This window comes from Exiguobacterium sp. s192, assembly GCF_018618795.1.
In the GTDB taxonomy this organism is placed as follows: Bacteria; Bacillota; Bacilli; order Exiguobacteriales; family Exiguobacteriaceae; genus Exiguobacterium_A; species Exiguobacterium_A undae.
Window position 1 is genome coordinate 1 of the sequence record NZ_JACSMS010000003.1, and the last position, 115,343, is coordinate 115,343.

121 protein-coding genes, 1 other RNA gene and 1 riboswitch (1 of these 123 running past the window's edge) are annotated in these 115,343 nt (G+C 48.7%); of the genes, 84 read left to right on the forward strand and 38 right to left on the reverse strand.

The features are described 5' to 3' along the window. Window positions 1–367: 367 nt before the first annotated feature. A complete protein-coding gene (locus KNP87_RS07140; protein WP_214721236.1) occupies window positions 368–1,336 on the reverse strand; it encodes a DUF4003 family protein in 969 nt (322 codons plus the stop codon). Window positions 1,337–1,390: 54 nt separating this feature from the next. Next, window positions 1,391–1,912 carry a DUF1836 domain-containing protein gene (locus KNP87_RS07145; protein WP_214721237.1) on the reverse strand — a complete coding sequence of 174 codons (522 nt, stop codon included), beginning with the start codon at window positions 1,910–1,912 and terminating at the stop codon, window positions 1,391–1,393. 115 nt (window positions 1,913–2,027) lie between these two features. Here KNP87_RS07145 and trhA point away from each other — a divergent pair, with 115 nt between their 5' ends. The 4 genes from trhA to KNP87_RS07165 all read left to right on the forward strand — a co-directional run bounded on the left by trhA (window position 2,028) and on the right by KNP87_RS07165 (window position 5,563). After that, window positions 2,028–2,675, forward strand: a complete 648-nt coding sequence (gene trhA, locus KNP87_RS07150) for a PAQR family membrane homeostasis protein TrhA (RefSeq protein ID WP_214721238.1) — start codon at window positions 2,028–2,030, stop codon at window positions 2,673–2,675. A gap of 127 nt (window positions 2,676–2,802) precedes the next feature. Continuing rightward, entirely contained in the window at window positions 2,803–4,530 is a 1,728-nt protein-coding gene (locus tag KNP87_RS07155) for a M3 family oligoendopeptidase (RefSeq protein ID WP_214721239.1), read from the forward strand. Between the two features lie 46 nt (window positions 4,531–4,576). Beyond that, window positions 4,577–5,275, forward strand: a complete 699-nt coding sequence (gene rpiA / locus KNP87_RS07160; RefSeq protein WP_012370066.1) for a ribose-5-phosphate isomerase RpiA — start codon at window positions 4,577–4,579, stop codon at window positions 5,273–5,275. Between the two features lie 30 nt (window positions 5,276–5,305). Continuing rightward, window positions 5,306–5,563 (forward strand): hypothetical protein, encoded by a 258-nt coding sequence (locus tag KNP87_RS07165; RefSeq protein ID WP_214721240.1) that lies wholly within the window; start codon window positions 5,306–5,308, stop codon window positions 5,561–5,563. A 41-nt stretch (window positions 5,564–5,604) separates the two neighbouring features. Here the strand turns inward: KNP87_RS07165 and KNP87_RS07170 are convergent, their stop codons facing one another. The 3 genes from KNP87_RS07170 to KNP87_RS07180 are packed head-to-tail and all read right to left on the reverse strand — an operon-like array spanning window position 5,605 to window position 7,375. Continuing rightward, window positions 5,605–6,009 carry a DUF350 domain-containing protein gene (locus KNP87_RS07170; RefSeq protein WP_012370068.1) on the reverse strand — a complete coding sequence of 135 codons (405 nt, stop codon included), beginning with the start codon at window positions 6,007–6,009 and terminating at the stop codon, window positions 5,605–5,607. A gap of 12 nt (window positions 6,010–6,021) precedes the next feature. Beyond that, window positions 6,022–6,198: a hypothetical protein gene (locus KNP87_RS07175; RefSeq protein ID WP_167331061.1), complete on the reverse strand. Its 177-nt coding sequence runs from the start codon at window positions 6,196–6,198 to the stop codon at window positions 6,022–6,024. A gap of 55 nt (window positions 6,199–6,253) precedes the next feature. Further along, window positions 6,254–7,375, reverse strand: a complete 1,122-nt coding sequence (locus KNP87_RS07180) for a GGDEF domain-containing protein (protein WP_214721241.1) — start codon at window positions 7,373–7,375, stop codon at window positions 6,254–6,256. A 254-nt stretch (window positions 7,376–7,629) separates the two neighbouring features. Here KNP87_RS07180 and KNP87_RS07185 point away from each other — a divergent pair, with 254 nt between their 5' ends. The 10 genes from KNP87_RS07185 (at window position 7,630) to KNP87_RS07230 (ending at window position 18,563) form a co-directional block, all read left to right on the forward strand. Further along, window positions 7,630–9,069 carry a GntP family permease gene (locus KNP87_RS07185; protein WP_214721242.1) on the forward strand — a complete coding sequence of 480 codons (1,440 nt, stop codon included), beginning with the start codon at window positions 7,630–7,632 and terminating at the stop codon, window positions 9,067–9,069. 31 nt (window positions 9,070–9,100) lie between these two features. After that, window positions 9,101–9,802, forward strand: a complete 702-nt coding sequence (locus KNP87_RS07190) for a CoA transferase subunit A (protein WP_214721243.1) — start codon at window positions 9,101–9,103, stop codon at window positions 9,800–9,802. 12 nt (window positions 9,803–9,814) lie between these two features. Then, window positions 9,815–10,477: a 3-oxoacid CoA-transferase subunit B gene (locus KNP87_RS07195; protein WP_214721244.1), complete on the forward strand. Its 663-nt coding sequence runs from the start codon at window positions 9,815–9,817 to the stop codon at window positions 10,475–10,477. A gap of 5 nt (window positions 10,478–10,482) precedes the next feature. Continuing rightward, window positions 10,483–11,259, forward strand: a complete 777-nt coding sequence (locus KNP87_RS07200) for a 3-hydroxybutyrate dehydrogenase (RefSeq protein WP_214721245.1) — start codon at window positions 10,483–10,485, stop codon at window positions 11,257–11,259. Window positions 11,260–11,272: 13 nt separating this feature from the next. Beyond that, the gene (locus tag KNP87_RS07205) at window positions 11,273–12,463 is read left to right on the forward strand and encodes an acetyl-CoA C-acetyltransferase (RefSeq protein ID WP_214721246.1); all 1,191 of its coding nucleotides are present in this window, start codon (window positions 11,273–11,275) and stop codon (window positions 12,461–12,463) included. A gap of 177 nt (window positions 12,464–12,640) precedes the next feature. Continuing rightward, window positions 12,641–14,857: an AAA family ATPase gene (locus KNP87_RS07210; protein ID WP_214721247.1), complete on the forward strand. Its 2,217-nt coding sequence runs from the start codon at window positions 12,641–12,643 to the stop codon at window positions 14,855–14,857. Continuing rightward, window positions 14,850–16,127, forward strand: a complete 1,278-nt coding sequence (locus KNP87_RS07215; RefSeq protein ID WP_214721248.1) for an McrC family protein — start codon at window positions 14,850–14,852, stop codon at window positions 16,125–16,127. The genes KNP87_RS07210 and KNP87_RS07215 overlap by 8 nt, the downstream gene beginning before the upstream one ends. A 197-nt stretch (window positions 16,128–16,324) precedes the next feature. After that, entirely contained in the window at window positions 16,325–17,071 is a 747-nt protein-coding gene (locus KNP87_RS07220; RefSeq protein ID WP_214721249.1) for a methionine ABC transporter ATP-binding protein, read from the forward strand. Further along, window positions 17,064–17,726 carry a methionine ABC transporter permease gene (locus tag KNP87_RS07225; protein WP_119922619.1) on the forward strand — a complete coding sequence of 221 codons (663 nt, stop codon included), beginning with the start codon at window positions 17,064–17,066 and terminating at the stop codon, window positions 17,724–17,726. Before KNP87_RS07220 ends, KNP87_RS07225 begins: the two co-directional genes overlap by 8 nt. Before the next feature lie 18 nt (window positions 17,727–17,744). Continuing rightward, on the forward strand, window positions 17,745–18,563 hold the full coding sequence (locus KNP87_RS07230) for a MetQ/NlpA family ABC transporter substrate-binding protein (protein ID WP_214721250.1): 819 nt from the start codon (window positions 17,745–17,747) through the stop codon (window positions 18,561–18,563). A gap of 94 nt (window positions 18,564–18,657) precedes the next feature. On the opposite strand, the gene KNP87_RS07235 is transcribed toward KNP87_RS07230, so the two are convergent. Continuing rightward, the gene (locus KNP87_RS07235; RefSeq protein ID WP_214721251.1) at window positions 18,658–19,602 is read right to left on the reverse strand and encodes a DUF2268 domain-containing putative Zn-dependent protease; all 945 of its coding nucleotides are present in this window, start codon (window positions 19,600–19,602) and stop codon (window positions 18,658–18,660) included. 296 nt (window positions 19,603–19,898) lie between these two features. On the opposite strand from KNP87_RS07235, the gene brnQ reads away from it, so the two are divergent. Then, on the forward strand, window positions 19,899–21,239 hold the full coding sequence (brnQ, locus tag KNP87_RS07240; RefSeq protein ID WP_214721252.1) for a branched-chain amino acid transport system II carrier protein: 1,341 nt from the start codon (window positions 19,899–19,901) through the stop codon (window positions 21,237–21,239). Between the two features lie 181 nt (window positions 21,240–21,420). Beyond that, on the forward strand, window positions 21,421–21,738 hold the full coding sequence (locus KNP87_RS07245) for an antibiotic biosynthesis monooxygenase (protein WP_214721443.1): 318 nt from the start codon (window positions 21,421–21,423) through the stop codon (window positions 21,736–21,738). Between the two features lie 42 nt (window positions 21,739–21,780). On the opposite strand, the gene KNP87_RS07250 is transcribed toward KNP87_RS07245, so the two are convergent. Together KNP87_RS07250 and KNP87_RS07255 are read right to left on the reverse strand one after the other, a co-directional pair. Beyond that, window positions 21,781–22,776 carry a FecCD family ABC transporter permease gene (locus tag KNP87_RS07250; RefSeq protein ID WP_214721253.1) on the reverse strand — a complete coding sequence of 332 codons (996 nt, stop codon included), beginning with the start codon at window positions 22,774–22,776 and terminating at the stop codon, window positions 21,781–21,783. After that, complete coding sequence (locus KNP87_RS07255) at window positions 22,776–23,783, reverse strand: FecCD family ABC transporter permease (RefSeq protein ID WP_214721254.1); 1,008 nt, start codon at window positions 23,781–23,783, stop codon at window positions 22,776–22,778. The genes KNP87_RS07250 and KNP87_RS07255 overlap by 1 nt, the downstream gene beginning before the upstream one ends. Before the next feature lie 104 nt (window positions 23,784–23,887). On the opposite strand from KNP87_RS07255, the gene KNP87_RS07260 reads away from it, so the two are divergent. The 9 genes from KNP87_RS07260 to KNP87_RS07300 all read left to right on the forward strand — a co-directional run bounded on the left by KNP87_RS07260 (window position 23,888) and on the right by KNP87_RS07300 (window position 34,233). Beyond that, a complete protein-coding gene (locus KNP87_RS07260; RefSeq protein WP_214721255.1) occupies window positions 23,888–25,372 on the forward strand; it encodes a helix-turn-helix domain-containing protein in 1,485 nt (494 codons plus the stop codon). 87 nt (window positions 25,373–25,459) lie between these two features. Continuing rightward, on the forward strand, window positions 25,460–26,377 hold the full coding sequence (locus KNP87_RS07265; protein WP_214721256.1) for an ABC transporter substrate-binding protein: 918 nt from the start codon (window positions 25,460–25,462) through the stop codon (window positions 26,375–26,377). A 94-nt stretch (window positions 26,378–26,471) separates the two neighbouring features. Continuing rightward, window positions 26,472–28,199 (forward strand): IucA/IucC family protein, encoded by a 1,728-nt coding sequence (locus KNP87_RS07270; protein WP_214721257.1) that lies wholly within the window; start codon window positions 26,472–26,474, stop codon window positions 28,197–28,199. Beyond that, window positions 28,156–29,802 carry an IucA/IucC family protein gene (locus KNP87_RS07275; protein ID WP_214721258.1) on the forward strand — a complete coding sequence of 549 codons (1,647 nt, stop codon included), beginning with the start codon at window positions 28,156–28,158 and terminating at the stop codon, window positions 29,800–29,802. The genes KNP87_RS07270 and KNP87_RS07275 overlap by 44 nt, the downstream gene beginning before the upstream one ends. Beyond that, the gene (locus KNP87_RS07280) at window positions 29,789–30,997 is read left to right on the forward strand and encodes an AMP-binding protein (RefSeq protein ID WP_214721259.1); all 1,209 of its coding nucleotides are present in this window, start codon (window positions 29,789–29,791) and stop codon (window positions 30,995–30,997) included. Before KNP87_RS07275 ends, KNP87_RS07280 begins: the two co-directional genes overlap by 14 nt. Then, window positions 30,994–31,248 carry a phosphopantetheine-binding protein gene (locus tag KNP87_RS07285; protein WP_214721260.1) on the forward strand — a complete coding sequence of 85 codons (255 nt, stop codon included), beginning with the start codon at window positions 30,994–30,996 and terminating at the stop codon, window positions 31,246–31,248. Before KNP87_RS07280 ends, KNP87_RS07285 begins: the two co-directional genes overlap by 4 nt. Continuing rightward, window positions 31,248–32,249, forward strand: a complete 1,002-nt coding sequence (locus KNP87_RS07290) for a DUF6005 family protein (protein WP_214721261.1) — start codon at window positions 31,248–31,250, stop codon at window positions 32,247–32,249. Before KNP87_RS07285 ends, KNP87_RS07290 begins: the two co-directional genes overlap by 1 nt. Next, window positions 32,194–33,021: a sugar phosphate isomerase/epimerase family protein gene (locus KNP87_RS07295; protein ID WP_214721262.1), complete on the forward strand. Its 828-nt coding sequence runs from the start codon at window positions 32,194–32,196 to the stop codon at window positions 33,019–33,021. Before KNP87_RS07290 ends, KNP87_RS07295 begins: the two co-directional genes overlap by 56 nt. 99 nt (window positions 33,022–33,120) lie before the next feature. Then, on the forward strand, window positions 33,121–34,233 hold the full coding sequence (locus KNP87_RS07300; RefSeq protein ID WP_071499770.1) for a glycerol dehydrogenase: 1,113 nt from the start codon (window positions 33,121–33,123) through the stop codon (window positions 34,231–34,233). Between the two features lie 168 nt (window positions 34,234–34,401). On the opposite strand, the gene KNP87_RS07305 is transcribed toward KNP87_RS07300, so the two are convergent. Then, a complete protein-coding gene (locus tag KNP87_RS07305) occupies window positions 34,402–34,833 on the reverse strand; it encodes a hypothetical protein (protein ID WP_214721263.1) in 432 nt (143 codons plus the stop codon). A gap of 275 nt (window positions 34,834–35,108) precedes the next feature. Here KNP87_RS07305 and KNP87_RS07310 point away from each other — a divergent pair, with 275 nt between their 5' ends. Next, the gene (locus KNP87_RS07310) at window positions 35,109–36,233 is read left to right on the forward strand and encodes an FAD/NAD(P)-binding protein (RefSeq protein WP_214721264.1); all 1,125 of its coding nucleotides are present in this window, start codon (window positions 35,109–35,111) and stop codon (window positions 36,231–36,233) included. Window positions 36,234–36,274: 41 nt separating this feature from the next. On the opposite strand, the gene KNP87_RS07315 is transcribed toward KNP87_RS07310, so the two are convergent. Together KNP87_RS07315 and KNP87_RS07320 are read right to left on the reverse strand one after the other, a co-directional pair. Next, entirely contained in the window at window positions 36,275–37,207 is a 933-nt protein-coding gene (locus KNP87_RS07315) for a peptidoglycan DD-metalloendopeptidase family protein (protein ID WP_214721265.1), read from the reverse strand. 385 nt (window positions 37,208–37,592) lie between these two features. Continuing rightward, complete coding sequence (locus KNP87_RS07320; RefSeq protein WP_214721266.1) at window positions 37,593–38,327, reverse strand: peptidoglycan DD-metalloendopeptidase family protein; 735 nt, start codon at window positions 38,325–38,327, stop codon at window positions 37,593–37,595. A 355-nt stretch (window positions 38,328–38,682) separates the two neighbouring features. Between KNP87_RS07320 and KNP87_RS07325 the strand changes: the two genes are divergently transcribed. After that, the gene (locus tag KNP87_RS07325; protein WP_214721267.1) at window positions 38,683–39,153 is read left to right on the forward strand and encodes an NUDIX hydrolase; all 471 of its coding nucleotides are present in this window, start codon (window positions 38,683–38,685) and stop codon (window positions 39,151–39,153) included. Between the two features lie 125 nt (window positions 39,154–39,278). On the opposite strand, the gene KNP87_RS07330 is transcribed toward KNP87_RS07325, so the two are convergent. Continuing rightward, on the reverse strand, window positions 39,279–39,857 hold the full coding sequence (locus KNP87_RS07330) for a hypothetical protein (RefSeq protein WP_214721268.1): 579 nt from the start codon (window positions 39,855–39,857) through the stop codon (window positions 39,279–39,281). A gap of 170 nt (window positions 39,858–40,027) precedes the next feature. On the opposite strand from KNP87_RS07330, the gene KNP87_RS07335 reads away from it, so the two are divergent. The 8 genes from KNP87_RS07335 (at window position 40,028) to KNP87_RS07370 (ending at window position 45,395) form a co-directional block, all read left to right on the forward strand. After that, a complete protein-coding gene (locus KNP87_RS07335; RefSeq protein ID WP_214721269.1) occupies window positions 40,028–40,903 on the forward strand; it encodes an SDR family oxidoreductase in 876 nt (291 codons plus the stop codon). 13 nt (window positions 40,904–40,916) lie between these two features. Further along, window positions 40,917–41,105, forward strand: a complete 189-nt coding sequence (locus KNP87_RS07340; protein ID WP_028106573.1) for a hypothetical protein — start codon at window positions 40,917–40,919, stop codon at window positions 41,103–41,105. Window positions 41,106–41,239: 134 nt separating this feature from the next. After that, a complete protein-coding gene (locus tag KNP87_RS07345) occupies window positions 41,240–41,530 on the forward strand; it encodes a hypothetical protein (protein WP_028106572.1) in 291 nt (96 codons plus the stop codon). Between the two features lie 66 nt (window positions 41,531–41,596). Next, window positions 41,597–42,130, forward strand: coding sequence for a hypothetical protein (locus KNP87_RS07350; RefSeq protein WP_214721270.1), 534 nt, complete (start codon window positions 41,597–41,599; stop codon window positions 42,128–42,130). A gap of 312 nt (window positions 42,131–42,442) precedes the next feature. Continuing rightward, on the forward strand, window positions 42,443–42,823 hold the full coding sequence (locus tag KNP87_RS07355; protein WP_026833304.1) for a GntR family transcriptional regulator: 381 nt from the start codon (window positions 42,443–42,445) through the stop codon (window positions 42,821–42,823). Continuing rightward, window positions 42,816–43,496: an ATP-binding cassette domain-containing protein gene (locus tag KNP87_RS07360; RefSeq protein WP_214721271.1), complete on the forward strand. Its 681-nt coding sequence runs from the start codon at window positions 42,816–42,818 to the stop codon at window positions 43,494–43,496. Before KNP87_RS07355 ends, KNP87_RS07360 begins: the two co-directional genes overlap by 8 nt. After that, window positions 43,493–44,305, forward strand: coding sequence for a hypothetical protein (locus tag KNP87_RS07365; protein ID WP_214721272.1), 813 nt, complete (start codon window positions 43,493–43,495; stop codon window positions 44,303–44,305). Before KNP87_RS07360 ends, KNP87_RS07365 begins: the two co-directional genes overlap by 4 nt. A gap of 10 nt (window positions 44,306–44,315) precedes the next feature. Further along, window positions 44,316–45,395, forward strand: a complete 1,080-nt coding sequence (locus tag KNP87_RS07370; protein WP_214721273.1) for a hypothetical protein — start codon at window positions 44,316–44,318, stop codon at window positions 45,393–45,395. A gap of 69 nt (window positions 45,396–45,464) precedes the next feature. On the opposite strand, the gene KNP87_RS07375 is transcribed toward KNP87_RS07370, so the two are convergent. Both KNP87_RS07375 and KNP87_RS07380 read right to left on the reverse strand, forming a co-directional pair. After that, the gene (locus KNP87_RS07375) at window positions 45,465–45,962 is read right to left on the reverse strand and encodes a C40 family peptidase (protein ID WP_214721274.1); all 498 of its coding nucleotides are present in this window, start codon (window positions 45,960–45,962) and stop codon (window positions 45,465–45,467) included. 189 nt (window positions 45,963–46,151) lie between these two features. Then, window positions 46,152–47,345, reverse strand: a complete 1,194-nt coding sequence (locus KNP87_RS07380; protein WP_214721275.1) for an MFS transporter — start codon at window positions 47,343–47,345, stop codon at window positions 46,152–46,154. A gap of 196 nt (window positions 47,346–47,541) precedes the next feature. On the opposite strand from KNP87_RS07380, the gene KNP87_RS07385 reads away from it, so the two are divergent. The 18 genes from KNP87_RS07385 to KNP87_RS07470 all read left to right on the forward strand — a co-directional run bounded on the left by KNP87_RS07385 (window position 47,542) and on the right by KNP87_RS07470 (window position 63,732). Further along, window positions 47,542–47,967, forward strand: a complete 426-nt coding sequence (locus KNP87_RS07385; protein WP_026833298.1) for an OsmC family protein — start codon at window positions 47,542–47,544, stop codon at window positions 47,965–47,967. After that, window positions 47,964–49,211: a beta-N-acetylhexosaminidase gene (gene nagZ, locus KNP87_RS07390; RefSeq protein ID WP_214721276.1), complete on the forward strand. Its 1,248-nt coding sequence runs from the start codon at window positions 47,964–47,966 to the stop codon at window positions 49,209–49,211. The genes KNP87_RS07385 and nagZ overlap by 4 nt, the downstream gene beginning before the upstream one ends. A 59-nt stretch (window positions 49,212–49,270) precedes the next feature. After that, window positions 49,271–49,373, forward strand: a riboswitch (TPP riboswitch). A 91-nt stretch (window positions 49,374–49,464) separates the two neighbouring features. Then, window positions 49,465–50,061 carry a thiamine phosphate synthase gene (locus KNP87_RS07395; RefSeq protein ID WP_214721277.1) on the forward strand — a complete coding sequence of 199 codons (597 nt, stop codon included), beginning with the start codon at window positions 49,465–49,467 and terminating at the stop codon, window positions 50,059–50,061. Further along, the gene (locus KNP87_RS07400) at window positions 49,971–51,062 is read left to right on the forward strand and encodes an NAD(P)/FAD-dependent oxidoreductase (RefSeq protein WP_353049358.1); all 1,092 of its coding nucleotides are present in this window, start codon (window positions 49,971–49,973) and stop codon (window positions 51,060–51,062) included. Before KNP87_RS07395 ends, KNP87_RS07400 begins: the two co-directional genes overlap by 91 nt. Beyond that, window positions 51,047–51,250, forward strand: coding sequence for a sulfur carrier protein ThiS (thiS, locus tag KNP87_RS07405; protein ID WP_214721278.1), 204 nt, complete (start codon window positions 51,047–51,049; stop codon window positions 51,248–51,250). The genes KNP87_RS07400 and thiS overlap by 16 nt, the downstream gene beginning before the upstream one ends. Before the next feature lies 1 nt (window position 51,251). Beyond that, window positions 51,252–52,019: a thiazole synthase gene (locus tag KNP87_RS07410; protein WP_214721279.1), complete on the forward strand. Its 768-nt coding sequence runs from the start codon at window positions 51,252–51,254 to the stop codon at window positions 52,017–52,019. Further along, window positions 52,016–53,026, forward strand: a complete 1,011-nt coding sequence (locus tag KNP87_RS07415) for a ThiF family adenylyltransferase (protein WP_214721280.1) — start codon at window positions 52,016–52,018, stop codon at window positions 53,024–53,026. Before KNP87_RS07410 ends, KNP87_RS07415 begins: the two co-directional genes overlap by 4 nt. Window positions 53,027–53,153: 127 nt before the next feature. Continuing rightward, entirely contained in the window at window positions 53,154–53,543 is a 390-nt protein-coding gene (locus tag KNP87_RS07420; RefSeq protein WP_214721281.1) for a hypothetical protein, read from the forward strand. Window positions 53,544–53,627: 84 nt separating this feature from the next. Beyond that, entirely contained in the window at window positions 53,628–53,834 is a 207-nt protein-coding gene (locus KNP87_RS07425; protein ID WP_214721282.1) for a helix-hairpin-helix domain-containing protein, read from the forward strand. A gap of 149 nt (window positions 53,835–53,983) precedes the next feature. Continuing rightward, a complete protein-coding gene (locus tag KNP87_RS07430) occupies window positions 53,984–55,105 on the forward strand; it encodes an exonuclease SbcCD subunit D (RefSeq protein WP_214721283.1) in 1,122 nt (373 codons plus the stop codon). Beyond that, window positions 55,087–58,095, forward strand: a complete 3,009-nt coding sequence (locus tag KNP87_RS07435; RefSeq protein WP_214721284.1) for an AAA family ATPase — start codon at window positions 55,087–55,089, stop codon at window positions 58,093–58,095. Before KNP87_RS07430 ends, KNP87_RS07435 begins: the two co-directional genes overlap by 19 nt. A 10-nt stretch (window positions 58,096–58,105) precedes the next feature. Beyond that, window positions 58,106–58,897: an AAC(3) family N-acetyltransferase gene (locus KNP87_RS07440; protein WP_214721285.1), complete on the forward strand. Its 792-nt coding sequence runs from the start codon at window positions 58,106–58,108 to the stop codon at window positions 58,895–58,897. Between the two features lie 59 nt (window positions 58,898–58,956). Then, window positions 58,957–59,694: a Bax inhibitor-1/YccA family protein gene (locus KNP87_RS07445; RefSeq protein WP_028106556.1), complete on the forward strand. Its 738-nt coding sequence runs from the start codon at window positions 58,957–58,959 to the stop codon at window positions 59,692–59,694. A 114-nt stretch (window positions 59,695–59,808) separates the two neighbouring features. Further along, on the forward strand, window positions 59,809–60,153 hold the full coding sequence (locus tag KNP87_RS07450) for a PadR family transcriptional regulator (RefSeq protein ID WP_026833286.1): 345 nt from the start codon (window positions 59,809–59,811) through the stop codon (window positions 60,151–60,153). Next, window positions 60,143–60,898: a permease prefix domain 1-containing protein gene (locus KNP87_RS07455; RefSeq protein WP_088836845.1), complete on the forward strand. Its 756-nt coding sequence runs from the start codon at window positions 60,143–60,145 to the stop codon at window positions 60,896–60,898. The genes KNP87_RS07450 and KNP87_RS07455 overlap by 11 nt, the downstream gene beginning before the upstream one ends. A gap of 18 nt (window positions 60,899–60,916) precedes the next feature. After that, window positions 60,917–61,675 carry an ABC transporter permease gene (locus KNP87_RS07460; RefSeq protein WP_088836846.1) on the forward strand — a complete coding sequence of 253 codons (759 nt, stop codon included), beginning with the start codon at window positions 60,917–60,919 and terminating at the stop codon, window positions 61,673–61,675. After that, window positions 61,672–63,087 carry a hypothetical protein gene (locus KNP87_RS07465; RefSeq protein WP_214721286.1) on the forward strand — a complete coding sequence of 472 codons (1,416 nt, stop codon included), beginning with the start codon at window positions 61,672–61,674 and terminating at the stop codon, window positions 63,085–63,087. The genes KNP87_RS07460 and KNP87_RS07465 overlap by 4 nt, the downstream gene beginning before the upstream one ends. Before the next feature lie 12 nt (window positions 63,088–63,099). Then, a complete protein-coding gene (locus tag KNP87_RS07470; RefSeq protein WP_214721287.1) occupies window positions 63,100–63,732 on the forward strand; it encodes an ABC transporter ATP-binding protein in 633 nt (210 codons plus the stop codon). Window positions 63,733–63,781: 49 nt separating this feature from the next. Here KNP87_RS07470 and KNP87_RS07475 read toward each other — a convergent pair whose 3' ends face one another. Beyond that, entirely contained in the window at window positions 63,782–64,099 is a 318-nt protein-coding gene (locus KNP87_RS07475; protein WP_214721288.1) for a hypothetical protein, read from the reverse strand. 128 nt (window positions 64,100–64,227) lie between these two features. Between KNP87_RS07475 and KNP87_RS07480 the strand changes: the two genes are divergently transcribed. The 3 genes from KNP87_RS07480 to KNP87_RS07490 all read left to right on the forward strand — a co-directional run bounded on the left by KNP87_RS07480 (window position 64,228) and on the right by KNP87_RS07490 (window position 66,626). Next, a complete protein-coding gene (locus KNP87_RS07480) occupies window positions 64,228–64,962 on the forward strand; it encodes a nuclease-related domain-containing protein (protein WP_214721289.1) in 735 nt (244 codons plus the stop codon). A 134-nt stretch (window positions 64,963–65,096) separates the two neighbouring features. Then, on the forward strand, window positions 65,097–65,519 hold the full coding sequence (locus KNP87_RS07485) for a MarR family winged helix-turn-helix transcriptional regulator (protein WP_026833278.1): 423 nt from the start codon (window positions 65,097–65,099) through the stop codon (window positions 65,517–65,519). Window positions 65,520–65,591: 72 nt separating this feature from the next. Next, complete coding sequence (locus KNP87_RS07490) at window positions 65,592–66,626, forward strand: YhgE/Pip domain-containing protein (protein ID WP_214721290.1); 1,035 nt, start codon at window positions 65,592–65,594, stop codon at window positions 66,624–66,626. A gap of 41 nt (window positions 66,627–66,667) precedes the next feature. Here KNP87_RS07490 and KNP87_RS07495 read toward each other — a convergent pair whose 3' ends face one another. Beyond that, on the reverse strand, window positions 66,668–67,309 hold the full coding sequence (locus KNP87_RS07495) for an SDR family oxidoreductase (protein WP_026833276.1): 642 nt from the start codon (window positions 67,307–67,309) through the stop codon (window positions 66,668–66,670). A 202-nt stretch (window positions 67,310–67,511) separates the two neighbouring features. Here KNP87_RS07495 and KNP87_RS07500 point away from each other — a divergent pair, with 202 nt between their 5' ends. From KNP87_RS07500 to KNP87_RS07525, 6 genes are all read left to right on the forward strand, one after another. Continuing rightward, entirely contained in the window at window positions 67,512–68,333 is an 822-nt protein-coding gene (locus KNP87_RS07500) for a transporter substrate-binding domain-containing protein (protein WP_214721291.1), read from the forward strand. 116 nt (window positions 68,334–68,449) lie between these two features. Then, the gene (locus KNP87_RS07505) at window positions 68,450–69,373 is read left to right on the forward strand and encodes an ATP-binding cassette domain-containing protein (protein ID WP_051524874.1); all 924 of its coding nucleotides are present in this window, start codon (window positions 68,450–68,452) and stop codon (window positions 69,371–69,373) included. Between the two features lies 1 nt (window position 69,374). Beyond that, a complete protein-coding gene (locus KNP87_RS07510; RefSeq protein ID WP_028106540.1) occupies window positions 69,375–70,142 on the forward strand; it encodes an ABC transporter permease in 768 nt (255 codons plus the stop codon). A 115-nt stretch (window positions 70,143–70,257) separates the two neighbouring features. After that, window positions 70,258–71,031, forward strand: coding sequence for a hypothetical protein (locus KNP87_RS07515; protein ID WP_119922659.1), 774 nt, complete (start codon window positions 70,258–70,260; stop codon window positions 71,029–71,031). Next, the gene (locus KNP87_RS07520) at window positions 71,028–72,257 is read left to right on the forward strand and encodes a glycosyltransferase family 2 protein (protein WP_214721292.1); all 1,230 of its coding nucleotides are present in this window, start codon (window positions 71,028–71,030) and stop codon (window positions 72,255–72,257) included. The genes KNP87_RS07515 and KNP87_RS07520 overlap by 4 nt, the downstream gene beginning before the upstream one ends. Before the next feature lie 53 nt (window positions 72,258–72,310). Further along, window positions 72,311–73,231 (forward strand): glycoside transferase, encoded by a 921-nt coding sequence (locus KNP87_RS07525; protein WP_214721293.1) that lies wholly within the window; start codon window positions 72,311–72,313, stop codon window positions 73,229–73,231. An 83-nt stretch (window positions 73,232–73,314) separates the two neighbouring features. On the opposite strand, the gene KNP87_RS07530 is transcribed toward KNP87_RS07525, so the two are convergent. The 4 genes from KNP87_RS07530 to KNP87_RS07545 all read right to left on the reverse strand — a co-directional run bounded on the left by KNP87_RS07530 (window position 73,315) and on the right by KNP87_RS07545 (window position 77,076). Then, the gene (locus tag KNP87_RS07530) at window positions 73,315–74,184 is read right to left on the reverse strand and encodes a hypothetical protein (protein WP_214721294.1); all 870 of its coding nucleotides are present in this window, start codon (window positions 74,182–74,184) and stop codon (window positions 73,315–73,317) included. 58 nt (window positions 74,185–74,242) lie between these two features. Next, window positions 74,243–74,836: an undecaprenyl phosphate transporter UptA gene (gene uptA / locus KNP87_RS07535; protein ID WP_214721295.1), complete on the reverse strand. Its 594-nt coding sequence runs from the start codon at window positions 74,834–74,836 to the stop codon at window positions 74,243–74,245. A gap of 217 nt (window positions 74,837–75,053) precedes the next feature. Further along, the gene (locus KNP87_RS07540; protein WP_119922664.1) at window positions 75,054–76,376 is read right to left on the reverse strand and encodes a Na+/H+ antiporter family protein; all 1,323 of its coding nucleotides are present in this window, start codon (window positions 76,374–76,376) and stop codon (window positions 75,054–75,056) included. A gap of 148 nt (window positions 76,377–76,524) precedes the next feature. Next, window positions 76,525–77,076 (reverse strand): beta-class carbonic anhydrase, encoded by a 552-nt coding sequence (locus tag KNP87_RS07545; RefSeq protein WP_026833269.1) that lies wholly within the window; start codon window positions 77,074–77,076, stop codon window positions 76,525–76,527. Between the two features lie 333 nt (window positions 77,077–77,409). Between KNP87_RS07545 and adhE the strand changes: the two genes are divergently transcribed. Beyond that, complete coding sequence (gene adhE / locus KNP87_RS07550; RefSeq protein WP_028106534.1) at window positions 77,410–80,004, forward strand: bifunctional acetaldehyde-CoA/alcohol dehydrogenase; 2,595 nt, start codon at window positions 77,410–77,412, stop codon at window positions 80,002–80,004. 155 nt (window positions 80,005–80,159) lie between these two features. Here the strand turns inward: adhE and KNP87_RS07555 are convergent, their stop codons facing one another. From KNP87_RS07555 to KNP87_RS07565, 3 genes are read right to left on the reverse strand one after another with little or no spacing between them, the layout of a single operon-like run. Further along, window positions 80,160–80,654, reverse strand: coding sequence for an SMI1/KNR4 family protein (locus KNP87_RS07555; protein WP_214721296.1), 495 nt, complete (start codon window positions 80,652–80,654; stop codon window positions 80,160–80,162). 4 nt (window positions 80,655–80,658) lie between these two features. Then, entirely contained in the window at window positions 80,659–81,108 is a 450-nt protein-coding gene (locus KNP87_RS07560; RefSeq protein WP_214721297.1) for a hypothetical protein, read from the reverse strand. Between the two features lie 17 nt (window positions 81,109–81,125). After that, on the reverse strand, window positions 81,126–82,157 hold the full coding sequence (locus KNP87_RS07565; RefSeq protein WP_214721298.1) for a phosphotransferase: 1,032 nt from the start codon (window positions 82,155–82,157) through the stop codon (window positions 81,126–81,128). Window positions 82,158–82,319: 162 nt separating this feature from the next. Between KNP87_RS07565 and KNP87_RS07570 the strand changes: the two genes are divergently transcribed. The 8 genes from KNP87_RS07570 (at window position 82,320) to KNP87_RS07605 (ending at window position 94,008) form a co-directional block, all read left to right on the forward strand. Further along, the gene (locus KNP87_RS07570) at window positions 82,320–83,714 is read left to right on the forward strand and encodes a hypothetical protein (protein WP_214721299.1); all 1,395 of its coding nucleotides are present in this window, start codon (window positions 82,320–82,322) and stop codon (window positions 83,712–83,714) included. Window positions 83,715–83,920: 206 nt separating this feature from the next. After that, the gene (locus KNP87_RS07575) at window positions 83,921–86,638 is read left to right on the forward strand and encodes a bifunctional 2',3'-cyclic-nucleotide 2'-phosphodiesterase/3'-nucleotidase (RefSeq protein ID WP_214721300.1); all 2,718 of its coding nucleotides are present in this window, start codon (window positions 83,921–83,923) and stop codon (window positions 86,636–86,638) included. 83 nt (window positions 86,639–86,721) lie between these two features. Continuing rightward, window positions 86,722–87,237 carry a GrpB family protein gene (locus KNP87_RS07580; protein ID WP_214721301.1) on the forward strand — a complete coding sequence of 172 codons (516 nt, stop codon included), beginning with the start codon at window positions 86,722–86,724 and terminating at the stop codon, window positions 87,235–87,237. Further along, entirely contained in the window at window positions 87,230–87,676 is a 447-nt protein-coding gene (locus KNP87_RS07585) for a DinB family protein (RefSeq protein ID WP_214721302.1), read from the forward strand. Before KNP87_RS07580 ends, KNP87_RS07585 begins: the two co-directional genes overlap by 8 nt. 12 nt (window positions 87,677–87,688) lie before the next feature. Next, window positions 87,689–88,558 (forward strand): alpha/beta fold hydrolase, encoded by an 870-nt coding sequence (locus tag KNP87_RS07590; RefSeq protein WP_214721303.1) that lies wholly within the window; start codon window positions 87,689–87,691, stop codon window positions 88,556–88,558. Between the two features lie 165 nt (window positions 88,559–88,723). Then, window positions 88,724–89,848: a GTP-binding protein gene (locus KNP87_RS07595; RefSeq protein WP_214721304.1), complete on the forward strand. Its 1,125-nt coding sequence runs from the start codon at window positions 88,724–88,726 to the stop codon at window positions 89,846–89,848. Between the two features lie 103 nt (window positions 89,849–89,951). Next, window positions 89,952–91,475 (forward strand): cardiolipin synthase, encoded by a 1,524-nt coding sequence (locus KNP87_RS07600; protein WP_026833255.1) that lies wholly within the window; start codon window positions 89,952–89,954, stop codon window positions 91,473–91,475. A 157-nt stretch (window positions 91,476–91,632) separates the two neighbouring features. Next, entirely contained in the window at window positions 91,633–94,008 is a 2,376-nt protein-coding gene (locus KNP87_RS07605) for a glycoside hydrolase family 31 protein (protein ID WP_214721305.1), read from the forward strand. A 272-nt stretch (window positions 94,009–94,280) separates the two neighbouring features. Here the strand turns inward: KNP87_RS07605 and KNP87_RS07610 are convergent, their stop codons facing one another. From KNP87_RS07610 to KNP87_RS07620, 3 genes are all read right to left on the reverse strand, one after another. Then, window positions 94,281–95,081, reverse strand: a complete 801-nt coding sequence (locus KNP87_RS07610; RefSeq protein ID WP_214721306.1) for an SMI1/KNR4 family protein — start codon at window positions 95,079–95,081, stop codon at window positions 94,281–94,283. Between the two features lie 124 nt (window positions 95,082–95,205). Then, window positions 95,206–95,787, reverse strand: a complete 582-nt coding sequence (locus tag KNP87_RS07615) for a DUF1643 domain-containing protein (protein WP_214721307.1) — start codon at window positions 95,785–95,787, stop codon at window positions 95,206–95,208. Window positions 95,788–95,802: 15 nt separating this feature from the next. Next, window positions 95,803–96,486, reverse strand: coding sequence for a lytic transglycosylase domain-containing protein (locus KNP87_RS07620; protein WP_026833253.1), 684 nt, complete (start codon window positions 96,484–96,486; stop codon window positions 95,803–95,805). 355 nt (window positions 96,487–96,841) lie between these two features. On the opposite strand from KNP87_RS07620, the gene KNP87_RS07625 reads away from it, so the two are divergent. After that, window positions 96,842–97,264 carry a hypothetical protein gene (locus tag KNP87_RS07625; protein ID WP_014970193.1) on the forward strand — a complete coding sequence of 141 codons (423 nt, stop codon included), beginning with the start codon at window positions 96,842–96,844 and terminating at the stop codon, window positions 97,262–97,264. A 147-nt stretch (window positions 97,265–97,411) separates the two neighbouring features. Here the strand turns inward: KNP87_RS07625 and KNP87_RS07630 are convergent, their stop codons facing one another. From KNP87_RS07630 to KNP87_RS07640, 3 genes are all read right to left on the reverse strand, one after another. Continuing rightward, window positions 97,412–98,311, reverse strand: coding sequence for a hypothetical protein (locus KNP87_RS07630; RefSeq protein WP_028106518.1), 900 nt, complete (start codon window positions 98,309–98,311; stop codon window positions 97,412–97,414). A gap of 98 nt (window positions 98,312–98,409) precedes the next feature. Then, window positions 98,410–98,616, reverse strand: coding sequence for a DUF2922 family protein (locus KNP87_RS07635; RefSeq protein WP_026833251.1), 207 nt, complete (start codon window positions 98,614–98,616; stop codon window positions 98,410–98,412). Between the two features lie 35 nt (window positions 98,617–98,651). Then, window positions 98,652–98,879, reverse strand: coding sequence for a DUF1659 domain-containing protein (locus KNP87_RS07640; protein ID WP_014970196.1), 228 nt, complete (start codon window positions 98,877–98,879; stop codon window positions 98,652–98,654). 68 nt (window positions 98,880–98,947) lie between these two features. On the opposite strand from KNP87_RS07640, the gene KNP87_RS07645 reads away from it, so the two are divergent. The 4 genes from KNP87_RS07645 to KNP87_RS07660 all read left to right on the forward strand — a co-directional run bounded on the left by KNP87_RS07645 (window position 98,948) and on the right by KNP87_RS07660 (window position 102,584). Then, window positions 98,948–99,943, forward strand: coding sequence for an ion channel (locus tag KNP87_RS07645; RefSeq protein WP_251135497.1), 996 nt, complete (start codon window positions 98,948–98,950; stop codon window positions 99,941–99,943). 68 nt (window positions 99,944–100,011) lie between these two features. After that, a complete protein-coding gene (locus KNP87_RS07650; RefSeq protein ID WP_251135498.1) occupies window positions 100,012–100,704 on the forward strand; it encodes a hypothetical protein in 693 nt (230 codons plus the stop codon). A gap of 59 nt (window positions 100,705–100,763) precedes the next feature. Then, window positions 100,764–101,180, forward strand: a complete 417-nt coding sequence (locus KNP87_RS07655) for a hypothetical protein (RefSeq protein WP_026833248.1) — start codon at window positions 100,764–100,766, stop codon at window positions 101,178–101,180. A 138-nt stretch (window positions 101,181–101,318) separates the two neighbouring features. Continuing rightward, window positions 101,319–102,584 (forward strand): S8 family peptidase, encoded by a 1,266-nt coding sequence (locus KNP87_RS07660; RefSeq protein ID WP_353049359.1) that lies wholly within the window; start codon window positions 101,319–101,321, stop codon window positions 102,582–102,584. Window positions 102,585–102,637: 53 nt separating this feature from the next. Here KNP87_RS07660 and KNP87_RS07665 read toward each other — a convergent pair whose 3' ends face one another. Next, window positions 102,638–103,081, reverse strand: coding sequence for a hypothetical protein (locus KNP87_RS07665; protein ID WP_233550624.1), 444 nt, complete (start codon window positions 103,079–103,081; stop codon window positions 102,638–102,640). 134 nt (window positions 103,082–103,215) lie between these two features. On the opposite strand from KNP87_RS07665, the gene rnpB reads away from it, so the two are divergent. Then, window positions 103,216–103,589: RNase P RNA component class B (gene rnpB / locus KNP87_RS07670), an RNA gene on the forward strand. Window positions 103,590–103,699: 110 nt separating this feature from the next. Beyond that, window positions 103,700–104,845, forward strand: coding sequence for a THUMP domain-containing class I SAM-dependent RNA methyltransferase (locus KNP87_RS07675; RefSeq protein WP_026833246.1), 1,146 nt, complete (start codon window positions 103,700–103,702; stop codon window positions 104,843–104,845). A gap of 50 nt (window positions 104,846–104,895) precedes the next feature. Here the strand turns inward: KNP87_RS07675 and KNP87_RS07680 are convergent, their stop codons facing one another. From KNP87_RS07680 to KNP87_RS07690, 3 genes are all read right to left on the reverse strand, one after another. After that, window positions 104,896–105,465 (reverse strand): tyrosine-type recombinase/integrase, encoded by a 570-nt coding sequence (locus KNP87_RS07680; protein ID WP_214721310.1) that lies wholly within the window; start codon window positions 105,463–105,465, stop codon window positions 104,896–104,898. Between the two features lie 201 nt (window positions 105,466–105,666). Next, window positions 105,667–106,890, reverse strand: a complete 1,224-nt coding sequence (locus KNP87_RS07685) for a hypothetical protein (protein WP_214721311.1) — start codon at window positions 106,888–106,890, stop codon at window positions 105,667–105,669. Window positions 106,891–107,410: 520 nt separating this feature from the next. Continuing rightward, window positions 107,411–107,656: a hypothetical protein gene (locus KNP87_RS07690; protein WP_214721312.1), complete on the reverse strand. Its 246-nt coding sequence runs from the start codon at window positions 107,654–107,656 to the stop codon at window positions 107,411–107,413. A 365-nt stretch (window positions 107,657–108,021) separates the two neighbouring features. On the opposite strand from KNP87_RS07690, the gene KNP87_RS07695 reads away from it, so the two are divergent. Beyond that, the gene (locus KNP87_RS07695) at window positions 108,022–108,306 is read left to right on the forward strand and encodes a hypothetical protein (RefSeq protein WP_214721313.1); all 285 of its coding nucleotides are present in this window, start codon (window positions 108,022–108,024) and stop codon (window positions 108,304–108,306) included. 52 nt (window positions 108,307–108,358) lie between these two features. On the opposite strand, the gene KNP87_RS07700 is transcribed toward KNP87_RS07695, so the two are convergent. Then, the gene (locus tag KNP87_RS07700; RefSeq protein WP_214721314.1) at window positions 108,359–108,688 is read right to left on the reverse strand and encodes an ABC transporter permease; all 330 of its coding nucleotides are present in this window, start codon (window positions 108,686–108,688) and stop codon (window positions 108,359–108,361) included. 205 nt (window positions 108,689–108,893) lie between these two features. Here KNP87_RS07700 and KNP87_RS07705 point away from each other — a divergent pair, with 205 nt between their 5' ends. From KNP87_RS07705 to KNP87_RS07720, 4 genes are all read left to right on the forward strand, one after another. Beyond that, window positions 108,894–109,469, forward strand: coding sequence for an SMI1/KNR4 family protein (locus KNP87_RS07705; protein WP_214721315.1), 576 nt, complete (start codon window positions 108,894–108,896; stop codon window positions 109,467–109,469). Between the two features lie 66 nt (window positions 109,470–109,535). Next, window positions 109,536–109,823, forward strand: a complete 288-nt coding sequence (locus KNP87_RS07710; RefSeq protein ID WP_214721316.1) for a hypothetical protein — start codon at window positions 109,536–109,538, stop codon at window positions 109,821–109,823. 39 nt (window positions 109,824–109,862) lie between these two features. Then, complete coding sequence (locus KNP87_RS07715; RefSeq protein ID WP_214721317.1) at window positions 109,863–110,336, forward strand: GNAT family N-acetyltransferase; 474 nt, start codon at window positions 109,863–109,865, stop codon at window positions 110,334–110,336. Further along, the gene (locus KNP87_RS07720) at window positions 110,333–110,731 is read left to right on the forward strand and encodes a cytidine deaminase (RefSeq protein WP_214721318.1); all 399 of its coding nucleotides are present in this window, start codon (window positions 110,333–110,335) and stop codon (window positions 110,729–110,731) included. The genes KNP87_RS07715 and KNP87_RS07720 overlap by 4 nt, the downstream gene beginning before the upstream one ends. A 171-nt stretch (window positions 110,732–110,902) precedes the next feature. Here KNP87_RS07720 and KNP87_RS07725 read toward each other — a convergent pair whose 3' ends face one another. Together KNP87_RS07725 and KNP87_RS07730 are read right to left on the reverse strand one after the other, a co-directional pair. After that, window positions 110,903–111,820 carry a DMT family transporter gene (locus KNP87_RS07725; protein WP_214721319.1) on the reverse strand — a complete coding sequence of 306 codons (918 nt, stop codon included), beginning with the start codon at window positions 111,818–111,820 and terminating at the stop codon, window positions 110,903–110,905. Window positions 111,821–111,835: 15 nt separating this feature from the next. After that, window positions 111,836–112,075 carry a hypothetical protein gene (locus tag KNP87_RS07730; protein WP_214721320.1) on the reverse strand — a complete coding sequence of 80 codons (240 nt, stop codon included), beginning with the start codon at window positions 112,073–112,075 and terminating at the stop codon, window positions 111,836–111,838. 160 nt (window positions 112,076–112,235) lie between these two features. Here KNP87_RS07730 and KNP87_RS07735 point away from each other — a divergent pair, with 160 nt between their 5' ends. Continuing rightward, a complete protein-coding gene (locus tag KNP87_RS07735; protein ID WP_214721321.1) occupies window positions 112,236–113,798 on the forward strand; it encodes a serine hydrolase domain-containing protein in 1,563 nt (520 codons plus the stop codon). Here the strand turns inward: KNP87_RS07735 and KNP87_RS17460 are convergent. Then, window positions 113,705–114,127, reverse strand: a complete 423-nt coding sequence (locus tag KNP87_RS17460; protein ID WP_483299339.1) for a DUF7878 domain-containing protein — start codon at window positions 114,125–114,127, stop codon at window positions 113,705–113,707. The two genes, KNP87_RS07735 and KNP87_RS17460, sit on opposite strands and share 94 nt — an antisense overlap. Window positions 114,128–114,187: 60 nt before the next feature. Continuing rightward, window positions 114,188–115,343, reverse strand: the 3' portion of a protein-coding gene (gene tnpB, locus KNP87_RS07740) for an IS200/IS605 family element RNA-guided endonuclease TnpB (protein WP_214721446.1). Its footprint extends 17 nt past the window's final position; 1,156 of the gene's 1,173 nt are visible here — the last part of the coding sequence; its start codon lies off the right edge, out of view; the stop codon is at window positions 114,188–114,190.

Genomic DNA, 115,343 nt, shown 5'->3' on the forward strand with positions numbered 1-115,343 from the left:
CCTGGTCCACTTTTCGAACGAGATGGTCCTGCGGGACCAATTGTTCCAATGTGATGGTGATGTTCTCAGAACGATGATGTTGGTCTCTTTTTCCCATCATAATGAGTCCTCCTCTTTCGAATGTCTAAGCTAGTTTTATACCCGGAAGTATGAAAGAAAAAGCGTTTGTTCTCTCGTAATCGCTTCCTAGGGAAAAACAAGCAGGAGCGACCCAGCAGCGAAGCGATGCGGCGCGATGCTTGTCCCAGGAAAACGATTCGAAGCGAACAAAAAGCGGTTCTTCTCAATCAAGAGAAAAACCACTACTTTGTCTTCAGTCTGACACCTCCTGCTTATGCAGGAAGGTGTTTTTTTACCTGACAATCGATTAATCACCCCCGCCGCCGTCACCCCCGTCAAATCCGCCGTCCGCCATACCACCGTCCGTCGCATGGGATGTATCGGTCAGATCGACCGGAAACAGATAAACCGGCAACAAGCTGGACGTATCGTCGAGTGTAGAAGGGGAGAACGGTGCAAACAGCTGGTGCAGCGTCGGATGATCGGCCAAGTACAGCCGGACAGCCGTCAGAAACACCAGATCCTTCCGGTACTTGAAGTGAGGCGTGTTCCGGAACTGGGCCGCCAACCCCTCTAACGCCGTTTGGTGCACCCTCGGGTCACCGAGTAAGGCGAGTAAACCGTGAAACGACAAGGGAATGCCGTGTTTCCGGTACAGGTTTCGCGACTGAACGACCTGTTCGATATACGTCGCCTGATCGTCCTCCGGTAACAACGCGAGCAGCAGGGCGGTGACGTACGTTTGCTGCGAACGGCCAAATCGTTTTTTCAGAATGTCATACGTCGCCTCGATCCGTGCATGAATCATCGACATCTCTCCGCGACGCAAGGCGTTCAGGAACAAAAACGACACGAGAAGCGGGGAGACGATGAAGCGATGAGATTTTTTGGCAAGCTGATACAGTTCGACTGTCCGTTGCAACTGTGGATCCGTCGCTTCCAATCGGCTGATCAACAAGGCGGTGGAATAGGCATTCAGCGGGTGGACGAGACGGTGTGTTGAAAAAAAACTGTGGATGGAGATCATTTGCGTAATCCGTTCGACGGGAGAAGCATCATAGGCATGAATCTTTGAAGCGAGCAACAGGGCCTGCGTCTGATGGGAACGAAGATGTTCCTCGAGATAGGCCGCCGTGTGTTCAAGATCAGAGAATGCCGGTGACTGTTTTCCAACAGTCGCATCAAACGCCAGTTCAATCAAAATGCCATCCTGATAGTTCACGAAATACTGTCCGGTTTCTTCCAGTTGCGCCAAAAAACGTTGCCCGATCTCCATCTGATCCACCTCGCTCTTCATTTTCCCTATTTTACCATGAGATGACTCAGAAAGTTAATCTTCTAATTGATCAATTAACCGTTCGGCTGCCCGGCGATACAAGTTACTCATATGGGCAAGTGATAAAATCAGCTGCAACTGCTCGAGATGATCCGATTCGTCCGGGAGTTGCTGTTGTGCTTCAAATCGGATCTGATTAGCAGCCGTCGTGTCGAGATAGGACTGATAAAACGCTTCAAGATCGATTGACTGACTGGTGACCCCCGTATTTAAATCCGTCAGAATCGTTTTGATGTCGTTGATTGAAAAGGTTCCTTTGAGCTGATAGATCAGACTGATCAAGATGAGATGGTCTTTCGTGTATTTCTTATTCGTCACCGGGAAAAACAGTTTCTTTTTGGCATAATTGTTGATCATCGTCTTCGTCAGAATCGTCTCGCCTTTTGCGCGGGTCGTCTCCTCGAATGTCCGTTCAAACAGTTGGATGACTTGATCCATGTAGAGATCGATGTTCGGAATATCCGTGAGTTCCAATTGTCGATCGAGTATTGGTTTCGGTTGATCTGCTTGTGTCATAAAAAAACCTCCAAAAAAAAATAGTCCGGAATGACTTCCTATTTCTCTAGTGTATGATAGAATGTTCATATAACGCCATGTAGTATTAAAAACTACATAACAACGGAGGGAAATTATGAGAACGTACATGAGAGAACCAATCAACGGCTTGACCCATCTCGGGGGAGCAGTCTTCGCCTTCATCGGATTGCTGGCACTGGTCATTAAAGCATCACTGGAACGAGGCGCCGGCTTGCCGATCGTTGCTACCATCATCTTTGGTGTCAGTATGATGGCACTCTATTCCGTCTCGGCAACCTATCATATGGTGCTGGCGAGTGACCGGGCGATTGCGACCTGGAGACGACTGGATCACTCGATGATCTATTTGTTGATCGCCGGATCCTACGCGCCGTTTTGTCTGATCAGTCTGAACGGACCGACGGGGTGGGTCATGTTCAGTATCGTCATGCTGATTGCCGTCTTCGGAATTACCTTTAAACTGGTCTGGTTCAACAGCCCGCGCTGGTTGTCGACGACACTTTACATCGGGATGGGCTGGATCATGGTCTTTGCGATCACACCGCTCGCAGCCGTCTTGTCACCGATGGGAATCGCGCTTCTGTTCCTCGGGGGTATTTTCTATACGATTGGTGGAGTCATCTACGGTTTGAAACCAAACGTTCTGTCGTTTAAGCATCTTGGTTTCCATGAGATTTTCCACGTGTTCGTGTTACTTGGAAGTCTTGCTCATTTCCTCTGCGTCTATTTCTTCGTCATTTAATGGTTCCGACATCCTTTCCATCAAGCGAAAGGATGTTTTTTTGTGGAAATAACTAGAAAAACAGGACTTGTCTTAAACGGAAACGAATGGAGGGAAGGACAGAAAAGGCTGAAAAGGAGGAATGGGTATGTCAATCATGACATCGCGTTGGCAGCTGGACGCCAGCTACACAACGGAAGAAATCAAACAAAAGTTAGAGTCGTTACAGCAGGAACTTGACCGGTTCCAAACCGTCGAAGCACCGATTCGGTCGCAACTAATGACACTTGAGCAGCTCATGTGTCAGGTCGAGGAGCTCAGTGATTTTGTCTATTGCCTGTACGCAGAGGACGTGTCGCGTCAAGAGGTGCTTGATCTGCTCGAGCAGACGGATACGTTGCAAGCAAGTCTTCAGACGGGCGAAACCCTCTTCGAGGAACGACTGCGGACATTGTCAAACGACGAGTGGACAGTGTTACAGCACAAAGAGGCGTCCTATTACCTGACGGAACGCCGTGCCATCATGGAACGGCGTCTGCCGGCAGAGCAGGAACAGTTGATTCAGGCATTGGCAATCGACGGATTTTCTGCCTGGGAACAGCTGTATGAACAACGTTTGACCGGATTACGACTACCCTTGAATGGAGCAACGGTGACGATCGGACAAGCCTGGCATCAGGCGGTCCACGGTACGACACGGATTGACCGTCAAACGGCAGCCGCCGCTATTGCGAAAACCTGCGCCGCTGCACAGGACGACTTTGCGATGATTCTGAACCGGATTGCCGGATTTCGATTACAGGTCTATGCAAAACGCGGCTGGGATGATCTCTTGACGGAACTCTGCGAACAAAATCGGATCAAACGACCGACGATTGAAGCGATGCTGACGGCGATTGATCAACATCGTCCGTTGTTCCAGTCGTATTACGAACGGAAATTGCGTCTCGCCCAAATCACGGAACCACAGTGGCATGATTTAGAGACGAATACCTTCAAGTCAGACCGTGTTGTCTCGTATGCAACAGCAAAAACAATCATCTTAAAACAATTTGAAGAACTGCATCCTCGGTTGGGCACCTTTACGAAACACGTATTCGAAGCAGGGTGGGTCGATGCCGAAAACCGGACCAATAAGGCGGAAGGGGGATTTTGTGCCTCCTTTCCGGTCCTTAAAGAGAGCCGCATCTTCATGACGTACCGCGAGGCATATCAGGATGTCGTCACGCTTGCCCATGAAATCGGGCATGCCTATCATAATTCACTGTTACATGACCTGCCGTTCCTCGAGCAAATCAAAGGGACGAGTATCGCCGAGACCGCATCGACGTTCATGGAAAATCTGGTGCTCGACGCCGTCATCGAACAATCGGCAGGTGAAGAAAAAGTGGCGATGCTTGAGACCAAAATCAACGAAGGTTTAAAATACGTCGGGATTGTGCCGAACATGTTCCGATTTGAGCAACGTTTTTATTCCGAGCGGAAGCAGGGACCGGTCTCGAGCGCACGGATCGCAGCCTTGATGCAGGAGGAGGAAGCCGGCTTTTACGGGAATCTGTTGGACGAGGCGGCTCCGTTTAAATGGATCTATGTTAGTCATTTTTATGATACGGGCAAGGCATTTTACAACATTCCCTATACGATCGGCTACTTGTTGAGCAATCAGTTGTACTCGACAGTCAAACAATCCAAAGCGGCGTTCAGTGATCAATTTGAACCGCTGTTACGGGCATCGGGCCGGGCTTCGATCGAAGAGCTGATGGAACAGTACCTGAACGGAGAACCGGATGCGGTCGCTTTTTGGCAAGACGCACTCGAACCGCTTCGTTCAGCAATCGAGCTCTATCTGCAGGAGACGGCAGGACTCGTCGATTGAAGTCCGCGTCAACCGGGAATAGATAACTAACGAAGGAGGGGTACTGATGTATGAGCAAGAGAAGAAGATGCTGGCGGAAGCGGCAATCAAGCAGGTCAAGAACGGGATGATCCTTGGTCTCGGGACCGGTTCGACGACCCGAAGTTTCATCGATGCCTTGGGTGAATGGGTCAAAGCGGGCGGCGAGGTGCAAGGGGTCGCAACATCCAACGAGACGGTTGAACAAGCGAAACGATTGAACATTCCCCTCCTGTCACTCGAAGAAGCAACCCATATCGATCTCGTCATCGACGGCATCGATCAGATCGATCCACGGTTCCGAGTGCTCAAGGGCGGGGGCGGCGCGTTATTCCGGGAAAAAGTCGTCGCGCTGATGAGCCGGGAAATCCTCTACTTAGCGGACGCCTCGAAATTCGTGCACCACTTGACCGGACCGTTACCGGTCGAAATCGATGCGTTTGCGAGACCGTATGTCGAGCGTTATCTGCGGGACAAGCAGCTGGACGTGACATTGCGGGAACACGACGGTCAACCGTTCGTGACAGATGGCGGACATTTGATTCTGGATGTGGATCTCGAGCGGGTTCAGGATGTCCGTCATTTTGCCCAGGAACTAAAAAGTTTGACGGGGGTGCTCGAAACCGGTTATTTCGAACGGCAACCGGATCACGTCCTGACCGTCGAACAGGGAAAAGTCCGACAGTTGGCCCACCCGAACCTCCGGGACGGGGGAGGACTTGTCTAAGCTGTGTCTTGATAGAAAGAAGGGGAACCGATGCGATTACGAAAACGGTATGTGTTCGGAGCAAGCGTTTTGGCGGGTACCGGTCTGCTTTTGCTGAAGAACAAGGACAAGAGGGAACCGGATGCGTTAAAAGAGTATTTAACGCATCTCGATCAGGATTTGAGTCCAGATGCCGATAAGGATCCGGATGAAGTCGGCTTGACGAAACTCGATTCGATTTACCGGGCGGAGTGGCAGGCAAACGGCTATCCCCGCTCCCAAAAAGAACTCGAAGACTTGGAAAAATGAAAAATGCCAGCACTCCGACGTCCGGGATGCTGGCATTTTTTTTAATATGTAAGGGAACCGGCGATGATCAATCCGATTGAAATCGAAAGGAACAGAAGCAGTAAACCGACGGCTTCGTTGTTGGCATCAATCTCTTTTGTCATGCTGAGACGCGGAATGATTAAATCAGCCAGGTAGAACAAAACGATTTGGAAAACGATCGCAAGTGCTCCCCACAAGACCATGTCGAGAATGCTGACCGAGTTCGTGATGCTTGAGTACAGCACGATCGCAAGACCAAGGATCCGTCCGCCGAATGCATAGACGGCCGCTTTTTTTCCTTGACGGATCAGTTCCATCTCTTTTGATTTGGTCGTCACTTCAAACAGGACGACCCCGATTGCAAGCAGGAGCGTCGCGACACCAATATACGCGAGCGTTGATAAAAATAGTTCACTGAAGCCCACACTGATTCCCCCTTAGGAATGATTTGATTTTTTTTGTTCTTTCCGTTGTTGCCACGAGACATAACCTTCAAGCATCGCACCGACTAAAATACCGGCCGAGACATACAGATAAAAATTATCCCCGATGAAGCCGAACAGGAGACCGAGCACAAGACCAATTAAAATATACGGTCCTTTTGCCAATTTCATAACACTCACCTACCTCACTATCAAACGTAGCCGATTTTACCGGATTCGTCCATCCCTAATCGGAGTGACGGGCCGATGCGACTTCTTCTTGAAGCGAAAACAGGGTGACGCGATTCCGACCGTTTTGTTTGGATTGGTAAAGAGCGGCGTCGGCATCGGTCACGATATGTTGAATCTGTCCGGTCGTTTCCGGAAAACTGGCGACGCCGAACGACGCCGTCAAGTGGAGCAGCATGCCCGAGGACAACACGAACGGAGCAGCAGCGATCCGTTCCCGCAACTGTTCTGCGAGTGCCAACACTTTGACGACCGTTAATCGTTCAACGAGAATCGAAAATTCTTCACCGCCGTTTCGGGAGACATAACCGGAATCCGTCACCCCGTCCTGCAGCCGTTTCGCAAACTGCCGTAAAACCTCGTCGCCCGCCTCATGACCATACGTATCGTTGATCTGTTTAAAATGATCAATGTCGACCGTAATCAAAGCGACTTCCCGTGAATGGAGGATCGTTTGCTGTTTTAAGTCTTCCAAGTGATCGGTAAAGGCACGGAAATTATGGAGTCCCGTTAAAAAATCACGTCGTGCCGTCTGTTGCAAGGTCTGCATCGCGTGTTTCGTCAGCCGAATATCCCGGATGATGACAAGGGCAAGCCAACTGCTGGCAAATGACGCCGGGAGAACGACACTTAAAATGTCGAGGATGAGCCCGGTATCGAACAAGACATACGTCAAGACGAGTCCATGCAGGACGGTCGCATACACCGTAACGACCGTAAACGTTTTTCGGGAGTAGAGCGGCAACCACCTGACGATCAGCGACGTCCCGCCGGCAATCAGTAAAATGAACAGACAGGCTGCAAAAGCCGCCGCATTCGTGTTAACACTGAACCGGTAGACGATAATGACGATTGTCACGATACAGGTCGGCAGCGGACCGGCGAAATAAGCGGCGACGATGACCGGAATATGCCGTAAATCGACGAGGACACCCGGAACCGGTTCGATCGTCAACTGCATCAAGAGAAGCGACAGGATACTTAAACTGAGTCCGTATAAAATCCGGACCGACCGTTTGGAGTCGACGGTAATCGGGTGTGGCGATAGTTTTCCGAGCAGATAAAACCCGCTCATCAATAAAGTCAGGTTATGGAGCACGTCGTACAAGATCGATTTCACACCGATTCACCTTACTTTCATCAACAATTCCTTCTATACGTTAGAATACGCTAACGTATGCAAAAAGTCCTGTTCATTCAAAAGATTTCTCCGAGAAGCATCAAAAAGTAAAAATGTGTCTATAATGTGAAGTTATAGAGACTATAAGCTGTACTTATAGGTTGATGAATTTTAATTGACCGTTCTCCGATTCAATTGTTAAATGGGGAAGAAGCAATTGAAAGCGCTTACTAAAAATTAAAAGGAGATCCACCATGGAACTGATCATCATTCTTCTTGCCTTATCTTTACTCATGTTCGTGGCGTACCGAGGGTTTTCAGTCATCTTGTTTGCCCCGATCTGTGCGCTGTTCGCGGTTCTGTTAACGAATCCGGACTGGGTCCTGCCGTTCTTCTCGAATATCTTCATGGAGAAGATGGTCGGCTTCATCAAAGCTTACTTCCCGGTCTTCTTACTCGGAGCCATCTTCGGGAAAGTCGTTGAGATGTCGGGGATTGCCGAATCGATCGCGAAGACGATCATTCGGATCATCGGCGCCAAGCGGGCGATTCTGGCCATCGTCCTGCTCGGAGCGATCTTGACGTACAGCGGTGTCAGCCTGTTCGTCGTCGTCTTCGCTGTCTATCCGTTTGCAGCAAACTTGTTCCGCGAAGCGAACATCCCGAAACGATTGATTCCGGGAACGATCGCGCTCGGAGCGTTTACGTTCACGATGGATGCCTTGCCGGGGACACCACAAATTCAAAACGTCATTCCGACGACGTTCTTCAAAACAGACATCTATGCCGCTCCAATCATGGGGACGGTCGGCGGACTGATCATCCTGACCGTCGGGATGATGTATCTCGAATCGCGTAAACGTAAAGCCCATCAGGAAGGGGAAGGCTACGCCGGATTTGAAGCGACGGCAGCCAGCACCGCCCCGCAGATGGAGTTAAAAAACGAGCCGGAATTGACACTTGAGACGGCACAACAGCCGGTTTACCGTCAAGTGTTGGCCTTTGTACCGTTGATTTTAGTCGCCGTCATGAACAAGTACTTTACGCTCGCGATTCCAAACTGGTATCCGGAAGGCTTTGACTTTGCGGCGATTGGTCTGGAAGCCTTCGGCAAAATCGAGACGCCGGCCGTACTCGCGATCTGGTCGGTCCAGATGGCCTTGATCATCGGTATCATCTCGGCGATGTTATATGATTTCAAAAAAGTCCGGACGAATTTCCAAGCCGGTCTGAACGTCAGTATCGGCGGTGCCTTACTTGCCGTCATGAATACGGGAGCCGAGTACGGATTTGGTGGCGTCATCGCCGCCTTACCGGGCTTCAAAACCGTCTCAAGCGGGATCTCGTCGACGTTCACCGATCCACTTGTCAACGGCGCGGTTACGACGACGGCACTTGCCGGTGTGACCGGTTCAGCATCCGGCGGCATGGGCATCGCGCTCAGTGCAATGTCAGATAAGTATACGCAAGCGATCACATCAGGCGGTGTCCCGCCGGAAGTCATGCACCGGGTCATCTCGATGGCGTCCGGCGGAATGGATACGCTCCCGCACAACGGGGCCGTTATCACCTTGCTTGCCGTCACCGGGTTGACGCACCGTCAGTCGTATCGTGACATCTTTATGATCACGATTTTAAAGACAGTAACGGTCTTCTTGATGATTGGTCTATATAACCTGACGGGTCTTTATTAAACATCTGTACGTATAAAGGGGGAAATGAACGATGCAACAGCGGAAAATCTACGATTCATTTACGGAAGCGACAGCAGATATTTTTGACGGGGCGACGCTCGTCGTCGGCGGGTTCGGTCTGTGCGGAATTCCGGAAAAATCAATTGCCGCCTTACAGGAACAAGGCGTCAAGGAGTTGACGGTCGTCAGCAACAACTGTGGTGTCGACGATTTCGGACTCGGCATCTTATTACAATCACGCCAGATCAAGAAGATGGTCTCGTCGTACGTCGGGGAAAACAAGACATTTGAGCAACAGTATTTAAGTGGCGAGATTGAAGTCGATCTCGTACCGCAGGGGACACTGGCGGAGCGGATTCGAGCCGGCGGCGCGGGCATTCCCGGCTTTTATACGCCGACCGGTGTCGGAACACCGATTGCGGAAGGCAAGGAACAAAAACAATTCGACGGGAAAACGTATTTGCTTGAAGAAGGGATTGTCGGTGATTTTGCACTCGTCAAAGCCTGGAAAGCGGATAAACTCGGCAATCTTGTCTTCCGTAAAACGTCACGCAACTTCAATCCACTGGTCGCGACGGCCGGGAAAGTGACAATCGTCGAGGTCGAAGAACTGGTTGAAGTCGGTGAACTGGATCCAAACGAGATTCATACACCAGCGGTTTACGTCCAGCGCATCATCGTCGGGACGGACTATGAGAAACGCATCGAACGCCGGACAGTCCGGGAAGCATAAGGGGGAGATACTATGGCAACGTCTAGAGAAATCATCATCAATCGTGCACTGCAGGAAATCGAGGACGGGATGTACGTCAATCTCGGCATTGGTATTCCGACACTGATCGCCAATGCGATTCCAAATGATCGGCACGTCATGCTGCAATCGGAAAACGGCTTGCTCGGCATCGGACCGTATCCGCTCGAACACGAAGTCGATGCCGACGAAATCAATGCCGGCAAAGAGACCGTCACGGCACAAAAAGGCGCGTCCTATTTCGACAGTGCCGAATCGTTTGCGATGATCCGCGGTGGTCATATCGACCTCGCGATTTTAGGCGGGATGGAAGTCGCTGAAAACGGGGACCTCGCGAACTGGATGATTCCCGGCAAGATGGTCAAAGGAATGGGCGGAGCGATGGATCTCGTCAACGGAGCGAAACGGGTCGTCATCATCATGGAGCACGTCAATAAGTACGGCGAATCGAAAGTGAAGTCGAGCTGTACATTACCGTTGACGGGGAGTCAAGTCGTCCACCGGTTGATCACCGACAAAGCTGTTTTTGATTTCACGGATGCCGGAATGGTCTTGATCGAGACGCTCGCCGGACTGACGGTCGAAGACATCCGTGCCGTGACGGAAGCGAACTTCACGGTCAGCCCGGAACTTGAACGTATGCCAGTAGGGGAGTGAGTCAGATGGTCAACGGAGATATCGTCCTTGTGACGGGAGCAGGAAGCGGGATTGGTCTTGAAATCTCAAAGGCGTTCGCAGAAGCAGGAGCGAAGGTCGTCATTACGGACGTCAACACAGAAGCGGCACAAACAGCAGCCCAGACGTTGCAGGAAGCGGGACATGACGTGATTGGTCTGACGCTGAACGTGACGGATGAAACCCAAGTCCAGTCTGTGTTTGCCGAAACGATGAAAGAGTACGGTCGGATTGATGTATTGATCAACAACGCCGGTCTGCAACATGTCTCACCCATCGAAGATTTTCCGACGGAGAAGTTTGAGTTGATGATCAAAATCATGTTGACGGCACCCTTTATGGCCATCAAGCATGTTTTCCCGATCATGAAGGAACAAGGATACGGTCGGATCATCAACATGGCATCAATCAACGGGCTGATCGGCTTTGCCGGAAAAGCGGCCTACAATTCCGCGAAACACGGACTCCTCGGCTTAACGAAAGTGGCGGCACTCGAAGGGGCGGAACACGGGATCACGGTCAATGCCTTATGTCCGGGCTACGTCGACACGCCGCTCGTCCGCAATCAGATGGCGGATCTTGCGAAGACACGCCAGGTCGAACTGGAAAAGGTCCTCGAAGACGTGATCTATCCGCTCGTTCCGCAAAAGCGGTTGCTTGCGGTCGAGGAAATTGCTGACTATGCCTTATTCCTCGCCAGTCGAAAAGCGAAAGGCATCACGGGACAAGCCAATGTCTTAGACGGCGGATATACGATTCAATAAGGGGGAAGTCAGGATGAGTGAGCAAGTGGTCATCGTCAGTGCGACACGTACGGCAATCGGCAGTTTTAACGGCAGTTTAAAGGATGTTCCGGCAACAAAACTTGGCGCAACGGTCATCGAAGCGGCACTCGCACAGGCGAATGTCGCACCAGCGCTCGTCGAGGAAGTCATCATGGGCAACGTCCTGCAGGCGGGACTCGGACAAAATCCGGCACGGCAGGCGAGTCTCATCGCCGGTCTCCCGGAATCGGTCCCGGCGATGACGATCAATAAAGTCTGTGGTTCGGGGTTAAAGGCGATTCACCTCGCGTTTCAAGCAATCAAGTCAGGCGAGGCGGAGATCATCGTCGCCGGCGGGATGGAAAACATGAGTCAGGCACCGTATGTGTTAAGCGGAGCCCGGACCGGCTTACGGATGGGTGACCAGCCGCTTGTCGATACGATCATCAAGGACGGTCTGGAGTGTGCCTTTAACGACTACCACATGGGCATCACAGCGGAAAATTTAGCCGAGCAATATACGATTTCCCGGGAGGCGCAAGACCAGTTTGCAGCGACCAGTCAACAAAAAGCAAGCCAAGCCATTGAAGCGGATCGTTTCCAAGCGGAAATCACACCGGTTGAAATTCCACAGCGCAAAGGTGATCCGGTTGTCTTCGCCGAAGATGAGTTCCCGCGTGCCGGAACGACAGCGGAGTCACTCGCACGCTTGCGTCCGGCCTTTAAGAAAGGCGGTACGGTCACAGCCGGCAATGCATCCGGGATTAATGACGGAGCGGCAGCAGTCGTTGTCATGTCGGCCCGAAAGGCAAAAGAACTTGGGCTGACACCGCTCGTCGAGATCGTTGCCAACGGAACATCCGGCGTCGATCCGAGTATCATGGGGATCGGTCCCGTCAAAGCGGTCGGACAAGCGTTGCAAAAAGCCGGTCTGAGCCTGGACGCGATCGACGTCATCGAAGCAAACGAAGCATTTGCCGCCCAGTCGCTTGCAGTCGACGCAGAACTCCGATTTGATCCGGCGAAGTTGAACCGAAACGGCGGGGCGATTGCCCTCGGTCACCCGATCGGCGCCAGCGGAACACGGATCATGGTGACGTTGATACACGAGATGTTACGGACCGGCGAAAGCCATGGTCTTGCGACACTCTGCATCGGTGGCGGTCAAGGGATTGCGACGATCGTCAAGAAATACGAAGGATAAAAAACAATTACGTAATTCGGATTCAAAAATCCGGATTGCGTTTTTATATTGTAATTTAATTGAATGAACATTCGTTTATATGGAAATATGATACAATTTATGTGTTATTGCCCTTAGTTAAAATATTTTTAGAGATTTAAAATATCAAATAATCAGTGATAGAAGGGAAGTATATCAATGACCTCAATTAATTTTTCAAAAATGATTCAGCATATCAAGATGTATGCAGGCAAAGACTGCCGTAATCCTGATGAACTTCAAGGTGAAGACAAAGAGAGATCATTAGAAATATATAGAAGTGGTGAAGAGGCTATTGGTAACCTGAATAAACTAGCAGATTACTTTGAGAAATATGGATTGAAAAATAAAAATAACTCTCGATGGTTATACGCTAGTGGAAAAAAAGTGCGTGAAAAAATTTGGAATCAATTAAAAAATGAAGAACATGAAGAGTTTCCTACAAGCGTTACACTTTTAATACAAGAACGAGAACAAGTAGAACTGTGTATAGTATTAGATTATTATGCTCGAAATCCTAAGCTGACAGTCCTACAACAACATCATCAGTTTCTTGATATGGATTTACGAACAGATTCTCATTTTTTCTACAGAGTTACTCCTAAAAATAGTAGAGACAAAATTATCTCGAATGAAAGTTTGGATGAGGTAAAAAAGAAATTATTAGCTGACGAATATGAATTAGTTGAATTAATGTATATCTTGAAAGAAGAAGAAATTTCAGCGGGAAGTTGGTCTGATTTAGAAATTTTGAAAGTACTCGATACAGCATTTAGTAAAGTAATGAAAGCTTACAATAGTATTATAAGTAACACTATAACAGTAGAAGAAGTAGCAAGTACTCTGTTAGATAAAAAAGTAAAACCCGTCTCAAGAACACAGTTATATCGAGAAAAAAACATGATTTTACATGGTCCACCTGGTACAGGTAAAACATATCATACAATTTTATATGCCGTTTCGATCATTGAAGATAAGACTATTAATGAATTAATAGACGAATCTTACAGTGAAGTAAAAAAAAGATTTGATTCATATAAAGCCCAAAACCAAATTGCCTTTACAACGTTTCACCAGTCCTATGGTTATGAAGAATTCATTGAAGGGATTAAACCAACTGTTGATGAAGACGGACAAATCAAATATGCCATCGAACAAGGTGTATTCAAAGAGTTTTGTGAATTGGCAGGTAAAACGCAGTTAGTTCAAGATGGAGCGGAAACTGAAATCAAAGAAAATGCGGCTGTATGGAAAGTTTCGCTAGGACGCTCAGGAAATAATGTCTTGAAGAGTGATTGTTTTGAAAAACAACGTATCCGGATTGGATGGGATGATTTTGGACAAGATCCGTTCATAAGAAATCAAATTCCAAACAGTGCAGTATTGAGCACATTACAAGATTTTTATGAAAATATGAAAATTGGAGATATTGTATTCTCACTAAAAGACAGTACACATATTGATGCTATTGGTATTATTACCGGAGACGCTTCTTGGTTATCTGAAGAAGCAAATTATAAAAGAAGTCGTAACGTAAAATGGTTGGTTACAGATATCTCAGAAGATATCTTCGAACTCAACCATCAGACTAATTTAACGCAAAAGACAATCTATCGACTCAATCGAATTTCAACGCATCAGGTAGTTCATCTGTTGCAGTCGATGGTCACAGAGGGTGAGACCAAACTTCAAGTCAATCTCAACGAAAAACCACATGTTTTTATCATTGATGAAATCAATCGGGGGAACATATCAAAGATATTAGGCGAGTTGATCACGTTATTGGAAACATCTAAACGTCTTGGGGAAAAAGAAGAATTAACGGTTACTTTACCCTATTCAAAGAAAGAGTTCGGGGTTCCTAAAAATGTTTATGTCGTTGGTACAATGAATACTGCCGATCGTTCGATTGCGCTTATGGATACGGCGTTACGCAGAAGATTCCAATTCATTGAACAATTGCCTGATGAAAATAAGCTAGAAAACTGTACAATTGGAAAAATCAATTTAAAAAATATGCTGAAAGTAATGAATCAACGCATCGAAGTACTCTATGACCGAGAGCATACGATTGGTCATGCATACTTCATGGACCTTCAAGACAATACCTCCATAGATCAATTAAAACGAATTTTTGAAAATAAAATCATTCCGTTACTGCAAGAATATTTTTATGAAGATTTTGGTAAAATCCAACTGATTTTGAATGATTTAGTTAAAGATAAAAAACATCAAATCATTCAAAAGCAATCTCTCCCTCACGGATTGTTTGCTAAGAATGATTTAGATTTTTCGGACGAGCATTATCAAATCAACCTAAAAGCTTTGGATCACGAAGAGAGTTATATTCAAATTTATGGTTCGACTAATGATTAAACCTCAAACGATTCAAATCATTGAATATGACACAATTGCGGTAGGTGGTGGAAAACATTCGATTAATAAGGAAATGTTTAAAGAATTAGAAACATTGATCTTAGAAATGCAGGAAACGCAACACAATTTAGCGATTGATTTTTTGTCATTGTCCGCCAAAAAACCGATGGGAAAAATCATCAGAGCTAAAAACTATGTAGGTGTTCTTCAATTGCCTAGCGGAAATCAGATACAAATTTTACCTAAAATCCATAATGCTTCTAGAGCGGCATCTGAAGAAGAATCTAAACAGATTTTAATGAAAATGTTAAAGACTTTACGTGATTTTCCGAGCAAGACCTTCAGCGAAACCAACCTATCTACTCTAAAAATGCCTTTGTTTGAAATTTTTATTAAGTTGTATCTACAAGAGTTAATAGTGCTGGTAAAGAAGGGCCTTCAATCCGCGTATTATGAAACTGAAGACAATGTAAGAATTTTTAAAGGGAAAATGAATTTCTCAAAGCAATTGCAACACAATTTCATTCATAAAGAACGCTTCTATGTGGTGTATGATGAATTCGGATTGAATCGACCTGAAAATCGATTAATCAAGTCGACGTTACTTAAGTTGAGTCATATGGCCCGACATGATAGTAACAAAAAAGAAATTAAACGTTTACTAAGTTATTTTGAAGTAATCGAGCCTTCCAAAAATATTGATAAAGATTTCCAGAGCCATCGATTAGAACGCAACATGACTCACTATAAAAAAGCACTGGATTGGTCAAGGGTATTCTTAAAAGATCAAAATATCACCAGTTTTACTGGAAATGTGGGCATACAATCTTTGTTATTTCCAATGGAGCAAATTTTTGAAAACTATGTAGGATATCAAATTCAGCAAATGACTCCAAGTAATTGGGAGGTTACACTACAAAAACCCGTCAAGTTTTTATTTGAGGAACAATTCAAATTAAAACCGGATATCATACTAAGGGATTCTGAAAAAAAACGTCATATTATTTTAGATACAAAGTGGAAAAGATTAAATCCAAAGTTAAAAAATTATGGGATATCACAAAGTGATATGTATCAAATGTATGCTTATGCTAAAAAATATAAAAGTAATGAAATTTATCTTTTGTATCCTATGACTGATCAGTTTCATTCGAAAAAATGTATTGATTTCAAAAGTGATGATGATGTAGTTGTTCACGCTGTTTTAATTGATTGTTTGACCATTGAGGAAAGTCTACAAGACTTAGTAAATAGTATAACCCGATCCTAAAAACAATCGAGTTTTGTAGTTAATCAACTACACAAAAGCCTAAGTGGATGCCTGATCTTCAGACAACCACCTAGGTCTTTTTCTTTTTTTAATTTACTTAATTAATGAAATGACGCGGGAAAGAAAAAAAGCATTCAACATGACAAAAATGGACAGCTTACGGTAAAATGAAACACGTTGTAAGGGGAGGGTGCCACATGATTTCATTACGAAACGTCGATAAAAGTTTTTCCAAACAACCCGTTATTCAGTCCGTCACCCTCTCGATTGAGCAGGGAGAGATTCATGGAGTCATCGGAGCAAGCGGAGCCGGCAAATCAACACTGTTGCGACTGATGAATCTGCTCGAACGACCGGATGCGGGGATCGTCGAGTTTGACGGGACCGACTTGACGACTTTGCCGAAACAAAAGCTCCGGAATGTCCGGCAAGAGATGGGCATGATTTTTCAGGATTTTCATCTCGTTGCAAACAAGACCGTCGAACAGAACATCGCCGTCTCGCTTGATCTGGCCGGTGTTAAAAAGAAAGACCGTATTGCCCGGATCGAGGAATGTCTGCAGTTTGTCGGCTTGGCCAATTTTTCCGGCAAGTATCCGGCTGAGTTGAGTGGTGGTCAGAAACAGCGTGTTGCGATTGCCCGGGCGCTCGCGAACCGGCCGCGTGTTCTTCTTTGTGACGAACCGACCTCGTCGCTTGATCCGAGCACGACGTCGGAAATTTTACGGGTCCTGCAAACGATCAATCAAACGTTAGGCGTCACGATTGTCATAGTCAGCCATGAAATGAATGTGATTCAGAGCATTTGCCGCCGGGTCACGATCATGGAAGACGGACGGATTCGCAAGACGGTTGCGACGGAACCGACCGGAGTGACCGAGATCGAAAGTGATGCCGGCTGGTTCCTGACCCAATTGACCGAACGGGGGGAGACGCATGCCTGAGATCTTGATTACTTATGCCGCAGAAATCCGGCTGGCCATCGGACAAACGTTCGTGATGGTCGGCGTGTCGATTCTTGCTGCGATTCTGCTCGGACTTCCGCTCGGCACCTTGCTGTTCTTATCACGAAAGGATCAGTTGCTGGCGAATCGCTGGTTGTTTTCGGCTTTAAATCTGTTGGTCAATACGATCCGCTCGTTTCCGTTCTTGTTGCTCGTCGTCTTCTTGATTCCGTTTACGCGTCTCATCATCGGAACAGCGATCGGGACGGCGGCAGCAACGGTACCGCTTGCCATCATCGCCATCGCCCATTATTCGCGCCTCGTCGAGCAATCGTTGCTGGATGTCCCGAAAGGAATCATCGAGGCTGCGGTCTCGATGGGGGCTTCGACACGAGCCGTCGTGATGAAGTTTTTATTCGTCGAAGCCCGGTCCGGCCTTGTTCTGGGTCTGACGACGTCAATCGTCAGCTTCATCTCCTATTCGACCATCATGGGGGTTGTCGGGGGCGGAGGAATCGGTGACTTTGCTGTCCGGTACGGCTACCAGCAGTTTCAGACAGAATTGATGCTGTATATGATTTTAATTATGGTCATCCTGGTGCAAATGATTCAGTTTGCCGGGACGACCGTAGCACGCTTGCTCGATAAACGTTAACCGAAAGTAGGAATTCAAATGAAAAAAATCATGGTATTACTCAGCGTATTTGTCCTGGCATTAGCCGGATGCGGGAACGCGGAAAAGAACGACGAACAAGGTTCGACGGAAAAAACGGAGACGTTAAAAGTTGCATCATTGATCAAACCGATGACAGAAATTCTAGATCTCGTTAAACCCCAATTAAAAGAAGAGGGCATTAACCTGGAAGTCGTTGTCTTGAGTGATAACGTTCAACCGAACAGTGCGCTGGCGGCAAAAGAAGTGGATGCGAACTTCTTCCAACACGTCCCGTACATGGAAGAGTTTAACCGGAACAACGATGCCAAACTCGTCCCGATTGAACCGATCTACTTCGCGAACTACGGTCTTTATTCGAAAGAATACAAAAAGCTGGACCAATTGCCGAAAGGTGCCGTCATCGCAATCGCGAACGATGTCTCGAACATCGACCGCTCGCTAGCTTTACTTGCCCAACATGATGCGATTCAGTTGAAAAAGAAAACCGGTCCGTATTACACGATGAAAGACATCACGGAAAACAAACGTGATTTTAAATTCAAGGAAGTAGATTTACTGATGCTGGCCCGTCTTTATGACGATGCAGATGCGGTCATCATGACGCCGGCCTATGCTTCACCGCTTGGTCTGACGCCGAAACAGGATGCGCTCGTCACAGAAGGTGTCGAAAATGACTTTGCGATCACGCTCGTTGCCCGTGAGGACAATCAGGATTCAGAAGCGATTCAGAAGCTTGCGAAAGCGATGACAAGTCCGGAAGTTAAAAAGTTCCTCGAAGACAATTATGATGAAACGGCGATTCCGGCCTTTAAATGAGTGAACAACTGAAAATATCAAAACCACGAGTTGCGTATCTGTTAAAAGGTACACAACTCGTGGTTTTTTTATCCTCATTCTGTCCGGATGCTGCTTACCGGATCGTTAATTTTTTCGTATAATCGGTTTTTTCTAAAATATCAGCCGGCGGCATCTGGGTCCACTGGGCGACGGGAACATCTGGATTTTTTTGAATGAAATCAGTCATGATCATAAAGCCGAGCGAATATTTTGCAAGCGGAGGAATTTGTTTGCCATAGTTTCCAAACCGTAAATCTTCCTCGGTCACAGCGTTATTATTGACATGTGTTAATAGATTTTCTAACGTATGATCAAGCAACGGTTCGGTCGCTTCCGTTTTACCTTTTGGATAAACCTGTGCAGCAAACATGTCCGCTTCACCTTCCAACATGATACTGTTGAACATCGAGTCGTGCGTGATGCTTTCAAAAGCAACGGTATGGTGGTATTCGTGGGCGACAGCATTCGCCAGTGTATCTTTTGAAAAATCTTTTGCTAAGTAAAGGGTGAACATGTTTTTTCCGGAGGCGAAACCGCTGACGCCGCCGAAGCGTTGAATATCGGCTGCGTTATGGACATTGTAAGGCGCGACGAAGACCGTCAGCTTCTCTGTTCTCGGCAGTGCTTTGATTGAGGTCTGAAGGCTTTTTTTAATCTGTTGATGAATGGAATCTTGGTGTTTTTTTAAGTAGGAAATCGTTTTGTTCAGTTCTTCGACGTTGTCGGTTGGAATTTCATAAATACGTCGGTCTGTGTAGGTATCTGTCAGTTTTTCTTTTTCGACCCATTTGTTTTTCGCAGCCAAAACATGTTTTTCAAATAGTGCCCCATTCTCGGTTGGCTCTTTTAACGTTGCATCGACGTACGATTGATATTCGTCGTAGAGCGGAATGATTTTAATCGTCTGTTCATCTTGCTTGAAGGTCAGTCCCGGTGGTTTTACTTTTTCGGCTTCCGGCGTGCTGGAACAGCCGGCAAGCAGACATGCTACCGTCATGCCAATCAACAATCGTTTCATTTGAAACCCTCCTTTTAACCAAATATACCACAATTATCCATGAGTCGATTGAGGATAAAAGGTTCCTCTTTTCTGAACTGAGTCAGATGAACTTATGTTACCGATTACATCAATCGAGCAGATCAGCGATCATTATTTTAGAAAAGGGTGAAACAGCAAGGTTTTTTGAGAAATGTCAGAATATTCACCAGATAAACTCCTAGCACGAGGTCACAGACCTATGTTATCCTTTCGAACGAAGTACCTGATTGATGGATCAAAACAATCAGGTCGTAACTAAATCGTGGGGGTTTCTTATGTCTAAAACAGTTCCAACATCCTTTATTGTCGTTATTGGTATGATGCTGTTTGCCTTGTTTTTCGGAGCGGGCAATCTGATTTTTCCACCGATGCTCGGTCAGATGGCAGGGGAGCAAGTCTGGGTCGCCAATGCCGGGTTCCTTGTCACAGGCGTCGGTTTACCGTTACTTGCGATCCTAGCGTTCGCCTATTCCGGTGAAGCGGATTTACGGGCGATGGCGTCACGGGTCCACCCGGTCTTCGGTCTTGTTTTTGCCATCATCTTGTACTTAGCGATTGGTCCGTTTTTTGCGATTCCGCGCGCCGGAACCGTTTCTTATGAAATCGGGATCAAACCATTCTTCGGAGAGTTGGCTTCCTCAACACCACTATTGATCTTTTCGATTCTGTTTTATACGCTTGCCTGTCTCTTGTCGTTGAATCCGACAAAAATCGTTGATGTCGTCGGAAAGATTTTGACGCCGATCAAGATTACATTCATCGGATTGTTGATCCTCGTTGCCGTCATCAAGCCAATCGGAAGTTTTCAGAATCCTTTGACGACGTATCAACACAACGCCTTTTTTAATGGATTTCAGGAAGGGTATCTGACGCTTGATGCCCTAGGTGCCTTTGTCTTCGGTATCATCATCATCTCGGCAATCAAGGAAAAAGGGGTCACGTCGAAAAAACAATTGCTCATCATCTGTTCGAAAGCAGCCTTGATTGCGGCAAGTTTGTTGGCCGTCACCTATTCGGCCCTTGCGTTCATGGGGGCTTCCAGTGTCGCCAAAATCGGTCCGTTGAAGAACGGAGCGGAAATCTTGTCTGCCGTCTCCGATTATTATTTCGGTTCGTACGGTTCGATCTTGCTCGGTTTGATGATCACGGTTGCGTGTCTGACGACAAGTGTCGGGCTGATCACTGCCTGTGCGTCATTCTTCTCCCTCTTGTTGCCACGGATTTCATACGTCAAGTGGACGATTGGACTGTCGATCTTCAGCGCGCTCGTTGCCAACATCGGTCTGACACAGTTGATCGCGATTTCAAAACCGGTTCTGCTGACACTTTATCCACTGGCAATCTGTCTGATTTTCTTGACGTTTTTACATTCTGTTTTTAAAGGAAAACCGGCTGTCTATCAAGGAGCGATGTGGCTGACATTTGCCGTCAGTCTGTTTGATGGATTGAAGGCGGCAGAAGCACCGGTCGGACCGGTCTTGCGCGTGTTTGAAAACGTGTTGCCGTTTTTCTCCGTTGGGCTCGGTTGGGTCGTACCCGCCATCATCGGTGCCGTCTTAGGCGGATTATTCGGGCGGAAAACAGCCGACCGTACGGAACAATCACGCGTTGCTTAAGTAACACCTAAAGTGTATAGCGTTAAAGCTGTTTCGATCTCGAATCGAGGCAGCTTTTTTGCTGTCTGCCCAATCATCATCGATGGAAACAAATTGGAATGGTATTGACAAAGGGAACAGGATCGATGATATAGTAGTATTGCAAATGAGAGTCATTATCAATTAAAGAGGAGTGGTTTTTCTGTTTATTCAACTTAAAACAATCCGGGTGGAAACCGGTCATGCCGAGTCAATGATTGAACGGTTCGCAGGCGAAGGCATCATCGAACAACAACCCGGCTTCATCGATCTCAGTGTCCTGCAAAAAAAGCGAACGCGGGGCGAGGAAGAAGTCATCGTCTTGATTCGCTGGGAATCGGAACAGGACTGGAAAACGTGGGAGACGAGTGACGTCCATCTTGCAGGTCACCGCGCGCGTCGTGGTCAACCGACACCTTCGTTTATTTTAGGAAGTGACCAGAAGTATTACGAGGTGCTGGGTCAAAAAGGCAAACGCTGAGAAAAAGACCGATCCGTCCACTTGCGGCGAATCGGTCTGCCTTCATTTTCGGAACAATAATACGATGAAATAAGGTGCTCCAAGAATTGCGATGACAATCCCGACCGGAATGTCGGCCGGAGCAAGCAGGTTTTTTCCGATTAAGTCGGCGAGCAACACGAGCAGGCTGCCGAGCAGGGCGGCGACTGGAATCAGACTGTAATGATTCGGTCCGACGAGGCGCCGGGCGATATGCGGGGCGAGCAATCCGATAAAGGAAATTCCGCCACCGGCAGCGACACAGGAACCGGCAAGTGCGGCAGCGATCAACAAGATTCGTTTCCGTGTCTGTTCGACTCGGAGTCCTAACGTCTGTGGGAGCGAGCCGCTCAGTTGCAACAGATTCAACGACCGGCTGTGTAAAAAGGCAAGCGGCACCAAACAGATGATCCAAGGGGCAAGCGTCAAGACGGATGACCAATCCGCCTGCCAGATGCTTCCGGTCAACCAGACCGTCGCCTGCTGGAAATCGCGCGGATCCATCTTCAACTGAAAAATGATCAAGAGGGCACCGCACAGGGCGTTGATTCCGACGCCAACCAACAACAGACGTCCCGGTTGGACCGCTTTTCCCGCCAATCGGTAAATCGTCCAGGCGACAAGCGTCGCACCGAAAAAAGCGACGAACGGCAGAACCGGAAGTTGATGTGTAGCGGAGCGAAAGAAAAACAGCGTCAAGACGACGGACAGTCCGGCACCGGCATTGATTCCGAGAATGCCGGGATCGGCGAGGGCATTGCGTGACATCCCTTGAAGTAATGTCCCGGAGACAGCCAGTCCGGCACCAATCAACAAGGCGAGAAGCATCCGCGGTAGCCGGAGATCGATGAGAATCAACCGTTCCGCTTCCGTTCCTTGTCCGATCAACGTTCGGCCGATCGCCTCAAACGAAACGGGAAGAATCCCGGTCGACAGACTGTACACGAATGTCAAAATGAGCAGACTACATAAACAAAACAGCGTCAATCGCGCCTGTTTTACGGCATGCCAGACATCCATCAGACGGACAACTCCTTTCGGCGGGCGAGATAAAGGAAGTAGGGGACCCCGACCAAGGCGGTGACGGCTCCAAGCGGTGTTTCGAACGGCGGATTGATCATGCGCGCCAGCAAATCGGAAGCGATCAAAAGCGTCATGCCGAACAAAGCGCTGACCGGCAACAACAGGTAATAGTTCGTCCCGACCAAAAAGCGGCTGATATGGGGAATAATCAAGCCGACAAAGCCGATGACGCCAGCGACCGACACGGCAACACCGGCAAGCAAGACGATGCTGCAAAATCCCAGCAGCCGGACTTTTGTCAACGAGGAACCGAGCCCAGTCGCAACATCTTCTCCGAGCGAGAGGACGGTCATGCTACGGGCGATATGTAAGGAAATGAGGAGTCCAAGCAGGACGACCGGGAGCAAGACCAACACGTGCGCCCATTTTGCCCCGGATAACCCGCCGGCATACCAAAAGCTGAGATCTTGGGCGACTTGGTGAAACAGAGTGATGCCGGTCGACAAGGCGCTGAATAAAGCACTCAGGGCCGCACCGGCTACGGTCAACGTGACCGGTGAAAAGCGGCCGCGGGCAAACACCGTGATCAGCAGAATGACGGTTGTCCCAAGTGCAGCGCCGCCAAACGAAAAGGCAAGCGAAGTCACAAATGAATGCTCCGAGACAAAGGCCAGCGACAAGGCGACTCCAAGTCCTGCTCCGTGGGTGATGCCAAGCAGGGAGGGATCAGCCAGCGCATTCCTTGTCAACCCCTGCATCATTGTCCCTGACAGCGCCAGAGCAATACCGACAAGCCCGGCGCAAATCAGACGCGGAAGTCGGACTTCTTGAACGAGCTGATGCTGCAGATTACCGGCGTCAAAGGCATGAAACGAGGCGAGGACGGTCGCCCGGGAAATCGGCACGGCACCATAAAACAAGGACAGTGTACTGAGTAGCGTGAGCAGTCCAATCGTGAGAACAACAATCGTCAGGATCGAGCGTGGTCGAACGGATGTAGTCATAGACGTCTCTCCTTTTTAATTGAGAATCAGATTCATTATCAACGCGATTAAACGTACATCGAAGACCAATTTTTTGTCAAATGTTTTTTTAGGGAGTGGGCAGGATGGAGTTACAGATCAAACCGTTACCAATCAAGAAGCACTGGTTGCTTGAAGGCGACCGGCGATCAGTCAAGCCGGGACTGGTCATCGTCGTTGCGGGGAGCGGATTTTTATACAGCAATCGGCACCGGTTATACCCGGGCGACGCCGTCTGGATCGAACAAATCGACGAGGTGTTACCAACTGCAAAAGAGACCTGTTTGTTCTATCACCTGACGTTGACGGGACACCGGTGCGCGCTGTACCGACAAGATGCAGACATCCTGCATGACTGGTTGCGGCAACTCCAGGTCAGCCCGACTTCGGAACAGGAAGGGTTGACTCAACTACGAATTCTGTATCAATTGCTTGAGACATTGAACCGCGAACAGGAGAATCATGTGTTTGAGGAAGTGGTCGCTTCGTGGCTGAAGGACTTGTCGATGCAACGGTCCGTCCATGAGCTGGCGCTTGATCTCGGAATGTCGGTACCGACATTTAACCGGCTGTTCAAAGAGCGGTATCACGCAACACCAAAAGAATACGTGACGCAACTGCGGATCCGCACGGCAAAGGAGTGGATGCTCGCTTCACACGAGATGACGTTGGCGCAAATCGCACAAAAAGTAGGGCTGCAGGACGAATTTTACTTCAGCCGCCTCTTCAAAAAACGGACCGGCTTGTCGCCGACCCATTTTTTACAACGGATTACGCCCCGGATCGGCATTGCCAGCCGGCTTTTGTTGCAGGATCATCTCTTGGCACTTGGTCTGCAACCGATCCTCGCACCGAGTTATCCGACGGAATACGGAGCAAGCGGATTACCTGTGTTCTTGACCGGACTGGACGGAACCCGGTTGTACGACGCCAATCAACCGCTTGAACGGGAATGGTTCGAGACGACGGCACTCGATTTGATTATCAAGACACCGAGTTTAGAAAAGGGGCAGGATATCAGCTGGTTGCCGGCGGATCATGTCCTTGAACTGCCGCATCAAACCTGTTGGAGTGAGTATCTCCGACTGATTGCTGCCGCAACGAATCGGGAAGGCCGGATTGAGCCGATCGTTGCGCAGATTACAACGCTCGAACAAACGGTCAAGGAACGTTTGGTGTGGAACAAGACCGGTACATGGACTGTCGTCTGGATTCGACCGGACGAGGTGCGGTTATACGGGACGAAGCAACATACGATGCTCGATTTTTTATTTCAGGATTTGGGTCTGACACCGGCACCGGGATTACCGGAAGCCATTTATGAAATCGTCACGCTGGAGACGTTACAACGAGTCAATCCGGAAAACCTGCTGATCTTATGGAGTCAACCGGTTGATGTCGAGCGGATTCAGCAAGAAGAGTTGTGGCAAACTTTGCAGGCGGTCCAGCGTCATCAAGTCTATTATCCGGACAGCGTTGATTGGGATCCGTGGGGACCACTCGGACGCACCCATATGCTGAAGCAATTGTTAGAGTACATCGAAAAGGAACCACGCTTGATTTGTCCATGAAAGTTGATCGGTTCGTCCATGTCGCTCTTTAGTGATAATGATTATCATTACTAGTGAAGAACGAGAGTGAGAGGGGAAAAGAACCACATGAAAAAAATCATCAGTGTCACATCCGTCCTCGCGACGTGTGTTGTATTAGCCGCCTGTGGAGGCGAGACAAGCGAACAACCGACAAAAAAAGCAGCCGCCGTCCACACCGTTGAACATATTTTTGGAAAGACGGAAGTTCCGAATGATCCGAAAAAAGTGGTTGTCCTGTCGCACGTCTCGTGGGAAGGATCGCTCGTCTCCGTCGGTGTCAAACCGTATGCCGTGATGGCGTACGATAATGAGTTTCCACCACACTTGACGAAAGAACTCAAAGGGACGAAGGCGTTGCCGTACGCGGACGAAATCAATCCGGAAGAAATCGTCAAACTGGATCCGGACTTGTTGATCATCAGTGACCGGTATAAACCGCTGTATGACAAACTGTCGAAAACGATCCCGACGGTCGCCGTCGAGGTAGGTGGTGACTGGAAAGAGGATCATCTGAAAGTCGCGGAAGCGGTCAACAAGAAAGAAGAAGGACAAGCAGTCATCGATGACTTAGCGAAAGAAGCAAAAGACATCGGTCAACGGATCAAGGAAAACGTTAAGGACGAGACCTTCATGGCGGTCTCGGTCAACAAAAAAGATATTCGGGTCTACGGTCTGACGAACCACGCGACGAACTCGCTGTTGTTTGATGATATCGGACTGACACCGACGAAAGGTCTGCCAAAAGACTTTGGGGAAAACATTTCGATCGAAGGACTAGCGAAATATAATCCCGACCACATCATTGATCTGTCGTACTTCAACAGTGGACCGTACTATGATGAAGTGACGAACGGCAAGGTCTGGAAAGGGCTGACAGCAGTTAAACAAGATCAAGTCCACCAATTGTCGACGACGTGGGGCTTCTGGGATCCAATCGAACGCCAAAAAGGATTAACAGAACTGGAAGACGTCTTATTGAAGTGACCAGATGAAGAGCAGGAGAAAGAACGGGGCAACCCGTTTTTCTCTTTTCCATGATTGAGAATGATTATCAATTGTTAGAAGGAGTGTGACAGTCATGACGACACGTACAGAACGAACCGAAGAGATTGCAACCCATGCAACGCTCCAAGCTTTCGGCAACAGCTACCTCCGTGAAATCGACATGATCGAGTGGTTCATTCCAACAGACGAGGAGAACGTCCGGTTCGGTGAGACGGCCTGCCGGATCGACGTCGGGACCGTCTACGTTCTAGAAATTCGACGCCGTTCACGGATCGGGCGTCACGAAATCGGACGAATTTACCGGCAAACGAGCTGCGGATGGACGGAGGAAGCACCATTGACGTTCATCATTGCCTGTTGCCAACATCTGCAACGGCTTGCTCCCGGAGTAACGGATTTATTGTACCGGGTCCTCGACAGTCACCGGGGTATGTGTCACATCATCGCGCATGAGCTGAATGAGCCGATTTGCCCGGAGACGTTTCTTGAATACGAGCAGACGGTCCGGTTCGGACATTGGTTCCACCCGACGCCGAAAAGCCGGGTCGGCATGCATGACTGGGAGCAAGTCGCGTATGCACCGGAATTCAGGAACGGGTTCCAACTCGATTATTTTGCGGTTAATGAGTCCCTGTTGACGGAAGGCAGTGCGACGGATCAATGGATCAGTGAACAGATGCGGAAGCAACTCGGATCAGCAGTGGCACTGTCAGCGTCAGAACGCCTGTTACCCGCGCATCCTTTACAGGCGCAACATCTTTTGTTGCAGCCGACCGTGCAACAGTTGCTCGCGACGAACCAACTCCGCCATCTCGGCCGACTGGGTCCGACGTACTTCGCGACATCCTCGATCCGGACGGTCCTGCAAGCAGATCGGTCGCACATGCTGAAGTTTTCGATTCCGGTCCAAGTCACCAATTCGCGCCGGGTCAATAAACGGCACGAACTGACTGCGGGACTCGTCATGCGGCGTCTCGCCGAACACATTTCGTTTCCGGACGGCTTTTCGATTACCCATGATCCGGCATACGCAACGGTTCAGACCGGTGCAGACGAGTCCGGTTTTGAAGTCATCTACCGCGAAGCCCAGGATGATGCGATCAACGTCGCGGCACTCGTTCAGGAACCGCTCGATCAAGAACCGTCCGTCTTGGTATCGCTCGTCTTGAAGTCAAAGCGAGCGGATCAATCGCTGTCTCAAGCGGCCCGGGACTGGTTCGAGACGTATATCGAACTGACACTCGGGACCTTGGTCGAGTTGTATGAACACTACGGGATTGCGCTCGAAGCGCACCAGCAAAACAGTCTGATCCGGTTTGAACAGGGGCGTCCTGTCAGCTACCAGTTTCGCGATAATCAAGGCTATTATCTCGCCCGTTCGAACAAAAACCAGCTAATCCATCTGGAAGCCGCACTGGCAGAAGCACCGGAATTGTTCTACGACGAGACGACGATCAAGGAGCGGTTGACGTATTACATGATCTGGAATCACTTGGCCGGTCTGATCCACCGATTTGACCGCGACGGCTTGCTTACGGAATCAACGATGCTCGAGTGGGTCGGAACGTGGTGCGATCAAAAAAGTCAGATTTTATCGGGACGCGGCAAGGATTGGCTCGAATATGTCCGTTCACGGCCGACGTTACCGTATAAAGCGAACTTGTTGACACGGCTCCATGCGCTCGACGAACTCGAAGTCAGCGGCGAGCGGGTGATCTTCATCGAAATCGACAATCCATTACACCGGGAGGTCCGCCATGCGAACGACGAACGAACGACGTGTCTGCAAACAACTTCTTGAAGCCATCCTGTTTGAACGGATCGAACCGTTCATCGAACACCGGCGACAGGGACAGACGACGTTTCGTTTTGTCCGTCCGCCGTATGAGCTGACAGTCGACGGCAGACGGGGAGCGTTTGACCGCGTCTGGCTCGACATCGAGACGGTCGTCTTGACGCGGGGAAATCACGCGCAATCGCCGACGCTTGAGCACATCATGGACTGTTTTCAACTCGCGGAGCCGCTGCGGTTGGAACTGCGTCAAACGGTTCAGTTTGCTGACGCGTGTCCGACATATCCCGAGCCGCGGACGCATTTGTCCTACGAACAACTGGAACAAGCATTGATCGAAGGGCACCCGTACCATCCGTGTTTTAAGTCCCGGATTGGCTTTTCACCTGACGACCACTCGCGCTATGGACCGGAAGCAGGACAACGTTTCCGGTTGCGCTTTATTTCCGTCCCGGTATCGATCGTTCATCAACAACGTATGGATGGTGTGATGGAGCAGACGTTTGGGCACGAGACGTATCTCCGGTTGCAGGAAAAGTTAAGTGCTGCAGTCGACGTTCCGACCGGTTATCACATCCTGCCCGTCCACCCGTGGCAATGGCAACACGTCGAAGCGGATGTCCGTGCATCCGGCGGCATCGATCTCGGGGAAGCCGGTCCCTTGTTTCAAGCAACGCAGTCGATCCGGACCGTTTTTCGACCGGATGCGCCGACCGTTCCGCACATCAAGCTCCCACTCGATTTGATGCAGACGTCCTCACGACGGACGTTCACCGTTCCGAACATCGTCGCAGCACCTGTGTTGTCCGACTGGTTGGTCGACCGGACGCAAAAACTGCCGGTGACCGTGCTCCGGGAATTCGCCAGTCAAGTCGTGGAGACGACAGACGGCAACTTGTCGGGACGAATCGGCTGTTTGTACCGGGACAATGTCTTGGCGGCTGTGTCACCGGACGAAACGGTCATTCCGTTGACGGCACTTGCCCTCCGCGAAGAGAACGAGACTCTGTTTCTGGAACCATGGTTCAAATCATACGGACGGGAGCGGTGGCTGAAACAGTTTCTGACCGTCTATTTGGAACCGGTGTTCCGGCTGCTCATTGAAGAAGGAATCGCGGTGGAGGCGCATGCCCAAAATGCTTTGCTTGTCTTGAAGGACGGTTGGCCGACGCGGCTAATGTTACGGGATTTTCATGACAGCGTTGAATTTGTCCGTTCCTTTGTCCGACGTCCGGAAAAGATTCCGACGTTCGATACGCTGCATCCGGCCTTTCGCTCAACGACTAATCTGTACTACGAGATGGACCAGGTCGAAGCGTTACGCGAGCTGGTCGTCGATACGGTGTTTGTCTTTCATCTGACGGAGTTGTCGCATCAGCTGAAAGAAACACACCAGCTCGACGAGACGACCTTTTTTTACTGGACCGCCGACATACTCGCTGGACTGAATTTGCCACCGGCTCGTCTCGAAGCGTTACAACTCGATACGCCGACGGTCTATACGGAGTCGCTCGTTGCGCGGAAATTCAACACGACGCAGTGCCGGCACCTGATCCGCAATCCTCTGCAATCTCAAACACCGAAAGGAAGCGAAACGCATGTTATACATTGAAGACACGTTTTATACGAAACAGATGCTGACCGATCACCCGGTCTGTCGACTCAATTGGCTCACGGATCCCGCACAGACGGTCGTTGCCGTCTGCGTCAAGGACACAGCGGCATGGATCGCGTTTTGTCTCTATATGAAACAGATGCACGGGACGGTCGTACCGCTCCATCCGGATTTGCCGGAAGCCGGAGCAAGACGTCTGGCGGCACAAGCGGGATGTGATTATTTGGTGTATGCCGATTTTCATCAGCCGATCCGTTTGACCGCGTCAACGAATCGACCGGGTGGATTGATTCAGTTCAGCTCCGGGACGACCGGCGACGCGAAAGTCATTCACCGGACGTGGGCTTCGATTGACGAGGAACTGGCTTCCTATGGTCAACGTTTTCCGTTATCAGCGACGACCGGCACCATCGTTGCCTGCCCGACGTCGCATTCATTCGGATTGATTTGTGGGGTCTTGGCGACACTTGCGCGCGGAGCGATACCGATTATCTTGGAAAACTTGTCACCGAAGCATATTTTATACGTCTGTCAGGTACATCCGAACGCCATTTTGTATGCCGGACCGGGACTCGTCTATTTACTCAGCCAATTTAAGCAACGGCTGTTTGCGGTGATGATTTCCGGAATGACCTTGCCGACCGTCTGGTTTGAAGCGATTCGGGACGTAACAGATCATCTGTTGCAACAGTACGGCTGTTCGGAAATCGGCTGCATCGCCTTACATCCTGCTCCGAAATCAGCTCAAGCGATCGGTTATCCGTTGCCGCATCTGCAAATCCAGACCGGCACCATCGACGAGCCGGCTGAGTTAAAGGTGAAGACAGGAGACCAGTGGCTCGGAACCAAAGATTTAATGGGGCAGACGAGTACCGGCGAATTGCGGTTCTTCAGTCGTCTCGACGAAATGATCAATGTGTCCGGTCTGTCGGTGTATCCGGCGGATGTTGAGGATGTATTACTCCGTCATGATGATGTCGAAGAGGCCGTCGTCTTCAAGCGGACGGACCGTCTGCAGGGGGAACGTGTCTGTGTCCAAGTCGTCAGCTCGGCGACGGAAGACGCGTTGCGGACCTATTGTCGGGAACAGCTTGCACCGCATCAATGTCCGTCGGATTGGGCGTTTGTGCCGGCCATTGAAAAATTGCCAAACGGGAAAATCAGTCGCGTTCGTCTGGGGGTGACATCATGAGTCCACTTCTTGATTACACGTCATTTTGTCAGATTGTCGAGGAACAGCTGGAAGTGACTATGCAACAACCAGTGTCGGGAGGCGAACGGCTTCGGGACGACCTCCAGCTGGATTCGATGCGGCTGTTGCAATTGCTCGTTCATCTGGAACTTGAACACGGGTATGTCCTGGCTGATGAACAACTTGCTCAACTGCCGCAGATGACGGTCGATCAGTTGCTGCAATCGTTGGTACAAAAGGAGGTCGTCTGATGATTAAAGTCCACTGTCTCGTCAGTTGTGTCTGTGAAGTAATCAAACGATCGGACGCCGACCATCGTCCATACTACTTTGGCATCTGGGACGCTGACTTTGCGTTAACGTCTGAGTTTGTCCTGTCCCACCATGCGGCGCATATCAGTCATGAAGCGATGCTCGATTGGTACCGCTTGCTGTATGGAATCAACGTTCAGTCCTGGTACGATTCGTCCCGTTCGAAAGCGGCGAACCTCACCGTTCTGGAACAGTTCATGAAAACCAAACGACCGGAACAATCCGTCATCGTCATGCTCGACCTCGCCCGGTTACCGGAGCGGGAGAATAAATTCCATCACGAGGTCTTTCCGCATTACGTGATGCTCGAACCAACGGATGATGAAGACAGGTGGCGGATGCTTGATCCGGACTTCCGGTATGAAGGTGAATTTGATCGGACACGGATTCTTCAGGCGATCGATCAGCCGACCGTTGCCGGTGGCTTTTGGTTTGACGGGAGTCAGGTCAAATTGCCGGACACGGAAACCGTCTCCGCGTATTTCATGAGTGGTCTTAAGCGGCACCATCCATTGACGGAAGCGGTCGAACAGGTCATCTTACACCATGCGTCGAGACCGGAAAAGTTGCCGGAGGCGTTAAAGCAACTACCCGTCATCGCCATCCGCAAATATGCTTATGAGCATGCCTTTGCCTATTTTTATGAACGCTTGGGCATTGATTTAGTGGCGTCCGATTTTGACGACTGGTGTGACAAAATCGAGCAATTGGTCAATCAATACACGATCATTCAACACCGGGCGATCAAATACAGCATGACGCGCGATCGGGCAGATTTACAGGATATCCAACAATGGCTCGTCGCACAAACGACGCTCGAAGATGACATCAAACGGCAGCTCGTCGATTTGTTCAGCCGATTTCAACAGAAAGAAGGGGAAACGGATGCAACTCGCACTTTGTACGATCAGCTACCGGCATCATCTACGGTCATTCGATGAGTTGGTGAGGTTTGCCGCAGCAAATAAGTTTGAGGCGATGGATGTTTGGGGTGTTCATGCGAAGCATCTGCAGGAAGCTGACCTCGTCTTGTTGCAAAACAGCGGAGTTCATGTCAGCATGCTCAGCCATTACCTGTCGTTTGACGCTCCGATGTCCGTCTTGCTTGAACAGACGAAAGCCTTGTCTCGCCTCGCCCAGCGGCTCGGAACCCGCCGGATCCGGATTTTTGCCGGTCACAAGGCGAGTCAAGAGTTGACGGAGGCGGAACGGGCGCGACTTGTCTATCAATTGAGCGGTGTCTGTAAAGTCTTGGATCAAGCGAAGCAGTTGGTGTTGCTTGAAATCCATCCGAATACGGCGGCCGACACGATCGAGTCGACGGAGCGGTTATTGCATGAGGTCAATCATCCGGCCTGCCGCGTGAACTTTGACGTTCTCCATGTCGTCGAATCCGGCGCCGATCCGGTCGCGGCTTACCGCCGGCTCGAACCGGTCATCGAACACCTTCACTTGAAGACGGTGGCACGAGCCGATCAATTCGACGTCTTTGAACCGGCAAATGTCTATGCGGCAAGCGGATCGCGGGACGGCATGGTGCCGTTATTTGACGGTATCGTTGATTACGACCGATTTTTTGACGAACTTAAATCGGCGCTGGTTGCGAAAACGGCGAGTCTCGAATGGTTCGGAGAGCATCCGGATGAACGATTGGTGACTGACGGACGATTGGTACGTCAACGTTTGGCACGACCGGTTCTGCAATTCACCTAATGTTCACGGCTCAAGGAGTTTAGAGGACCGGACGAAAAGGAAAGCAATAGAATGTAAGTCATTGTTGATGGTCTCGTTGAAAAAGAAAGGATGTTGAACATGTCAGAACGTGTTTTCATTAGTCCGGCAAAGTACGTCCAAGGAAAAAATGTCATTGATCGGCTCGGTACATACGTGAGCCCGATTGGTGATGTGGCCCTCGTCATCGCGGATGATGTCGTCTGGGGAATTGTCGAGGAACGTGTCCAAGCTTCATTTTCAACTGAAGGAATCAAAATCGAAAAAGCGGATTTCAGCGGAGAAGCCTCAAAGCATGAAGTCGAACGGATTGCGACGCAAGCGAAAGACGTCGGTGTCAAGTTCGTCATGGGTGTAGGCGGCGGGAAAACGCTTGATACAGCGAAAGCCGTCTCCGACGAACTCCATCTGCCGGTCGTCATCGTCCCGACCATCGCGTCGACTGATGCACCGACCAGTGCCTTATCGGTCATTTATTCCGATGAAGGAATTTTTGAGAGTTATCGATTCTACAACAAAAATCCCGATCTTGTTTTGGTCGACACGAAGTTGATCTCGGAAGCACCGGCACGCTTCTTTGCCTCGGGAATCGCCGATGCACTGGCGACATGGGTCGAAGTGCGGAGCGTCATTGCTTTTGGCGGATCGACGATGGCCGGTGGACGCCCGACGATTGCAGCGGAAGCCATCGCGAAACGGTGTGAAGAGGTTTTGTTTGAGCACGGACGCCTCGCCTACGAGTCGGTTCAGGCGAAAGTCGTCACGCCGGCCCTCGAAGCCGTCGTCGAAGCGAACACCTTGCTGAGCGGTCTTGGTTTTGAGAGCGGGGGGCTTGCGGCAGCGCACGCCATCCATAACGGCTTCACGGCACTCGACGGGGACATCCATCACTTGACGCACGGTGAAAAGGTTGCGTTCGGGACACTTGTTCAACTGGCCCTCGAAGAACATCCGCAAGAAGAGATTGAGCGATATATTGCGTTTTATATGGATCTTGGTCTGCCGGTCACACTCGAAGACGTTAAATTAAAAGATGCGTCACGCGAAGACATCCTTAAAGTCGGACAGGCGGCGACGGCAGACGGGGAGACGATCCACAGCGGATTTGATGTCACTGCTGATGAAGTGGCGGACGCAATCATTGCAGCAGACCGTTATTCGAAAGCCTATCAAGCGAAACGGGCTAAATCTTAAAACGGTCCGGTCTGATTCAGGAGTAGCTTTGAAATCAGTAATTGCCCTTCCTTTCCACAGGAGTCGAGGGGATATATGTTTCCGTCCGACATCAATCAAATGGCCGATGATCCTTTTAATAGGTTCATCGGCCATTTCAATCTGAAATCATCACTTTTCATAATCCTTCTACTCGCTTTTCGCGATATTGTTTATGACCATCGGATCACTATAAGAAAGAATATAAAATTCTTGCTCATGCGTCCTGATGACAAATAAATTTAGTTCACCACGTTCGGTGTAGATTTCTTTTGTTTTCATATATTTCTCGGCAAACTCACCAAAAATCGACTCTTTTAGCTTCACGATTGGATAGGGATTTCTGAGTCCGTCATCAAGGATTCCATGCTCTTGGAGAGTTCCCATGAACACAGCATACTTTTCGAAGCGCATCAAAAAATAGTCGCGCGAAGGATCACCTATGATTAACTTTGACACATCGTCAGCTCCATAAAAGTATAAATCGATCGCGTAATGGTCATTTCCCTTCAATGACATCGTATCCAATTCCAATTCGTAGTCTTCAACGCTGAGTAAAAAATCAAGATCTATGTTATTCAACAAGACACCTCCTATTACAATTAGAAAATTCATACAATTTAAACTTCTTTCGTTTTATCATACTTGAATTCCTTCCTCTAGGCTACGATTAGAAAGGTAGGAGTCCTAAGTGATTCAACTTCACGATCAAAAATAAATCAGGGTAATCCTGTCGTGATGGATGTCGCAGTTTAAGCATTTTACCGGCGAGGAGGGGTTGAATTGTTGAGCAAAAATCGTTACAGTTATTAAAGCGTAATGATTACGATTTAATAACTGTAACGGAGGATTTAGAGATGAACCAACCATACGAATGGCTTATCATCGGTGGAGGAGTCCACGGGATGACCGTATTCCATGCTTTACTTGAACGTGGCGTCAAACAAAAAAACATCGCCATCATCGATCGACATGCGACACCGTTAGCGAACTGGCAACGACAGACGGCACGAATTGAGATGCCTTATCTGCGTTCGACACGTGTGCACCATACATCGACAAATCCAACGAGCTTGCGCCGATTTGCCGATGAACAAGAGTATACGTCTCAAGCCTTTAAAGATACATATGGTCGTCCTTCACTGGAACTGTTCAACGACCATGCGATACAGTTGGCAAAACAAAATGGGGCTGATGAGAGCTGGTTTCAAGCGGACGTATCAGGATTAAGCAAATCAGTGGAGTACTGGCAGATCAAGACGTCAAACCGGACCTTTCAAGCGAAGCGGGTCGTCTTGGCTTTAGGGCAGTCGGAACGTCTTCATCTGCCGGACTGGGCGGATGCTACGCAACATGTCTTCGAAGAACGTGAAGAAACACCACCTGTTCTTGTCATCGGGGGAGGAATCAGCGCCATTCATTATACAATCCGTTGTGCCAAAAAGTTTCCGGGACAAGTAACGTTGATTACGAAACGTTCGCTGGAGCAAAGTGCCTTTGACGCGGATCGGAAATTCATGGGACCTAAAGGACTGACACCATTCAAATCGCTGTCACTGCGTGAACGGAGACAGCTGATTGCAGCTGAACGGAAACCGGGGACCGCACCACAGGAATTGATCCAGCGGATGCGCCATCTCATTCGAAGCGGTCACGTCATTCATCAAATCGGTGAGGTCAAGCAACAGACGACGGGTGGTGTGATGCTGACGGACGGAACGGATCTGAAAGGGATGACCATCGTGTGTGCGACCGGAATTCGACCGTTGACGATTCAAGGTTCCTGGCTCGAAAGCGTCCAACGACAGTTTGACTTGCCATTATCTCCGTGCGGAACGCCCGTCTTGAATGAGGAAACGTTTGAGTGGGGGGAAGGACTCTATGCGACAGGAAGTCTTGCCGATTTAACGGTGGGTCCGTTCGCACGATCCATCTACGGTGGACAGGTCGCAGCAAGAGCGATTGTAACAGCGGTGTTATGAACCTAAAAATGGACCTGAGCGGAAGCTTCAGGTCCTTTGGCTTATAAATAGTTGAGGGGATTGACACTGCTTGCGGCAGATGTCGCACTGTAGACGTATGTTCCGCGGTGAAGTTCGAAGTGAAGGTGCGTACCGAACGCGTTACCTGTTGCGCCGACCGTTCCAAGAACTTGACCTTTAGAGACCGATTGTCCGACGGAAACCGAGCGGCTGTTCAAGTGGGCATAGAGACTCGTGAACGAGGCACCGTCAATCGTATGTTTGACCATGATGTAATTACCGTAGGCGCCTTTATACTGCGATGTGATGACTTTACCGGCCGCTGTCGCATAGACCGGTGTGCCTTTCGGTGCGCCGTAATCGATGCCGTTATGGAACGTGTAACCATACACACCGCTGGCTTTTCCATATCCTTGCGTAATCGGACCGCTCGTCGGCGTAATGAAATCGTTGGACGCTTTTGTAGCACCGCCGGACGACTTCGTTAAACTGGTGACAGTATACTTTTTGACATAGTCGGCGTGAACAAACCGTTTGTCCCCGTTGTATAAAAACTTGATCCAGTCACCCGTCCGGCCAAGATAACGGAACGTTTGACCGCTGTTGACGGTTCCGACCTGCTGGCTGCTCGTCGAAGAACTGCTGCGAACACGTAAGTTATCGACCATGACCTTGATTTTGTAGGAAGTCGTGACGGAATACTTTTTGACATATGTAGAAGAGACGTATACTTTTTTCGAACCGTAGAGAATTTTTGTCCAGTTCCCCGTACGTCCTAAATATTTATACGTATCTCCTTTATCGAGACCTGTGATGACACCGTATGTCGTTTCTGGACCGGTCCGTGCACGAAGCCCGTCTTCCATGACTTTGACTTTATAAAACGTTGCGGCATCTGCTTTTGGAACAGCATATGTAGAAAATCCGGCGACGGCGATGGCTGAGACCGTCAGCGTAGTAAATAATTTCTTCAATTCAGTAAATCCTCCTTTAAATCTGTAAGGCTGCGATCAGTGTGTTCTATGTAATATCACTATATGAATTTCTTAGATGAGTGTACCATTTGTCAAAATGTTTAAATATTACAATATTATTTCTATAGTGTTTCACAATTTTATATTTTATTGATTGAAAAATGATTATTTACTTTAAATGGTAAAATAATCCTCTTTTAAAATGAAGGTAAAAAAGGGGTCTGGAGCTGACGAGAGTTGATTTTTTGTTAAAAGAGAACAGAAATGTTTGTTTCATTATGGTATGCTGAATTTCCCAATAACTAGGATAAGTTTATTTCAAACGATCTATTTTAAGAAAGGTTTAAAAAAACGGACACCCGATATCGAGTGTCCGACGTTGTGCTTATAAGACGTTAAGCGGGTTGATGCTGTTTGCAGCCGAAGAGCCACTGTAGACGTAACCACCACGGTGAAGTTCAAAGTGAAGGTGTGAACCCGTTGAGTTTCCGGTGCTGCCGACGTTTCCGATTTTTGTACCTTTTGCAATTGATTGACCGGCGTAGACCGAGCGACTGCTGAGGTGGGCATAGACACTTGTGTACGTAAGACCGTTCACTTTATGTGTCATCATGACATAGTTGCCGTATGCGCCTTGGTAGCCGGACTTGATTACTTTACCGGAAGCAGTTGCACGGACCGTTGTCCCTGTCGCTGCTGCGATATCGATGCCGTTATGGAACGTGTATCCGTAGCGGCCGCTTGCACTTCCGTATCCTTGTGAGATGGATCCGCTCGTCGGACGCAGGAAGCCTGTTGAGAACGATGCTTTTTTAGCTGTTGCCTTTGTTCCTGTGCTGTAACGTTTTACATAACCTGAGTAAACATAGCGTTTCTTGCCGCCGTACGAAATTTTAGTCCAGTTGCCTGTTTTGCCGTAATACTTAAACGTTTGACCAGCGTTGACGCCAGCGACGATTTTGTAGTTAGTCGAAGGGCCTGTCCGGACACGTAATCCGTCTGCCATGATCTTGACTTTATAAGAAGAAGAACTAGCAGCTTCAACTTTACCTGTACCCGTACTTGCGAATCCCGAAACGACGAGTGCGCTCATTGTTACTGTTGTCAAAATACGTTTCATGTTGTAATTCCTCCTGATGTTGAAAAAAAGTGACGGTTGATGAAAGTGGATGACAGATCACGGTCTGTCGATTGGATATGACGTATATGTGTAGGCTGTATATGAATACTGCGTTGTAGTGGTGAATTGAATAAACCGAGTATAGCATCGGATGTTTTGAAAATAACATTTCAGTTTGATTTCTGAATTATACTCAAATAAGTTATATTGTAATCTGTTGTTTGGGATAATTCTGAAATGCAGGCATACCAACCTATTCGTTTGTAACAAAAACCGTGTATCTTGAAATATTCAGGAATATGGGAAAATGTGAAAAAGTATGGGTCGATAACAAAAAAATAAGGAGTGAAAAACGATGGATATCAATTTCAGAGTGGAGAACCAGCGATTTAACCACCGTGCAGCTGCTGTGATCATTAAGGACGGACATCTGTTGATTCATCGAAATGTCCGGGATGATTTTTGGGCATTGCCGGGTGGACGGATTCGTTTGATGGAGCCCGGGGAAGCGGCGGTCATCCGCGAAATCAAAGAAGAATTGGGTCTTGCGGCAGAGGTCAGCCGTTTTTTATCGGTTCACGAAAACTTTTTTACATACGATGAAGTTTCTTTCCATGAAGTCGGCTTTTATTATGAAGTCACCGTGTTGGATGACATGACGGTCACGACCGAAGAGTTTTTTGGGGTGGAAGGACAAGAATTAATGTATCGGTTTATTCCGCTTGAGGAGTTATCGACGGTCACCCTCTATCCTGTTCAGTTGCAGACGATGCTTGAAGCAGGTAAGTGGGATCGGTTATTCCGGGACAATGGGAAAACGTCTTAATAGAAAGAAGAGTTGGCGCACATTATAGCGTCAACTCTTCTTTTGGTTTCCGGGATTACGTGATGCTCTGCATCTGACCGTCAGTCGTTTGCTGTCAGTAATTCAATCGGTTGCTTAAAACTCTTTTAAAGCAGTGCAGAGAGAGCCTTCGACTGACATGTATCGTCATTCGAGTAGATCGAAAAAGACCGGGCGTAAAATTCGGGCACAAAAAGTGTGACCGGTCGGTCGTCCCGGTGATCCACTGTGAACGTTCTGGAATCGCCTAAACTGTCTGCAATTAAAGCAACGACTTGAAGATTTGGGGCGGTCGAAAATAACGTAAGGTCGTCCATATTATGTGTGATCAATTCGATTAAGGGAAACGTATGAATCAAATCATGGACGTCGCGTATATCGATCTGAACGTACAGATCGCCGTCTACGTCGGCTAAATAATTGAGTGTTAAATGAGTATTCCGGCAATGGGTTGTCACATTGTCCTCCATTAATCCATTAAACCGAATATAAAAGTAGAGAAAATCGATGTTCGCTTCCTGAAGCGTCGTCTGTAAAACATCTTCAAGAAATAAGAACTTTTTCGGGAAATCAACGAAGTAACAGTGTGATAACGGTTGTTGACAGTCGAACGGTGCCAATTTCTTTACTTCAACATCATTCATTTTTTGTAAACGGACAGGAATCAAGCGAACCTCCTTTTCCATTGCGATGTCAACTATTGGATGACATGCGCTCTGAGACCATTATTCGATGTCCAGTCGATTTGACCTGCTTTTAAAATATTTGGGATTATTTCTTGGAAAACGTTTATTGCGGTATGGCAAGGGAATGTTAATGAAGGTAGTCATTAAATATTGAAAAGGGGTTGGGTCATATGCGCGAGGAAGAATTAGAGCAGATGCATCAACAAGCACGGGGACAAACACAGGATCAGCAACCGGGAATCGAATCCGAAATGAATCCTGAACCGGTGTACGACGACCCGGAATATGTGGGATCAGGTAAGTTGAAAGGTAAAGTGGCGTTGATAACAGGCGGAGACAGCGGCATTGGGCGTGCTGTCGCGATTGCTTATGCCAAAGAGGGCGCAAACGTCGCCATCGTTTACTTAAATGAGGGACGGGATGCAGAAAAAACGAAACAATTGATCGAAGGGTATGGTGTCAAGGCACTGGCATTTGCGAAAGATGTCAGTCAACCGGAGAATGCCCAACCGATCATTGATCAGGTCATTCAAGAATTTGGTCAATTGAATATCCTGGTCAACAATGCTGGAAAACAGTTCCCGCAAGACGATTTCTTGGCGATCACACCGGATCAGTTAAAAGAGACGTTTGAAACGAATCTCTTTTCGATGTTCTATCTGACGCAGGCTGCGTTACCGCATTTGAATAAGGAAGATTCGATCATCAATACATCGTCCGTCACGGCGTATCGTGGGGCGCCATCACTGATTGATTACTCGGCAACCAAAGGGGCAATCACGACGTTGACGCGTTCGCTGGCGTCAAACTTGATTGAAAAGGGGATTCGCGTTAATGCCGTCGCACCCGGTCCGATTTGGACGCCGCTCATCCCGGCGACGTTCTCAAAAGAAAAGGTCGAAGCGCACGGGGAAGACACACCAATGAAACGCCGCGGGCAACCGTCTGAAAACGCACCGGCATATGTCTACCTGGCTTCACGCGACTCAAGTTACGTCACCGGTCAAACGATTCATATCAACGGCGGCGACTACATCACATCATAAGGAGGAAATAATCATGAAGAAAAATCCGAATGAAGTCCCAGAACACGAACCGAATCAACAACCGGACGAGATTCCAACGACACCTCCGTCGGAGATTCCGGAGACGCCACAGGAAGATCCGATCCGTCAACCAGAGCCGGACACGTTCCCGGAACCAACGGAAATTCCGGATACACCGCAAGAAGATCCAACACCCTACTAAACAAGACAGGCTGATTCTGGACACCGTTCAGAGTCAGTTTTTTTGTTTCGAATTTTTTTGCTAATTTTCAAATAATTTGGGAACCCTTACATTATCTTGAACGTAAAATAAGATAACAAAAGGGGGAATTACTCATGGACATTCTGTTAGCATTTTTAGCACTAGGGGCGGGGTTTTGGTTTTTCTATAGTTACTTACTCGGATTTCGAAACAAAAACATCACGATGACGTTTGATGATCGGTTTTACACGTTGGATGAACACGTCAAAGCGATTGAACATAAACTCAAACAAGACGGAAAACTTGTCGAATATTTAGGGAACCGTCGCTTTTTAGTAAACGGGAAACGATATGTGTTCGTTGAGCGAACTGTTCCGATGTCAGGCATTCCAGTCCAACAAACCATTTTAGAATTCCAAAAATAAGATTACTCATGCCGCCTCCCTTCGGAGTGCGGTATTTTAGTATGATTTCATAAACCACAAGAAAGGATGAAACCAGCATTGGATAAATATTCTCTGCAAGAATTTGTTCCGAAAAGAATAGAGTTTATAGACAAAATGATGGTAAGTCGTTTTCATGCCATTTCCATCGATAAAAGCGACGAAAAAATTGCGAGGGTGATGGAGGACCCGTTCTTACCTTCTTATGATACGATTTGCGGCGTGTATTGCATCTACAGAAAATCCGTATTAGATGTATTAAACGGTAGCATAGCATCGTTTAACAACTATGAATTTGACACAGCATGTTCCTCAGACAAACTAATAATAGAGGAACATGTGGAGGATGTATTGGATGTTGCAACAGTGGTTATAATTGCTTCAGAAGATAAAAAATACATGTCTCACTACTTCATTGGTGGAAATTCTAAAAAACTCAACAGTATATTAAACGTTTGTTCAGGATTCCCAACAAGTGCGAACAAAAAAAATTTAAATCACACCATTAATCGTTTTAAAGAAGACGTTAGTGTCGTTGAAAACATGGATTATTTGAAAAATATACTGAATGAAATGGTGTGAGGATAGAAAAAGAGAGAAGGTGCCGATCAAAGCGCACCTTCTCTCTTTCTTTTTGCACAACCTTCAAAAGAGTATTGATATGAGAAATTTAATCGTGTACTTAAAATATTTTCAAAATGCAAATGTTTTAAGTAAATGAAGTAGTAAAAAAGTTACAAGTACTATGTCTGTCATCTAATTCTATCCGTATGAATTAAGAGTGAAGTATTTTTTGGAAATGGATTGACAGTCAACTGTACTACGCGTATGATACAGAAAGAAAGTGTATTACTGTTTTAATACAGTGAACGGGAAAGGGAGGTCAAGACCACGATGCAATTTGACCAAAGAAGCCCGGTGTATCTTCAGGTCGTCCGATGGTTCAAGGAACAAATCGCGACGGAAGAACTCAAATGCGGGCAGGAAATTCCATCGCGCCGGGAAATCGCTGCGCAACTCGGAATTAATCCGAATACGGCACAAAAAGCGTACAAAGAAATGGAGGATCAGCAATTGATTACGACAGAACGAAACGTACCGAGTAAGATCACGATGGATCAAGAAATTGTCAAAAAAGTCCGGACGGAGATGCTGGATGAAGCAGTCGCACAATTCATCGAGGCGGTCCAAGCGATTCAGATTCCATTAGGCGAAGTCGTCACGAAAGTTGAGACGATGTATCAGTCAACGGAACGGAGGAAGATCGATGCTTGAAGTCCATGGTTTGAAAAAACGATACGGTCGGAAGAAACCGATTCTTGAAGGTGTTTCGTTTTCGGTTCGTCCGGACAGCATCACCTGTCTGATCGGTTTAAACGGCGAAGGAAAATCGACCATCTTAAAAGCCATCATGGGTCTTGTCCCGGTCGATGCCGGAACCGTCTTGGTGGACGGAGAAGTTTCACGCGAAAAAATCGCCTTTGTTCCGGATATACAGACGATGCCCGGTTACATGACGATTGGTGACGCTCTGACGTATATGGGTGATTATTATCCGGACTGGAATCCGAAGGTCGCCGAAGAATTGATGGGCCTGTTCAAGTTATTGACGACCGACAAAATCTTGGAACTGTCGAAAGGGAATCAGGCGAAGTTCAGTTTGGTGCTCGGTTTTGCACTGGATCGTCCGTATTTGTTACTCGACGAACCGTTTGCCGGAATCGATTTATTTACGAAGGAACAGATTGCCTGGATCTTTTCGAGTCAATACATGGAAGGGCGCGGCATCCTGATGACGACACATGAAATCATTGAAATCGAACATCTGATTGACCGGGTTGTCTTTTTACAGGATGGTCGGATCATTGATGAACACGATACGGAAGAGATGCGCGAAGTATACGGAAAATCGGTCCAAGACCGGATGCGGGAGGTCTATCAACGATGAAACAATACCTGATGTTAACAAACGAAGAGTTAAAACGCAGCTGGAAAATGATTGTCTCGATCATCCTTGCGATGGCGAGTATTGAAATCTTGACCGTCGTGGGGCGGGTCATTTACCATGAACGCCAGGTTCAGGAATATATGGGTTATGCGAAATTGACCGAGTCAGAAGCTCTGCGTTCATTTGGAAAGTTATCATTTGAACAGGCGAGCGCTTATTTCAGCTATTTCATTCTGATTGGGGCTGTTCTCGTCATTTTGTACGCTGTTCAAATTTGGTACCGGGATTGGTTGGGTGAATCTAAGTACATATACCGTCTGTTACTTTTACCAGGCAGTCGTGCGAAAATCTTTTTTGCTAAATGGACATCACTGGCTCTTGTCATCATTAGCTTCATTGGTTTGCAGTGGGTTGTTATCCAGTTCAGTCACGTGATTTTTAATTGGTTAATACAGGATGAGTATCGGGCATCCTCTTCATTGCAACTCTCGATAGAACTGAAGCAACTCTATACGATGAGTTTGAGTGATTTGTTGCTCTTTGTTGTTTTATCCTTATTCATCGTCAGTTTCTTGTTTATGCTCGTGCTTCTGGAACGTTCATATCGTAAAACGAAAGGACTATTGTTTATGGTTCTTGAAGTGGCTTCTTTTTTCATCGTTATGATGGGAAGTATGTATGTGATTGAAAAGCTGGATATTTTTTTGACGCAAGAAATATCAGCAATCATGTTGGCAATCTTTGTGTTGTACTTTGCTTATACGATTTGGAAGAGCCTGCGTTTATTAAAATGGAAAATTTCGGTCTGAGGAGGACTTCATGCGAAAATTTAAATTTGTACTTATACTGGCTGTCGTCAGCTTCCTGACGATAGGTATCTATACCATATTTATTCAATCGATTGATGAATCGGACTTTATCGTGGATACGGTCCAAGGGGATCCGAAACAACCGGCTGTTCGTTCCGTTCATGCAGAACTTCATGATCAAGGGTTAAAAAAAATGGATTATAAAATTGGATTAGACGGTCGTGTCCAAAAGACGGAGGATAGTCTAATTAGCGGTTTGTTTGAAAGCCCATTTGATGAAAAAAATGCACCGAATGATTTCCGACGCTTTATGCGTAACGATTACGTCATTACGCTGGAACAAGATGGCACTTCATACGCGATAGGTGCATCGAACAATAATAAGTGGGAATTGCAGTATTGGAAGGATGGCAAGCAACGTGTTGTCAAAAAAATATTTCCGGCACCTGCTGAAGCTAGGAAGCTAGGAAAAACCGAGCTTTATCCGTATAAACGGATTGGAAACAGTTTGTATGTTACTGCGCGAGATTATGAATCCGAATCAAAAACATTGTTATACAAAATTGATTTAAAAAACGAAACGATTCGAAAAATCAATTTACCATTTACCTCTAAAGATGAGTTCTATCTTTTAGGAATCCATGATGAAACGATTGTTTATTATACGTCGGAAGGTGTAGAAGGATCAGATGAGACAATAGAAAAAGTATATGTGAGCGATGGAAAAACATCTCAACTTTTAAAAGGATTGAAGTCGGTTGGTGCTAACCAAACCGAACTGAGTGCGGATGGAACAAAACTGATCCTTCTTGAACGCGAACCAGAAGATTTAATATGGGCAGTTTATGATCTGGCATCGAAGAAATCTACAAAATATAAGATAGGTATCCCGTTAGTACTAGATGAGTCTGGATTAGGTGAGTATACCGAGCTGAAAGATGGTTTGATTTACACGGCGAATCGAACTGGTGACGGTGTTGTCAATGTCCTTGTCGTCGACGCAATATCAAATCGCGTCTTGTATGAGGGAAACATTAAGGACAAACTAAAACGAGTAGAAACTATACTTAACGAGCTTGTGTTGAACTAACAAACAACTTTAATCACTTTAAAAAACGCAATCCGGAACTCTTGAAGAGTTTCAGATTGCGTTTTTGTTTCATTGATACGATTTGATGAGGATATCTTGTTTCGTGTAGTAATTCCACGTCAGGTCTTGCGATTCGACCTTTTTCGTCGTTACGGCAACGAACTTATTTTTTCCGGTATAGATCCCGACGAAGTTCGGTGTCTTTGCTTTTTTTGCTTGGACAAATAACAAGTCGCCCGGCATCGCTTTTTTAAGTGTGACGGTTTTCAACGGCATTGTGGCTTGTTTCGCAATCGTCCGCTCGAGTGTCAGACCACTCTTTTGATACACGTATTGTGTGAAGCCAGAGGCATCAAATCCTTTTGTTGTCGAACCGCCTTCTTTATATGGTGTTCCGATCAGTGAAGTTGAAAGTTTCGCGATTGCAGCTTTCTTTTTCGCAAGTTCTTTCTCCGATAACGGTTTTGGTGTCTCGGCTTTAGTCGGTGTTGCAGCGAATGTCGCGACCGGGCTGACCGTCGCTGTCAGCAAGAGGGCTGTTAATGGAAGGGCATAATACGATTTCATAGTAAAATCTCCTTTTTCGTAAGTGGGATGAACAACTGACTTTACCGTACCATGCCGATTGGAAAATAAAGCAACAAATCAGATACGTTCACCTAACAGTCTTGTAAGGTTCGGTCTGAGTCTCGGATACAAAAAAAGACGCCTGTTCCGTATGCCTCACGAGAGGACACTTTGGAAACAGGCGTTTTTTTATGACCGTTGATCAAGCCGGTGACTGACAGCGGTCAAAGCAGCTGCGAGTAAGGCGACGGCACCGCCAACAAGCGCGATATTCATGATCGGACCGTTCGCATAGACGAGTCCACCTAAAGCAGAACCGAAGGCAATCCCGACATTGCTGGCGACCGGCATCAAGGAAGCAGCCAGTCCTTTTGCTTCCGGATTAAACTTCTCTGCCAAATCAATCAGATAGATTTGTGTTGAGGTCGTTAATAAAATCGACATCAAGGACATCAAGGCAATGTTGATCAGACCGAGCGAAACGGACGCTGTCGTCACGTAGAGGGCGGCGAGTACAATCGCCTGAACGATGAAGACGAAACGGAGACGACCGATCGGGTTCCGGCTGGCGATTTTCCCGGCCAAGATGTTACTGAAGATCGAGACAACACCGTACGCGAGTAAAATTGGACTGATCCACGTCGACGGCAATTTCAATTCCAGCTCCAAAACCGGAACGAGGTACGTATAGACGACGTACGTCGCACCGAATCCAAATGATGGGATGAAAAAGGCGATCATGATCCGCGGATTGGCGAGTAGACGAAGTTGATCGCGAATCGAACTGGTCGCCGTTGATTGTTGGACCGGAACGACTTTGAAGACACCGACTAACGCAATGACGCCAAGGCCACTTGTCAGCCAAAAGGTTGCGGCGTACCCGGCATGTTGACCGATGAAGGTACCGATTGGAACTCCCAAGACGTTCGCAAGGGTAAAACCGCCGAAGATGAATGAGACGGCGACCCCGCGTTTCGCAATCGGGACACTGTCACTGGCGACGACCATTGCAAGCGAAATCAGGACGCCCGTCAAAACAGCCGTCACGATCCGGGTCAGCAATAAGATTTCATAATTCGGTGCAATACCGCTGCAGATATTCAGCAAAATCCAGACGAAAATCAAGCCAAGCATTAATTTGCGCCGTTCGAGATGTCCGGTCAAGGACATTGTAATCGGTGTCCCGATGGCGAAGGCGATGGCAAAGGCAGAGACAAGCGTCCCGGCTTTCGCGATCGTAATGTTCAGACCGTCTGCGATTTCGGATAAAATACCGACGATGACGAATTCGCTTGTTCCCAGGACAAAGGTCAACATGGATAACGTTGCGATCAACAGCCAGTCGGTTTGACTCAAACGAGTCGATGATGATGACATACACATTCCTCACTTCTAGCGCCTGTGCGCAAAAAACTATCGTGTATCAGAATAGCATGATTCAAGTGGTGCGGAAACAGGATTTAGAGGAAGGCGAAAAAGAAGCATTATTGCGAATAGCACGTCAATTTCACTTGGCGGAGATTCGGGTATACTGAAGAAGTAAAGACAACTAAAAAACGAGTAAAGGACGTGACGGAACATGCAAGCAACAGTCACTTGGAACCACAAGATGGGATTTAGCGGCGAGACTGAATCCGGGCATCACTTAGCGATGGACGCAGCACCGGATAACGGAGGCGACAATCAAGCACCGCGACCGACGGAGCTGTTACTCCACGCCGTTGCCGGCTGTACCGGCATCGACATCGTCTCGATTTTAGAGAAGATGCGTTTGACGTTGACCTCATTTGAAATGGACATCGAAGGGGAACGGGCAGATGACCATCCGCGCCGCTTCACGACGATTTCGATCCATTACCGGCTTGAAGGCGATTTACCGGAAGATAAGGTCCGTCGGGCGATTTCATTGTCAAAAGACAAATACTGCTCCGTCTCCCAATCGTTGAACGCAGAAATTGAAGTCTACTATTCAATCAACGGCGTCCGAAACGAGGAACCGATTTGAAGCTGTTTTTCCCTGTTGTCTTAGCAACTGTCTTACTGTCCGGTTGTGTCGACGAGACCGCGAAACCGAACGAACCGGCACCGAAGCAAGCCGAAGAAACAAAACAGCCGAAACCACAAAAACCGGAGCAACCGTCTGCCCGGGAACAAGCGGAAAATGAACTTAAGCAGACGGTCTCTCAGATGTCGACGGCGGAAAAAGTCGATCAACTGCTCTACATCGGTGTGGCCGGAACGGCATTGACGGAAGCGGATCGCCGGCTGTTGCAGCAACATGCGCTAGGGGGAGTGTTGTTACTCGGCGGTAATATCACGTCATCCGACCAACTGAAGGCATTGACGACTGATATCAACGAAGCGCAAACGTCGGATCAACGGGCATTCGTCGGTTTTGACGAAGAAGGCGGACGGGTCAGCCGGGTTCCGGACGCCCGACTCAAACTGTCGCCGAGCCTGGCATATGGTCAAAAAAATGATCCGGAATTAATGGAAGACGTCGGGCAGACGCTTGGCTCCATTTCCCGTTTTTACGGATTCAACATGGATTTTGCACCGGTCCTTGACGTCAACAGTAATCCGGCGAATCCGATCATCGGCGACCGGGCGCTCAGTGCGGACCCGCAACAAGTGGCACGACTTGGTGTGCCATTGATGCAGGGAATGAAGGAAGAAGATATCGTGCCGGTCGTCAAACATTTTCCGGGACACGGAGATACGACCGTCGACTCACATGTCGGTCTGCCGCGGGTCGATGCGACGAAAGCGGAACTTGAGCAGACGGAGCTAGTCCCGTTTAAACGGGCGATTCAAGACGGGGCTGAAATGGTCATGGTCGCGCATATCCTGTTCCCGGCTCTCGACAAAAATCGACCGTCCTCATTATCGAAAGAAGTCATGACCGGTGTGTTACGGAGTGAACTGAAATTTGATGGTGTCATCATCACGGACGATCTCGTCATGGGAGCCATCACAGAACGGTACGGATTAGCTCAAGCGGCAGGTCTTGCACTTGAAAACGGTGCGGACATGGCGATGTTCTCGACACCCGGAGCGTACGCGTCCGTTCACAAGGAAATCATGGCGCGGATCAAACAAGGGAAACTGTCGACAGCCGATCTCAACCAGAAAGTCATGCGGGTCTTACGCTTAAAACAAACGTATGACTTGTCGCAAACGAAACGTGTCGACGAATACCAACGCTTGATCGAGCAGGTCAAAGCGGTCGAATTGGACATGCGACACTAATCAAGGGTGGAACTAATCGGACTACCCGTGGTAGACTACAGACGTACCACACAAATAAATATCTACACTAGGGGAGTCTCGCAGCAGACTGAGACGGAAGTATCCGGACCCTTTGAACCTGATCTAGTTCGTACTAGCGGAGGGAAGTGGTATCCGATCATCTATCGAGGGAACGCCAAGCGTCGCCCTTTTCGTAGGACCACTCCATCAGTTCATGGGGTGGTCCTTTTTCGTGTGGAAAGGAGGGGGAACGATGTCACATTTACACCTGATTACAACCGGACGCGACAGTAAGGAAGTGCTGGAACAGACCCTTCCGCAGCTCGCACTGTCCGTCGATCGCATCCACTTACGGGAGCCAACCTGGTCAGTCCGGGAATTGGTTTCCTGCATTGATACGTTGCTCGACCAAGGAGTCCGCGCAGACCAGTTGGTTGTCCATGACCGGCTCGATGCTGCACTCGTCACCGGCACGACCGTCCAGTTGACACGCCGCAGTCTGTCGGTCGAGCGTGTCCGGGCACAGTTTCCGACGATCTCCATCGGTCAATCGGTTCACTCGTTGACCGAAGCGATGGTGGCGGAACAAGCCGGCGCCGATTACGTGATGTACGGTCATATTTTTGAGACGGATTCGAAACCCGGCGTGGCGCCACGGGGACTCGATGCGTTACAGCAAGTCGTCGACTGGACATCAATCCCGGTCATCGCCATCGGCGGAATCAAACCGGAAAATCTGTCTGATGTCTTAACGACCGGGTGCAGCGGAGTTGCCGTCCTGTCCGGGATTTTGGGACAAGCCCATCCGGCGGAAGCAGCCGGACGGTTCCGGGCGGTGATTGGACGATGAAACAACCGGATGTATTAATCGTCGGTGCCGGTATCATCGGTTTGACGCTCGCCTATGAGTTGCTACAGCGGGGTCAACGTGTTCACGTGATCGATCAGTCGGCAGTCGGACAAGGCGCGACACGGGCGGCAGCGGGAATGCTCGCGACGGACGAAGAACTGTCGGAACCGCTACATGCGTTAGCGGCAGTCAGCCGCGTCCTGTATCCGCAGCTTGTCCGTCAATTGTTCGACGAGACCGGGTTGACGAGCGGCTATCTCGAACTGCCGTTTCAGCTGCGCCAGGCAAAGCAAACCGTCCAATTTGAACGGGTCGGTCAAGTCGATCCTCCGTTGCTTGTCCGTGCGTTACGGCAAGCGATTGAACAGCGGGGCGGCGTGATTGAAGAACAGGTAAGTGTCTTGCGTCTTCTGCGGGACAACGAGACGGTAACCGGGGTGGAGACAAGCCGGGGACAAAAGGTTGGTCGGCAGGTCGTCATCGCCGGCGGACGAGGGTCGGAACCGTTGTTGCAAACGATCGGGATTCCGATTGATACGCTTCCGGTCAAAGGTGAGTGCCTGTCTGTCCGTCTCACAACCGGTCGACTGGAGCAGACTTTGTTTCATGAGACGGTGTATCTTGTCCCGAAAGCAGACGGACGGATTATCATCGGCGCGACGGAACATGTTGGTGAGGAGTCAACGACGGTCAACGCGGGCAGCGTCTCGGACCTGTTGGCGGCAGCAATTGACGTGTATCCGCCGATCCGTGATGCGGCACTGGTTGACATCTGGTCCGGTGTCCGGCCGCAGACCCGTGACGGTTTACCGTATCTTGGACGGGTCAAAGGGATTGACGGTTTGTTGGTCGCGACGGGACATCACCGGCACGGCATCTTGCTCGCTCCGGTGACGGCACAAGTCCTCGCCGATTGTGTCATGAACCGAAAACCGGAAGTTGCGCTGGAGGCATTTTGTTGCAGACGACACGAGGAGGAGAATACATGCAGATCCGATTGAATGGGAAAGACTATCCACTGGCGGAACAAACGAAGACGCTACACGACTTGATTCAGCAGTTGAACATCGATGAAGAGGTCGTCATCATCGAACAAAATCATCAAATCATCGACCGGTCCCGGTATACGGACACGAACGTCCAATCCGGTGATGTCGTTGAAATCGTTCATTTTGTAGGAGGCGGATAACATGTTAGAAATTGGCGGAAAAACATTTGCATCACGATTATTACTCGGAACGGGAAAATACCCGGACGCTGAGACGCAACAACAAGCGGTCGAAGCATCGGAAACGAACATTTTAACGTTTTCCGTCCGGCGTCTCGATGTCTTTGCGAAGGAACAGACGAATCCACTTGCGGCACTCGACTTAAGTCGTTATGATCTGTTGCCGAATACGGCGGGCGCAAAAACGGCGGAAGAAGCCGTCCGGCTGGCTCGGCTCGCCCGGGCATCCGGCATGTGTGACATGGTCAAAGTCGAGGTGATCGGTTGCGACAAGACGTTATTGCCGGATCCGATCGAAACCTTACGGGCGGCAGAGGAATTAATCAAGGACGGTTTCATTGTCTTGCCGTATACATCGGATGATTTGTTGCTCGCGCGTCGGCTCGAGGAACTGGGCTGTCACGCAATCATGCCGGCAGCGTCACCGATCGGTTCAGGGCAGGGGATTTTAAACCCGCTTGCGCTCAGTTTCATCATCGAGCAGATGACGGTCCCGGTCATCGTGGATGCGGGGATTGGTTCACCGGCTGACGCGGCTTACGCGATGGAGCTCGGTGCCGACGGTGTCTTGCTGAATTCTGCGGTCGCCCACGCCACCGATCCGGTCAAGATGGCACAGGCAATGAAACTGGCGGTCGAAGCCGGGCGTCTCGGTTTCGAAGCGGGACGGATCGAGAAAAAACGGTATGCGACGGCAAGCAGTCCGACGATTGGAATCAGCCGTCCATGACGGACCGCTACAGCCGCCAAATCCGCTTTCGTCCAATCGGACAAGACGGACAAGATCAACTGGCTGAGCGCTGCGTCGTCATCATCGGTCTTGGTGCGCTCGGAACAGCCAGTGCGGAACAGCTCGTCCGGGCCGGTGTCGGACGGGTGACCTTGATTGATCGCGATTACGTCGAGTGGAGCAATCTCCAACGGCAACAATTGTACACGGAACGGGATGCCCGGGAACGGTTGCCGAAAGCGGTCGCAGCCAAGCAACGGCTTTGCGAAGTCAATTCGACGGTGACGATTGAAGCGATTGTGGAAGACGTGACGGCGACAAACATTGATCGACTCATTGCGCAGGCAGATTTGATCATGGATGCGACAGACAATTTCGCGATCCGGATGCTGATCAATGATGTAGCGGCGCAGCGGAAGATTCCTTGGATTTACGGGGCATGTGTCGCCAGTTACGGCATGACATACACCGTTTTACCGCAGGAGACACCTTGTCTGCACTGTTTGCTGAATCATCTGCCGAAGCAACAGGATACGTGCGATACCCGGGGCATCATCAGTCCTGCGGTCCAACTGGTTGCCTCGCATCAAGTGACGGAAACCTTGAAATTATTGACGGGTGCGAAAGCTTCACTACGTCGGACGTTGTTGTCGTTTGATCTTTGGACGAATCAGCAGAGTCAGATTGATGTCACGTCCTTAAAACAAGCAGCCTGTCCTTCGTGCGGTGACGCTGCCGTCTATCCTTATCTCAACGGAACGTCGCTCCAATTCGTCACGTTGTGCGGTCGGGACACCGTGCAAGTCCGGGGAGAAGGGAAACGCGATTTGGTTCGGCTGGAAAACGAGATACTGGCGCGCGGGATGAAAAGTCAACGGAACCCGTATTTGCTGATGTTTGAGACGGAGCAACACCGGATTGTCGCCTTTGCCGACGGGCGGATCTTGATTCATGGGGAAGCGGATCCGGAACAGGCAAAACAGACATACGCAACGTATTTTCAGTAAGCGTTCACAAAAAAGTAAACAATTTTTTCCGATACATGTTTTAGATGTTTGAAAAAGAGGTAAATAAGACTTCAGACGTAAGTCGGAGCTTTTTAGGTAAGATTGAATGTGAAGAGGAGTGATTACGATGAAACAAGAATTCGATCAATCGATCCAATCATTGGATCAGACGAAGCGGACAGACCACGCAGCTGAAGCCGTTCAGCAGGCGAATTGGAATCCAGACCGGTATCGGACGAATCTGAATCCGTTTTATCTGTCACCTTGCAGCGTCGAAAGCCGGGTAGACCGTCAACAGGAAGTTGACCGGATTGTCGAAGTCGAGCCTACATCCTCCCCTCTCCAACAGTTATTCGAGCAGAAACAGGAAGAGCATATAACAGCAACTGAACCAGGTTCTGGCAAAAATCCCGGAGGAAAATTTACGACTGGGATTGTCGTCGGAGCAATCATCGGAGGATCGGTATCCATCTTCACATCGGTGAAGCGATTTCGTCAAAAGCGTCGGACCCACTGAGGATGACTTCTAAATTGTTGTAAAGAACTGTCTCCTTTTAAACGAGGAGGCGGTTTTTTGTTTAGAAAAAAGGAGGGGATGGCAATGCAATCCAATGAATCCAAATCCGAGGTGTTTTCTTCACTCGGGAAACCCGCACAACGGGCATTGAACGCGCACGGGGTGACGTCCCTGACCGGCTTATCGATGTACCGGGAAGACGAGGTGCTGAGATGGCACGGAATCGGTCCTTCGTCGATACCGAAGTTGAAACAGGCATTAGCAGATCATGGATTGGCATTTAAGTCATGAATCAACACGAGACCCATTGATTGACCGGGGGGGAATCCCTGCTCGATTGATGGGTTTTGTTTGGTTTGGAATCAGCAGGAGCTTCAGCAGAAGCGATCAAGTCATGCTAAAATAAGGATATTATAGAGGAAAAGTGAGCGTGATGAAAGATGAAATGGATTCATACTGCCGATTGGCATTTAGGGAAAATCGTTCACGGGGAATCGATGCTTGAAAACCAACGCGCCGTCCTCGACGAGTTGATCCGGTTGCTTGACCGGGAACAACCGGACGCGGTGATCATTGCCGGTGATTTGTATGACCGGGCTGTTCCGCCGACGGAAGCCGTCGAACTGCTGGATACCGTCTTAGCCGAAATCGTGCTCGAACGGAAGATTCCGGTCGTCGCGATCAGCGGCAACCATGATTCAGCGGAACGACTGAGCTTCGGAACGACATTATTACAACGGGCAGGTCTTCATCTGGCCGGAAAGTTAACACCAACCATTGAACCGATCGAGATTCAAGGTGTCCGTTTTTACCCGGTCCCGTTCGCCGATCCGGCGACCGTCCGTTACATCCATCAAGATGATTCAATCCGGACCCATGATGAAGCGATGCGGAAAATCATCGGAACGATGACGATCGAAGGACCAAGTGTCCTCGTCGGACATGCCTTTGTCATCGGCGGACTTGAAACGGATTCCGAACGCCAGTTGTCGGTCGGAACGGCAGGACAGGTCAGCGCCAGCGCCTTTGCTCCGTTTACGTACACGGCACTCGGACATTTGCATAATCCACTTGCGATCAAATCAGACACGATTCGTTACAGCGGTTCGTTATTAAAATACTCGTTCTCGGAAGCACATCACGTGAAAGGCGTCGACATCTTGACGCTCAACGATAAGGGGACGTTTGACCGCCGTTTTGAACCATTGACCGCCAAACGCGATCTGCGTGAACTGACGGGCAGCCTCGCTGAATTGACGGATCCGGTCTTCGTCGCGACCCAAACAACGGACGATTACATCAAAATCAATTTGACGGATGCCGAAGCGTTGATCGATCCGATGGGGAAACTGAAGAAAATCTACCCGAACATTCTCCATCTCGAGCGGACCGGCTTTACACGTGAGAGTACACGATCGGTGCAAGCATCCCGCGATCAAGTCCAGGCGGCGACGTTGACCGATCTGTTCCGTGAATTTTATGAAGCGGTTCGTGAAAAACAACCAACGGATGCGATGCAATCCGTGTTAGAGGAGGAAGCTGCATGCGTCCAGAACGATTGACCTTACGTGCCTTCGGACCGTTTGCCGATGAACAGACGATTGATTTTCGCGCGCTCGGCGGGCGGACGATGTTCGTCATCTCCGGCAATACCGGTGCTGGCAAAACAACGATTTTTGATGCGTTGACGTTTGCCTTATACGGGGAAACATCAGGCGGGGAACGGGAAATGAGCGATCTGCGCAGTCATTTCGCCAAACCGGACCAAAAGACGGAAGTGGAACTCGAATTTTTGTTAAAAGGAGAACGATACCGGATCATCCGGCAACCGAGCCAGCCCCATCCGGTCAATAAGACGGATTATGGGCATGAAGCCGAATTCGCCCGACATGACGGCACGACCTGGAAGCCTCTTGCGCTGAAGATTCCGGAAATCCGCCAACAAGTCCAGGAACTGTTGCAACTTGACCATAAACAGTTTTCGCAAATTCTCTTGTTGCCGCAAAATAAATTCCGGGAATTGCTGATGGCAGAGTCAAAAGACAAGTTACAGATTCTCAAACAACTGTTTAAGACAGAACAGTACGGGGAGTTTCAGCAACGTTTGCACCGCAAAGCACTGGATCTTGCCGCAGCCATCAAAGAAACGAAGACGAAGCAGTTGTCAAAACTCGAAGAACTGCCGCTTGAGCTGAACTGGGCAGAGGCGACGGAAACGACGATCCGTCAAGAGACGGATCAGTTGCTGAAGTCACTTGACGAAAAAATCACTGACGCTGCAGTCACGGAACAGGCGATCCGCGAGACCGTACAACGCGTGACGGAACGTCTGCGTCAGGCCGAGCAACTCGAACAAACCTTTGTCGAGTACGACGAGTTGTTGCGACTTGAACAACAACTGGCCGTGACATTGCCGGAGACGAAACGTCAGACGGAACGGTACGACGCGGCGACGCGGGCGGCGGCGATCAGCGGAGTCTTCGAGACGTTCCAATCGGAACAACAGACGGTCCAGCAGTTGACGGCTGCGAAACAACACGTCTCGGCAGAACTGGAGCAGTTGTTGCAGCGGCTCGATCAGGTGAATCAAGACGTCGAGCGGCTGGCGGCGCAGGAACCGGAAATGCGTGAGGCAGCACGCCGTCTGGAGCAAATCGAAGAAGAACTGCAGCGGTTGCAGGATCAAGAACAGCTGTTAACACAACAACAGCTGTTAACCCGGGCGATTGCTGAGCTGAATCCGGAAGCCCTGCGCAAGGAACGTGATCAGAAACGTGGTGAACGGACGACCCTTCAAACAAGCGTCGGTGCGATGACGGACGATTCAAGCAACCGTCTGACGATTCAGGAACGGCGTTTCCTCTTACAGACTGCTGAGCAAAAACAGCAGGAATGGCAACGAAACGAAGCGGAGCGGCTCCGGTTGATCGAACAGGGAACGCGGGTCAAACAGGAAAAAGAGCAGGCGGAACTCGCCTATACGACAGGACGGCAAAACGAACGCCGTCAACTGGCAGCAGAACTGGCGGCGCACCTGCATGACGGAGACGCCTGCCCGGTCTGTGGAAGCACGTCGCATCCGCAACTTGCGGTTAAAGCGGAATCGCTGGATGTCGAAGCCTTACATCAGGTGTATTTAAAAGCCCAGACGGCGCATCAGGAACTGCAGGCAACGTACCGGACGGTCGCGGAACGGAAACGGCAACTCGAACACGACATCACGACGCTTGGTCAAGGCAAGGAGCTTCCGACCGATCTAACCGTGATCCGGACAGAAATCGAGTCCTTACAGGCACAGGAAACCGCGTTACAGCGGCAACAGGAGCAAAAACAACAGCTCGAGCAGCAACTGCGGACAATCGAGACAGGACTGGAACGATTGGACCGTCAGATTGAGGAAGAGTCGGATCGCCAGTCAAAATTTAAACTGGAACTGGCCCGGCTAGAGGGTATGTTGACCCGGAATCCGGATGCTCCGTCACGCCGTGAATTAGAGACGGAACAGCAGACGTTGAGTAAACGGTTGGCGTCGTTTGAAACGGCACGGACGGGAGCCCACAATCAGAAGCAACAACTGGATCAAGATGTCGCGGTGCGGCGCGATCGATTGGAGCACATCCAAACAGACTTGATGGAGCGGACATCGAAGTGGACGGAAGCGAAAGCAACGTTCGAACGGAGCCTGCAGGAAGAACGCTTTGCGACGACCGAGCAGTTTGAACAGGCACGGATGACACGGCAAGATATTGCCCAATTGGCGGAACGATTGGAAGCCGACCGGCGGAAACGTCAGGACGTCGAGAGCGGACTGGAGCGGATCCGTCAGATCATAAAAGCGCAGGAGCGACCGGACTTAGCGACGATCCGATTGTCTGTCGAGCAGGCGGAAGCCGAATTGACCGAAGCGACGGACCAGCGGATCGGTGCCGAAAAAGAACGGCTCCATGTCAAGCAATTGGTCGATGCCTGGTCGATGTTACAGCAGCAAATCGAGGCGGAAGATACACGCTATGGCATCATCGGTGAGTTGGCACGGGTCGGGGTCGGTGAAAATGCGCAACGGATGACGTTTGAGACGTACGTCCAAACCGCCTACTTTGACGAAATCCTGCAAGCCGCGAACCGGCATCTGCATGGGATGACGTCGGGTCGTTTTCTGCTTGAACGGAAGACGGAAGCCGGAAAGGGCTTGAAAAAATACGGACTCGACTTAAACGTCTTTGATGCCTATACGTCGCAGACACGGCACGTCAAAACGTTATCCGGCGGAGAAAGTTTCAAGGCCTCACTTGCCTTGGCGCTTGGACTGTCGGAAGTCGTGCAGGAAGCAAGCGGCGGTGTGTCGCTTGAGACGATGTTCATCGACGAAGGATTCGGTACACTCGATCCGGAATCGCTTGAACAGGCGATCGAAACATTGTTATCGATTCAGGCAAGCGGTCGAATGGTCGGAATCATCAGCCACGTCCAGGAACTGAAATCACGGGTCGATGCGAAAATTGAAGTGACGCAAGGTAAAACAGGATCGACGATTCGCCTTGTCGTCGAGTGAGGGGTGCGAAATGGAAACAAGACAAATGGTCACGAAATCAAGATTGATCGCAGATTTAAAACAGCTTGGTGTGACACCGGGCATGAAAGTATTCGTCCACAGCTCGATGAAGGAGATCGGTTGGATTCCGGGCGGTGCACAATCGATCATCGAAGCGTTACAAGAGGTCGTCACAGCAGACGGTCTGATCATGATGGCGGCACAAAGCACCGATAATTCAGACCCGAAAAACTGGAGTCGTCCCGCCGTACCGGAAGACTGGTGGGAGACGATCCGTCAGGAAATGCCGGCGTACGATCCGGCGAAAACAGCGACACGCGCCATCGGGAAAGTTCCGGAACTTTTCCGGACGTTCCCGGACGTCAAACGCAGTGCGCATCCGATGTGGTCGGTCACGGCATGGGGAAACGAGGCAGCGGCATTCGTTGCCGGACATACGATTGAAAATGGATTTGGTCCGGGTTCACCGCTCGAGAAATTCATTGAAGCGGACGGTCAGATTCTTCATCTCGGTTCACCATGGGATGCGACAACCGTTTGGCATTATGCCGAATATGGGATTGACCGTCCGGATGAAGAGTCGGGCTGTAAAGTCAATCAGGCCGGTCAAGAGGTCTTCATCACGTACCGTCACCGGATGATCGACAGTGATCCGTTTGGACCGATCGGTGAAGGGTTGACGGATGAGACATTCGTGACGACAGGCAAAGTCGGGCAAGCGACATCGCACCTCGTCTCGGCAAAGGAATCGATTCCTGTCGTCATGTTTCAGCTGAATGCCTTAAATAGTTGGTTAAGCTGAAACTTTTCCGGGAAACAACCGTAATAAGAAATAGATAAAATAGAAGGAGTGAACGCAAGATGGCAACACGATTCAAAGTTAATCCTGCCTTACGCCGTGGTTTTGAGACGGCGCGTGCCGGCGAACGGCCGATGACAAAAGCAGGGACGATGAGTAAGATTTTCCTCTTACTTGCCCTCGTCACGGCAGCAGCCGGCGGGACCTGGTTCTTCTTGGCCGCAAATCCGCAATTTTTAATTCCTGCATTGATTGGCGGAGTTGTCCTCGGATTGATTCTCGCTCTGATCATCACCTTTAAACCACGGACTGCTCCGGTACTTTCACCGGTCTACGCAATTGTCGAAGGGGTCGCGGTCGGTGCGATTTCACTGATGTTTGAAAGCATGTATCCAGGGTTAGTCGGTAAGGCGGTCCTCGCGACATTCGTCGTCTCGTTTGCGATGTGGTTCGTCTATTCGACCGGTATGATTAAAGTGACGCAACGATTCCGTTCGGCCGTCACGGCAGCCATTCTGTCGATTCTCGTCTTGTACGGAGTCAACTTACTCTTGACGTTGTTCGGCATCAGCTTACCGTTCATGACGGGCAGCTCGCCGCTTGCAATCGGCATTCAGTTTGTCATCGTCATCGTTGCTTCCCTGTCACTGGTGATGGACTTTGATTTCATCTCGCAACAAGTGCAGGCACGGGCACCAAAATCGATGGAGTGGGTCGCAGCGTTCGGATTGATCGTCACGATCATCTGGTTGTACATCGAAATGCTTGATTTGTTATATCGTCTGGCAGCACGAGATTAATGCGTAGTTGAGAAATCGTTTCCGCCTTTTAGCGGAAGCGATTCTTTTTTTATTAAGTACCTTGCATTATAGAGTACATTGTTTTACATTGTATGTAAGAGGTGGTGGGAGAAGATGGAAATTGATAAAGAGCTGTTAAAAGGACATATCGACACCTTGATTTTGGCGTTACTCGTCGACAAAGACCGGTACGGGTATGAAATCGCAAAAGAAGTGCGGGAAAAAAGCGCGGATGCGTTTGAGTTAAAAGAAGGAACACTTTATCTGTCACTGAAGCGACTGGAAAAGAAGGCGGCCGTCATCTCGTACTGGAGTGACGAAGCGGCTGGCGGAGCACGCCGCAAGTATTACCATCTGACGGATGAGGGACGGGCGTTACTGCGGACGAAACGGCAGGAATGGCAGGTCGTCAAACGATTGATGGATCAGTTTTTAGGAGGGGACCCCGATGATAGATGAGTATGTAAATCAGCTCTACCGCTCGGCTGATCCGGATTTGCCGGAAACGAAGGAACTGAAAGATGAAACGCGGCAACACTTGGAGGAAACCGTCGCCGAGCTGGTGTTTGACGGGTACTCGGAACAGGCGGCAATGAAAATTGCCATCAATCGATTTGGTGGTGAAGAACAATCGCAGGCATTGATCCATGAATTACAACTGATCCAAAAGTTGTTTGCAAAACGGATTTTACGTGCCGGGATTGTCGTATTGGTGTTGAGTCTGATGTTTGGTTTCAGTGGTTTCATCGTCCGGAGTACATCGGATATTTCGGAGAGCGGTATTCGATATCAACTAGGGGAGGAATGGCAGGCAACTGATTCCGCTCCGCTGAAGACAGTTGTCGAAGAAGAGTGGATGGTCACGGCAGCCCGGATATACAGTACGTCGGCTGAAGGCGGGCGAGTGACGCTTGAACAAAGCTATGGAAAAAGCGTCCCCGCTGTTTTTCAACCGTTCATGTCATCATCTCTTAGCGGTGCACCGGACAAAGGTTGGGAAGTCGAATTTGATGAGATTGATACGGTTATCATTGGATTAGCATTTGCCTTGCTCGGATTGACGGCGGCACATGTCTTGTTTGCAATCTGGATCATCATTCAGCGGCACCGGACGGATCGGCTGTCGCGAACGACGACCGTCTTGTCGATCGTGATTCCCGCCCTCAGCATCTTGTTGTATTTCGTCACAAAAAAACGACCATAACTAAAGGAGGAGAAGCCGTTGCAATCGATTATCTGGACGGAATTAAAACGAAGCATGACACGTCGGACGTTATGTCTGGCTTTGCTGCTCCCGCTGATTATCCTGTTACAGTTTAACCAGGTTCGGACCGGATACGTATTCTTGACGTGGCAGGGGGTGTTCGAAGAATCTGCCGGAACGATTATCGCCGTCGCGTTTCCGTTACTCTGTTGTGTGCTGTACCTGCCAACGGTCGCCCGTGAAATCGATCATCAGTTCATCCGGTACGCGCGGACCCGTGTTTCGCTAACGGACTATCTCATTGCCAAAGGAGTCGTCAACGCCTTGATCACGTTTATCGTCTTTTTTGTGACGATGCTCGGATGGATGCTGTTTTTACGGTTCGTAGAGCCGAGCCTGAACTGGATGACATATGAACAGGGTCCGGAATCATTGACGACGTTCACCCAAGCCTTCACGACGGATGGGATGTATATGATCGCTTATGCGGGATGGATCGGACTCAATGCGATGGTATATGCGACAATTGCGTACTTATTGTTGGTGTTGTCCGGGAAATTATTTCTGGCAGTCGGTCTTCCGTTTTTGTTTTATCACCTGTTGAACTTTGCGACCGGTTTGCTCAGTGTCCCGCAATTTTCGCCCGTCAGCACGATTTTCCCGTTTAACATTATCGCGATGCCGTTGTGGACGATATTTGTTCCGTTCAGTGTCCTGGGATTGATGTTGCTCGGACTGATGATCACGGGGATGAAGCGGACGGAGTGGGAACTGTGAGCCGGATCGTCTATGCGGTTTGTTGGCTTCAAGTGACGCTTTTTGCGGGTATCTGGATGTATCAAGATCAACAGGAAGCGCTTAGTAAAGGAATCGAATTTAATCAATGGGATTTAATGACGGCAGTGACGATGAATACCTATTTGTTGATGTACGATATTTTGTTGCTTGTTCTCCTGTTATCGATTGTTCGAATACAAAGGGACTTAACGGATTTCCGGTTGATCCGCTTCCGGAATACACGGAGTGCGTTGATACATAGTACCGGACGGTTCGCTAAATCGTGGGGAATGGGGTTATCAGTGTATGCGATTGTCGGATACCTGTTTGCACTGCAGGCACCGGCTGAAACGAATTGGAGTCTTGCGGCACGGGCCGGACAGGTATTTTATATCCCAAAAGACTCGGTGTTTTTGAACATTTCGCCGCTGCTTTCCCATTGTCTGCAACTTGGATTTTTATTTGTCGGCGGTTTGTTGATTCATTTATTACTGGGTTTTTTCTACCTGTGGACGAAGCAGCGGAAACTCTTGTACCTGCTTTCGGGCCTGCTGTTTCTCGGGACAGGGCTTGCCTTTAAAATCGGACTTCCGAGCCTATTTTTCCTGTTGTCGTTAGCCGCACTGCTTGCGCATCAGGCGTATGAATTTTGGATAGGTTGCGTTTTTGTCCTGGGCATCCGATTTTTGCTTCTTGACCGGCCGATTCGTTTGCCGAACAGCGGCGGTTCATCCGCTCTCTATCTAGTATGTTGTGCATTGATTTTCTTTATGCAGCCGGCGAATCAGACGTATGGTGATTACTTACTGACCGTATTCAGCGGCGTCCGGTCTGATGGTTTCACGCTGCAGGCATATTTGAATCATGCCGTCTTATTTTTTGGTTATACCTACCTGTTGACGCAACGATATGAACGGGACGTCATCGATCAAGGACTTTATCACATCATCCGGCACCGGTCGTTGAATCGATGGTTTTCGAAACAATTGGCGCGGCTTTTAGTGACAGCAACCGGAACGGTTATCGGTCTCGTCGGTTTAGCGACACTGTTTGCATTTTTACGTGGCGTCGAGTGGACGACTCAGGTGAACGGTTTGTCAGTTGATCTCGCGACGATTCTTTACCAGACAATCGTCAACGGGACACTCCAACTCATCGTGTACGGTCTGATTCTGTTTCTCGTCTTGTACTGGACACGGGAAACCGTCCAAGGCATTTACTGGATTGGCGGCGGAATGGTTGCACTGTTGCCGCTCGTTCAACAGGACTGGATACCGATTGGACGAAATGGAACGGTTCAGCTGCTTGACCATTCCGCTTATGCAATCAGTCTGCAACTGGTTGGAGCAAGCCTCTTCGTTTATATCGTCATCCAGCTCGTTTTCCGAAAACATGTCCGAACAAATCATTAAGGAGGCAAGACGATGATTACATTAACGAACGTCAGCAAACAATATAAAGGGCAGGAACTGTTTCACGACATGAATGTTTCGTTCGGACCGGGAAAGATTTACGGCATTACCGGTATCAACGGGTCCGGCAAATCGGTGTTATTCAAGATGCTGTGCGGGTTTGTCTTTCCGGACGCTGGAACGATTGCAGTCGACGGGCAAGCCTTGACGGGGAAACACCGCTTTCCGAAAGACTTCGGCATCTTGATCGAACGACCGGGTTACATCGGTCAACTGGACGGATTCACGAATTTAAAGGAACTCGCCCGGATTCAAAATAAAATCGATGATGCGGCGATTCGCCGGGCGATGGAACAAGTCGGACTGGTGCCGAATTTGACGCAAAAGGTCAAACACTATTCGCTTGGAATGAAACAAAAACTCGGGATTGCCCAAGCCATCATGGAAAATCAACAGGTCTTGTTACTCGACGAACCGTTTAATGCCCTTGATACGGATAGTGTCGAACGGATCCGGACACTGCTCGTGCAGTATAAAGAAGAAGGGCGGACGATTTTCCTGACCAGTCACCACCAGCAGGACATCGATTTACTGTGTGACGAAGTGTATCAAATTCAAGCGGCCCGACTGGAGAAAGTCCGTTAAACATCAAGACAGGCAAGTCCTCCTCTCGGAAGACTTGCCTGTTATTCGTTCAGCGCCTGTCTGACGATGCTTCTTTGATCGCATCGACATATTGTTTGGCTTCGAGTAATGGGTACCCGAGAGTATCCCGAACCAGTTTAATCGCTTCCACCGTCTCATGATCAGACAGCAGTTGCTCAATCTGTTCATTCAGTAGGCTGTGACTGCTTGCGGCATCAGTCATGCCGAGATGTTCTTGAAGACGTGTCAGTTCACGTAGTGTTTGCTGTTGGGTCATGCGAAGTTTTGCAAGTTGTTGCGAAACAGATTGCCACACGATGATCAGCAGGATCAAAGGCAGCCAAATTGAGAAAAATGAGTCAAACATCCCTACCCCTCCTTTTCTTTACCGTACCACAGTGAAATGAATGTAACAATTAGTGGAAATTGAAAAGAATTCCGTTTATTCTGGAATAGTGGAAAATTTAGGATTTAAAAAAGAAAGGAATGAAATGAGTGGAAGATTTGTTAGCTGCATTGATTCCGGCGTTACTTCTCATCGGAAGTGTCATGTTCGTCGGGTTTGCCGTCACGCTCGGCAGTTTGTTTTACTTCCGTCGCCGATCGTTCGACAAAAGTACATATAAGCAGGTCACGCAGGAACGTTTTCTAAAGGCGGTCCGCGATAAAGGAATCTGGGGCGAATACTTGACGACCCGTCAGCTCGAAAAGGTTGGAGGATACGGAAAGTTCGTCATCAATACGTATTTGCCAAAAGCACGGGGCAAGGGAATGACGGAAATCGATGTCACCTTCATTCATGAGAGTGGCATCTATGTATTGGAATCAAAAAACTACAGCGGATGGATCTTCGGGAAAGAGGCGGACCGGCAGTGGACACAAATGTTCAAAAATCGGTACAAACAACGATTTTACAATCCGATCAAACAAAACGAGCAGCACTTGAAAAGTATGGCACAGTTTTTAGCGGGAACGGTGGAGCAACAGGTATTTCAATCGGTCATCGTCTTCAGCGAACGGTGTGAACTGAAAAAAATCACGATTGAGTCCGGTCACGTCCACGTCATCAAACGAAATGAGTTACACTGGACGATCAAACGTTTGGCAACGGTCAAACGGCTGACACCCTCACAAGTCGATGCCGTCTATGAGCAGCTTAAACAACAGTCGCAAGTCGACCAACACGTCAAGGATGCGCATATCGAAGCGATCAAATCGTTTACGTCTTGAATTATATTAGCTTGTACAATTTTTAAGGCGAGAACTATTAACTAAGACATTTGACAAACCACCTCATCCGGCATATAGTAAATAAGTTCAATTAATAAGTAGTGCAACTATTATTCTTGAGGTGGGGAGTTCCAGTGAAAGAAACGGATTGGTCACTTGGTATGCAACTGTCACGCAGCTATCATTCCTTTAAACGTGCCGCCACCAAGCGGATGGAAGAACACGGTCTGACACCGGAACAGTTCTCGGTGTTGAGTGAGCTTCATAAACAAGAGGGCATTTCGCAAAAACAGTTGGCGCTGTTGACGGAACGGGACCAAACGACGGTCGGGAAAATCCTTGATAAGCTCGTCAAAAAAGGACTGGTCATCCGTTCTGCGGATCCACGCGACCGGCGGGCCTTCATTCTATTGACGACAAAAGAAGGCGTTCAGGTTATCCGACTGTTGGAACCGACACTCGATCAGCTGCAACAGCAAGCTTTTTCCGGATTGTCCAAAAAAGAAATTAAACAATTCATCAAGACACTTGAAACCATTTACCAAAACGTGACGTAACTGGTTTCTCTTTTTTGGATTAATAGTTGCATATGCTATTATAAGTAATGCATATAAAGGGGAGCGGAACACATGAAGAGTTTTAAAGATGTTTTTTCGGTTACACAAACGAAAGTGGGATTGATGTTTGCCTTGATCGTCCCGATTTTATTTCTCGTCGTCTGGATGACGGGGTACCAAGGGGCGACGGATCGTCTGGATCAGTTGCGTGTCGCTGTCGTCAAGTCGGATTCGACAGTCGGCTTGTATCAAAACTTGCAGAAGGAGAGTCCGTTCACGGTCCAATCTGTCCGGTCGGAAGCGGAGGGACTGAAGCAACTGGATGCTGGGGAAGTCGAGATGATTCTCATCGCGAGTCTGACGGATACGGATCAACCGAAGCTGACGTTCCACGTCAATCAGGCAAATGCTGAATTTGCGAACGGCATCCTGAAACAGGCAACAACGGAAATCACCCAAGCGTTAAACGGCACACCTACGGTTGTCTCTGACGTCATCGTCGAACATGAAGTGTCTGATTTTTCGACCTCGATGCTGCCGATCTTACTGGGTTTCGTCATCTACATTGCGGTCATGACGATGGGAATCCAGTTTAATCTCGTAACGCAAATCCTGAAAAAACGACATGCAAAGTGGTCGCTCTTTTGGAGCAAACAGCTGTTGCACGGTCTTGTCCTGTTAGTTGTGCCGCTGGTCATGGTGTCGCTTGCGTTTGCCTTTTCGGAGATACAAGCGTCCTTTGTAAAAGTATGGGCGTTCCAGGTATTATTGACGGCAACTTGTATCGGTGTCACCCAGATGAACTTCACGATTTTCGGTCCGATTGCGCCACTCGTCAACGTCGCTTTGATTCCGTTCCAGCTGATGACGGCAGGAAATATTGTGCCCCCGTCGATGTTGGCACCATTTTACCAGACGATCGGTCATTATTTGCCGGTACCGAATGCGGTCGCCGGACTGACCCGATTGATTTACTTTGACGGAGATATCTCGTCGTTTGTTCTTCGTCTGACGGTCATCTTGCTGGTCACGGTTGCCGTTACATTGATTTTGACGGCTGTTCGTCGGGAACAGGCGCACATCGTTGAAATGAAGCGAGCTTCCTAAAAAAATGAGCCCAATCCAAATGGATTGAGCTCATTTTGACATTACGCAAAAATATCAGCGATCGGTGTCGTTCCTTCAAGCAGAGGAATCGTTTGGCGATACGCCGATTCCTGTTCAATCGCAGCGATGGCGACACGCGCGACATCTTCGCGGGCGATCGTCGTCTTGTCCGTTGATGCCGGATCTGTCGTCACGGCACCAGTCCCTGCATCGTCCGTCAACCCACCCGGACGCAAGATCGTATAGGCGAGGGAACTGTCCCGAAGCAGGCGATCGGCATAGTGTTTCGCGACATAATACGGTTTCATGCTGTCGGACCAAGTTTCCGGCGAATCGGCATTTAACGCGCTGACCATGATGAATTGTTTCGCTTGAATGTGTTCTGCGGCCGCAATCGATTTTGCTGCGCCATCCAGGTCGATCAGAATGGTTTTATCGGCACCGGTATGACCACCGGAGCCTGCCGTAAAGATGATGACATCACTGTTATTGATGGCGTCTGTGATCGACGAGACATCCTGTTCGAGATCAAGCAGGACAGGTGTCGCCCCAAGTGCTTCGAAATCTGCGAACTGTTCCGGTGAGCGCAAACCGACCCGCACATCGTGCACCGACCCGCTCAGTTGTTTCGCTACGTGCCGACCCACTTTTCCGTTCGCCCCAATAATAAATACGTTACTCATCTTCCATTCCTCCCATTCCTTGTGAATTCTTTTCCAGTATGAAAGAAGGGACGGGAGTTCTGCAAACAAGAGGGCTCAGAAATCGAACATCGTCTTGTTTTGACGAAATAATCAAAAAACTCTTGGATAACATAAAACAATATGATACTGTTTTGAGTATTATACAGAAAAAAGCGTCAGACAGAGAGAGGAAGCGAGCAGAGTGAATAAAAGAGGATTAGCACTTAGAGGAAGTCTGTTGCTTTCTGGTCTTTTGGCAGCAACACGATTAAAAGATGTCACCGGTTCGTTCAGTGTCGGCAAACAAAACGTCTTCACGACGAAAAAGATCGTTGTCGGGACGACCGGAGATTATAAACCGTTTACGTACTTGAACCGTCAGACGAATCAATATGAAGGGTTCGACATCGACGTCATCCGCTCGTTTGCCGAGAAAGCCGGACTGGAAGTCGAATTCGTTCCGACGACATGGGGGACGCTGACACGTGACTTACGTGCCGGGAAATTTCATATGGTCGTAGGCGGCGTCACGAAGAATATCGAACGGGAAATCGTCGGTGACTTCACGAAAAGCTATTTATCGTTCCAAAAGACACCTCTTGTCCGCGCTTCGGATCTTGATTTATTGACGTCGATTGCAGCCATCAATCGTCCGGATGTGACAATCGGCTTGAATCCGGGCGGCACAAATGAACAGTTTGTCCGGCAGACGTTTGATCAGGCGCATATCGTCATGTATGCGGATAATTTAGCAATTCCGGCAGCCGTCGCGGCGGGAGAAGTGGATGTCATGATCACGGATACTGTCGAAGCGATTTATTACGCATCGCTTGATGTGCGATTAGGTGCCCCGAAGATAAAGGAAAAATGGATTCCGGCCGAAAAAAGCTACCTCATTCAAGATCGGCAAACGGAAGTCTTGGATGTCATGAATCTTTGGATGAACTCCTATGAAGGAAAACAACGGATTGAGCAATTAAAAGAGAAGTGGTGTGTCGCTTCGGTCGTACACGACGCGGTATAACGGATAAAAACAACGGGCAAATCCATCTTGGGTTTGCCCGTTGTTGTGCAAACAGGGGAAAAGGGGGTAAAGGTAATGAAGCGACAAACAGGATGATCTTAACGCAGAAAGGACGGATGACCGTGATTGAAGTAGAGCAGTTGACGAAGGAGTACAACGGGAAAAAGGTAGTCGACCAGATTTCGTTTCACGTGAAAAAAGGGGAGATTTTTGCGTTTTTGGGACCGAACGGAGCCGGGAAATCGACGACGGTTCAAATGCTGACGACGTTGATTTCCGTCTCGTCTGGTCACGCGACAATTAATCAATACGATATCGAACGTGACCAAAAAAACGTCCGGCTTCAAATCGGGGTCGCCCTGCAGGAAACGGGCATCGATAATGATTTGACGGGGCAGGAGTTGCTGGTACTGCAAGGGAAGTTGTTCGGTTTCTCCCAAGAGAAAGCAGTCGAACGAGCGCATGAATTATTGGAGCTTGTTGGTTTAGCAGCAGATGGCAAACGCCGCTCCGGAACGTATTCCGGCGGGATGAAGCGGCGGCTCGACTTGGCACTGACGCTTGTTCACCAACCGACCGTCCTGTTTTTGGATGAACCGACGACCGGTCTTGATCCGGCAAGCCGGTTACAGATTTGGACGGAAGTCCGTCGTTTAAACGAAGAATACGGGACGACGATTTTTTTGACGACACAATACTTGGAAGAAGCGGATCAGCTGGCTGACCGGATCGCAATCATCAATGACGGCAAGTTGATTGCCGAAGGAACAGCGGCAGAACTGAAAGCGATGAACGGAGCCGAACGGATTGAGGTTGTCCTCGAAGATCAATCCGCCAGCGAAGCGTTTCGAGCGGCGTTTTCAGGACGGATCGAAAAAGAAATCGTTCTTCTGCCGTCAGCGGGAACAGAGACGCTCAAACAAGTTGTCCGCTATTTGGACGACCATCATCTGACAGCACGATCGCTTGTCGTCAAACAACCGTCACTCGATGATGTTTTCATTCAGTTGACCGGTCAAGCGTACAAGGAGGACAAGTGACATGTGGCGGGAAACCTTGATTTTGACCAAACGCAGTTTACTGGTAACGTTACGAAATCCGTTCTCATTCATCCCGAATTTAATCATCAGCGTTTTCTTCCTGCTTGTTTATACAAGCGGGTTGTCGGGCATCTCGAGTCTGCCCCAGTTCGGTGGCGTCGATTACTTGAACTTCATCTTACCGGTATCAATCGTCTCGGGTGCAGTTGGAGGAGCCGGTGGAGCCGGGCAGGCGCTCGTCAAAGATATCGAAAGCGGCTATTTCGCACGGTTGCTGCTGACGCCGGTTTCCCGGACGGCCATCGTCCTCGGACCGATGCTTGCGGGGATGTTGCAACTGTTCGTCCAGACGTTGTTGATCTTCGGCATGGGCTTTTTACTCGGGCTGTCGATTCCAGCCGGCAGTGCCGGTTTTTTCCTGACGATTGTCCTCGCGCTTGGTTTTGGTCTCGCCTTTGCGGGTTATTCGGTCGGGGTAGCCCTGAAAACCCGGAATGCTCAGGCGGCGCAAGCCGGAACATTGCTGTTTTTCCCGCTGATTTTCTTGTCGACGACGTTTGTCCCGAAAGAGTTGATCGAAGCGGAATGGTTAAAAATCGCAGCTACACTCAATCCGACGACGTACATCATGGAAGGCATGCGGGCCGTTTTGTTGCGTGAGACGATTGACTGGAGTGTCTATACGCAAGGGGTGCTTGTCGCAGCCGTTCTCAGTCTTGCGATGGTCGTGTTTGCGGCGCTTAATGCCCGAGGCGCCTTAAAAAAATAAACGGGAAATTTATACAATACCTTTGTCAATAAAGTTTAAAGAAGTCAGTTAATGGACATTCGAATCTGGGAACTATAAAATAATAGGAATCTACAGAAACGAATGGGGGAGTAGAATGAGGCGTTATAACGGTTCTTTATTCTTACTGTTGGTGCTTTTTGGTGCCGCAGGATATGGTCTTTTCTTATTGGAGCGATCGGCACCGACACCATCCGTGTTTATCCTCCTTCCATTATTACTGGTCATGACGTTTTTAAACGGCCGGAAAAACTTTTTACTTCTGATTGCCTATACCCTCGGACTTGGATTTTTTTATCTCGTCTTGTCCTGGTACACCGACGCTTCGAACGAGGCTCAGCTTCTGTACATCGAGCAACATTTGATTGCTTCATTGCTGATTTTCTTATATTGGTTGCTGTTGCGGCATCTGCGGTCCGTTTTCGAAGAAAATCAGTATTTAACAGAACGTGTCCGGACGTTGGAAGGGTATTCCGAAACACCTCAATTATTAAGTTACAGCGAATTTTTGGACCGGACGGACTTTTTAATGGCCGGTGCCAAACGGCGTAATGAAACCAATTACTTGATTCATTTACGGTTAAAACCGACGGCACTCAATAAAAAAAGTATCATGCAACTATTGACGGTCGCCGGTCTTCGTGTCTTCCGGGCGCATTATGACGTCATGTCGCAACGGAACAAATTTGAATTCCTGATTTTCCTCCAAAATACGGATACGGCGGGAGCAAACATTGCATGTGAACGCTTTTTAGGCGAAGTGCGTGCTCAGATGACATCGATTCATTACCCCTTTGAGATCGAAGTCTTACCGGTCAAACAATCAGTCGAAGCCACGGTCCGTCATCAGGATGAGGAGGTCGTGCGATGAACCTCATCTTGAACGGAATCATGGCAATCTTTTGGCTGATGTTACTTTATTACTCGTTCTTGACGATTGCAGGAATCATCGATCGTTATGCGAAGCAAAAGCGACCGGAGCTTGAAACCTATCCGTCCGTCGCTATTCTGATTCCGGCACACAATGAAGGCGTCGTCATGCAACAGACCTTAGAGGCGATGATGGCAATCGAATATCCGGGTCAACTGGACGTCTTTTTGTTGGACGATCAATCGCAGGATGATACGAAACAGATTGCCCGTGAATTTACGACATTGTTCAGCCGGATTCATTACATTCAAGTGCCAAAAGGTGAACCGATTGGCAAATCCCGTGTCTTGAACTACGGGTTAACCATTACGGATTCGGAGTACTTTTTGATCTATGATGCCGACAATCAGCCGAAACCGGATGCGGTGACGAAACTCGTCGAACAAGCGGTCACGACCAAAAATGCATGTGGAGCGGTAGGCGTCGTCAAAACGATTAATGCCGAGACGAATACGTTGACGCGGATGATTGCGATTGAATTTCAGGTGTTCCAACTCATCATGCAAAGCGGACGCTGGAGGGTCTTTAAGACGGGTTCGTTAGCTGGAACCAATATGTTGTTGAAGCGCAGTGTGATTGAAGAATTGGGTGGATATGATCCTTACGCATTAGCGGAGGACGCGGAGTTGACGATGCGGGTGACGGCACTCGGCTATACCTTGCCGGTCGTTTATACGGCGGAAACGTGGGAACAGGAACCGGAATCGATGAAAGTTTACATGAAACAGCGGACCCGGTGGATGCTCGGTAATATCTACCTGTTGGAAAAAGCGTTTCTGACCCGTGATTTTTGGCGGGGGCGGACGCTGGTCCATTCACTTCAGCACATCATGACCTATCTGTTGTTTATCTTCTTGCTGCTGATTTCTGACATCGTCTTGATTTTAGGGTTGTTTGGTTATGCGTTTAATGAGGCGACGACCCCGTTGATCATGTTCTGGTTCATGACGTATCTCGTTTATACGATTCAAATATTAGCCGCGCAGGAACTTGAAAAAACAGCGACTCCGAGGAACGTCTTGATTGGACTGATCATGTACTTCACCTATGCCCAGCTGTTCGTCATCCTGCTGTTCCGTGGTATGTTTGCTTACATTAAAAGTAAAATTCGGAAGGAAACCATCGTTTGGGACAAAACCAAACGGGTTAAAATCGAGCAACCATGAAAAAACAGCGATTTGCCGTTATCTTAATTGTGCTTGCCTTAGGAGGTCTATTCGTGTTCATGACCCGTCAGCAGGATCCTGTCATTCAACAGGTTGAAACCGTTTATATGAAAGAGGGTCTCATCCGGGCGTATGATCGGGAAGAGGCCCAGCGTCTTTCGGAAAGTTTGGGACAATATATGGTCTATCTCCTCGAAATCGGGGATGCTGATCGATTTGCAGAACAGGTCGACATTCTGCGCAAACAGTTTCTGGTCACTACAGAGGAAGGGGACTTCATTAAATGGGAGTTGACACCGAAAACAGCGACGAATGCAATCGTGGATGATTTTCGGATCAGTAATGCACTGATTGCCGCAGCCAAACGATTTGATGAGCCTTCCTATCAACAATTGAGTCGACGAATTGACGACGGAATCGTAGAACACATGAAAGTGTCTGATGTTCCCATCGATTTTTATGATTGGAACCTGAAGATGCAAACGAATGAACTCCGCCTCAATTATCTCGATGCGACCGCACTGAAAAGACTGAACTTGGTCGAACCGGTGGAGAAAGTCCTTCGAGCGGCTCCTCGGTCCGGTCCTTTTTTCCATGAAATCTATCTTCCGGAAGACAAGCGATACAAAACGGCGGACGACAAAGAAGTCAACATGATTGATCAGGCCTTGATTGCGATCGTTTCAGAGGAATTGACCGGACAACAAGATGAAGCATTTTATGCATTCATTGATCAAGAAATGAAGAAAGGGAAGCTGTATGCACGGTATGACCGCTCGACTGTAGCTCCCCGATCTGATGACGAATCCAGTTCCGTCTATGCCTTGTTGTTACCTTTTGTCTCAAAAGAGGTGCAACGCAAAATGAAGGAGCGGCTAGATCAGATTGATTTGACGGATGCTGCGACGACACATGTCTTCGATTATTTAAATGAAGCGATTGCGCGTGTCCAAACTTCGATGCCAAATAAATGATGTCTCTAAAAAAACAAACGGACTATCTGTTCGATTTACAGATGAAATGGACGTAACAGTCAATTTCTACACAGAAGAGGGTGTCACTCGGGAAGAAAATCTTGAAATGTTCCGGCATACAAACGGGTTTCCGTCGACAGGACAATCCGGTCCTGACGCATTTTGATTGTTCCTTGCAACGGGGTTCCTTTTTCCGACTCGAATTGAATCCGGGCTTGTTCCTCGTAATGTTGACCTTCTCGTTTCAGCAGATAGGTCTGCTCATTATCGGTCGTGATCAGGTGATCGCCCTGAACGATGAAATCAGAAAAATGCCGTGTGGGAACGCTATAACTGGTTCCGATACCGTTTTTGAGATGAACGATCCGGTAATCCGGATGATAGAAAAACCAAGCATCGTCTGAAGCGCAGACATTCAAAGCGTAACAATCGTCAATCGGATACTCTTTATTTTTGAAGACGACCTGTCCGTGAGCATCAAATACAACGAGGCCAAATGATCCGACTGAATTCGTCGCAGCATCAGCAAATACACCTTCATCAAAATAACTGACCCAAATCTGATCCTTTTCATCGACATGAACATTCTGAATCCCGTCATCGAGACAGTAGCTGTCCAGTAAGTGACCAGAGGTATCATAGATAAACGCATTGGGTAACCACAGACCGTCGACATCGTCGTCGCACCGTGAGGCGACAAGCAGAATCCTGCCGTCTGAAAACGAATCGACATAGCTGAAATCCGTTTCGGCCTGTGCGACAATCGTCGTCGTCCGCCATTGATCATGCAAGCGGTGGACGTGCAGGACGTTGCGGTGCCGTTTCGTATCATATAGTTCTTCGATCATCATGATCTGTCCTGAAATCGTCAATCCGGTCGCAATATGTTTTCCTGTTACTTGAGAGGCGGTGACACGGTCGAGGTGGATTTTTAATGTGTTGGAAGTATCCAAATGAAGTCGCTCCTTTTTAAAAACAGTCTGCCGCGGGGGACAGACTGCAAAACTTAAATTACGTTGTACGCTGACGTTTTTTGAGGGCTACATACACAATGATCATGACGACCGCCGCAATTAACACCCCGTTTGTATAGGGGGCAGCCACCTCTTTGATCGAGCGCCAGTTTGTTCCGAGCGTGTCTCCGAGATATAAAAATAAGATCGACCACGGGATGATTGCTAAAATCGTATAGACAGAAAACTTCGTCTGATCCATCTTTGCGAGGCCGGCCGGAATAGAAATCGCATGACGGACGACCGGGATGAACCGGGCACCGAAGATGACACCTTGTCCATACTTGATGAACCAACGTTCTGCCAAATCAAGATGATGCTCCGTAATTAACAGGTACTTCCCGTATTTTAAAATCAGTGGTCTTCCACCGTAGCGGGCGAACCAGTATAAGAATAATTGCGAAAATAATCCGCCGATGACAGCGGCGACGATGGCGAGCGGCCAACCGATCGTTCCTTGAGAAATCATGAATCCTCCGTAGGATAAAACGATTTCACTCGGAATGATTTCAATCATGAGACCCAGTGCAATCCCGAAATACCCGAGATCCGCCAGGTAAAGTAAGACATCATTGACAACTTGTGATAACACACGAAACACTCCTTCAGCTTCACTTCATTCCTTTATATTAGAGAAGAAAGACGGAAAATGGAAGAACAATTCATCAAACGGAATAAACAAATATGTCAGTCGCATCTTTAGACTACAGGTGCGCAAGCATCTCACAATGATTTGAGACGAACCACCTCTGGCCAAAAAAAGAACCAACGTCCGTCGAGACGTTGGTTCTTGATTGTTTTCTGATTGCTTACAAGACGACGGCAGCAATCGTTCCGAAAATCAACAGCGGAATGTTGTAGTGCAGGAACGTCGGGATGACCGTTTCGCGCATGTGATCGTGTTGACCATCGGCATTTAATCCGCTTGTCGGACCGAGCGTCGAGTCGGAAGCCGGGCTACCGGCATCTCCGAGCGCACCGGCTGTTCCGATGATGGCAATCGTCGCTTCTAAGCTGAATCCATACTGCATGCAGAGCGGCACGAAGATGGCAGCGATGACCGGAACAGTCGAGAAGCTCGAGCCGATCCCCATCGTGACGAGGAGACCAATCAACAGCATGACGAAAGCGGCAACGAGTTGCGAATCACCCATTAACGATTTGGAATTCTCGACAAGCGGGTTGATGTCACCCGTCTCGCGCAGGACATTCGAAAATCCGTTTGCTGAAATCATGACGAAACCGATGAATGACATCATCCGCATACCGCGTGTGATGACATCGTCTGCTTCACTGAAGCGGACAAGGCGAAGGACGAGGAACAAGACAAGTCCTGTCGTCGCCGCGATAATCATCGATTCGGTCGTCAGTTGGACAGCCAGTGTCGCGAGGACAACGAGTCCGCTGAGGAACAACTTCGTTTTCGTGATGACCGGAATCTCGTAATCGTCCGGTGCGATGTTGCGCATTTCGTACTCCCGCGGCTTGCGGTAGTTATAAAGACCGATCAACAGACCAACGAGCATTCCGAGTGCAGGAATCGCCATCGCTTGGATGACGGAAGCACCAGCGATATTCATTCCGTTATCTTCGATGTTCTTTAACAAAATCTGATTCAAGAAGATGTCCCCGAATCCGACCGGTAAGAACATATACGGTGTGACGAGACCAAATGTCATGACGATTGCCATCAAACGACGGTCAATCTTCATTTCATTAAACAAGCCGAGTAACGGCGGAATGATGATCGGGATGAAGGCGATGTGGATCGGCAAGACGTTTTGTGAACTGATCGCCAGTAACAAAATCGCGAAGGTGATGAACCCTTTTAATTTTTTGACCGATGCGGCGTCAGCCGTTCGTTTTGAACGGGAGATTAAGGCATGAGCCAATGCATCCGGCAAACCGGTTTTCGACAAGGCGACGGCGAACGCACCAAGCAAGGCATAGCTGAGGGCGATCTCCGCTCCGGCGCCGAGTCCGCCGGCAAAGGTTTCGATCGTCTTCGATAAACTGAGTCCACCGACGACTCCACCGACGATGGCACTCAGGACCATCGCGAGAACGATGTGGACGCGGAAGATGGCTAAAGCAAATAATAAAACAACGGCAATGATGACAGCATTAAACATTTTAAAACCACACTTTCTTTTGGTATCACTGTACTATACTAAAGTATCATACAGACCGTTCTTTTGACTGTCAAGAAAAAAACACAAAAAGGTATGACCGGCGTCAAATGGAGGCAGGTCATACCTTTCTTCTACATTAAAGAGCGATTCAGCAATCGACTTGATCGAGTTTTCCTGTTCCCGGATCGATGACGAGTCCATGAACTTCCGTACCCGGCGGCAGCAACGGATGGTTTTTGATCAGTCCAACCGAGTGACCGACGTTTTCTTCGACGGATGTGAAACCGCGTAACCATTGCTTCAAGTCAACGCCGGAAGCATCAAGTGTATGCAGGACTTGTTCGTTGATGCCACGGTCTTGCATCTCCGCAATCATCTTCGCCGGATCGATTGTACTCATGCCGCAGTCATGATGTCCGATGACAATGACTTCTTCCGCACCGAGGGCGTAGAGGGCGACGAGAATTGACCGCATGACGGATCCGAATGGATGGGACAGGACGGCCCCGGCATTTTTGATGATTTTGGCATCACCGTTTTTCAGACCAAGTGCGTGGGGAAGGAGCTCCGTCAAACGTGCATCCATACAGGTCAGAATCACAACCTTCTTATCCGGGAACTTATCCGAGATGAATGGTTCGTATTGTTTCTCTTCGACGAACTGTTGATTAAACGCAAGCATTTGATTAACGACTGACATGATACTTCCTCCTTTAAGACAAATGAATGATGGAACTAGTTCTAGCGTACACGATAAACGATTGGTCAGACAAGCAGATTCATGATTTGCTGTGACAGTTGTCACAGGGGCGGGATAAAAAAGCAAATCCTTGCGTCCGAACAGATGGATTCGTTGAAAACGCTCTCATACATGTGAAATAGTTCACAGGATGGTCATGCACAAATGGAGGGAAAGGCGGTATGATTGATTTGTGAAGGAAAGCACAAACTATTCAAAATCAGCTTGGCATTCCTAACATGCTGTAGGGAAATGCAGACTCAGATTCGTTCCAAAATAGGGAGGAAACCTAACATGGCTGTCAAAGAAAAAATCAAACAAGATGTCTCACCTGTCGAACAAGCAATCAATCAAATCGTCGCGAAAGGTCAAACGGCACTTCAAGAATTACTGACATTTGATCAAACGAAAATCGATACGATCGTCCGGGATATGGCACTCGCTGGTCTCGAACGTCACGTCGAACTGGCTCGTCTCGCGGTCGAAGAGACAGGACGCGGTGTCTTTGAAGATAAAATGATCAAAAACATGTTCGCAACAGAATACATCTACAATAGTCTTCGAAACGAAAAAACCGTCGGAATTTTAGAAGAAGATGTCCAAAACGGAATCACCTACATCGCGGAACCGGTCGGTGTCGTCTGTGGCGTCACACCAGTGACGAATCCGACATCCACGACGATGTTCAAAGCGTTGATTGCGATCAAGACGCGTAACCCGATCGTCTTCGCCTTCCATCCGTCCGCGCAAAACTGTTCACTCGAAGCGGCGAAAACATTACGTGATGCGGCCGTCAAAGCGGGTGCACCAAAAGATTGTATCCAGTGGGTCGAACAACCGTCACTTGAAGCAACGAAAGTCTTGATGAATCACACCGATATCGCGATGGTCCTTGCAACAGGCGGAGCCGGCATGGTCAAATCGGCGTACTCGACCGGAAAACCAGCGCTTGGTGTCGGACCGGGTAACGTACCGTGTTACATCGAAAAAACAGCTAAAATCAAACGCGCCGTCAGTGATTTGGTTCTCTCAAAAACATTTGATAACGGAATGATTTGTGCGTCTGAGCAAGCGGTCATCGTTGATCAAGAGATTTATGCCGAAGTGCGGGCAGAAATGGAAGCACTCGGTTGCTACTTCTGTACACCGGACGAGAAAAAACGTCTGGAGGCACTCGTCATCAAAACCGATACATGTGCCGTCAATGCGGACATCGTCGGGAAACCGGCGACCTGGATCGCAGCAAAAGCTGATATCAACGTTCCGAGTAACACCGTCATGCTGGTTGCGGAACTCGAGAAAGTCGGAGCGGAAGAGCCGTTGTCACATGAAAAATTAAGCCCTGTCCTTGGTGCATACAGTGTCGCCTCAACGAATGATGCCTTCCATGTCGCAGAGCGCATGCTTGAAATCGGCGGACTTGGTCATACGGCCGTCATTCATACGACAAACGATGAGTTGATGACGGCATTTGGTCTCCGGATGAAAGCCTGCCGGATTCTCGTCAACAGTCCGTCAGCACACGGTGGAATCGGCGATCTCTACAACGAATTGACACCATCGCTGACACTCGGTTGCGGATCGTACGGGAAAAACTCGGTTTCAGAAAACGTAACGGCGAAACATCTACTCAATGTCAAGAAGGTGGCGAGACGACGCGTGAACATGCAGTGGTTCAAAGTACCGGAAAAGATTTTCTTTGAAAAAAACTCGGTTCAATACTTGAAATCGATTCAAAATGTTTCTCGAGCGTTGATCGTCACCGATCAATCGATGGTCGAGTTCGGCTATGCCGACAAAGTCATCCGTAACTTGCCGGCCGGTGTCAGCTACCGGATCTTTGACCAAGTCGAACCGGATCCATCCGTGACGACCGTTCAAGTCGGTGCCCAAGCAATGCGTGATTTTAAACCGGACTTGATTATCGCTCTCGGTGGCGGATCGGCGATGGATGCTGCGAAAGGCATGTGGTTATTCTACGAACAGCCAAACGAAACGTTCTCGAACCTCCGTCAAAAGTTCATGGATATCCGCAAACGGGCCTATAAATTCCCGGAACTCGGCAACAAAGCGAAGTTTGTCGCCATTCCGACAACTTCCGGTACGGGATCAGAAGTCACACCGTTCACCGTCATCACCGACAAAGAGAAAAACGTGAAATACCCGATTGCTGACTATGCATTGACACCGGACGTTGCCATCGTTGATCCGGAGTTCGTCATGACAGTGCCTGCCTCGATCACGGCGGATACAGGGATGGACGTCTTGACACACGCAACGGAAGCTTTCGTCTCTGTCCTTGCGAACGACTACACGGATGGACTGGCGTTAAAAGCCATCAAGATGATCTTTGAGTACTTGCCACGTGCATACGATAACGGTTCAGACGCCGAAGCACGCGAAAAAGTCCACAATGCTTCAACGATGGCCGGAATGGCGTTTGCGAATGCCTTCCTCGGCATCAACCACTCAATCGCGCACAAAATCGGTGGGGAGTTCCACACACCACACGGTCGGACAAATGCGATTCTGATGCCACACGTCATCCGCTACAATGCGACACGACCAACAAAACTGGCAGCCTTCCCGAAATACGAATCGTTTATTGCGGATGAACGGTATGCGGAGATCGCGCGTTACCTCGGTCTGCCGGCAGCAACGACGGAACAAGGCGTCGAATCGTTTATCCAAGCCGTCAGTGAGCTCGGACAACGCCTCAACATCAAGATGTCGTTTAAAGCCCAAGGCATCAAAAAAGCCGACTTTGAAGCGAAACTCGACAAGATGGCAGTCGATGCGTTTGAGGATCAATGTACAACGGCAAATCCGAAAATGCCGCTTGTGACGGAACTCCGTCAAATCATGGAATTTGCTTACGAAGGTATCTAATAGAGAAAAAAATACCATGGCAATTGAAAAGAGCCTTGCTTCCGGTTAACGGGGGCAAGGCTTTCGTGCGTTTTTGATCATGTAAGATGAGGTGAAAATCAGGCGGATTCCTGTCTTTGCTTTCCTGAAGTAGAGGTATATGTATACATAAAAGATTACCAAAACCAGTCCCAATACATCGTCCCTTGCGCAACAATCAGATAATCAAGCCACTTATCGAAGGAGAACGGGAGCCGTTCGAAGTCAGGATCTTCGTACGTCAGGAATTCACCGGTCCAGATCCGATTATCGCCTTCACTGATTGATTCGCAAACGAGCCATTCGCCGTCAGGTCCGGTACCAATCGGGATGAAGCCCGGTGGACATTCCCAAATCGGGAGGTAAGTCAAAATAGCATCAATCGAAAACAACTCGAAACCACCGCCACCGTCCGGCGTGAAATAAAGACGAGCGCCATTATGAACACGTAAAAAGTGTACGATTTCTTTTGGTGTGTCTTTTGGGAGTCGAGCCAATTCTTCCGAGCTGGCGCCTGAGCGGAAGGTGAGCGACTCGACCTCGACATATCCTTCTTCCTTTTGCACTTCGAGCTGACCGTTGATTAAGCGGACCTGTAATTGAAGTAATGTTTCCATCCCTGCCTGATGCATGCGTTTATTTCATCCCTTTCAAAAAGTCTTTTGCGACTCGATTCTTTGGTTCCATCCGTAAGATTTCATTCGCCACAGCACGGGCTTCCTGTTTTGGTGTGACTTGATCGGGCACTTCCGCTAAAAACAACAAATACTCAAGGAAAGCGACGTCTTGACGATGGGTCAGAGCAACTGTTCGCTGAACATGGTCGTACGCTCGGTAGTAGGCGCGGTCATAATGACAAAAAGGATGGATCAATAAACCAAACGCTAAATCGTGCAGTTGTACCGTTTCATTCTGTTCGATCAGATAACAGACGAACTGATACAAAATGTCTGTCTCGTGATCAAAGGCGTCCCCGATGAATTTATCACTGATTTCATCGATGTCATACGTCTCAAATAAGATTTTTGCCTTGCTGAATTGATTCATTTTAATCAGTGTCGTGAGGTAAGTGTAATCGATGGACATTTAAATCCAGCTCCTTACTAAAAAGTACGAATCGTGTTCTGTTGACTGTCACGCCACCACTTTTTAACCACCGGACAAAGCGCTTCGTAGTCTTTGAGCGCTTTTAACGTCTCGTGCACCTGTTGAACGGCAACTTGTTGCTCCTTTTCAGTTACGGGTTCAAGGTGAAGGGCTTTAGACAGACTATAGGCAAGCCATCCGAGTTTACTCGCATATCCAGCGGACAGAGTCGGCTCAATTGGATAGTCAAGTCGACCGCCTGCCGCATGATACCCCTTGAAGAAGGCTTTAAAATGGTCTCGTCGCACACGATTTTGCTCATCGAGCGACCAATAGAGAATCGTTTCTAAAAAATCATGCATCGGATGAATCGGACCGGCCGATTCCCAGTCGATGAGAATCGGTGCACCGGACTTCCATAACACGTTTTTGGCATCCAAATCGCGGTGACTGAGGATCGATGTTCCTTGCAATTGTTTTAGGGCAGAAGACACTTCGCTGTCCCAACGCTTGATTCGTTTTAAATCCGTCCAATAAGGTTCGAGCACTGTGAGTCCTTGCTGACGGATTTTTTCTGCGAATGTGTCCCATGGAACCGGAGACTCTGGTGATCCAGCGGTTTGTTTAATCGGCAGCGGGTCCACAGCATGAATCTGCGCCAACTGTTCGCCGATCAGTTCAGCGTGGCTCGATGTGACTTGGTGAATCGGCAACGTCGACCCGTCCACCCACGGGAAGACAAGGTAATAGTGTGTACCGATTTGTTGCAAGGCAGATCCATCAATCGTCAGGGCAGGCAGAGCGGACACTTTGCCTGCTAAAGCGTTGACAATCCGTTCCGAATCGATGAAGTTTTGCCGTGCAGTCGGACGAGAAAGGATCGATGGATTCAGCAACTTCACCGCATATGTCCCGGTCGTTGTCTGCAGTCGATTCATCTGATGCAGGAGACCACCGGACAGTACTGTCGGTTCCGTAAGCAGCTGACCAAGTTTTGCCTGTCTGCTGATGTTCTCAAAAAGCGTTTGATTGGGTTTTGTTGTCGTCACATCGTTCCTCCTCATGGAATCAAAATCCCTCTTCCATACAGTTTTGGTTATAATTAGAGTATATCGTACAGAAATGACCAGAAGTCATTGAAATTAGACGACCGGCGTTTCTGAACGGCATAGAACAGGAATAATCAAACAAAGGAAAAGGAGGGATTGAGGATGGAGCAACGACAAGAGCGGCGCAACCGGCGCTTTTCGATTATGGATCTCGTGGTCGGGATTGGGTTTGGTCTGATTTTCTTTGCCGTCTTATATGGTCTGATGTCACTCGTGACCGGACAAATCGAATCCTCGGGTGATTACCAGTCGCTCGTCGAGCAAATGCAGGATGCAGGCGTCACCTGGGGAAGCAGCGACGTGACGGTCACGCTGATGCTGTTATTCGTCGGCGGACTGGACGTGACGATGCCGGGTGCGGTCCGGGAAGCAATCATCAATCAAGCGCTCGGAGCGAGTTCGGCCGGAGATGTGTTATCGATCTTTGGGATCGATTTGAATCAAGTTTTGTCCCCGCTGACGTTCGACGCCACCTATGGATCACTGTTGCTGTCGGTGTTTGGGATCGTATTTGTTTTTATTCTCTTTTTAATGATGCGGATCAAAGCAAACCGGCTCGGATGGACAGTCCGATCCGTCAGTTTTTTAGTGACGGTCTGGATCGGTTGGTTCTTTCTTGTCCAGCGCAGTGAATCGATTTCCTTTTTATCGTTCCAAGGCGGTGTGTTGACACAAGGCTTGCTGGCACTTGGGATCGTGATTGGTTTAAGTTATCTGGCGCTCTATCCGCAAGGGTTATCCGGTTTGTCGGCGGCAGCCCGGGGCAGCCTGCTCGTGTTGGTATTTGCGAGTTGTCTCCAACTGTATCTCGTCGTGACGGATGAAACCAAATACAACGGAGATTCGATGCTTCGGACGGCCTTGACGGTCGCGAGTCTCGATGCCGGAAGCGGCGGCATGTATGACTTGTTGCACGGCGGACAGATTTCCTATAAAGCGAACGTTCTCGGAGCAGACGTCGACGTACCGGTGACGATGTTGAACGGGGAGACATCGACCGGGAAATTAAATCAATCGATTGAGGATGTCCTGGCAGAAGTGGACACTGATCGGGTGATGGAACAGCTGTTGACGATTCTCGGCGGTGAACGACCTGATTTGTCGGATACCCAGCTGAATCTTGAACCGGTTGATTACGGCATCGCCCGCCAGACGATTCAGGCACTCGATGCGGAATCAGCCGGATCCGTACCGGAGCCGATTGACTCGGAAAGTGCCTACTGGATCTTGATTCTGATTCCGTTTGTTCTGTATCTGCTCGTCAGTATCCGTGCGTTCCGGACGATCCTTGATCCGATCGTCTTTGCAGTTTTAGTCGGCGTGACGAGTTTTCTTGTTGCTCAAGCGACGACGGCAAACTTTACGGTCGCTTGGCGGAATGAAGCCTTACTGCAGTTTGCGCAACAACCGGTTGGACTGACACCGCTCTATGCAGCCGGCATGGCCTTGCTGGCGGGATTAATCGGTTTTGTCGTCAAACGAAAACCTACTTCATGAACATCAAAAACGTCGAACGACCGTAACAAGGTCGTTCGGCGTTTTTTTTGGAATGTAAAGTCAATTCAAAGTTTGTAAATCCAGTATTTGGTATTAGTTAAGTAGGTTAAATAAGACGGATGTCCGACCTATTCAAAGACGCTATAAGCTACAATGAAAGCGTGTTAAATTAGTTGAGCAGTCATTTATACTTAGGGGGAAATCAGATGAAAAAAGTCACGAAAATCGTCATTGCCAGCACGTTGATCGCACCGATGCTTGCGCCCGTCATTCAAGTCAAGACACTCGCCGCCGACAACAGCGTCGTCAAACTTCGTTTTTTAGAGACCACTGATTTACATACAAACTCAATGAATTATGATTACTTTAAAGATGCGCAGGATGAGTCGATTGGTCTCGTCAAAGCAGCGACCGTCATCAAACAAGAGCAGAACGTCGTCGGGGAATCAAACAGCTTCCTGTTTGATAACGGGGATACGCTGCAAGGGACACCGTTTGGCGACTATGTCAAAAATCAATATGATCAAGGCAACAAAGGCAAACACCCGATGTATGAGCTGATGGAATACCTCGGTTATGACGCTGTCACCCTCGGGAACCACGAGTTCAACTTCGGGCTCGACTTCTTGAAAAATGCGATGAGTGCGTCTAAAGGTGAAATCAAGTTCGTGAATTCGAACGTCCTTGATGCGGTTACGAAAAAACCGATTGTCTCAGACTACAATGAAGACGGCAAAGATTATCAAATCATCGAACGTCAAGTCAAGGACCAGAACGGTCAGATGAAGACGGTTAAGGTAGGTGTCTTCGGAGTCGTCACACCACAAATCATGGCGTGGGATGCCGGCAACCTGACCGGAAAAGTCACGGCCGAAGATATCATTCCGACGGCAAAAGCAACAGCGAAGAAATTAAAAGACGCCGGTGCAGACGTCGTTGTCGCACTCGGACACACTGGCATCGGGGATACGACGGATCAAAAAGACGGCGACGAGAACGTCGGCTATGCGCTGACGAAAATCGCTGACATCGATGTCTTGATGACCGGTCACCAGCACGGGAAATTCCCGGCAACAGACTCTGCATTTAATAAATTACCGAACGTCGATGCGGCGAACGGTCTCATCAACGGCAAACCGGTCGTCATGGCGAACACGCAAGGGAAAAACGTCGGCGTGATCGATTTGCAATTAAAACAAGACGGCGATAAATGGGTCGTGGATACATCGGCTGCGAAACTGGCCGACGTCACGAAAGACACGACGGCAGATGCCGGTGCCGTCAAATTGATCGAAAAAGCGCATGAAGGAACACTCGCCTATATCCGTCAACAAGTCGGAACGATCAACGACGATATCCAAAGCTTCTTTGCACTAGTTCAAGATGACGATTCGGTCCAGTTCGTTACGAACGCGCAAAAATGGTACGTCGAGAAACAATTACAAGAAAACGCGGATCTCGCACAATATAAAGATTTACCGCTCCTGTCTGCCGGCGCACCGTTTAAGACAGGTGGTCGGAACCAAGTCAACGCCTCAGACTATACATTGATCAAAAAAGGACCAATCGCACTGAAAAACGTCGCCGATCTTTACGTCTATCCGAACACACTCGAAGTCGTTAAAGTCACAGGAGCTGACGTCAAGAACTGGCTCGAGATGTCGGCCGGTCAATTCAACGAAGTGACGGATGCGAAAACAGACTTGCTGAACAAAGAGTTCCGGAGTTACAACTTCGATATCCTCGACGGCTTGACGTACGAAATCGACATCACGAAACCGGCGAAATATGACTTTAACGGGGTTCTCGTCAAAGAAGACGCTAATCGTGTCCAAAACATCAAGTACCAAGGCAAGGCAATCACGGACGAGCAAGAATTCCTCGTCGCAACCAACAACTACCGTGCTGGTAGTGCGACTTTCCCGGGGCTTGGGGAAGGCAAAAAAATCGTCTACAAATCCGCTTATGAGACGCGCAACGTCATTTCGGACTTCATCAAAGCGAAACAACCGGTTGACTATCAAGCGGATGACAACTGGTCACTCGTCGCAAGCAAACCGTTGACGGTCAACTTCGATTCTGCGGAAGCGGCTGCACCGTACACGAAACGTTACGAAGGCATCACGAACACAGGGGTCAAACGGGCGGGGGAAACGGGTACATTCTTGACGTTTAACATGAACGTCCCGATGAAAAACTTCAACGTCAGTGTCAGCAGCGTTAAGCCGGGTGCAAAAGTCGTCACGGGAACAGCTGTTGCGGGTGCAAAAGTCACGGTCAAACGCGGTACATCGGTCCTTGGAACAGCGACTGCGGATGAAACCGGTAAGTATGCCGTCACGGTGCGTCCGGTCAAACTCCGTGACAAACTGACGGTCGTTTCAGAACTCGGTTTCATGAAAACTGAAAAAACGATCACGGTCGGAACGGGTGTCGTCGCGACACCGGCCATCGATAAAAAGTCAGCTGTTTACGGTTCAACGGTCCTGACAGGTAAAGCGACAGACGGTCTCGATGTGACGCTGTACAAAGGCTCAACGAAAATCGCCAAAGCGAAAACGACAGCGAGCGGCTTTAAGATTCCAGTCAAAGACGGCTTGATGACAGGCACGTATACCGTCAAGTCGACGGACATCTCAAACAAGATCACGAAAAAAGCTTCGTTTACGATCAAAAACACGTATCCGGTTAAAAAATGGACCGGTAAAAAGACCTTGACGGGGAAAGTTGAAAAACGTCAAATCGTTCGTCTGTTCCAAAAAACGGACAACGGGTATCAATTGATCGCGCAAGACGTTGCCGACAACCACGGCAACTATGTCTTGAAGATGCGGACCGGACTTGCGACGGGTTCATACAAGATGAACATCTATACAGCATCCGACCGTCTCGATCAATCGCGTTACTTCATCACGAAAAAATAAGCAACGAAACGACTTCTCAGCTGAGGAGTCGTTTTTGTTTTGCCGGTAAAACTGGCATACTACATACGAGGGGAGAGGATTTCATGAGACAAGTCATCGTCACACCGTATCAGACATCATGGGCGGACGAGTTTGAGCAGGAAGCCGCACGGCTCCGAACGGTTTTCGGGGAACGGCTGCTTGCGGTGCACCATATCGGTAGCACGTCGGTCCCGGGACTATCGGCTAAACCGATTCTCGACATCCTGCCGGTCGTGGATACGCTCGACGGCATCGAAACGTTCGATGCAGCGATGGAAGCCATCGGCTATGAAGTCAAAGGCGAGTTCGGAATGCCGGGTCGCCGGTATTACCGCAAGGGCGGCAACAACCGGACGCATCACATTCACCTGTATGCAACCGGAAATCCGGAAATCGCGCGTCACGTCGTCTTTCGCGATTACTTACGGCACCATCCGAGTGAAGTCCGCGCCTATAGTGACATCAAGGAGCAACTGGCAACACAATATCCGACGGACATCAGTGCCTACATTGCCGGTAAGGATCTGTTCGTCAAAGCGATGGAGCAACGGGCGCTTCTGTGGTGGTCCCGTGGATGAGTGGCAGGAAGCGGTCTTGCGGCATGTCGGAGTTGGTGTCCGGACGACACGGAGTCTGATCCAATTGATTCGACCGGAAGATTGGGACAAACGACCGATTCCCGGAAAGCGGTCAGTGTACGAGGTAGCGGTCCATCTGGCGGTGTTACTCGAAGCCGATTTACGGATTGCAACGGGAGCGACGGCATCTGAGATGGCGGACTTCTATGCCGTCCCGGTGCCGGTCGACCAGATCGTGGAACGGTTGGAGCAAGCTTTTCATGCATACGAACAGCAGCTGATGACCGGTTTTTTGATCCGACCGACCTATTGGGGGGTTACGGACAGTGCTCCCGGTTGGCTGATGGAAGCAGCAGTCCACTTGTATCACCACCGGTCACAGTTGTTTGATTATCTGAATCTGCTCGGTTATGAGATAGATCTGGCTTTATTTGAATAGGGGGAAGTCGTGATGGAACGAATTGTGGATACAGCGGACGGACGGTTTGACACCCGCCTGACCGGAACGGGAAATGTGACGTTCATCCTTGATCATGGGATGATGTCGAGTCATCATCAGTGGGGCTGGCTCCGCGGTGAATTATTAAAACAAGGACGGGTCTTTGAATATTCGCGCCTCGGATACGGCAAATCGACCCGTGGTAAATCAAAGCGGTTGTTCACGCAACAAGCGGACGAACTGGAACGGGTCCTTGATCTGCTGGCGATTCGCGGACCGTTTGTCTTCATCGGGCATTCGCTGGGTGCCTACATTTCGCTTGAACTCGGACGCCGCCGACCGGACGACACAGCGGGGATTGTCTTGCTGGATCCGTCGCATCCGGAAGTCGACGCCGAATTGCCGAACTGGTACGAACGGACACAAGAGGAATGGAACCGCTTTTTGTATGGGCTCAGTCATGTCCGGCCGATCGCTTGGTTGATTCCCGACGATCTCGGCGCACGGATGTTCACGAGCCTGCCGGAAGCGGATCGTGTGCCGATGTGGCGGAACATGGCACGGAAAAATCACTGGCGGGGAACGTTAGACGAGTGGGAGGCGGTTGAAGCCAACAATCAACACGTCTTGCAGGTTGTCGCTCATGTCACACCCCCTGTGCTCGTCTTATCGGCTTCCGACTGGGCCGGCGGGATGCCGGAAAACTGGTTGCATCCGGAACTGACGAAACGGATCAATGCCGCCCACGAACGGTTTGCCCGCAGTTTGCCGAATGCGACGTTCCATGTGATCCCGAAGACGAATCATTATACGATTGCCGGATTTTCGCAGGAGGCGGCGGAAACGATCGTCCGGTTGATGCGGACCTCGTTTTTTGAGTAAGTGACACGAATCATCATCAAATGACAGGCTTTTTCCGACCCGGTATCGCAGACCGGAACGGGGAAAGCTTTTTTTGTTGGGACAAAATCAGTTGACAGGCTAAATCGGAACGATTACTATTTAAAACGTAATGATTACGATTTGACTAAAAAGGAGTTTTTTTCTATGCATCCGATTCCCATCACTGTCCTGTCCGGTTATCTTGGTTCCGGTAAGACGACAGTATTGAACCATTTACTGAACAACCGGCAAGGACGGAAGCTTGCCATCATCGTCAACGATATGAGCGAAGTCAACATCGATGCGGCATTGATCGAGCAAGGCGGTTTCTCGCGGACGGAAGAATCGTTTGTCACGTTATCGAACGGTTGCATCTGCTGTACGTTACGGGATGATTTATTGCTGGAAGTCCGGCGGTTGGTCGATCAAGGCAATATTGACGGCATCGTCATCGAATCAAGCGGAATCTCGGAGCCGATTCCGGTTGCCCAAACCTTTACATACCTCGATGAAGACAGTCAGATTGATTTGACGGAAACGACGAAAATCAATGCGATGGTGACGGTCATCGACGGCTATCGGTTCTTGAAGGACTTTGAATCCGGCGAATCCCTGATCGAACGGCAACAGGCGGTCGACGAGACGGATGTCCGTGAAGTCGTCGATCTGCTGGTTGACCAGGTCGAGTTCGCCGATATCATTTTGTTGAACAAGATCGACCGGTTGACCATGGAGGAAAAGCACGACGTCATCGGCTATTTGAAAGCCTTGAATCCGATTGCCAAATTGATCGAGACGACACACGGGCAGGTTGATCCGGCCGAGATTCTGGACGTTGATTTGTTTGATTTCGAACAGGCGGCAGCAAGCGCCGGTTGGATTCGCGAGCTGAATGCCGAGGAACATGTTCCGGAAACGGAAGAGTACGGAATCAGTTCGTTCGTCTACAAGCGGGATCTCCCGTTTCATCCGGAACGGTTGCTGGCTTTGATTGAGGCGTGGCCGGAAGAAGTTGTCCGCGCGAAAGGCTTTTTGTATCTGGCGACCCGTCCGGAAATCGCTTTGCTGTTCCATCAAGCGGGGTATGCGTCGAACATGGAATATGCCGGCCGTTTTGAAAGCATCAACGATCGCCGGACGGAACTGGTCTTGATCGGCATCGGTTTTGATCAGCAGGCTCTCGAAGCGAAGTTTGATGCCTGCCTCGTTCAAGCGGATGAAACGGATTGGACCAGCCTGAGTGATCCGATTCCGGGACGCGAGATGTACGACATGAATTTTTCAAAATAGGTCAACTTTTAAAGAAATCACATCCGTGGTTTCTTTTTTTGCTATATTTTTAAAGGAGACAGGGAAATAGAACAATAGAGTACGTTGCAGAGGAGGAAGTCTAGTGCGCAATCGGATTTTACAGTTCGCGCTCGTGTTTTTAGTCGCAGGTGGAATCATTTGGGGGCTATATCAATTAGGCTACCTGTTTTATGTCCTGACGATTTCCGCGACCGTCGTTCCGCTCGCGGTCATCATGATCATCTTCATCGAAAACCGGACGGCCGAGTCGACGATTGCCTGGTTTTTAGTCTTAATCTTCTTACCGATCCTCGGTGTCATCATCTGGATGATGTTCGGCCGCAATCCGCGTCGCCGGCGCCGAAACCGCCGGTCGCATGACGAGCGGACCTTGCTGAGACAGGCGATTCGTCCGGTCCGGTCGCTCGCCGTCAGTGAGTTGCCACCGAATCATTTGAAACTTGCCAACACGATCCGCAACTTCGGCGGCGGCGGGGTGGATGTCCACACGGCAAGTCAAATCCTGACGAACGGCAGCGAGACGTTTCCGGAAATCCTTCGGGCGATCCGTTCTGCCGAACATCATGTCCACATCCAGTACTACATTTACCGCAACGACGAGACCGGTCAGGCAATCCGTGAAGCATTGATCGAGCGGTTGAACGCCGGCGTTGAAGTCCGGTTCATGTTTGACGGACTCGGCAGCTACATGCTCGGGGAAGGTTTCTTGAAGCCGCTCCGGGAAGCCGGAGCGAAGATTGCCGCTTATGATCCGATTTCGAGTCCGTTGTTCATCTTCACGGCCAACTTCCGCAATCACCGGAAGATTGTCGTCGTCGACGGGAAGATCGGCTTTACCGGTGGATTGAACGTCGGGGACGAATACGACGGGAAAAGTAAGAAGTTCGGCTTTTGGCGTGACACGCATCTCCGGCTCGAAGGACGGGCCGTCAAGGAACTGCAGGCGACCTTCCTGGATGATTGGTTATACGCTCATCTCGAAGGCAGTGACACGTGGGAGACATTTGCCGGTGACGAAGCGATTCATCACTACTTCCCGAAACATGATGTCGAGTCGGACGGCGCGGTGCAAGTCGTGACAAGTGGACCGACATCGAAAGATCCGGCGATCCGGAACGCGTTGATCGCTGCAATCATTTCAGCCCAACGGTCGATTTGGATCTCGACACCGTATTTGATTCCGGATAATGAAACGATGACGTTACTCCGTCTTGCGGCACGCGCCGGACTGGATGTAAGGATTCTGACACCGGGCAAAGGTGACAGTTTCACATCTTACTACGGCACGCGCTCTTATTTTGGACCACTCTTAAAAGACGGTGTCAAGATTTATACGTACAACCGTCATTTCATCCACGCGAAACTGTTTCTCGTCGACGGAAAGATTGCCGTCGTCGGAACGGCGAACATGGACATCCGGAGTTTTGTTTTGAACTATGAACTGATGGCGTTTATGTATGACTCGGAGAGTGCCGCCCGACTCGAACGTGATTTCATCGATGATTTCGATGTCTCGATCCAGTTGTCATCGGCCCATTACGTCAAGCGACCGATGCGGTTCCGGATCTTCGAATCGTTTTCGCGTCTGATTTCACCATTGCTTTAAAACGAGTCCCGCATCGTCCCTTATTTCCAGGGACGGTGCGTTTTTTGATTAGCTGTCACTTGAAACGGGAACAACAAGTTTTATACACTAATAGTGTAATCGGTTGCACATTCATTTTTGGAAGGAAGTGACAAGGACGTTCGCGTCCTGATCCCGTATGCGCACAATTGACGAATCCCATTTTTATACCCGAGACATGAAACCATTGGCACGACCAGAAGCGATTGTCCAAGGCGACACGTATCGCTTTACCGTCTTAACAAGTCGTCTCATCCGACTCGAGTACGCAGCGGACGGGCGATTCGAGGATCGACCGACGCAAACCGTATGGAACCGTGATTTTCCCGTTCCATCGTACCGGATCGTCGAGGACGAAACCGAGCTGCAAATCATCACGGAACACGTCCATTTGCACTATACGAAAGGACCGTTTGCGTCGAATACGCTGTATATCGACGTCCTTGGGAACTTCAGTACGTATTACAGCCGCTACACGTACGGCGGACCGCTCCGGACCCTCAAAGGAACGGCACGGACGCTTGATCACGCCGATGGTGAGATTCCGCTGGAAGAAGGAATCATCTCCCGTCAAGGTTATGCGGCGATTGATGATTCGGCGTCGTTTGTCCTGACGGAAGATCATTTCGTCGAACCCCGTCAAGAGGGCGCGCAAGACATCTATTACTTTGGCTATGGTCATGACTACAAACAGGCATTAAAAGACTTTTACCGGCTGACCGGTCCGACGCCGATGTTGCCGCGGCAAGTGCTCGGGAACTGGTGGAGCCGGTACTGGCGCTATAACGAAAAAGAATACAAGGATTTGATGAACCGTTTCAAAGCGGAAGACGTCCCGTTTTCGGTCAGTGTCATCGACATGGACTGGCACGTGACGGACATTCCGGAGAAGTACGGCAGCGGTTGGACGGGCTACACATGGAACCGTGATTTGTTCCCGGATCCAAAAGGGTTCCTGCAATGGCTGAAAGAGGATGACCGGATGGTGACACTCAACCTGCACCCGGCGGACGGCGTCCGTGGATTCGAGGAAGCGTATGAGGCGATGGCCGTTGCGATGGGCGTCGATCCGGATACGGAAGACCGGATTCCGTTCGACTTCTCGGACCGTGACTTCATCGAACATTACTTTACGAAACTGCATCACCCGCATGAAGCGGACGGCGTTGATTTCTGGTGGATTGACTGGCAACAGGGCGCAAACTCGAAGATGAAGGGGCTTGATCCTCTTTGGATGCTCAATCATTACCATGCGCTCGACATCGCCCGGGACGGCAATCGTCCGTTGATCTTCTCGCGGTATGCCGGACCCGGCAGTCACCGTTATCCGGTCGGTTTCTCGGGAGACACGTTGATTTCGTGGGCATCGCTGAAATTCCAACCGTATTTCACGGCGACGGCTTCGAACATCGGCTACGGCTGGTGGAGTCATGATATCGGGGGACACCAACGTGGGGAGAAGGATGACGAACTGTCGACACGTTGGTTGCAGTACGGTGTCTTCAGCCCGATCATGCGTCTCCACAGTACGATGAGTATCTTCAACGGGAAAGAGCCGTGGCGGTACTCGGTCGAGTCGGAGCAGGTGATGAAGAAGTACCTGCGTCTGCGGCACCAGCTTGTCCCGTATATCTATACGATGAACGCCCGGAATCACTTTGACGGTCTGCCGCTCGTTTCGCCGATGTACTATGAGCATCCGGAAGACGAACTGGCGTATGCGGTTCCGAACCAATATTACTTCGGGACGGAATTGATGGTGACGCCGATCGTCGAACCGATGAATCCGAACTTGCATGTCGCAGCGACGACTGCTTGGTTGCCGGACGGCGAATGGTTTGATTTCTTCACCGGTCACCGGTACACGGGCGGTAAACAGATGCGGTTGTTCCGCAAACTCGAAGATCAAGGGGTTCTGGCAAAGGCCGGGGCAATCGTCCCGCTTGGTCAACATCTCGAGCATTCGAACGCACTCCACAATCCGGATCATCTCGAGTTGCTTGTCTTCCCGGGGGCGTCGAACCGCTTTACGTTATTTGAGGATGACAACGTCGGTGTCGCACACCGGGACGGCGAGAACGTCGAAACGGCATTTGAGCTCGACTGGTCAGCGCGGACCTTGACGATCGCGACACCGTTCGGCAAACGGGAACTGTTGCCGGAAAAACGTGAGGTGACATTGATTCTGCGCGGAGTCAACGAAGGACACGTCTCACGGGACGGAGAAGTCCTGCCAAGCCGTTATGACCATCAGACCCAATCGTTGTCCGTTGACCTTGGTGAAATCGGGGAGACGCAAGTCCTGTCGCTCCAGGTCGATATGTCGACGAACGACAACCGGATGGAGCGGTTGTATACGTTCCTCGATCAGGCCGAGATCGGCTATGATCTGAAAGACCGTTTGTATCGGTTATTGTCGCAACGTTTGGAACCGGTCAACTTGATGCATCAGCTTCAGGCGTTGGATCTGGAGAAAGATCTTGTCGACTGCTTGCTTGAAATCATGTTGTTCTAAAAACAAAGCAAGGTAGTGCTAGCTCTCACTCTCTTTTCATCCGCTTTCCTCAGGCGAGACACAAGCCAGTATTCGCGAGTTTTTCCAAAACCGCGAATCCGGGTCTTGTTTGTCTCTGACAGCGCAGGCTTGCCTGCGCTTTTCCCTGCAGGAGTCGGATGAAGAGTAGTGAGATTCACGAAAATCAAAAAGAAGCGGTGGACACATCCATCGCTTCTTTTTATATGCAAACATCGATTGGTCAATCAGCAATAAACTTCAAAATCCGTTTTTCATAACAGTTCTTCATTCAACCATTCGATAAGATCACTCAAATCTGTAATCAGATGTTTGCTCTTCAATAAGTCGATGACGTCTTCAAGAGAAGTCTGCAGTTTTTCTGAATGATTGATCATTGTTTCGGCTAGGTATCCCGCATAACTGTCAATCTGATCTTCATGATTACTCTGTTCAATCCGTTGCATCAATTCACGAATTAATCGTTTCGGTTCTTGACCAATCACCATCCAATGGGAGTAGGCAAGTAAGGTGTCATCCTCATCGCCGTGATCAATGAATTCAAGAATTTCTGCCATCGTCAAACAACTCACAGAAGCGTCAGCTGCATCAAGCGGCTCACTATCCTGAACAGACAACTTCATCAGTAGTTCGTCAAAGGAACTTGCCACAACATGATTAGAAATAACTGAGATATCCAGACACCAGACGGACGGTTGGTACGCATTGTCTTCAAAATTGAAATAGAAGAAGTAACTGCCATCACCATGGGCAAAAATCATCTTTTTTCCGGTTACATCCCATTCCGGTAAAGTACCAACGTTTGACTGGTACACATCGTAAGAGAACGGTTGGATGAAGGTGAAGGGCAAAAACGGTTGAGCGCCGGAGTCTGACCAAGTGTTTTCAAAATCCACTGATACAGCATTAAAAACGACAGACCCTCCGTTTTGTTCGGATAATTTCTCGAGGTAGCTTTCAGGAAAACGACCGGTAAGTTCTGTTTGAATCCTATGAATGTCCGCTTGAAGTAGAGCAGGGGCTGTCAGCTTTTCTTCTTCGTTCCAAAATGTCAAAGGATCTCACCTTCTTTCATGTCGTATTTAATGGATTTCGTTTTTGCAAGATGTGAGAAAAAGTTGGTCTAAAAAAGGTGTTCTTCCGCAACAATCATACGGGAAGAACACCTGACGAGCAGAATTATTTGCGTTTTAACTTCTTCGCTTTTAACTTCATGTCCTGATAGGTGATCATCGGACTGTCGTCGACGGTCAAACGAAGGTGATTCGGTTCGCCTTTAGAGGTAATGCCGGAACAATACAGAGTGTCGGCATACTGATCAAACAGATTCTCATAAGCAGGCAGGTGGTGCATCAAACGACCGGGTGAACCCCAGCCGCACAAGACGACACCGTTCTTTTCCTTGACCTGACGTAACGTCTGTTCGACGAACTCGTAATTGAGTTCATCAAAACTGGCCTGGGCGAACGGTAAATCCTCGCTGACGAGCAAATCCGGCATCAGACTGATGATGTCGTACTGCTTGACCGGACCTTCGACGTATTTCTTCATCAAGTTATAGGCGCGCTGGGTCGTCGTCCCGGATAAAAACGCATCCGTCGTCCGCGGCGTGTAGATCAGGGCCGCGACATGGGTGCCGTCCTCGATGTCGTCGAAGATGTAGCTGCGTAAATAACGTTTTGTCTTGTCTTGGTCGAACGTCGTCTGGACGCGGATCGACGATTCCTCAATCGTCAATGTCGAACGATCGGGTTGTGTCATGGGTGGTGCCTCCTTTTAGTTGGTCAAACGTAAGCTGATGCGAAGGAGTTGTGCTAAAGTCTGTTTCTTGAAATCGAGATCGTTCGCATCAATCGGCTCGATTTGTTGTTGATAGGCATCGTATTGGTCGAGGACGTCGCTGACATACTGTTCACTGCGATTGTATTCAAACAGGGCAGATTCAAGCGTCGCTCGATCGGAACTTTTCGTGACGTCATGTTGATTGAGGTACTTGGCTGCCGTATGGGCGCTGTCCGTCAAATCCGTCGGATCGGCTTTGCCGTCTCCGTTTGCATCAACGCCAAGACCACCGTATTGTTTGATGGCGTCCGGATCCGTCAGGTCGATTCCGTCGTGCTCGATGTCGCCAAGTGACGTGCCGCCTTCGTATCCCCATCCGACCCATGTTTTCGGCATGAATTGGAACGGACCGATGGCGCCGACCGAAGACTGCATGGCGGACGATTTCGAGAAGATCGTCTCGACGCGGTGAATCGCGGCAAGCAACTTCCAATCGACCTCGTACCGGTCACCGGCTTGTTCGTAGATGTCGATGTTCTCGGCTGGGACACCGGATTGTCCGTAATAGGTGCGGTACAGTTCATTTTGGACACGTTCCCGGTTTTGCCAGTAGATGATGCTACTACCGATGAGGACGATCAGTACGAACAAGATGCTTAATCGAAAAACTTTTCGCATATTGTTCTCTCCTCTTTCTGTGATTCCACTGAATGGTATCATATTTCGCAAGGCGCTAATAGTTTTTTTGTGAAGTCCGTTCCCGGGCAACGGTGAGAGCGGTCACATCTTCTTCAAAGATGGAATGACCATGTGCGCTTTTTCAGGTGAAACAAGAGCAAAGTGGATGGAAGAAACAGTTGCATGAGAAAAAGGTTGTTAATTACTGCCATCGTCAAAACAATAGAAATTTGTTAGACTAAACGTCAGATGAAGTCATCGTTCATTTTTAAGAAATTGACGGTTGCAGGAACTGTTGGTGGGCTTGTAAAATGAAGAGGTAAACGCTTACACATCAAAGGAGATGGACGAAACCATGCGAACGATCACTTCCACTGGCGAACGAAAGAAAACAAGTTGGACTCTAAATATCGGGAGTCAACCGAAGTTGATGATGGATGGACTGACGGAGAAAGAAACAGATCAAGAACAACGGATCATCTTCGATCACTTTTACATTCCGACGACGGCTACACTGATTTTTCGGTTCAAGGAACGTTTCCCGAACCATCTCTGTGAAAATGGGTATGATGTGTATGGAGCAGCAGCTTTTGATGAGCAGGTCGTCGAATTGATCTCGAACTGGTTCATTGAACTGGTGACGGTCTTGACGGCGATTCAACGGACGAAAGGTGTCCAACATTTTGTCATCGAAGGCGGCGTCGCGAAGCGGACGGATTTCCTTCCGACCGTACGTCGGACCTGCCGCGCATTAGAATCAACAGTTGATATCGCATAATTCGTAAGACGGACGGGATCATACCCGTCCGTCTTTTTTGTGGCGCAAAAAACAGCCCTTCTGATGTTCTGACGAGCAGACGAAGGGCTGTTTTTAAAAAATGATTTGAAATGGGACGAGGAAAAGGCCGGCTCCTAGTCGAAAGACTTACGTAGGCGTCGAAAAGTTTTTTTCAGCAGCCCGGCAAGCCCGGAGTAAGGCATCCTTAAAGAATCGATCTTCCTGTGAGGCGAGTTGACGTGTCGATTCGTCGTCGCCGCGAAGTGACTTGCCGAGCATCTGGATGACCTTCACCCAGCGCCGGACGTGATCGAGCTGAGGGCGACCCATCGCGACGTAGACCGTGAACCAATCGTTTTGATCACGGCGGATCATCCGTTGGAACAAGGATTTGGCGAGGTCGACCTCTTCCGTCGACGGCAACTCTGCCGATTCGAAATAACGGCGGAGGGCGGCAATCGCCGTCACATAAGCCGCCTGGACGTCAGTAGACGGTTGGTGTTTGCCGTAATCGGAAGTCGACAGGTGAATCAAGGCCGGTTTCTTTTCGATTCCGGTAATCCAGGCGGACATCGTTTTGGTGCCTTTGATGGCTTGGCGGTTGGCGACAGGCAGTTTCGCCGTCACTTGTCCGACCTTACCGATGACATTGACTTTTCCGTTCCGTTCCTGGATTTCGGTCACGGTCATCTCGACGGTGTCGCCCATCTCGAATGGTATCGCTTTTGGTTGCAGCTTTTCCCCGGCGGTCAACGGAGCCCGTTTGCGGATCATCCGTAACGCTTCTTGCTCCATCCGGTCGTCAAGCGACCAAAGGTGTTCAGGTGGGACATTCCGGAAACGGCGGCGGCGCACTTTGATGTATTGATCGAGGGCGTCTGCTGCCTGCTCCCGGGTCATCTCGCCGGATGCGACCGGTCCGATGATGTCGCGCAGGGTGATCGACTCGAGGCGTTCCATGATTCCTTCGAACGGGATCAGCTCCATCACGTAAAGACTGCTGACGACGAGTTCACATTCGCGAGGCGTAAGAGGGCGTTTGGCCATAAATTGACTTCCTTTCCAATTGCTTGATGATTCTAGTATACCAAAAAAAAGTCACCACCACCTCTACGGTGATGGTGACGGATGAACTTTTCGTCAAGTTAGATGACGTAGGCGGATTCCGAGCTGTTTTGAAGCTCAGCCTGACTTAACTTGATGATGCCGGTATGGAACGGATCATGGTCGACCATCAGCTGACCGAGCGCTTTGATCTCCTCGACCGTCGTCGCAGATTTCGCACCCGCGAGACGCAGGCGGAACGGCTTTTTCATGACCGTATCGAATGTTAACAAAATCGTGTGTTCCATCAAATTCCTCCTTTATTCGTAGTGGGGTGAATCGATTACGCGTTAAGTAAGGCAAAATCACGGCTGATCTCCGTGTGCGTGTACGAACCAGCGAGCAGTTGACCGATGGCGCGACCGATCGATGCGACGACTTCTGGTTCCAAGTCAGCACGGAGACCGTTGAAGCGGCGGCGGGCAAGAACCGCGTCTCCGTTCGGCGTCACCTTGTCACTCCGTTCGAAGACGACGACTAAACTCGTTTTGATTTCTTCGGCTTGTGTCATGTGTATCACCTCCTTCGCCCTTATTGACAGGACGAAAACAGGATTTGTTCGGAAAGGATGAAAAAAAGATGGTCTGGTTACGTTTTTTACGGAAGATGTCCTTTTTGAAGATGCGGACATTGGCGTTTGCTTCGTTCGTGTTCGTCTTTGGCGTCGCCTTGATCATGTATCTCGTCGAACCGGACACGTTCGGTTCGTACTTCCGTGCCGTCTACTGGACGATGACGACCGTCGTGACGGTCGGATACGGGGACTTTTTCCCGAACACGGACTTCGGGCGCTTCATGACGATTTTCATCTTCATCTTCGGAATCGGGATTGTCGGTGGATTAATCTCAAAGCTCGTCGACGGGGTGCAATTGATTCGAAATCAAAAGGAAAGAGGGTTATTGCAAGTGAAAGAAACCGGGCATACGTTAGTCTTCGGCTACAGCCGACGCTCGAAACACGTCATTGATGAATTGCTCGAGACGACGGATGTCATCTTGGTCGATGATCTCGAGCGGGAACCGTTCAGCCATCCGCGTTTCCACTACATCAGCGGCGATCCGGCACTGGAATCGACGTTACAGCGGGCGAACATCAAAAAGGCGACCCGGGCGATCGTCCTCGCCGACCATTCGATACCGCCGGCACTGGCTGACGGACGGACCTTATTGATCGCGGCAAGTATCGAACGGGCGAATCCGAACATCTATACGATCGTCGAGATGATGCTTGAGGAACACCTCGACAGTTTTGAACAAGTCAAGGTCGATGAAGTGTTGCTCGGGGACGAGACCGTGGCACGGATGGCGATTCTCGCCGCCCATCATCCGGGGGTGACGAAAGTCGTGACGAATCTGCTGACGAAAGACGGAGACGGGATGTTCTCGATTCCTGCAAAACCGGAGTGGACGACGTTTCGGGATGCGTTTCACAGCTTGCTCGAAGACGGGGTGACGATTTTATCAGACGGCAAACGGCTTGATTTGAACCGCCGCCTCGATGAAGCGATCCCGCCGAACACGACGTTGATCGTTCTCTGCAGCGAAGAAACAGCGCAACAAATCGGTGCCTTGTAAGTGGGAGGATTCAATTAATTCTTTTTCGGGTATAGTAAATACATTTACTATGCAGAGGAGTTAGTATGATGACAAACCCACAACCAGAATGGATCCAAGAATTATTTGAGACGGTCGACCAAGGCGAATTAAAAGATGTCCCTAAATTACTCTATATGGCGTTGACGTTAGAACCAAGTTATTTCACAAAAGCAGTCAGCCGTCTCAACCAACGGCTGGAAGTCGAGACGTTACCGGAAGTATCAGAGTTGTTGACGGTCTACCGCCAATTCTTCATCTCGGCCAATCCATCGGAAGAATACTGGACGATCGCTTGGAATGAGTTGATCCAGACGATGCACCACTTCATCGATCGGTCGGAAGCACAACAATTGTTCAAGGAGCACGTTGATTTGATCGATTGGTGGTCAAGTGAATCGTTATTGTCTCTCCCAAGTTGGTTAACAGTGCTTGATTTAGCGGAGCGGATTGACGCCCTCGATCAGTTCAGCAGTTACTTACCGGACGTCTTTGAAAGTTATGCGCTGGAAACGGCGAAAGACGAACCGTTTGCCCGCCTCGCATGGTATGCGCTTGCCAGCAAACAACAGGAGTTGTTAGTGCCGTTTCATGACCGGATTGAACAGGCGGAAGCACCTGCGATTCGTTCACTGAGCGACGGTGATTTGCTCGATCAAATTGATACGACCCGTGTTCGTATGTTAAAGTCTAAGGATAACGAACCGATAGAATTGATGTTTGATCGAAAATGGACATTATAAGTTAACACATAGAAAGTGACATCTAGAAACTACACGAATTTAATCCAAGGGGTGTAGTGATGATACACGTCAATTTGCCGCAAGGTGATTATGTCGTTTTGGTGGAGATCAATCGGGAAGTCTTGCTATGCCATTCATTAGAGGAAGCAGAGCAGGCGGAACGCGATCGTTACGAACTGGTCGGTCGGATGAGTGAACGTCTGCCATCCGAAGTGATTGGTCCGTCGATTGCCGATTTCGTCCGATTTTCCACCGGATTTATTGGAGAAGCCGTAACCTGGAGTGAGGCGGAAGAAGCCTTTTTTTGCCAGCAGTTCGAGACGTTTGACGGATCGCCGCTCGGAGAAGATCTGACCGGAATTGATGCGGCACGTTGGCGGGCAGTGCTTGTCCGTTATTATTCTTATGTCACGATCGGAAAAATCATTCCATTTGAAGTCAGCGAAGAGTCCGATGGGACCGTTCCATTTTTTTAGTCCGTTTGGGTCAGCACATCAATAGAATCGGCGTGTAAAAAGAGAAGGGCAGGGTCCACATTGAAAAAGAAACTTGCACTACTCACATTTGCTGTCGTCGTAGGGTTACCTACCTCTGCGTTCGCTAATTCTCAATATGTGCAGTACGATCCAACATTTACGGAACAACAAAAACAATCCTGGTTATCGGAACAAGGTCTGCAGGAAGTACGGGAACTGAAACAGGACGGCTTTTCGCTCGTCGAACCGTTACCGCACCTCGATGAGGCAGATGTTGAAGCCGATTTGATTCCGGTCACGGTCGTCGAAAAAGCGACCGATTCGGCTCAATTGCAGCAAACATATTTGGATCAATCGCGTATTCCTACTTACTGGAAATACAGTCGCGGCAAATCCGACATCCGGGTCGCGATCATCGATGATGCGATTGACGTCAATCACTCGGAGTTCAAGAACGTCATTTATAAAACAACGACGATTTCCGGCATCCGCAAACCGGACGATCACGGGACACATGTCGCCGGAATCGTTGCGGCCGCTGAAGACGGCAAAGGAACGGTCGGGGTCGCATCCGGTGTGAAACTGATTGGCGCCGACGTCTTTGACGGTGACTTCGCCAGTTCGCTCGATATCGGGGACGGGGTCTTGTATGCAATCGCGCAAGGCGCGGACGTGATCAATTTGTCGCTCGGACAATATGAATACGATCCGTACATGGAAGCCGCGATCAAAAAAGCCGAAGCGAAGAACATCACCGTCGTCGGTGCGGCAGGGAATGACGGACGCAATAAACTGCTCTTCCCGGCCTCGATGAAATCCGTCATCGCCGTCGGATCGGTCGGAACGCTTGGTCGTGCGTCGACCTTCTCGAATTACGGGAAGGGATTAAACATCATGGCGCCGGGCGAAGGAGTTTACTCGACGATTGTCGGCAACAAGTACGGTTACCTCGACGGGACGTCGATGGCAACACCGATCGTCAGCGGTGTCATCGCCCTTGCGAAGTCGAAGAATCCGTTCATTTCGAACAGTACGTTGCGCAGTAAACTTTATGCGGCAGCGGCGAAAAAGAATGGCGATACGACATCCCATTACGGAACAGGCCGTCTGAATGCGGGTATGCTCGCGACGATTCCGGCACCTGTCTCGAAAGTGTCGGTCCCGTCGGTCTTGAAACCGAATCAGCCGTTTGCGTTTTACTTTGACGAGTATTCGAATGCCAAGACCCTGACCCGTCTCTACAAGGACGGCAAGGTCGTCAAGACGTTCACGAACGATTATTTGCGTAACGGGACGCATAAGTATTCTTACGCGTTAAAGGAAAAAGGGACATATAAACTCGTTTTTGCGACGTCGAGCGGGCGTCACACGCGGGTGACGGAACGCATCATCACCGTCAAGTAAATAAAAAAAGCCGTCTCACCATGTGGGAGACAGCTTAGGAAGACTCAAAGGATTCACTTTGGGTCTTTTCCTTTTTTATAAACCGGTGTCGGCGCGACAAGCGTTTCGCCGGTCCACTGGATCGTCGCTTCCATTTTGTAGCCGGTATCGTCTTCATGAATGAAAGACAGGCGTCCGGAGTCGATCAGTTGATACAGTCCGTATTCAACTTGATTCGCCCACGACCGTAATGTCATCGCTTCATCGTACAGCGGGATTTGCTGCGGGAAGCGTTCATTCATCAATAAAATATCATGCTGGTCGAAATGGTAGCTCCGTTTCGATAACGCATCAGGTTGTTTTACATTAAATGGCTCGAACGCATGGATGAGTTCACCCTTGCGATAAAAGGCAAAAATGCCGTTCCGGAGATGAAGTGCCTTGATTTCGTCGATCTCGATCAAGAACGTCAATTTCCGTACGGTACGCTGGTTCGTACCAGAGCGTCGTTTTTTCATAGTACATGCCCCCTTCTGAACCATTGTACTATACCGCAAAATCACGTAAAAACGCAACTGTTCCGCCCATTGATCGAGAAATACCTCTTGCTAGAATCGGTCGTGTGCGCTACACTGTTAAGCAGTGACTATGTTGGTTCGGACAATTGCGGGGCACTCCGGTGCTTTGAGGAAAGTCCATGCTCGCACAACCTGCGATGGTTGTAGTGATCGTGCTACACGAAAAGATAAGTGTAGGCAGCGTCGTGCTGACGGCAGAAGGAACGCCTAAGTCTTCGGATATGGCCGAAACTTCTTGAAGGTGCCACAGTGACGGAGCCTTACTGGAAACAGTAAGGGTGGAACGAGGTAAACCCCACGAGCGAGAAACCCAAATTTGGTAGGGGAATTTCCGGAGCGGAACTGAACGCGAAGGAGAGCGTATGTAAATACGGAGATAGATGATTGTCGCCCGCGTGTGAGGGTCAAACCGTTTGCAACACTAGGGAACAGAACATGGCTTACAGGACCACATAGGCTGTTATTTTTACTTTGAACGAGAGTCCAGGTCCAACTGGGCTCTTTTTTTATTGAAATGATTTTTGGAAATTTTAGAAACAGGTAGGAGCGTGAACAATCATGGCAAAACGTTTAGTCATCGCGACGGCGGCAATGGGGATCGAAGCCCTCGTCGCCAAGGAAGTCCGCGATTTAGGATACGAATGTACGGTTGAGGACGGAAAAGTCTATATCGATTGTGAGCTTGAGGACATTCCTCGTCTCAACCTCTGGTTACGGACGGCGGACCGTGTCAAACTCGTCGTCGCGGAATTCAAAGCGACATCATTCGAAAAGTTATTTGATCAGGTCAAGGATCTCCCGTGGAGCGAACTGTTGCCGTGGGAAGCGAACTACGTCGTTAATGGCCGCTCGGTCAAATCGAAGTTGTTCTCGATCCGTGACTGTCAGAAGATCACCGAAAAAGCGATCGTCTCGCACATGCAGGAAGCCTACAACATGGGCGACGAGTGGTTACCGAAAACCGGTGCCAGCTTCCCGATCGAAGTCGCGCTCTTAAAAGACATCGCGACGCTGACGATCGATACGTCAGGCGATGCCCTCCATAAACGCGGCTACCGGGAGTTCCACTCCGCGGCACCACTGAAAGAGACGATGGCCGCAGCGATGCTGATGCTGACGAACTGGAAGCCGGATATGCCGCTGTACGACGTCTTTACGGGTTCAGGAACACTGGCGATTGAAGCCGCGATGATCGGACGGAACATCGCACCCGGGATCAACCGTGAATTCGCGTCGCAGGAATGGGCCTGTATTCCGAAAAAAGCCTGGTTCGATGCAATCAAGGAAGCAAACGACAAAGCCGAGTGGGACAAGCCGCTCAAAATCTATGCCAACGATACGGATCCGGAGATGGTCAAGCTCGCAAAACAAAACGCCGAGCTCGCTGACGTCCGGGACGCAATCAACGTCATGCAACGGGATGCAGCCGACTTCAAGCCGAAGGAAGACTTTGGTGTCATCATCGGGAACCCGCCGTACGGTGAACGTCTCGAGGACGCACGCGAAGTCCATCAGCTGTACCGGAAGATCGGCAATGCGTTCCGTGAATTCCCGTACTACAGTGTCTACATGATCACATCATACGTCGAGTTCGAAAAAGCATTCGGTCGCCCGGCGACGAAACGCCGTAAACTCTATAACGGGAACATTGAAGTTCAGTTCTATCAGTACTATGGTCTCCGTCGGAAAAGACCGCAGGCATAAGCGGTTTTCTAGGGTAGGGTAGTCGCCAGTTCTCACTCAGTTCCCACTTTTTAATTTTTTTGCCAAAATGTCAGGAGCCGCTCGGTTGAGCGGCTTTTTTGTCGTCCAGTAAAGCCACGATCTTGGAAGCCGTATTTTCCTGTAGAGTGTGAATGACATGCGCATACGTGCCCATCGTCTGTGGCATTGGGCCGTCTTTGCAACGCAACCTTGAGGTACTCGGAGGCCGTCAACGTCGTCATATCCTTGACGACTTCACTCAATTTCACTACCAGCGAGAATGAGTTCAAGAGGTGATCCGTGAATCCCATACGTTTCGTCCATGAGAACAGACCGACCATAATGGCACGGTGGGAGTTGATGGTCGATGGCTTAAGTCCTTTTTTGTCCCATTCTACAATTAGGCGCTGGGCGTGCGCCGGCGTGACTTCTTTTGATTGGATATTCTTGAACGAAAGCGGAATTCTCTTGACGATGTTGTGATACGAATGATAAGTCGTCTCCGCTTTGCTCAAACGAACGTGTTCTTCCAACCAAACGACGAATAGGTCTTCCATGCGTCGCGTGTTGATAACCTTACGGATGGATCCGTCATGTCGTTTCCGGAGTTGGTCAGCCACCCAAAATTCAACTTCCTTCTTACATTCAGACGAGTAGGAGAGTTGAATCCGTTTCCCTGTCTAACCCTAGATTGATTCGTACTTTCCACCGTCCGTTCGGTTGCTTGGTGATTTTCATAATCGCGTGCTCCTTCTCTTGCGTACATACGTTCTGTTATTATTTGTAAGAAAAGGCACCTGAGTGCCTTCAGTGTACTATGTTTATGAGTCTTGTTCGTCTGCGTATTGCATGATAAATGTGGTATAAGCAGAAATATCAGGTTGAGCGAGTTTCTTCATCGCATTGAAATTCTGTTTAATATCACTTGCAAGCTTTTCTGCATCTGAATAATCCTGCATATCGATGCTATAAAATTGTGTTTGAAGTCTTTCGTAAAGTCGATTCATTTCAGCTTGGTTGGCAGCCAGTCGTTGGGTCGTGGCATCTAATTCATCTGGAACATCGGTTTGTTTCAACGTCGTGATTTCTTTGTTGATAGGGTCTATCATTTCTTTAAGAGTGAACAAAAGAGAAGAAAGCGGAGCGGTCACCTTGTCACCCTTCGTCCCAACCATGGCATTCAAGTCATCAATTTTAAAAGACAGTTGGTCGTACATCTGCGAAATGTTGTACATACTCGACAGGAGTGTTTGTGTATCGTAGGTGGCCGTTGCTTCCTCCTGCACAGGTTCCGCGACAATCGGTTCTTCTTTTTTAACGGAGTCCGGCTGGTCAATGGCATCGTTCGTCTCGCCATCCCGCATATTGTACCGAGCTTCGTCCATGTTATCAAAGTTGATAGGAGAGCGGATGCCTTCTTGTAACTTCTTATCGACGTTCAAGAAGATACCAGGATGCAACCAGTAGCCGTCCGCTTTCTGGAAATATCGTTCACGATCAACGAGGACCATGTCTGTGAAATTGTCGAGATTCATTTGATCCAATGTATCACGGGTATAGAAGGACTTAAACACTGTGTCAATATTCTCATTCCCATCATCGTCCGTCATCACGGTAGAGCGTTCGAAGGCGAACAAGTCAAAGTTTGGGTTCGGGTAGAGATCCTCAATCAGGTTGATGGAGTCGTACGCATATTCTTCCATGAGTGAATTGTCACTCCAGAATGCCGAATCCTTGTAGGTCACAATCAACGTTTTATCTTTCACGACTACCTTATCAATATTCTTGTCGTACAATTTTAAATTGTTCTCAATTGTTTCGGATGTCGAGGTCTTCAAATCCGCGCTCTTGATCTCCGGTTCCTTTTCTTCGACGTCCTCTTTTTTCTCATCAGCTGCCTTGACTTCCTTCTTCGCTTCATCAGAAATCCGATTTTGGTTATTCATTCCGCCTAAAAAGGTACCGATTAATAACACAGCGAAGATGGCAACAAGCGTCCACTTGCCGCTAGATGTCATGCGGGATTCACCTAAACGTTTTTTCACATTATCCCTCCTTGTTCCATTTATGTTATATATATCCATATTCATTCTATACTAGTTAAGTTCCCGTCGGTGAGCTGTTTTGTGCGAGAATGGGAAAACTATTCGACAAGGTAGGACTTATTTTCCGGAAAGATTATTACCAAATGTTAGGTTAGTAATATAATAGGTCTATTGTATTATTCTGAAAAAAACTTAATATAAGTAAAGAATAATAAAACATACGTCGCATATTGTATCTGAAAAGTGGCTTTGATTGTTTCGATGTGGCGTTTCTGAAGAACAGAATGCCAGAGACATTCGCCGGAGGTGCAAAAACAAATCCTCATCGTTCCGGCATCCCATCCGCAGGCTTAGCACAAAATATAGACAAAGAATTAGTGTCAGAAAAAATAGTCCATCTCAGTAAATGAGTTTGAGGACGATACAAAAGATTGATCAACGGCTTGATAGATGACGGTACAATCCCTTTTCGTCAAGATTTTTGTCGTACAAAAAAGCCGTCAAATCGACGGCTGAGATGTTACCATTCAAATCCTTCTTCACTATAAGATCCATCCGAATTAAAGAAGCGTTCTTCTACTTTACCGCTTGATGTATTCGTATAGATGACGTATACATCGAGTTGATCGTACTTATCCGCCATTTTTTTAGCAGCTTTACGAGCATCGGCTTCATTCGTAAACGTTTCCGTCATAGTTGCTTTTTGATGGTTCTCTACACCATGTTCCTCATAACCTTCTACTGACCATACTTTTTTTGATGACATAATAACCAACATCCTTTCATTGCAGAGCGAGTTGTGTAACGCTTTGCTGTTTATCATTATGCTTGGTTTGATTAAAATTAGTCAAATCATCGTCCTTGTATGTATAGAAAACAGCATCCAATTAAGTGTTTCAGATTGAAGACGAAAAACGATTGTTCTCTTACACGAGAAGAATCGTTTTTTAGCTTTGCTGTATTTAGGTGCTCGCTTACATTTTTGTAATCATCAGAAATATCAAATCATTCTTCGTTTTAATATGGTAAATTATTGATGTTGGCAAATGGTTGAAGAAACCAGCCTGGATGTATGAAAAAAATTTTGACGATTGAAGATTTTAAAAAATGCTCGACTAGGGAGGAAGAAGAATGGATTTTCTATGGATGGGTTTACTTTATGCCGGCATACTCGGAGTGCAGTATGTATTATCGAGTCAAAAGAATGTGTACTTAGGGGCAGTTGTTCCGCTGCTTTTTGTAGCGGGAATGACTTGGCGGTATGTTGACGTGGAGTCCGTCAGTACAATGCACTACCTGCTCATGACAGGTTTTGGTCTGCTTTGTTTGATTGCAGAGTGGGATCGAGGTCGAGAAGTGTTTCGGACAAATCAGGAAAAAGAATGGAATCGTATGAGAATACAGGATTTCAAGTGAACAGACCGTGCATCATGATTCGAAGTTAGGGTTCCTTTTCTATTCTGTATTTTCATCTTGACTGATTTACTTGCCGTCGTTTAATGAAGTTCTTAATCCCTAATACGAGACCGATGATGAGATACAGGATTCCGTTACCAACGATCACGAACCCAATAAAAGCTGCTGCATAAGCTGCTCCAAAACCGTCTCCGCCCATACTATGGTCGATCTTTAAAAAAACAGAGCCGGTTATCAAAGCGATGATTGGTCCGAGTATGACAATTAGTAAGCCGGATCCCCACAAAGGCATTTTCCCTTTTTTGTATAAAAGGATAGCTGATACATTTAATACGATTAAGCTTGACAATAATACACTCCAAAGTAGTCCATCACCACTCATCTAAAACCCTCCTTCTAATGATAAAATAGGTAATAAATGTAATAAAAGCACTGAGTTGATCATATCATAAAGTCTGTAATCTAGTATCTTTATTTCCAACTAAAGGTATAAACTGAAGAGGATATTTTGGCGTGATGATAGTTCGAAAAAAATGAGGAGGAGATAAAATGAAACTGATTGAAAGAACCTTGATTTGCTCAAACAAATGTTCAAAAACGAACCGAGATTTATTATGGGGAGATACGGGAGAAATGGATGGGCAACCTGCACCTTCAATACACCGTTAACTTCTAAAGAGATTGATTCACACTTCCTGAAAGATACGTTTTCTTTACCAAGGGACTACAAGCATTTTTTAACGTTACATAATGGATGTGGTCTATTTGAAAGAGAATCCGATTTAATCCTTGAATTGTTTCCTCTTGAGGAAATGCTCGAAATGTCGGAAGAGCACCATTCAGAAGACGGTCTCCTCTCAGAAGGAAACTACTGGATCATAGGTCAAATAGATGAAAAATGGATTTTAATTGATAAAAATCAATGTACAGATGCAGAAGACTCCTTTAAAAAACCATATATCACGGTCGTGCATCCATCAGATGGTCTGGACACTGCAGTTGCGTTAAATTTAAATTTCGAATGTTTTTTAGAACGTGCTATCATCGCGCAAGGCGACTACTTTTGGGAGTGGTCAGAAGACAATGAACTAACTGTAACGTATGGTGATGTTTCGACGTATGAAGAAATCGACGAAACACTTTATCTCGAAGATAAGAAATAAAATATTTGATTGATTGTCGAAAGGAATAACAATAGGAAACACAACAAGGAGAGGAGGAATTGTGTCATGTGGCTACTGTTTGGGATACTTGCCATCTTCGCGACGGCGGTGAATCTGATTTTGTACTTCATCGGCAAGGACTATAAGCTGGCAATGGCTGTCGGGTTATCGCTTACGGCGCTCACGCTGTGTGCGGAATACAGTCAAATTGCGAATTGGGTCGAAGCCGAAGATTGGGCGGCCTTGGCAGACGTTGTTCCCGGAATGGAACGTGGTTGGTGGTTCTTAACGATTGTGTCGATTGGACTGAATCTGACACCACTGTTACTCGAATACAGAAAAAACCGATCTTGATTGATGCATAAATTCCTTTTGAAAAGGAGGTCGCTTGCAATGACCTATACTTATTTACCACTGACACAACGTCAGGCGGAACAGATTGCGCATGACTGGCAATATGAGGGTGACTTTGCGTTCTACGATATGCCGAATGATCCAGAGGACCTGGCGGAATTTTTGGATCCGGATCAACGGACGGAACATTACTATGCTGTTATGGATAGTACACAACTGATCGGATTTTTTGTGTTTGAACCCGGACAGAACAGCCTTGAATTGGCGTTAGGGATGCGGCCCGATTTGACGGGACGAGGAAACGGAACGGCCTTTTTGGAATCCGGTCTTGCCTTTGCGATCAAGCAGTATCAACCACGCCACATTGAATTAGCCGTCGCAACGTTTAACGAACGGGCGATCCGGTTGTACACTAAAAGCGGTTTTGAACCGGTCGAGCAGTTTCAGCAGGCAACAAACGGTGGAAGCTATGAATTCGTCAAAATGCGTCTGCATACAGGAGTGATGAAATGAATATCGAACAGCAGTTATTTGAGGCGGCAAAAGAATTAATCGAAACGAGGTATCCGAACGGATGGGGCGGAGCGGCAGCGATGGCGACCGATAACGGACGGATCTTGACGAGTGTCGCACCGGAAGTCGTGAACGCGTCGACCGAATTGTGTATCGAGACCGGTGCCATCCTCGAAGCACACAAGTTGAATTGTCGGATCACACATACGATTTGTGTCGTGCGGGACGATGAACAGGCACCGTTCAAGATTTTGAGTCCATGCGGTGTCTGCCAGGAGCGTCTGTTTTACTTTGGTGCGGCCGTCAAAGCGGCCGTCACGAATCCCGAGCAAGCACTAGTCTTTAAAGCACTCCATGAGTTGCAACCGTACCATTGGTTAAAAGCGTATCAATAGGTAACATCCATGCTAGAAGGTGAGGTTGAACAAGAAGAATTTGAAGAAATGACCGTCCAGATGAAGGTCCTTCCATAATTAAACAAATATCAGCGTATTTAATTACAAAAAGATGAGCGTACATGAGTTTCATGTGTACGCTCATCTTGATTTTTCGGTTGATACAAACGACTATTTCAATCTAGCACGAACCAAAAGTTTCTTTTGCGATAAAGTCTTTTGGAAATAAGTTCCTGCACCTAACGCAACAGCGGCACCGATACAGCTGGACAAGCAACCGAGTATTAAGTACATCGATGGATCGGATTCACCGATCAGGACGGAAGCGATACCTCCGATCGCTGGAAACAGCGCCACCATGTAGCCGCTTTTGGCACCACCGATTTTCTCGACCAGCTTTAAGTAAAAGAGCCATGCTCCAAACGAAGCAAGCAGCGTGAGGTAGAGAAGCGCAGATAAGTAAGAAATAGAGGACGGTAGACGGATGTCTTGCCCCTGCAATACGACGACTGTGCCGAGAAGCACACCACCTGCGATAAATCCGACTGCATTCGCATAAATCGGATCGACTTGTTTCTTCGCATTCCGTGCTGAACTGGCGTCGCCGATTGCCGTAATGGCAGTACCGAGCAGTGCAAGCACAATTCCTTTTACATCATTCGGATGTATGTCGTGTAGAGTCGGGTAGAGTAAAATCAAAACGCCCAGCACACCTAATATGCCCCCGATCAGGATGCGGATGTGTAAATGTTCTTTTAAAAAGATTCGTAAAGCAACGGGCGTGAAGATGACTTTCAATGAAAAAATCAACGTGACGATCGCGGCTGAACTGAACATGGTCGCGTAATAGAGACACAGATAGCTGAGTGCGAAGTTACAGATACCAAACACCAGGAGATACGGAAGATCCTCTTTCGAAGGTTTTCCTTTTGGCTTCATGATCCAGACCAGAATACTAAACAAAATCGCTGTCAGGAATAAGCGATAGGTCAACGATAACTCTAAGCTGACCGGCGTCCCTTGAATCTTGACGGCAATGAAATTAAGCCCCCAGATCAACAAACAAAAGATGTACATAAAAATCGTCATCGGTATTTTCCACTCCTAGATCAAGACAATCAGCGAAAATCCAATCAGGATGTTGATAAAACTGAGGACATCCGTTGTTTTGGTATAAATTAATCTTCCCGTTTTCTTTGCTTTGTCATTAAGAACCATTAAAACGACAGCAAACAGCGTCGTCAAACCGAGCGGGGCGTTGAGAAAACTGTCGGAATACGTAAATGAATTAATTACGAGGTAAAGACTGTTCAGTATCGAAAGATAGAGTAATGTTTTTTGCATCCAATCACATCCTGTTTGATTTATTATATGATTATACATTTTTACATAAAATTGCCACATGGGGAAGGGGAGTCTTTCATGTTTTCTCCTGTAACAATCTAAAACTTTGGATTCTTCACAATTGATTTTCAATTAAAAACAGGAAAGAGAGAGGGCGCTTATGTTTGCAAAAATCGAACAGCAAATCAAAGAACAGATACAGGCACAATCGATTCCGGGATTTTCCATGGCGGTCGTGCAAGATCAGGAAGTCATTTATTCGAACGGATTTGGTATCACGAACAGAGAAGAGGGCGGCGTTCCTGTTACCTCTAACACACTTTTTCGGATTGGCTCACTCAGTAAGCCGTTAACTGCAACGGCGATTATGGTATTGGTGGACAAAGGTCTGTTAAATCTCGATCTTCCGATTAAAGAATATGGCCCTCATTTTGAATTACAGGACAAAGGTGCCGCTGAGATCATCACACTGCGTATGCTATTAAATCATTCAGCCGGGATTCAAGACGGTACAGACCTTATTGGCAGTCGTGATGTAACGGTACTTGAACACTATTTTTTGCATGAGGTCCCGACGCTGTCCATGGTTGCTCCGTCCGGCTTGATCTTTTCGTACAGTAACCATCACTTGAACATTGCCGGATATGTCGCGGAATTCGTATATGGAAAGTACTTTCCCGAATTGATGAAAGAAGTCCTTTTCAATCCACTCGGTATGTCTCGTACCGTCTATGATCCACTGCTTGCGATGACCTATTCCGTAGCACTCGGTCATGAACGAACAGAGCAGGGGGATCAGGTCGTAAGACCGTTCTATGAAAATGCTGCGAATTATCCTTCTTGGTTTGCCATGTCGACGGTAGCGGATTATGCCAAATTTTTAACCCTTCATCTCAATCAGGGCCGATTTGAGGATCGTTCGATTCTCTCTCCTGCAGCTACAGAGGAGATGCAGACCAAACAAGTAAATCGCTATAATCTGAATCAACTCGGTTGCGGCACGACCTTCATCACGGAAAAGTACCAAGGATTTTCAACGATTCGGCATGGGGGAGCTATCGGGACCTATACATGTTTCATGCTGGCGGTCCCGGAAAAAAAGCTTGCGATCGTCACGATGGCAAGCCAAGACTACGGGATTGATCTAGCCTATGAGGTCATGGATACGTTACTCACCGTAAAGTCGACGGACCTCAAGCCGCAATCCATCCAACCTGACCTCAATCATTGGAAACAGTTTACCGGGTCCTATCTAGGAAATATAAGTGGACTGGCACGAGTCTTTGTAGAAGGAGAAAACTTAACGTTGGACCTGAATGGACAGGAGATGACACTTCATGCATTTGACGAAGACGTCTACTTTGCGAAAGATCCGGAAGGAAACGCTGCCGTGACGATTGGTTTTGCCGGTAATCTTGATGAAAAAGTACAGTATATTGTTGTCGACGGTCACGCTTGTAAACGAATCGATTCGAAAAAAGTGTTGCTTCCTCAAGCGGAATGGACACCACTGATCGGGCATTATTCGAATGGTGCCATCTCGTTTGATTTGCAAGAACAAGAGAATTCCTTGTATTTAATTGATGAAGAGGAGTATCTGGTTTGTACACCACTGTTCGGTCAATTCTTTTACACAGAAAAGCACGGGCTACTGGAGATCAGAGAAGTAAAAAATACGCGGATGATGATTTTGCAGGACAACTGGAAGCTCGATAAAGTATAAGGAATGTGGTGCATGAACTTATCTAACTGAACATTGAAGTAAGTTTCAATGTCTGACTTTAGCCTCTGTTCTAGGTCAAGTAAGGATGAAACTAACATGTCTAACGGAAATACATTATATCGATCATGTTCACCCCATATGGATTTAATACGACCTCGATTAGAAAAGGGAATCATCGAAATGATGGCTCCTTTTTCGTTTGCATCAAATTCAACTGAGTAATAATGAAACTCAGGGACTGACGTTTCTGTTATTTTTTCTTTCCAACGATATAGAGATTTATAAAACTCCAAAATAGACAATGAGGTTTCTAATTGAACTACCTCCACCTACGCTTCACTTAGAGGTGAAGGATTCCTGAGTTATCCGACCTAACGGTCGAAAATTGATCAGGCTAACCCCGTCGTCCCGACGGTTGAAGAAGCTAAGATACGTTCAGCCTCTCGTTTAAGATTCAGTCCTGCGTTCACATCCCGGTCGTGATGGATGCCGCAACTCGGGCATGTCCATTCACGCAAGCCAAGATGTTTCACGTCTTTGTGTTGATGTCCGCAACTGGAGCACAGTTGACTGGAAGCAAAGATCTTGCCAACTTTTACGATGGTCTTCCCGTACCAGTCCGCCTTGTACTCCAACATGCGGAAGAACTCGGACCAGCTGACGTCCGAGATGGCCTTGCTTAACTTGCGATTCTTCTGCATGTTCTTCACCTGCAAGGTCTCAATGCCGATGACGTCGTGGTTTTGGACGATCTCGGTCGATACCTTGTGCAGGAAGTCGGTGCGCTTGTTTGCAATCTTCTCGTGGATACGGGCGACTTTCCGTTTCTGCTTCTGGTAGTTCCTCGCCTCGGACAGCTTGACTTTCTTGTCCAAGGCCATGCGCTGACGACGGGAGAGCTTACGCTGTTCGCGCGCCAGTTTCTTCTCAAGCGAACGGAAGTAACGGTCGTTCTTGTACATCGTTCCGTCCGACAGGATGGCGAAGTTCTTGAGTCCGACGTCGACGCCGACAGATGAACCAGCCTTCGGCAATTCGTGGATCTCCTGCTCGACGAGCAGGGAGACGAAGTATTTTCCTGAAGCGTTATGTCGAATCGTGGCGTTCAAGATACGGCCTGTGATGTGTTTCGAATGGGCGAAACGTACCCATTTCAGCTTCGGAAGTTTGAGCTTATTGCATCCAATCGAGACTTCAGGAAGCTGGTTTTTACCTTGGATGTTGGTCGTGTACGACTGGACGGGATGGCGCTTCGACTTGAATCGAGGGCGTTCGTTCTGCTTCTTGAAGAAGCGGTCAAACGCATCAGCAAGGTGTTTGACGCTGATCTGAACAGAGGTACTATCGACTTCCTTCAACCAGTCGAACTCCTGCTTCAACAAAGGAATTTCTTTGGAACAAGAACCGTAGGACAGTCCTTTTCCAGTGGTCTTGTACATTTCATCCCACTTCGCCAAGAAGTGGTTGAAGATGAAGCGTGAACACCCGATTGTCTTCGCAATCAGGATTTCCTGCTCTTTTGTGGGGTAGATTCTGAATTTGTAG

Bases quoted from the DNA above. Each gene is read 5' to 3' on its own strand.
- KNP87_RS07140 (WP_214721236.1), bottom strand. From the start codon at position 1,336: ATGGAGATCGGGCAACGTTTTTTGGCGCAACTGGAAGAAACCGGACAG.
- KNP87_RS07145 (WP_214721237.1), bottom strand. From the start codon at position 1,912: ATGACACAAGCAGATCAACCGAAACCAATACTCGATCGACAATTGGAA.
- trhA (WP_214721238.1), top strand. From the start codon at position 2,028: ATGAGAACGTACATGAGAGAACCAATCAACGGCTTGACCCATCTCGGG.
- KNP87_RS07155 (WP_214721239.1), top strand. From the start codon at position 2,803: ATGTCAATCATGACATCGCGTTGGCAGCTGGACGCCAGCTACACAACG.
- rpiA (WP_012370066.1), top strand. From the start codon at position 4,577: ATGTATGAGCAAGAGAAGAAGATGCTGGCGGAAGCGGCAATCAAGCAG.
- KNP87_RS07165 (WP_214721240.1), top strand. From the start codon at position 5,306: ATGCGATTACGAAAACGGTATGTGTTCGGAGCAAGCGTTTTGGCGGGT.
- KNP87_RS07175 (WP_167331061.1), bottom strand. From the start codon at position 6,198: ATGAAATTGGCAAAAGGACCGTATATTTTAATTGGTCTTGTGCTCGGT.
- KNP87_RS07185 (WP_214721242.1), top strand. From the start codon at position 7,630: ATGGAACTGATCATCATTCTTCTTGCCTTATCTTTACTCATGTTCGTG.
- KNP87_RS07190 (WP_214721243.1), top strand. From the start codon at position 9,101: ATGCAACAGCGGAAAATCTACGATTCATTTACGGAAGCGACAGCAGAT.
- KNP87_RS07195 (WP_214721244.1), top strand. From the start codon at position 9,815: ATGGCAACGTCTAGAGAAATCATCATCAATCGTGCACTGCAGGAAATC.
- KNP87_RS07200 (WP_214721245.1), top strand. From the start codon at position 10,483: ATGGTCAACGGAGATATCGTCCTTGTGACGGGAGCAGGAAGCGGGATT.
- KNP87_RS07205 (WP_214721246.1), top strand. From the start codon at position 11,273: ATGAGTGAGCAAGTGGTCATCGTCAGTGCGACACGTACGGCAATCGGC.
- KNP87_RS07210 (WP_214721247.1), top strand. From the start codon at position 12,641: ATGACCTCAATTAATTTTTCAAAAATGATTCAGCATATCAAGATGTAT.
- KNP87_RS07215 (WP_214721248.1), top strand. From the start codon at position 14,850: ATGATTAAACCTCAAACGATTCAAATCATTGAATATGACACAATTGCG.
- KNP87_RS07220 (WP_214721249.1), top strand. From the start codon at position 16,325: ATGATTTCATTACGAAACGTCGATAAAAGTTTTTCCAAACAACCCGTT.
- KNP87_RS07225 (WP_119922619.1), top strand. From the start codon at position 17,064: ATGCCTGAGATCTTGATTACTTATGCCGCAGAAATCCGGCTGGCCATC.
- KNP87_RS07230 (WP_214721250.1), top strand. From the start codon at position 17,745: ATGAAAAAAATCATGGTATTACTCAGCGTATTTGTCCTGGCATTAGCC.
- KNP87_RS07235 (WP_214721251.1), bottom strand. From the start codon at position 19,602: ATGAAACGATTGTTGATTGGCATGACGGTAGCATGTCTGCTTGCCGGC.
- brnQ (WP_214721252.1), top strand. From the start codon at position 19,899: ATGTCTAAAACAGTTCCAACATCCTTTATTGTCGTTATTGGTATGATG.
- KNP87_RS07250 (WP_214721253.1), bottom strand. From the start codon at position 22,776: ATGGATGTCTGGCATGCCGTAAAACAGGCGCGATTGACGCTGTTTTGT.
- KNP87_RS07255 (WP_214721254.1), bottom strand. From the start codon at position 23,783: ATGACTACATCCGTTCGACCACGCTCGATCCTGACGATTGTTGTTCTC.
- KNP87_RS07260 (WP_214721255.1), top strand. From the start codon at position 23,888: ATGGAGTTACAGATCAAACCGTTACCAATCAAGAAGCACTGGTTGCTT.
- KNP87_RS07265 (WP_214721256.1), top strand. From the start codon at position 25,460: ATGAAAAAAATCATCAGTGTCACATCCGTCCTCGCGACGTGTGTTGTA.
- KNP87_RS07270 (WP_214721257.1), top strand. From the start codon at position 26,472: ATGACGACACGTACAGAACGAACCGAAGAGATTGCAACCCATGCAACG.
- KNP87_RS07275 (WP_214721258.1), top strand. From the start codon at position 28,156: ATGCGAACGACGAACGAACGACGTGTCTGCAAACAACTTCTTGAAGCC.
- KNP87_RS07280 (WP_214721259.1), top strand. From the start codon at position 29,789: ATGTTATACATTGAAGACACGTTTTATACGAAACAGATGCTGACCGAT.
- KNP87_RS07285 (WP_214721260.1), top strand. From the start codon at position 30,994: ATGAGTCCACTTCTTGATTACACGTCATTTTGTCAGATTGTCGAGGAA.
- KNP87_RS07290 (WP_214721261.1), top strand. From the start codon at position 31,248: ATGATTAAAGTCCACTGTCTCGTCAGTTGTGTCTGTGAAGTAATCAAA.
- KNP87_RS07295 (WP_214721262.1), top strand. From the start codon at position 32,194: ATGCAACTCGCACTTTGTACGATCAGCTACCGGCATCATCTACGGTCA.
- KNP87_RS07300 (WP_071499770.1), top strand. From the start codon at position 33,121: ATGTCAGAACGTGTTTTCATTAGTCCGGCAAAGTACGTCCAAGGAAAA.
- KNP87_RS07310 (WP_214721264.1), top strand. From the start codon at position 35,109: ATGAACCAACCATACGAATGGCTTATCATCGGTGGAGGAGTCCACGGG.
- KNP87_RS07320 (WP_214721266.1), bottom strand. From the start codon at position 38,327: ATGAAACGTATTTTGACAACAGTAACAATGAGCGCACTCGTCGTTTCG.
- KNP87_RS07325 (WP_214721267.1), top strand. From the start codon at position 38,683: ATGGATATCAATTTCAGAGTGGAGAACCAGCGATTTAACCACCGTGCA.
- KNP87_RS07330 (WP_214721268.1), bottom strand. From the start codon at position 39,857: ATGGAAAAGGAGGTTCGCTTGATTCCTGTCCGTTTACAAAAAATGAAT.
- KNP87_RS07335 (WP_214721269.1), top strand. From the start codon at position 40,028: ATGCGCGAGGAAGAATTAGAGCAGATGCATCAACAAGCACGGGGACAA.
- KNP87_RS07340 (WP_028106573.1), top strand. From the start codon at position 40,917: ATGAAGAAAAATCCGAATGAAGTCCCAGAACACGAACCGAATCAACAA.
- KNP87_RS07345 (WP_028106572.1), top strand. From the start codon at position 41,240: ATGGACATTCTGTTAGCATTTTTAGCACTAGGGGCGGGGTTTTGGTTT.
- KNP87_RS07350 (WP_214721270.1), top strand. From the start codon at position 41,597: ATGAAACCAGCATTGGATAAATATTCTCTGCAAGAATTTGTTCCGAAA.
- KNP87_RS07355 (WP_026833304.1), top strand. From the start codon at position 42,443: ATGCAATTTGACCAAAGAAGCCCGGTGTATCTTCAGGTCGTCCGATGG.
- KNP87_RS07360 (WP_214721271.1), top strand. From the start codon at position 42,816: ATGCTTGAAGTCCATGGTTTGAAAAAACGATACGGTCGGAAGAAACCG.
- KNP87_RS07365 (WP_214721272.1), top strand. From the start codon at position 43,493: ATGAAACAATACCTGATGTTAACAAACGAAGAGTTAAAACGCAGCTGG.
- KNP87_RS07370 (WP_214721273.1), top strand. From the start codon at position 44,316: ATGCGAAAATTTAAATTTGTACTTATACTGGCTGTCGTCAGCTTCCTG.
- KNP87_RS07375 (WP_214721274.1), bottom strand. From the start codon at position 45,962: ATGAAATCGTATTATGCCCTTCCATTAACAGCCCTCTTGCTGACAGCG.
- KNP87_RS07380 (WP_214721275.1), bottom strand. From the start codon at position 47,345: ATGTGTATGTCATCATCATCGACTCGTTTGAGTCAAACCGACTGGCTG.
- KNP87_RS07385 (WP_026833298.1), top strand. From the start codon at position 47,542: ATGCAAGCAACAGTCACTTGGAACCACAAGATGGGATTTAGCGGCGAG.
- KNP87_RS07395 (WP_214721277.1), top strand. From the start codon at position 49,465: ATGTCACATTTACACCTGATTACAACCGGACGCGACAGTAAGGAAGTG.
- thiS (WP_214721278.1), top strand. From the start codon at position 51,047: ATGCAGATCCGATTGAATGGGAAAGACTATCCACTGGCGGAACAAACG.
- KNP87_RS07410 (WP_214721279.1), top strand. From the start codon at position 51,252: ATGTTAGAAATTGGCGGAAAAACATTTGCATCACGATTATTACTCGGA.
- KNP87_RS07415 (WP_214721280.1), top strand. From the start codon at position 52,016: ATGACGGACCGCTACAGCCGCCAAATCCGCTTTCGTCCAATCGGACAA.
- KNP87_RS07420 (WP_214721281.1), top strand. From the start codon at position 53,154: ATGAAACAAGAATTCGATCAATCGATCCAATCATTGGATCAGACGAAG.
- KNP87_RS07425 (WP_214721282.1), top strand. From the start codon at position 53,628: ATGCAATCCAATGAATCCAAATCCGAGGTGTTTTCTTCACTCGGGAAA.
- KNP87_RS07430 (WP_214721283.1), top strand. From the start codon at position 53,984: ATGAAATGGATTCATACTGCCGATTGGCATTTAGGGAAAATCGTTCAC.
- KNP87_RS07435 (WP_214721284.1), top strand. From the start codon at position 55,087: ATGCGTCCAGAACGATTGACCTTACGTGCCTTCGGACCGTTTGCCGAT.
- KNP87_RS07440 (WP_214721285.1), top strand. From the start codon at position 58,106: ATGGAAACAAGACAAATGGTCACGAAATCAAGATTGATCGCAGATTTA.
- KNP87_RS07445 (WP_028106556.1), top strand. From the start codon at position 58,957: ATGGCAACACGATTCAAAGTTAATCCTGCCTTACGCCGTGGTTTTGAG.
- KNP87_RS07450 (WP_026833286.1), top strand. From the start codon at position 59,809: ATGGAAATTGATAAAGAGCTGTTAAAAGGACATATCGACACCTTGATT.
- KNP87_RS07455 (WP_088836845.1), top strand. From the start codon at position 60,143: ATGATAGATGAGTATGTAAATCAGCTCTACCGCTCGGCTGATCCGGAT.
- KNP87_RS07470 (WP_214721287.1), top strand. From the start codon at position 63,100: ATGATTACATTAACGAACGTCAGCAAACAATATAAAGGGCAGGAACTG.
- KNP87_RS07475 (WP_214721288.1), bottom strand. From the start codon at position 64,099: ATGTTTGACTCATTTTTCTCAATTTGGCTGCCTTTGATCCTGCTGATC.
- KNP87_RS07490 (WP_214721290.1), top strand. From the start codon at position 65,592: ATGAAGAGTTTTAAAGATGTTTTTTCGGTTACACAAACGAAAGTGGGA.
- KNP87_RS07495 (WP_026833276.1), bottom strand. From the start codon at position 67,309: ATGAGTAACGTATTTATTATTGGGGCGAACGGAAAAGTGGGTCGGCAC.
- KNP87_RS07505 (WP_051524874.1), top strand. From the start codon at position 68,450: ATGACCGTGATTGAAGTAGAGCAGTTGACGAAGGAGTACAACGGGAAA.
- KNP87_RS07510 (WP_028106540.1), top strand. From the start codon at position 69,375: ATGTGGCGGGAAACCTTGATTTTGACCAAACGCAGTTTACTGGTAACG.
- KNP87_RS07515 (WP_119922659.1), top strand. From the start codon at position 70,258: ATGAGGCGTTATAACGGTTCTTTATTCTTACTGTTGGTGCTTTTTGGT.
- KNP87_RS07520 (WP_214721292.1), top strand. From the start codon at position 71,028: ATGAACCTCATCTTGAACGGAATCATGGCAATCTTTTGGCTGATGTTA.
- KNP87_RS07540 (WP_119922664.1), bottom strand. From the start codon at position 76,376: ATGTTTAATGCTGTCATCATTGCCGTTGTTTTATTATTTGCTTTAGCC.
- KNP87_RS07545 (WP_026833269.1), bottom strand. From the start codon at position 77,076: ATGTCAGTCGTTAATCAAATGCTTGCGTTTAATCAACAGTTCGTCGAA.
- adhE (WP_028106534.1), top strand. From the start codon at position 77,410: ATGGCTGTCAAAGAAAAAATCAAACAAGATGTCTCACCTGTCGAACAA.
- KNP87_RS07555 (WP_214721296.1), bottom strand. From the start codon at position 80,654: ATGCATCAGGCAGGGATGGAAACATTACTTCAATTACAGGTCCGCTTA.
- KNP87_RS07560 (WP_214721297.1), bottom strand. From the start codon at position 81,108: ATGTCCATCGATTACACTTACCTCACGACACTGATTAAAATGAATCAA.
- KNP87_RS07570 (WP_214721299.1), top strand. From the start codon at position 82,320: ATGGAGCAACGACAAGAGCGGCGCAACCGGCGCTTTTCGATTATGGAT.
- KNP87_RS07575 (WP_214721300.1), top strand. From the start codon at position 83,921: ATGAAAAAAGTCACGAAAATCGTCATTGCCAGCACGTTGATCGCACCG.
- KNP87_RS07580 (WP_214721301.1), top strand. From the start codon at position 86,722: ATGAGACAAGTCATCGTCACACCGTATCAGACATCATGGGCGGACGAG.
- KNP87_RS07590 (WP_214721303.1), top strand. From the start codon at position 87,689: ATGGAACGAATTGTGGATACAGCGGACGGACGGTTTGACACCCGCCTG.
- KNP87_RS07595 (WP_214721304.1), top strand. From the start codon at position 88,724: ATGCATCCGATTCCCATCACTGTCCTGTCCGGTTATCTTGGTTCCGGT.
- KNP87_RS07605 (WP_214721305.1), top strand. From the start codon at position 91,633: ATGCGCACAATTGACGAATCCCATTTTTATACCCGAGACATGAAACCA.
- KNP87_RS07615 (WP_214721307.1), bottom strand. From the start codon at position 95,787: ATGACACAACCCGATCGTTCGACATTGACGATTGAGGAATCGTCGATC.
- KNP87_RS07620 (WP_026833253.1), bottom strand. From the start codon at position 96,486: ATGCGAAAAGTTTTTCGATTAAGCATCTTGTTCGTACTGATCGTCCTC.
- KNP87_RS07625 (WP_014970193.1), top strand. From the start codon at position 96,842: ATGCGAACGATCACTTCCACTGGCGAACGAAAGAAAACAAGTTGGACT.
- KNP87_RS07630 (WP_028106518.1), bottom strand. From the start codon at position 98,311: ATGGCCAAACGCCCTCTTACGCCTCGCGAATGTGAACTCGTCGTCAGC.
- KNP87_RS07635 (WP_026833251.1), bottom strand. From the start codon at position 98,616: ATGGAACACACGATTTTGTTAACATTCGATACGGTCATGAAAAAGCCG.
- KNP87_RS07640 (WP_014970196.1), bottom strand. From the start codon at position 98,879: ATGACACAAGCCGAAGAAATCAAAACGAGTTTAGTCGTCGTCTTCGAA.
- KNP87_RS07645 (WP_251135497.1), top strand. From the start codon at position 98,948: ATGGTCTGGTTACGTTTTTTACGGAAGATGTCCTTTTTGAAGATGCGG.
- KNP87_RS07650 (WP_251135498.1), top strand. From the start codon at position 100,012: ATGACAAACCCACAACCAGAATGGATCCAAGAATTATTTGAGACGGTC.
- KNP87_RS07655 (WP_026833248.1), top strand. From the start codon at position 100,764: ATGATACACGTCAATTTGCCGCAAGGTGATTATGTCGTTTTGGTGGAG.
- KNP87_RS07665 (WP_233550624.1), bottom strand. From the start codon at position 103,081: ATGAAAAAACGACGCTCTGGTACGAACCAGCGTACCGTACGGAAATTG.
- KNP87_RS07675 (WP_026833246.1), top strand. From the start codon at position 103,700: ATGGCAAAACGTTTAGTCATCGCGACGGCGGCAATGGGGATCGAAGCC.
- KNP87_RS07690 (WP_214721312.1), bottom strand. From the start codon at position 107,656: ATGTCATCAAAAAAAGTATGGTCAGTAGAAGGTTATGAGGAACATGGT.
- KNP87_RS07695 (WP_214721313.1), top strand. From the start codon at position 108,022: ATGGATTTTCTATGGATGGGTTTACTTTATGCCGGCATACTCGGAGTG.
- KNP87_RS07700 (WP_214721314.1), bottom strand. From the start codon at position 108,688: ATGAGTGGTGATGGACTACTTTGGAGTGTATTATTGTCAAGCTTAATC.
- KNP87_RS07705 (WP_214721315.1), top strand. From the start codon at position 108,894: ATGTTCAAAAACGAACCGAGATTTATTATGGGGAGATACGGGAGAAAT.
- KNP87_RS07710 (WP_214721316.1), top strand. From the start codon at position 109,536: ATGTGGCTACTGTTTGGGATACTTGCCATCTTCGCGACGGCGGTGAAT.
- KNP87_RS07715 (WP_214721317.1), top strand. From the start codon at position 109,863: ATGACCTATACTTATTTACCACTGACACAACGTCAGGCGGAACAGATT.
- KNP87_RS07720 (WP_214721318.1), top strand. From the start codon at position 110,333: ATGAATATCGAACAGCAGTTATTTGAGGCGGCAAAAGAATTAATCGAA.
- KNP87_RS07725 (WP_214721319.1), bottom strand. From the start codon at position 111,820: ATGACGATTTTTATGTACATCTTTTGTTTGTTGATCTGGGGGCTTAAT.
- KNP87_RS07730 (WP_214721320.1), bottom strand. From the start codon at position 112,075: ATGCAAAAAACATTACTCTATCTTTCGATACTGAACAGTCTTTACCTC.
- KNP87_RS07735 (WP_214721321.1), top strand. From the start codon at position 112,236: ATGTTTGCAAAAATCGAACAGCAAATCAAAGAACAGATACAGGCACAA.